Genomic DNA, 100,797 nt, shown 5'->3' with positions numbered 1-100,797 from the left:
GCCTGCCCCTGCCCGCCACGCTGGTCTTCGAGCACCCGACGGTCAGCGACCTGGCCACCGCTGTGGCCACCGCCCTGGCCCTGTCACCGCAGCTCGGCGTGCACGCCATGGCCGCGGCCCAGGGACCGGCCCAGCGGGCGCAACAGGACCCGGTGGGTCAGCTGTACCTGAAGGCGATCGCCGCCGGGCAGACCGAGACCGCGCACGCCTTCGCACTCACCGGCGCCGACCTGCGTCCCAAGTTCCACAAGCCGGAAGAACTGCCGGCGCTGCCCCCGGTGGTGCGGATCTCGGCCGGCGACGGCGGGCCGCACCTGATCTGCGTGGTGCCGCCGGTGCCGCTGCCGCTCACCGGCCCGGACGTGTACCTGCGCTTCGCCGCCGAGTTCACCGGCACGCGCCGGGTCTCGGCGATCGCCGCGCCGGGCTTCGGCCCGGGAGAGGATCTGCCGGGCACCAACGAGGTCATGATCTCGGTGATGGCCGACGCGATCGTGGCGCACGTGGGCCAGGAACCCTTCGCCCTGGCCGGTTCCTCCTCCGGCGGGGTCCTGGCCTACGAGATCGCGCAGGAACTGGAACGACGCGGCACCCCGGCCGCCGGGGTGGCCCTGCTCGACACCTACCGGATGAACGACTCGACGATCAAACGCTGGGACACCGAGCTGTCCTCGCGCTCGTTCACCGGAATCGACACCGGCACCATCGGTTTCGAGGAGATCACCGCCTTCGCCTGGATCTGCAGCCGGCTCCTGATCGACTGGGGCCCGGGCGACCTGGACACCCCGGTGCTGCTGCTGCGGGCCACCGTTCCCCTGGCCGAGGGCGAGGAGGGGATGCAGTGGCAGACCGACCTGCCGCAGATGTCCGCCGTCGTCGACGTGCCCGGTGACCACTTCTCGATCCTGGAGAACGAGGACGTCCCGTTCGTCGCGCAGACCGTGCACCGCTGGCTCACCGACATCGAGCACCCCGCCGAAGGAGAATGAGACCCTCATGAGCGCCACCCTTTACGGACCGGACTCGGCGCAGACCCTGGGCGAGGTGGAACGCGACGCCACCGCGGTGGCCGCCCAACTGCAGGGCCTGGGCGTCACCCGGGGCACCCGGGTGCTCTACCGGGCGGAGAACTCACCCGCCTACGTCACTGTGCTCCTGGCCCTGATGCACGCCGGTGCCTCGATCGTGCTGGCCGATCACCTGGAGAACACCGACGGCACCGTCCGCATCTACCACCGGGCGGCCTGCCGGCTGCTGGTCACCGACGAGGGCGCCGTCCCCGAAGGTCTGCCCGTGGCCCGGATCGGTGACCTGGTCGCGGGCATCAGCCAGGACGACGAGGGCGACTTCGACCTGCAGCCCTGGGCGAAGATGCCCGACGGCCTGATCATGTGGTCGTCGGGCTCCACCGGCGAGCCCAAGGGGATCGTCAAGAGCGGCGGCAAGTTCCTCGAGAACCTGCTGCGCAACGCCGATCTGGTCGGGCACGTCGCCGACGACGTGCTGCTGCCGCTGCTGCCGTTCTCCCACCAGTACGGCCTGTCCATGGTGATGATCGCCTGGCTGCGGCGCTGTTCGCTGGTGGTGGCTCCGTACCGGCGGCTGGACGTGGTGCTGCGGATGGCCTCGCGTACCGGCGTCACCGTCATCGATGCCACCCCGCCCACCTACCGCAGCATCCGCAACATCGTGACCCGGCGCGCCGATCCGATGGCAGACCTGCGAACCGTACGGATGTTCTGCTCCGGCGCCGCACCGCTGGACCCGGCCCTTTCGGACAGCTACCGGGACTTCGCCGGGCACCCGCTGCTGGACAGCTACGGCAGCACCGAACTGGGCAACGTCTGCTTCGCCACCAGCCAGAACCCGGTGGGCACGGGCCAGGTGGTCCGCGGTCTGGGGGTGCGGATCGTCGACGACGCCGGAGCTTTCCTGTCGGCTGACGAGGTGGGGGAGATCGAGGTGCACTCACCCGACATGATGGAGGGCTTCCTGGCCGACGACGGGTCGGTGGACGTGGTGGAGCGCGGCTGGCAGAGCACCGGTGACCTGGGCTATCTGGACTCCGGCGGCAACCTGTTCGTGCTGGGCCGCAAGCTGGCGGTCAACCGGATGGGCTACACCATCTACCCGGAGATCCTGGAGAACAAGGTGGCCCGGGGCGGGTGCTCGGTCAAGGTCATCGCCGTGCCCGACCAGCGGCGGGGCGCCTCCCTGGTCTTCTACGTGGAGGACGAGCAGGGCCGCGACCGGCAGTACTGGCGGGAGCGGCTGAACGAGCTGCTGCCGCCCTACGAGCAGCCCAACCGGGTGGTGGTGCTGGACCGGCTGCCGCTGAACCACAACGGCAAGCCGGACCGCAAGCAGCTGACCGGTCTCGCAGAGGCCGAGATGGCCTCCCAGTAGGCGCGGTTCAGGAGTAGGGCAGGGTGACCGGGGCGATGTCGTCGTAGACGTCCCCCGGTCCCGGGTTGTCACGGTGGCTGCTGCCGCCCAGATGTCGCACCACGGCCCAGACCGCGTTCAGGCCGGTGGTGACGGCGCCCTCGGAGCAGCCGCTGAACCAGGAGACGTCGTCGCCGGCCAGGAACAGCCCGTTGCGGGCACTGCGGAACTGACCGAAGAGGCGGTGCTGGTAGCGGTAGTGGCCGGGCAGGTTGGCCCGGAAGGCGCCGAGGAAGTTCGGTTCGTCCTCCCAGGTGATGCCGACCGGCTCACCGATGATCCGGGCCCGGATCTCGACCTCGGGATGGATCCGGGCGATCCGGCGCAGCAGCAGGTCGGTGCGCTCGGCCAGGGACAGCGGCCCGAGCTTGAGCGAGTCGTCGTTCCACACGTACGACAGGCAGATGATGCCCGGGCAGTCCGGTCCGTCGTCCAGCAGATACATGCTGCGGGGGAGCCGGTCGGTGAGGGTCATGCCCAGACGCGGGCCCTGGGCGTCCTTCCAGAACGGCCGGTCGGTGGCGACGAAGACCTTGGAAGCGCCCATGTAATGCGTGCGTTCGATCGCCGTCCACACCTCGGTGGGCAGCAGCGACTCCTCCACGTCGATCCGCGTGGCCAGGAGCCGGACCTGGGGGGTGACGACCGCGGCCGGGTAGTCACGGTGCCCGTCCGCAGTGCTGATCCGCAGACCCTCGCCGCAGCGGGTGATGCTGGTGACCGCGGGGGCCGGCCCGTGCGGGTGCAGCGTGGCCAGTGAGGTTCCGGCGGGCCAGAAAATGCTGTCAGAAGCGTGCTTCCACAGGCCGTCGGGCAGGGACTGAGCGCCACCGACAATTCTCTGCTGGTCGTGTTCGGCGCCGGTCAGGACGACCCGCAGGATCTCCAGGATCGAGTTGGGGAAGTCGGTGTCCCAGCCGCCCGCCCCGAAGCCCACCTGGCCGAAGATCTCCCGGTGCCGGAACGAGGCGAAAGCCTTGGACCGGCTGATGAAACCGTAGAAGGACTGGTCGTCCAGCTCGGCCACCAGCCGGTTCCACACGGTCTTCAGAGCGGCCACGTCGCGGCCGCGCAGCGCGGCCTCGATCAGCTCCGGTTCGGCGCCGTCGGCGATCGTCCGCTGCCAGGCCTCGCCCACCTCCCGGTACACCGGGGGCAGGTCGTCGGCCGAACTTACCTGGTGGGTGCGGCCGTTCAGGTCGATGAACGTGGTCCCGGCGGCGGGACTGAGTGGATTGGGGAACGCCTCGGTGCGCAGGCCCAGCCGGTTCACATAGTGAAAGAGCGTGGTGGCGGCCGGGGCGAAGCGCATCGCGCCCAGGTCGGCCACGGTGTCAAGCCCGTCCGCGAAGCGCACCGAGCGCATCCGACCGCCCAGCCGTTCCGCCTCGTAGACCACCGGTTTCAGACCCAGGCGCATCAGCTCGTAGGCCGTGACCAGCCCGCAGATCCCACCGCCGACCACCGCGACCTCGGTGCCGTGCCGTTCGACCGGGAGCCGGCCGAGCCCGGAGGGATGTCTGAGCCAGTCGTCGTAGGCGAAGGGGAAGTCCGGACCGAACATCGTCAGCGGCGCCAGGCCGGCAGTCATTTCCGAGGCCCCTCATCAGCCGTGCCCGAAGAGATCTGGCCGGAAAGCCTAACCGCTGCCGTACCACTCACCCAGGTCGGCGGTTGAACAGTTTCCCTAGTCTGTCCCGAGGACGTCGTCGGCCGTGACCACCACCACACTGACGCCCTTGCGCAGGAAAGCTTTCTGGGCTTCGTCCCGTAGGTCACCGGGGGTCGTCACCCGCACGGCGTGGGCACCGAAGCCTGCCGCGACGGCGACCAGGTCGAACGCCGTGACCTCGGTGCCGGTGCGCGCAACACCGGCCCGGTCGAAGGAGTCACGGATCTCGCCGTACCCACGGTTGTCCCACACCACGAGCAGGAGTTGCCGTCCCGCGTCCACGGCGGTAGCCAGTTCCGGCAGGGTGAACAGCAGCCCGCCGTCGCCGCAGACAGCCAGCGTGGGCCGGCCGGGCGCTGCGATCCCGGCCCCCACGGCCATCGGAAGGGCCGGGCCCAGCGTGCCCAGGCCGTAGGGGGCCAGCCAGGTGGCCGAACGGGTTCTGGGCACGTACTGGTGCGCGGTGTAGGCGAGCTGGGTCGAGTCGAGGGTCGTGATCAGGTCCGGCGGGCACACCGACCACAGGGCGTCCAGCCAGGGCCTGTGCCGCCTGGAGTCGGAGGTCCACTCGATCCGGCTGCGGGCGCGCTCGGCCCGCTGTGCCCCCGCCCACCGGGGCTCGACGCCAACCGGTTCCGGCAGCACGCCCAGCAGGGCTGAGAGAAAGGTTCCTACGTCGGCGCACACGCCGATCCGCGGGCGGTGCGCCGACAACTGAGCCGGATCGACGTCCACCATCACCAGATCGCGGGCCGTCGGCAGGGGGATCCCGGTGTAGATGACGTCCGTCTCGGAGAACTCGGTCCCCAGCGCGAGCACCACATCCGCCTCGGTCACCAGGTCGCGGGCGCCCGAGAACGGCAGCAGGGTGCCCACCGCCAGAGGGTGCGACGCATCGATCACCCCTGACCCGTTCCCGGTGGTCAGAACGGGTGCGTCGAGGCGCTCGGCGAGTCGTTGCACCTCGGGTGCGGCGCTTCGGGAACCGCCTCCGGCGATGATCACCGGACGCTCGGCGCGGGCCACCAGAGCGCGGACCGCGTCGATCGAGGACGGCTCGAGGCTGGGTCGGTCTGCGGCGGGGGCCCTGGTCCAGGGGCCGGGGACCTGGGCGTCGAGGACGTCGATCGGGATGTGCAGGCAGGCCGGGCGGGGACGGCCGGTGGTCAGAACGCCCCAGGCCTCGGCCAGCAGTTCGGGAAAGGCCTCCGGGCTGCTGACCACCTTCGACCAGCCGATCGCCCCGGCGGCGGCAGCGGCCTGGTCGGGGATGTCGTGCAGCGTGCCCCGGGCCTTCCCGGCCAGGTCGCTGCGGGTGGAGGCGGCCAGGATCAGGATTGGTACGGAGTCGTGCCAGGCCTGTGCGGCCGGGGTGAGCAGGTTCAGCAGACCCGGCCCGGTGACCACTGCACAGACCCCCACCCGCCCACTGACTCGCGCATAGGCGTCCGCCATGAATCCACAGCCCTGCTCGTGTCGGGCCACGTGCGTGCGCAGTCCGGCCGAACCGAACCCCCGGTACAACTCCACCGTGTGCACCCCGGGGATGCCGAAGACGTCCTCGATGCCGTACTGGCTCAGCAGGTGGGCGGCAGCCTCGCCGAACCACATCACGCACTCCTCGTCCGACGCCGGTCTCACCCGGGGCCCGTCACCCGGGCGGGCGACGAGCGTAGCCGGGTACGTCAACGACCGGCAGGCAGCAGTTGAACACCCAAGTGCAGGCGAGTGATCCAGGTCACGGACGGCGCTTCTGGCGTTGATCAGGTTTTCGTGGGGTCGGCGGGCAGATCAGCGGCACGACCGAAGGCGCCCACCAACAACGGACGTTGGTGGGCGCCTTGGGGCAGGCCTTCGTTCAGGCCGTGGGGGTCGGGGGAGTTTCAGGGGGTGGCTGATGGCGGTTCCTCCAGGGCCTGGACGATCCGCACGATGCGGGCGGCGCGGCCGGCCGGTGTGGAAGCCGTGATCACGGCATGAATATGGCTGTACCGGTCAGCTTTGGACAGGGCGGCGAACCTGGTCTGCGCTGCAGGGGAGCCTGCAAGGGCCTGGCTGAGGTCGGGCGGTGTCTCAGCTCGGGCCTGTCCGGCATAGGCGCGGGCCCAACGGCCGTCTGTCTTGGCCCGGTCGATCTCGGCCGTACCCCGTGCTCGCATGCGCCCCTGCTTGATCAGGGCCTCGACCAGGCCGATGTTGCGCTGGGACCAGAGCGAGCCCGGCCTGCGGGGCGTAAAGTGCTGCTGGAAGGTGCGGTCGTCGATGGCGTTGCGTCGTCCGTCGATCCAGCCGCTGCACAGCGCCTCGAGCAGAGCCTCCGAATAGGTCAGGGACGTCGGGTCGGTGACACCCTTCTTGGCCAGCACCAGTTTCACGCCGTTGGACGAGGCCTCGTTCGCATCCAGCCAGGCCCGCCAGGCGGCCGTGTCGGGCACGGTCAGGCGATCGTCGGTGTGTTCGTCGTCCATGCGGACCAGGTTGTCAGGGCATGCGGTCAGCTGGTGACCTCTTTCGCCAACTTCGGACCCCGGCCGGTGAAAGCGGTGGTCCGGACGACCCCGAAGCAGTTCCGAACCAAACCGGGTCTCGCTGCATCTCATCTGGGGACAGCAACTACAAGCCGCCTGGCGGCCTGATCGACTCGAGGAAGTTCCGATGCGTAAGAACAAGCCGGCCGTCTCCGTCCCTGTTGCCGCCGCCCTGGGCCTTGCCCTGACTGCCGCGGTCATCGGCACGGCCGGTCCAGCCAACGCCGGCGCCTCCAGCCCCACCACCGACGTGAGCAGCGCGGCCCGGGCCAGCCACTTCCAGGAGGCACGTGCGCACTGGAAGGCCGGTGCTGAGGGCCCCAACGCGACCCGCTACGACGCGTTCAACGCTGCCCGCAAGGAGCTGGCGGCCGCCAAGGGGGACCACTACTGGCACGAAGAGGACAACCTGGTCGCGCTCACCAAGATCCCAGGTACCCAGGTGACGCCCAAGCAGCGGGCCACCGTGGTGCGCCTCACCAGAGAGCTCAACGGCTTCTTCCACACCCCGGGCCTGTACTCGATCAAGCCCGGCAACCCGTTGAAGATCGCCCGGGCCGACTGGATCAAGAGCCAGCAGGTCGCCTCGGCCGAGCAGAAGGTCTGGATCGCCGGCGCGATCGACGAGCTGCACTCCTACAAGAAGCGTTACGCCAAGCAGCGGAACCTGCTGAGCGAACTCCTGGAGATCCCGAACACCGGCACCACCGCCGAAGAGCGGGCGATCGCGCGTCGTAACAGCCGCGCCCTGAACGACTTCTTCGAGGTCTCCGCCTAGGGGAGTCCTGCCAGACACGCACCGGCATGAGCGACGTACAGACCTCAAGAGCAGGCTGTCCACCTGCCGATGTCTGAACAGGTCAGGCGTCCTTGGAGGTACCCATGCCGGTGAGCCCACGCGCGGTCTCTGCGCTCGTCGGCGGGTTCCTCCTGGTCGCCGTGTTCGTCCTGTTCTGGGTCCTCTGGCCGTCGAGGGCCTCCTCCGGGCCGCCCGACGACCGGGCCATCACGATGCCGTCCACGTTCATGGAGCTTGACGTCTCGCCCTACAACACCGGAGACGACCCCGAGAGCGTGGCGACGCTGCGGGAGGACGTGGGTGGGGCTCAGCTCGCGTTCGCCATGTACGGCAAAGCGGGCGGAACCACGGTCTCCGTCACGGCGACACGAACGGATCTCACCGGCAGGGTGGATCTTCGGATGCTCAACGACAATGGTCAGAGATACAGCAATTCCTACTGCAGCAGCAACCTTTCACTGCGCACGGCGGACCAGGGCCCAGATGGCGAAGGCTCTCCCTACCCCGGCGGGCTCATCTGCTGGCGTACCTCCGACCGGCTCAGCGTCTCGGCTTTCGCCCTGATCAAGCCCCCGGCCGAGGAGGAGCTGGCGCGGGCGGTGGACTTGTTCTGGGAGTCTCTGCGCTGAGCTGCGGCCCTGCGCAGAAAGTGCTGGTGAGGTTCACGGCCGGTCGGCGAAGAGGTCCGCGAGGCTGACGCCGGCGAGCGTGGTCAACTGCTGGTCGGCGGCGGACAGGTCGTGACCGATGGTCGTCGGACCCGGCACGGCGATGCACCGCACCCCTGCCGCCTGGGCCGCGGTCACGCCCGTCAGGGAGTCTTCGACCGCCACCGCCTGCCGAGCGTCGACGTGCAGCCGGGAGAGTGCGACCAGGTACAGGTCCGGAGCAGGTTTGCCGGCCCGGGCGTCTTCCCGGCACACCACCGCGGCCAGGCCCGGCAGGACGCCGGCCCGGTTCAGGTGGCCGAGGACCCAGTCGCGACTCGCGCCGGAGGCTACGGCCACCGGCACTCTGGCGGCACTCGCCTCGGCCAGCAGTTCCCGCACGCCGGGCAGGACCGGCAGTTCGGCGCTCGCCGCGCGCAGACGCCGCCGCACGTTGGTGGCGAACGCCAGGGGATCGACGGTGCCCGCGCCCAGCAGAGCCGCCACCCGCTGCGGGGTCAGGGACGGTACCCCGACGGCGGCGGCGAACGCGGCCTCGTCGAAGATCAGCCCCGTCTCGGCGCATTCGGCGCGCCAGGCGGCAATCACGGCGGACTCGGTGTCCATGATGACGCCGTCGAAATCGAGAATAACGGCCCGTTTTCCCATGATTCGTAATATAAATGGCTGAGGGGTGAGCCGTGTGCCATGGGGGGACACACATGGTGCGCAGTTCGCCGGTTCGTCGGATCAAGGAGGATGGATGGACATCGGCCTGGTTGGTTTGGGACGGATGGGCGGCGGTCTGGCGCAGCACTGGCTGCGAGCCGGACACCGCGTGGTGGGGTACGACCTGAGCTCGGCGACGGTCGATGTGCTCGCGGCGGAGGGGCTGGAGGCCGCCGTCGATCTTCCGGACCTGCTGGCCCGTCTCGGTTCCGGACCGCGGCTGGTCTGGATGATGCTTCCCGCCGGTGAGCCTACCCGGGCAGTGTCACAGGCACTGGAAGGTGCCCTGGCGCCTGGTGACATCCTCATCGACGGAGGGAACACCAACTTCCACGAGACGGTCGACAGGGCGGCCAGGTGCGCCGAACGCGGCTTGCGCTTCCTTGATGTCGGGACGTCTTCGGGTCTGCTCGGCAAGGACCTGGGCTACTGCCTGATGGTGGGCGGGGACAGGATGCTCGCCGAGGAACTGATGCCGGTGCTGCAGCAGGCAGCACCGGACGGAGGCTGTAAGTACGTGGGCGGCTCCGGGGCCGGCCACTACGTGAAGATGGTTCACAACGGCATCGAGTACGGGCTGTTGGAAGCCTACGCCGAAGGATTCGAGATTCTGCGGGCCAGCGACTACGACCTGGACCTGGCGCAGATCGCGGAGCTGTGGCGGCACAACAGCCTGGTCACCTCCCGGCTGCTGGACCTGCTCAGCGCCAAGCTCAGCGCCGACCCGCACCTGTCGAAGTTCGGTGACTACGTGGAAGATCTGGGCACCGGCCGCTGGACGGTGCTGGAGGCGATCGCCCGTGACGTACCGGCGCCGGCGATCACTGCTGCCCTGCTCACCCGCATCCGGTCCCGGCAGGAAACCTCTTTCGGTGGTCAGGTGCTCTCGGCCCTGCGCGAGGAGTTCGGAGGGCATGTCGTCAATCGCCCTGGTGGGCCGCTGAACTGAGTCCGGCTGTGCGACGGGGGGCGCGGCTGCGGGCCGGCGACCGGGTGGCCGTGGTCGCGACCAGCGGCCCGGTCTCGCCCGAGCAACTTGCCGGCGGTTGCGCCCGGCTGAGCTCAGCCGGACTGAAAGTTGTCCTGGGCCAGCATGTGCTGGCCCGGGACGGCCTGTACGCCGGCAGTGATGAGCAGCGTGCGGCGGACCTGACCGAGGCCTGGTGCGACGACGGGGTAGGCGCAGTGCTGTGCGCTCGTGGCGGTTACGGGGCGCTACGCCTGCTGGATCACCTGGATCCGGCGGTTTTCGCTGCCGCGCAACCGAAGCCGTTGATCGGCTACAGCGATGTCACGGTGCTGCACCGTTGGCTCGCCCGGCACGCGGACGTCGCCACTCTCTACGGGCCGATGGTGGCCGGTCAGGCGCTGGCCACCGACACGCACGGCGCTGAGTGGGGAGATCACCTGATCCGGACGCTGATGAGCCCGGAACAGACGGTGCGGCTGCACAGCCCCGCAGCGCGCGTCCTGGTGCCCGGGCAGGCCGTCGGACCGGTGATCGGAGGCAACCTCAACCTGCTGGCAGCGCTGCTGGGCAGCCCCGAGGCCGGGTCGGCCCGCGGTTGCATCGTTGTGCTGGAGGACATCAACAAGGAACCGCACCGTCTCGACCGTCTGCTGACCCAGCTCCTGCGGGCCGGGTGGTTCGACGCAGCGGCCGGCGTGGTGGTGGGGGAGTGGGTCAACTGCGGGCCGGATCCCGACGCGATCCTGCTCGAACGGCTCGGCCCTCTGGGAGTGCCCATCCTGTCCGGCTTCGACGTCGGGCACGGTCCGCGACAGCTCACCGTGCCGCTGGGCCCCTCGGCCGTACTCGACACCGCCGACCGCTCACTTCACTACTCCCAGCCTGCGCTGGGCTGAAGCCGTAGCAACGACTATCGGCTCGCGCACCACGTTCATGGCGCGTCCAGAGCGGCGACAGCCCGTTCGAGTGCCTGCCCGAGAGCGTCCGCCTCGGCATCGTTCACCAGCCCACGATCCCACTCCAGCCGCAGCACGAACCGACTGCCGATCGGCTTCACCTCGAGCGTCACCGCGAACTTCGGTGTTGCGGCGGGCAGATCGACAATCCTGCATTCGGCGCCCGGCAGCGTCAGAACGTTTTCCTCGTCAGCGCTGAAGTAGAAGCTCGGGAAGGCGGCAGGCACCGGACGTTCACGGCGAAGCGCAGGGATCACCGCAGCGAGCGGCGCCAGCACCGGCCTGGAGAGAACCTCGGCGGCGCGGGCCGACGCCTCGCGCAGGAACTCGCCCACCGCCCGGCCTCGCACACTCGCTCCGACCACCAGCCGCGTGTCCACCATGTAGCCGGCCACGTTCCACTCCCTCGCCGCGCGGGCACGCCCGTCGGCGCAGCCGACGACGAACCGCGGCAGATCCAGTGCGCTGGCAAGCGCGTACTCGTACGCCGCGAGAAGCTCGACGAACGGGGAGGTTCCGTGCGCGATCGCGGCGGCTCGCACAGCGCTCGAAAGGTGCTCGGACAGAACAGTTCGGCTGTGGCCGGCGGAGCCTGGTCCGCCCTCACGCGACCAGGTCAGTGACGTGCCTGCCGGGAAGTCCGCCAGCAGCCGGCTCACCGTCACCTCGGTCTCGCTGCGTAGTCCGGGGGAGGCTGCGTGCTCGATGGCCCGTACGTTGGCGTCGCAGATCGTTCCTTCGGCCCTGGCCAGGGGACGGCCGGGCTCGGCGTAGACGCGGCCCAGATCGGCGAGGAAGAGCCGCAGCGACCAGCCGTCGACGACGGCGTGGTGCCAGACGAACGTGAGCAGACCGCGGCCCGGCGCGAACGGCGCCCACTGGGCCCGCATCAACGGCCCGTCAGCCAGGTCGATCGGAGTCCGGGCGAGCTCGGCGGCGAGCCGGAGCGCGGCGGCCCGGTCGCCCGGACGGATGACCTCCAAGAAAGGCTGGTGGGCGAGCAGTTGCATGGTGACGGACTCACCGTCGTCGCGAATCACCGCAGTGAAGGCCGGATGTGCTGCCGCTGCTGCGGCCACGGTCGCACGCAGGCGCTCCTCGTCCACGCCGGGCTCGTGCGGGCCCTCGGTGACGACGGCCCAGGATATTTCCACGCAGTACGACTCCACGTAGCGGGCAGAGTCCGGGTCGAGCTGGTCGTGCATCCAGATCCCCAGTTGCGCCGGCGTGAGAGGGCCACTCAACCGTCCCTCGTGCCGATGGTCGATCCCGGTGGGCGCAGAAGGTTTCAGCGAGTCCGCGAGCTCACCCAGCGTGGTGGCGGCCAGGATCTCGAACGGCGTCAGCTCCTGGGCGCCGTAGGTACGCAAGGCAACGGCCATGCGCACCGCCGAGAGAGATGTGCCACCGGACTCCAGAAAGCTCCAGTCCGGGGACGGCGGGGATCCGGTTGCTTCCCTCACCGCCTCTCGCACCAGGCTCCATGACTCGTCCGTCCTGATACTCGCCGACGCGGAGGTCGGGGCTGGGAGCCGGGCCAGCGCCGCACGGTCGATCTTGCCGTTCGCGGTCTGCGGAAGATCTTCAAGCGTAAGGACGATGGTGGGGACCGCCGCCGGCGGCAGCGTTCCCAGGAGTGCCCGCCGTAGTTCCTGCGCGTCGATCGATCCGCCTGGCTCCGGCACGATGTAGGCGGCCAGGACCGAGTTCTCCCGTAGGTCGGCGACGACCTCGCGCACCGGTGCGCTCGCCCGGATCGCCGCCTCGACCTCCCCGGCCTCGATGCGGGAACCGCGAATCTTCAGCTGCCCGTCGCGGCGGCCCTCGAACAGCAGGTTGCCGTCGGGCAGGAACCGGACCAGATCACCGGTCCGGTAGGCCCGCTCGCCCTCGACGTCGGCCAGGAACCGGCCGGCGGGGTCGCCGTCGAGGTAGCCCCGTCCGACGTTCGCCCCCGCCACCACGAGTTCACCGGCTCCGGACGTGTGCAGCCGGCCCTGCTCGTCCTGGACGTAGAGGGTGTTGCCGGGGACAGCGGTGCCGATGGGGGTGCGGGCGGCGCGCTCGCCCCCGGCTGGGGGCACCGGGTACAGGGTGCAGTAGATCGTCGCCTCCGCCGGGCCGTACGCGTTCACGACCCGCAGGCCGGTGCGTTCGGCCTGCAGGTCCTGGAGCAGCCCGAGCGGGATCGGTTCGACGCCCACGAGCAGCCGGGACAGCTGCGAGCATCGTGTCGGATCGGCTGCCAGGTACTCGCGTAGCCCCTGCAGCAGCCCTGGCGGCGCGTAGACGCTGTGGACGTCCGCGGCGTCCAGGAACGCGCCGAACCGCTCGGCGTCCAGTCGTGCGCCGGCCGGGACGACCGCCACGGTGCCGCCGCTCAGCAGTGGTGACCAGCATTCCCACAGCGACACGTCGAAGGTGGGACTGGCCCACCAGGAGCCGGTGTAGGGCCCCTCGACCGGCGCGCACCGATCGAGGGCGGTGAGAGAGTTCAACAGGTTCCGGTGCTCGATCTGCACGGCCTTCGGCGGCCCCGTGGAGCCCGACGTACTGACGACATAGGCGACGTCGAACGGCGTGGGGGCCGTGCCCGGCCGCCCGGAAGCGAGCGGCCCGTCCCTGTCGACGATGACCTGAGGCGAGCTCACCGCGAGGATCTGCTCGATCCTGGGCCCCGGCAACACCGGATCGATCGGTACGTACGCCGCACGGAGCGCGAACGCAGCCAGCGCGACGGTCAACAGGTCGGCACCCGGAGGAAGAACCGCCGCCACCCGGTGGCCCGCCTCCACCCCGAGCTCGCGCAACTGCTGGGCGAGGCGTTCGCTCTCGGCGGCCAGCTGCGCGTAGCTGGTGATCCGCCCCGCCTCCACGACAGCGGGGCGCGACGGCGCCGTTGCCGCCGTGGCGAGCACCCTCCGCAGCAGCTCAGACATCAAGGCCTTCGAGCCTCTCGACGATCACGTCGGCCGCGCGCCGGATCGACGCGGGGCGGTACAGCTCGGTGCGGTAAGTGAGGATGCACTCGAGGCTGGATGCGCCCTCGAAGACGTCGAACCGGACGTCCCGGTGGGTGCCGTTCTCCTTGCCCCGCGTGGACAGCGTCGATGCCACCAGGCCGGCAAAGTCCGGCTGCTCGGCGGGAACCTTGTTCATGGAGAAGTCCAGTTGGAAGGCCCGGTCGGCGGGCACCGGCGGATGCAGCGCCCGGTAGTGGATGCCGGAATGCTGTTCGACCTGTCCGAAGCTGTCTGCGGTGGCCCGGCAGACCTGCGTGAAACCTGTGGCCCTGCTCAGATCCAGCCGTACCGGGTAGGTGCCGGTCAGCTCGCCGATGATCGACTCGTCCGCCAGCGTGCGGCGCTGGGAGATCGAGACTCCCACCAGCAGGTCGCTGCGCCCGGAGATCTCAGCCATCGCCGTACCCACCGCCGCCAGGAGCACCGGGAACCGGGTGAGCTGGTGGTGTGCGCAGAACGCATCAAGGCGGGCCAGTGTCACTGCCGGAAGTCCGAACGACACCTCGCCGGCGGCGAAGCTCGGGGTGGCCGGTCGTGGGAAGTCGCAGGGCTGGTCGCTCAGGTCGAACCCGTCGAGATACCCGGCCCAGAAGTCGAGGTGCTCCTGAACCGACTCCGGCGATTTCGCGGCGGCCCTGGCGGCCACGTAGGCCCGGTACGGGGTGGCCGGGGGCAACTGCAGCGTCTGCCCCCGGGCCCGGGCGGAGTAGGCGGCCGCCAGCTCCCGGTAGAGCACGGAACTGGAGTAGCCGTCGAAGAACATGTGATGCGTCGCCATCGCCAGCAGGCTCTCGGCCTCGCCCATCCGGTACAGCGCCATCCGGAACGGTCGTTCCTGACGCAGATTGAAGCGGCGGGTCACCTCCTGCCGTGCACGCTCGGCCACCTCGGCCAAGGGCGCCCCCGGCTGCTCGCGGACCGGCACGTCGACCCGTCGCGCGGCGTGGACGACCTGGACCTGGTCATCGACGGTGCTACGAAGGGCCTCGTGCCGTGCGGCGACGGTGTTGGCGGCGTACTGCAGGGCATCCAGATCAACCTCGCCGCGTAGGTGGATCAGGTGCGGTATCTCGCAGATCGAAGTCCGGTCGCCGGGGCCGCCGAGCAGTTGTGAAAGGGCCCGCTGCGCGTCGGACAGCGGAACGATGGGCTCATTGGTCTCGGCCGGGCTGATGGCTGGGCCGGTGACTGGGCCGGCGGTAGGGGGAGCGGGCGCAGGGTTCAGCTGGGCCGCGAAGTCCTGCAGGACCGGGTGGCTGAGCACCAGACGTAGCGAGGCGGAGTAGCCGTGCTGCTCGCGAAGACGGGTGACCACGCGGATGCCGGTGAGCGAGTCGCCCCCCTGCGCGAAGAAGTTGGCGTCGCGATCCACGGGCGTCTGCAGCACGGACTGCCAGACCTGTATCACCGCCTGCTCGACGGAGCTCGGGGCCTGGGCGTTGACCGGGGGCTGCTGCGGGGCGCTCGACGTCAGCGCCTGAAGAGCGTCGCGGTCGATCTTCCCGTTCCCGGTCAGGGGAATCTCGGACAGCACCCGCAACTGGGCAGGGATCATCGCGGCGGGCAGTTCCGCCACCAGCTGATGCCGGACCCGGGCCGGGTCGCACTCCCCGGTCACGTACCCGAACAGCTGCGGCTCAGCGCCACTGAGCACCACCGCGGCCTGCCGCACCCCTTCGCAGCGCAGCAGCGCATGCTCGATCTCGCCGAGTTCCATCCGGTTGCCGAGTACCTTCACCTGACGATCCCGGCGGCCGCGAAAGTACAGCTCTCCATCCAGGCCCCAGGTGCACAGGTCGCCGCTGCGGTACCAGCGGCCGCCCTCGGTCGTATCGTCGGGAACGAAAGCTGTCTGTGCGGGGTGACTCTCGCTGATCAGGTAGCCACGCCCGACGACCGGTCCGCGGATCCATACCTCCCCGACCTGGCCGGGGTCGGTGACGACGTGGCCGGCCTCGTCGAGCAACCGGATCTCCGCGCCGGCGACAGGACGTCCGATGGGCGGCAGGTCACGCTGCTGATAGGCGCGTAGGTCGCCGGTGAGCGTCACCAGCACGGTGGTCTCGGACGGCCCGTACGCGTTGAACACGGCAGCGGGGTAGTCGGGGGCCGGCCAGATCCGCATCAGGTCACCGCCGAGGCGAAGGGAGCGCAGGGTCGCCGGGCGGCGGCTCGACCCCAGCAGCGCCTCGCCGATCGGCGTCGGTAGGTGGCACTGCGTAACCTGCTCGGCGTCAAGGAAATCCAGCAGCTGTTCGACGTCACGGACGGCCGGTTCGGGGGCCAGGACGAGCGTCGCACCAGCCGCGAGCGTTCCCCAGAAGTCCAGGACCGACAGGTCGAAGCCCGGAGCCGTCGCGTTGAGCACCCGTTCATCCGGCCCGACCTGGCAGGCAGGAACGAACCAGGCGATCAGGTTCGTCAGGTTGCCGTGCTCGATCGCCACGTTCTTCGGGGTGCCGGTGGAGCCGGACGTCGAGATCGCGTACGCCAGGCGGGACTGCTCCGGCTCCGACACGGGCCGGAGTTCGTCGCCGCCGCTGCCGACCAGTAGGAGAACGCCGCTGAGCCGCCCGGCAAGATCGTCTGTAGTGATGACGCCCAATGCGCCGGCGCCACGAAGCGCGGTCAGTATTCTCGCGTCCGGCAGCCGTGGATCCAGGGGCAGGAAGGCGGCACCGGCCAGCCAGGCTCCCAACTCGGCCGCGACAAGATCGATGCTGCGCCGCATGACGATTCCGACGACGGGGTCGGGCTCGGACGTCCGGGGCACCGCGGCGGCGAACCCGGCTGCCCGCTGCCAGAGCTCACGGTAGGTGATCTTCTCCGACGCGGTGACCACGGCAATGGTGTCCGGTGACGTCTCGACGTGGTGTGCCACTCGTGTCAGGGCACTCCTGGCAGCTGAAACCATGCGCGTTTCCCGTCTGTTGTGGGGGCCGTGACCTGGTCCGATCTACGCCAACCGGGCCACGTCGGGCTCCGTGCGGGTGCGTTCGCCCCAGCGGGTGGTCGGGCCGACCAGGAGGCCGAGTGCCAAGAAGATGCCGGCTACCACCAGCCAACCGGAAAATCCCCAACCCACAACAATGTACGTTGCGATAAGGGGCCCCAGGACACCCTCGACCGAGGTGCCGAGGTTGTAGATGCCCTGGTACTCACCCATCAGCGCGTCGGGGGCCAGCGCGTAGCCCAGCCCCCAGCGCGACGAAACCGTCCAGAGCTCGCCGAGCGTGAGCAGAACGACTCCCGCGGCGAGTGTCGTCACCGCCCAGAGGGTGTTGCCGAAACCGGCCAGCCCCAGCAGGATGCAGGCCGGGACGAGGACGAACGCACCGCTACGCCCAGCTTTCGCAGCACCGAGCGTTGTCTCCGAACCCGCGCTCAGACGGACCTGTAGCAGCACCGCTATCACCGTGTTCAGGGCGATCAGCAGACCGACGGTGAACGTCGGTGCGTCAGTGGAGCGCGCGACCCAGAGGGGGACGGCGATGATCAGCAGGCTGTGGTGCAGCAAGAGAAGCCCGGAAAGCAGCGCGGATGCGATGTAGGCCGGATCTCGCAGTGCCTGCCAGCCCTGTGGGCGCGCCTGCTGCGGACCGCCCGCCGGGGGAATCGCCGCGAGGCACAGTGCCGCCACCGCGTAGCAGAGCACGTAAAGAGCCAGTAGGCCGAGGTACCCGGCCCGGGTGTCCAGCTGAAGAGGGACCGCCGCCGTCAACGAGCCGCCGGCAGCGCCGGCGTTGAAGACCACCTGCTGCTGAGCCCGGAACCTGACCCGCTGTTCGGCAGCGACGACCCGAACGGTGAGGACGCTGCGTGCCACCCAGGTGCCACGATCGACGAACGTCACGGCCGTGACCACGACGATGAACATCCATGAGGTACTCGTGAACGCGTAGCAGGCGACCAGCGCCGCCTCGAACACGAACAACCACAACGCCAACGTCCGGACGTCCAGCACGTCGGACAACCGGCCGAACAGCAGCGGGCTGCCCAGCCCCACGACACCGGCGACCGCGAGCCCGATGCCCACCAGGTTCGGCGTCAGATCGATGAATCGCACGAAGAACAGGCCGCTGGCCGTGGCGAAGGCCGCGAAGCCGAACGAACTCGCCAACGTCGCGATGATCAGTGCACGCTCGGCTCGAGAACCAGGCCAGAACGCCTGCAGCATGCCGCGTCTCCCCTCGCGGACCTCGTACAGTGCCGCGCTAGCCCCTGCCGGCGGAATACCGGAACAGGCCCCTTTTCCCCGCTAGCGCGCTCTTTGAGGTCCCCCGAGGAGTTTGTGCGATTTGGGGGTTCGATGTTGTCGGTCAAACAACCGACATGCCAGACAGTTCATGCGCCGGTACCGCGGCAGGCCTACGTGGACCCGCAAAGCGAGGCAGTTCGTGCCGGATCGACGACCTGGTCTCCGGCCAGTCGCACGAGGGTCGCTTCACCCCGGGTCTGCTCCTGACCGGATGGGCAGGAGCAGACCCGGGGATCGCCAGTCAGTTGATGACGGTGTTGGTCCCCGTCCCGCCGGACAGCGTGTCCTCACCCGGGCCGCCGGAAATGTAGTCGTCGCCGCTGTTGCCGAAAATGACGTCGTCACCGCTGTTGCCGTACAGGGTGTCGTTGTGCCGGCCGCCGTACAGTTCGTCGTTCCCGGTGCCGCCGGTGATGTTGTCGTCCCCGTCGTTGCCGTAGATGACGTCGTTTCCGGCCTCACCGTGCAGGATGTCGTTGCCCGGCCCGCCTTGGATCTCGTCGTTCCCGTCGCCCGCCAGCACTTCGGCGCGTAGGCCGCTGATGGTGACGGTGTCCTTGCCGCCGCCGGTGCGGATCCAGGCGTCGTCACCCACGACGTTGATGACGTCGTCGCCAACGCTGCTGCTCACGACGGCGTTGTTGCCGACCGTGAAGGTGTTGCCCTGGTGGCCGCCACCCACGATGTTGGCGTCGGGCCGGTTGGGATCGCCGGTGGTGTAGGTGTTGCGGCCCTCGCCCTGGAAGTCGACGTTGGTGATGTTGTGGTCGGTCTTGTTGGTGAAGACGACCGTGTTCTGGCCGTCGTTGAAGCCCAGGTAGCCCCACAAGGACGCACTGGTACCGACCGGGGCGTTGTCGATCTCGCAGGTGACCTTCGTGAGGTCGCTGGGGTCGGGATGGACGCAGCCGGAGCCGATCTCGATGTCCAGGACGTCGTCCACCGTATAGACGAGTTTCGACCCATCGGCCGACTCTGCCAGCGTGACCGTGGCATCGTTGTCGACCCCGCTGCCGCTGTATTAACCGAAGCGGGTGTCCTTGCCGTCGTGGGTCTCCACCTCGGCGAGGGCCCAGGTGGTGGCCGCCTGGGCCGAACCGGCCAGAGCTATCGGGATCAGACCCGCCGTGGTCAGGCAGGCGACGCCGAGGGTTGCGGTGAGCCGGTTCGTGCGGGGGATCATTCAGGGCTTCCAGGCATGTGGTGCTGCGGTGCCTCCAACCTCGCAAATCGCAACCGCCCGCGGGCAAGGATGCCAGGAACGAGACATATGTCCCATGAGGATCTCTCGGGCAACCTTCTGAGGACTGAGTCCAGGAACGGTTCCGTGAACTGCGAGGGGAAGACTTCCGCTGCCACCTGCTACGAGAAGATCCCCATCGAGTAGGCGGACATGCCCGGTGCGTGTTCGGAGCCCGGTTTTGTCAGTCCTTCTTGATGACGTCCTTGCCCGGACCACCGGAGATCGTGTCCGTGCCCTTGCCGCCGTAGAGCTTGTCGTTGCCGCTGTTTCCCCAGATCCTGTCGGCCCCGGTGTCTCCGTGCACCGTGTCGTTCCCGGGGCCACCCTGCAGGTAGTCGGTGCCGGCGCCGCCGCGGATCAGGTCCTTGCCGGTGCCACCGTAGAAGTCCTGCCGTCCGGCGCCGCCGTACAGCTTGTCGTTGCCGGTGTTCCCGTAGGCGATGGTCCAGTCGCCCGACGTGCGGATCGTGTCGTTGCCGTGACCGCCGTGGATCCGGGCTACATCGCCGATCTGCGGGGCGGTGGTGATGGTGTCGTTCCCTTGCCCGCCCTGGATCAGGTTTGCGTCGGTCTTCCCACCGGTGCTGGTGTACGTGTCGTTCCCGCCGCCGAGGTCGAACATGTCGTTCTCGTAGTGGTCACCACTCAGGTCGACGTACGTCACCGTGTCGTTCTCGGTGTCGAGGTGGAAGCCTGCGACCGTGCCCGGGTCCTGCCCCCAGAAGCCCAGGAACGTGCACACCACCAGGGTCTGGTCCGAGGCCGTGGGGTAGAGGCAGGTGTCGTCCGGGTCGCTCTCGATCTTGATGTCCACGCTGTCGTCGATCCGGTACTGGTACCAGGCACAGCCGTAGGCGTCGCAGATGTCGTCGCTCGGGCCGTCGACGATGTCGCGCGTGACCTTCAGGTGGTTGGTCTGACCGACCTGGGCCTGGTAGTTCAGGTGGTGGTTGACCTTCACCACGGCGGGCAGGTCCTGCGCCTGCGCCGAGGCCGGGAAGACCAGGCTCACCCCACTGGCCATCAGCAGTGTTCCCCATACCGCAGACACCGCAGGCAGTGTGCGGCTTTTCGGCACGATCATGGACGCCCCCCCCGGAACTCCGAATGCTCACTGCGATGCGGCGTGCATCACGCTGAGCAGCGTGCCAGAAGCCGGCTTCTGTCTACAGTCCCAACTCCACCGGCGCGTCGGACGATGTCCGGGCGGTGAGACAGAGGCAGACGGTCACGGTAATGAGGCATTCGACCACCCGTCGGGTCCGGCCCAGTTCCTACGATCGACCGGAAAGGTGCAGCGAACAAGGAGAATCATGGAACTGCAGGGAAGTACAGCACTGGTCACCGGCGCCGGTCGTGACCTCGGTCGCCTCTTCGCCGAGCACCTGCTGCAGCGAGGGGCGAAGAAGGTCTACGCGGCCGCGCGACGCCCCGAAATGGTCGACCTGCCCGGCGTCGTGCCGCTGCGCCTGGACATCACCGACCCGGCGTCGGTGGCAGCAGCCGCCGAGGCCGCCGGCGACGTGACCCTGCTGATCAACAACGCAGGCGTCTCGCTGGGGCAGAACCTGATCGAAGGCGACCTGGGCCAGATCCGGACGGTCGTGGAGACGCACCTGTTCGGCACGCTCAACATGGTCCGTGCGTTCGCGCCGGTGCTCGGCGCCAACGGCGGCGGCGCCATCCTCAACGTGCTGTCGAATCTGTCCTGGATCAGCTTCGACGGCAACAACTCCTACGCGGTGGCCAAGGCCGCACAGTGGAGCCTGACCAACGGGATCCGGCTCGAACTGGCGAAGCAGCACACCCTCGTGTCCGGGCTGGTCTTCGGACCGACGAGAACCGAGACCATGAAAGCGTTCAACCCGGCTGCCGTGATGAACGACCCCGTCGACATCGTCAACGCCGCGTTCGACGGTATCGAAGCCGGCCAGATCGAGATCGTGGCGGACACATACGGTGCTGCCGCCAAGGCGTCGCTGGCCGGCGAACCACGCGGTTTCACTCTGCTGACCAACAGCTGAGGCCGACGAGGCACGCGCTGAGCGCAAGTCCCGGGTGGCTACTGCGACGCCACCCGGGACACGGCGCGATAGCGCAGCGGCGACTGCCCGCGGGCCCGCTGAAACGCCCGACGGAAGGCGTGCGACGAGCCGTAACCGACGGATTCAGCTACCACTTCGATCGGGTCGTCCGTGTCCCGAAGGCGGGCGGCGGCCACGTCCATCCGCCACGACGCCAGGTAGGCCCCTGGTGACATACCGAGCGTGGCGGGGAAACGGCGGCTCAGGGTGGCTCGAGACACCCGGACTGCCGAGGCGAGATCGGCCGTGGTCCACGGATACGCCGGACGCCGGTGCATGAGGGCGAGGGCATCGCGTACCACCGGGTCGCTCACCGTGGTCAGCCAAGGCGAAGTCGCAGGGGCGAAGCCGCCACCACCGACGGCCCGGACGAACTGTACGAGCAGCAGATCGACCAGACTGTTGACCGCCGCGGTGGCGCCCATCTCCGGGTGTGAGAGCTCGTCGCACAACAGGCCGATCGTGGCGTCGAGCTTGCGGCTGCTGGCCGCCTCGACGTGCAGGACGGCTCCCGGCATCGACCCCGACGTCCGGCTCACCGCGGGGTCAAGGTCATAGTTCACGGTGATGAACCGGGCCGACACCGGTCCGGATCCGAGTCGCACCACGCCACCCTGGTCACGGGCCCGCGAGGCGGCGACCAGATCACAGGGCACCATGCGTACGCCTTCGCCGCTGGACAGCCCGTGGGCCGTGCCCGGTGGCAACAGGACCGCATCGCCCGGGCGGAGCAGCCGCCGTGGCTCTTGGGGGACCTCCAGCCAGACGTTCCCGGAGGAGATGAGGTGCATCACCGCACCCGGGCAGTTGGCCAGCCACAGACCCCAGTCGCCGCCGACGTCGGTCCGAGTCCCGACCGACCCGTGCGCACCGAAAAGACGGACGGTCTCGGCCAGCGGGTCAGGCGCCTGCGCCGTGGCGGAGGCAGGTCGACGGACCTGCGTGTTCGCGGCAGCGGTCTTGAGCCGGCTCTGTGGCCCCGCCGCTTGACGAGGGCTGCGCCGCCCAGCGGTCGGCGCTCCTGAGACAGGCGGCGGGTTGCTCACGATCAACGCAGCGCCGGCCGTGTTCCTGAGTATTCCGGCCCAGGTAGCCAGCCTGATTGTGGGCGCATTGGGCGATCGAGCGAGTCCATGGGTCGCAGGCCTCGGGTCGGTCGAGCCAATTCCCGTCGGGCTAATGCCTGACACGCTGCGTATCTGTCGGCAGGATCAGGGGCGCCACCCGCCGACGGGTCGGGGCGGTCGAGACCGGGGGGTCTGATGGTCGAGGTCAAGGTAGCGACGGGAGAGGTTCGGGCGGGTCTCTCGGGGGGCCGGCCGAGAAGGTGGAAGGCGTGGGCGAGCATGGTGGCGGTATGTGCCGCTGGTACCTGGGTCCTGACCACCGGATACCTGGAGGTCGTCGGCGACTGGTTGACCCGGGACGTCTCGGCGGACACGTTCCTGTGGCCGCTCGTCCTGGGCTGGTGGGGGCGGGTGGGCAAGGTGCTGCAGTTCGTCGCCGGCCTGACCGTCCTGCTCGACCTCGTCGGCCCGGAGAAGCTGCGAGCTGTGGGGCTCCGCGCCTCCCGCGAGGTGGAGCAGTTCCGATCGGTTCGAGCCGAGAACCAGTTCGCCCACGAATTGGAAAGGGTGCGCCACCTGACCGGAGTGCGGTTTGCTGCTCGCTACGACGACACCTCGGCCACGTATTTCTCGGCCATGGGCGATCCCGGCTCGTTCGGTTGGCAGGCGGTCCCAGATGACGCTCCGTTCACCGAGGAGCAATATCTGGCCGCTCACGAACGTTTCGCCGCAGAACGCGGTGAGCATTGCGGGCACGCGGAACACCCACGGATCTGCTCCGAGCAACTGCCGTTTCTCACCTCAGTAATCGAAGAACTGATCACGGCGGGCCTGACCGAGGACGAACGCCGCCAGTGGGACGCCGTTATTGCACGCACACCACGACATCCAGCCTTGACCTACGTGTCGTTCGTGGTGGCCATCAGCGCCTTCATAGCCGTCGGCACGTGGACTTCGCAGGACCGAGGCGGCCCTCGCGTCGTGCAGTTCGCGCTGCTGTTCGCCACGTTGGTGGTGTGGCTCAACATCATGGTGGACAGCGCCGGGCCGGGGCGCACCGTCCGCAGAGTCGTGATGTGGTTGCGGTACGGAGTTGTCGCGGCGAGCGCACCGGTGGTCGCTGACCTTCTGGACGCCGCCCGCCCGGCCCACCGGCTCCGCTGGGCCGGGTTCATCCTTTTCGCGATCGGGTTCCACTTCGATCTGCTGGCGTCATGAATGACCGCGACCCGCTGGTAGGGCGGATCAGCCGGCCCGCAGGGTGGCGATGACCTGACGTTCACCGGGCGGCCCACGTAGCGAGGCATGGCGGAGCTCACGACGGTGACAAAGTGTCGCCTGAGTGCCTGTTGATCATGCAGACTGTCGCCCGTGCTGCATCTGACCCTGGCCGACGTGCTCAACCTCCCCGTGGTCCGCCAGGGCGCCCCCGTGGTCCTGGCCGGGGAGGTGAATCTGCACGCGGCGGTGCGCTGGGTGCACGCCACCGAGCTGGTCGACATCGCGCCGTTGCTGCGGGCCGGGGATCTGGTCCTGACCACCGGGGTCGGTCTGCCGGCGGACGGCGACCGGGCCGGACTCCAAGGGTTCATCGACAGCCTGGCCGAGGCCGGGTGCGCCGGGCTGATGGTGGAGTACGGGCGGCGCTGGCAGGAGGGCACGCTTCCGCCGGTTCTGGTCGGGGCGTGCGACGAGGCGGGCCTGCCGCTGGTGGCGTTCACCCATGAGGTCAGGTTCGCGGCGGTGATCCAGACGGTGGGGGAGACGGTGGTGGACCAGCAGTTGGCTCAGTTGCGGGAGGCGGAGCGGGTGCACGAGACCTTCACCGAGCTGAGCTTCGAACAGGCTGAGGCGCAGCAGGTTCTGGAGGCGGTCCGGCGGCTGGCGGGTGCGCCGGTGGTGCTGGAGAACGACCAGCACCGTCCGCTCGACTTCCTGCCCGGCCCTGTGGTGGTCCCTGATTTCCTGGACGGCTGGCGGGCCCGCTCGGCCCGGGTCAGCGTCAGCGGCCGGACGAGCTGGGACGAGGCGAACGGCTGGCTGGTCACCCGGCTGGGCAGCCGGGAGCAGACCTGGGGGCGTCTGATCATCGGTTCCGAGCAGCCGCCGTCGCAGCGCCTGATCGCGGTGGCCGAGCGGGCGGCCGCCTCGCTGGCCCTGCACCGGCTACGCGACCGGGACCAGGAGAACGCCTCCCGGCGAAGGCATCACGAACTTCTGCTGGCGCTGACCAGCCAGCCGGTGGACGACGATCTGGTGCGCCGCTGTGAGCTGGCCGGGTTCCCGATCGCCCGGCGTCAGTTCGCCGGGGTGGTGCTCAGGCCTGCGGCGCTCGGGGGTGGGCGGGACAACCTGGACGAGGTGATCGCCGCGGTCGTGGCGGCCGCGCACGCGGTCAAGGTGCCGGCGCTGGTGGCCCAGGTCGACCGGGAGGTGCGGCTGCTGCTGTCGATCCCGGCCTCGGCGCAGGCGGATCCGCTGGTCGACCGGCTCGCCGCCCGGCTGCGGCAGGCGATGGTGGCGGGCGCGGGGCGGGCGGTGATGGTGCCTGAGGCGATCGACCGGACGATGGCCGAGGCCCGGCACGTGGCCGACTCGGTGCCGCCGGTCGCCCCGGGCGGTGGGCCGTCCGGTCAGGCGGTGACGGTGCACCGCCTGCCGGACGTTCACCTGCACGGCCTGCTCACCCTCCTCGGTGAGGACGAGCGGGTCCGGCTGTTCGTCGATCGTGAGCTGGAACCGCTGCGCCGGCACGACAGTTCGCCGGCCGGCAAGCAGATCCAGCTGCTGCCGGTGCTGCGGGCCCTGCTGGAGCATCCGGCCAGCAAGTCGGAGGCCGCCGCCAGCCTGCACCTGTCCCGGGCGGCGTTCTACGACCGGCTGAGCAAGCTCGAGCGGGTGCTGGGGGTGGACCTGGACAATCCGTCGATCCGGGTGTCCCTGCACGTCGCCCTGATCGCCGACGACCTGGCCCAGGCCCGCGCCCGGTGACCTGCGTCAGTAGGCGGTGGACACCGGAACCCGGCGCTCGTCCGTCTCGAGCGACTCCCCCTCGGCGTCGATGTGCGGTAGCACCCGGTCCAGCCAGCGCGGCATCCACCAGGCCGTCTCACCCAGCAGCGCGAGCAGGGCGGGCACCAGGATCATCCGCACCACGAAGGCGTCGACCAGGACCCCGGCGGTCAGGGCCAGGCCGATCGAGGCGATGATCGACATGGGTGCGATGGCGAAGGCGCCGAACACCGAGGTCATGATCAGCGCGGCCGCCGCGACCACGATGGCGGTGCGGCCGAACCCGTCGAGAATGGCTTCTACCGGGCGCATCCCGTGCCGGTGGGCCTCGTGGATCCGGGAGACCAGGAACACCTGGTAGTCCATCGCCAGGCCGAACAGGATGCCGACGATCAGGATCGGCATGAAGGTCAGCAGCGGGTTGCCGGACGGGGCGGCGAACAGGCCGCTGAGCCAGCCCCACTGGAACACGGCCACGGTCACACCGAACGCGCTGCCCACCGACAGCAGGAACCCGAGGGTGGCGATCACCGGCACCAGGATCGAGCGGAACAGCACGATCAGCAGCAGCAGCGACAGGCCGACGACCAGGATCAGGTAGACGATCAGGGCCTGGTTGAGGGCGTGGTTGAGGTCGATGTCGATGGCGGTCTGCCCCGTCACCGAAAGTTGGACGCCGTCGAGATCCGATGCTGCAGAGCGGATGTCCCGCACCAGCTGGTAGGTGCTTTCGTCGATTGGCCCGCTGGCGGGGGTGATCTGGAGAATGGCGGCGTCACCGGCCTCGCTGACGCCGGCGGGGGTGACCCGGGCGACGTCCGGCAGGCTCTGGATCGTGCTGGTCACCGGCCCGACCTGAGCCTGGACGTCCTCGCCCTCGAGCAGCACGATCAGCGGGTCCTGCGCGCCCGCGCCGAACTTTTCGGCGATCAGGTCGTAGGCGGCTCGCTGGGTGCTGTCCGGGTCCTCACCGCCGGGTGTGCTGAGGGCGGTCTGCATGGACAGGACCGGGATGCACAGCACCAGCAGGGCGGCGATCACCGAGACGGCGACCACGGCCGGGCGGCGCACCACGATCGAGATCCACCGCTCGAGGAAGGTCAGGCGGTCCGCATTCCTCGTCTGACGACCGTGACGTTCCTTGCGCGGCATCATGCGGGGGCCCATCGACCGGGACAGAGCCGGCAGCAGGGTGAGGGCGGCCAGCACGGCGACGAGGACGGTGAAGGCAGCGGCCAGGCCCATCTCGGTGAGGAAACCGATGCCGACCACCGACAGCGCGGCCAGGGCGATGATCACCGTGGTACCGGCGAACACCACGGCCGATCCGGCGGTACCGGCGGCCCGTCCGATCGCGTCCTCCAGGGATCGGCCCTCCCGCAGTTCGTTGCGGGTGCGGGCCAGGATGAACAGGCAGTAGTCGATCCCGACGGCCAGGCCGATCATCAGGGCCAGGGTGGGGGTGGTGCTGCTGATCGGCTGGAGGGCCGAGAAGGCCAGGACGCCCAGCAGGCCTACGGCCACACCGACCAGTGCCATCAGGATGTTGGCGCCAGCCGCGACCAGCGAGCCGTAGGTGACCAGGAGGACCACGAACGACAGGGCGATGCCGACCAGTTCGCTGGCGTGCCCGCCCTCCCCGGCGCCCCCGGCCCCGAGGGAACCGCCGACCTCGACGTCCAGCCCCTGAGCCTGTTCGGCGAGGTCCACGACCTGCTCGTGCAGGGCCTCGGCGTTGTCGTCGGTGACGCCGGTCAGGCTGATCGTGGCCACGGCGGTGCTCTTGTCCGGTGAGACGTAGGGCATCTGCCGGTCGAACGGGTCGCTCACGGCGGCCACGTTGGGCAGGCCGGCAGCCTGCTCCAGGATCTGCTCGACCGCGCGCCGGTTCGCGCCGACGCCGATCGGGGAGTCCGTACGGTTGGTGAGGGTCAGTTGCAGGCTGCCGGTGTCCTCGCTCTCCTGGGCCGCGGGGAAGTGCGTTTCCATGCGATCCAGGGCGCGGCTGGATTCCGAGCCGGGCATGGAGAAGCCGCCGTCGCTGAACTGGTTGCCGGTGGCCGCGCCGACACCGAGGCCGACCGCGGCCAGGAGCCAGATCGCGAAGACGAGGGGGCGGCGGCGGGCGCAGAACACGCCCAGCCGGTAGAGAAGTCGGGCCACGTGAAAGAGCCGCTTTCTGAGCAAGGAAGGAGACGCGGTGGTCGTTCACCACGCGGGGGCCTGCTCACGATCGCGGCCTGGGGCAGGTGCTGTCGTCGTCTGCGTAAGGGATCTGCGTGTACGCCGGCGGCGGTAGTGCTGTGCGCCCTACTGCTGCGGCGGTACGTCGAGTACGCCGCTGTCGTACACCGCGACCACGAGCGCGGCCCGGTCACTGACGCCCAGCTTGCTCATCGCCCGGTTGACGTGGGTCTTGACCGTCAGCGGGGAAATGGTGAAGTGGAGGGCTATCTCGTCGTTGGTCAGGCCCTTGGCGGCCAGGACCACGACCTCCAGTTCGCGGCCGGTCAGCACGTCCAGGGCGTCCGGGCGGCGCGGGCGGGCCGGCTGGGCGGAGCCGGCCCTGGAGGCGAGGGTGGTCATGGCCCGCGGCGAGAGCAGTGAGTGGCCGCGGGCCACCACCCGGATGGCGTCGATCACGGTCTCCGGGTCGGCGTCCTTGCCCAGGTAGCCCTTGGCGCCGGCGCCCACTGCGGACAGGATGTCCGCGTCGGTCTCGAAGGTGGTCAGGACCAGGACGGCGACGCCGGGGGACAGGCCCGGGTCGGCCAGGATCTGCCGGGTCGCCTCGATCCCGTCGGTGCCGGGCATGCGCAGGTCCATCAGCACGACGTCCACGCCACCGGCCCGCACGGCGCGCACCGCGGCTGCACCGTCGGCGGCCTCCCCGACCACGGCCAGTCCCGGCTCGGACTCCAGGATGCCGCGCATCCCCACCCGGATCAGGGCCTGGTCGTCGGCGATCAGGACACGGACGTCCCCGGTCATGGTGCGTCTCTTTCTTCAGGACGGTCGGTGGTTGCGGTTGCGTCGACGGGTGTGAGGACGTCGGTGGTTGCGGCTGCGTCAACGGGTTCGAGGACGTCGGTGGTTTCGGGAGCGTCGATGCTCAGGGGCAGTTCGGCGGTGACCGTGAACGTCCCGTCCGGCCGGGAGACGGACAGCCGGCCGCCGAGCGTCCGCACCCGTTCGCGCATGCCGATTAGACCGTAGCCGCCCTCCGGATCACGGGTGACATCCCGATCCCGGACCACGGCGGCGTCAGCGGCGGGAACGGCATTGTGGGACCGGAGCCGCAGGACGTCGGCGTCGATGTCCAGGGTCAGGGTCACCGGGCCGGCGCCGTGCCGGCGGGCGTTGGTCAGGAGTTCCTGCGAGACCCGGTAGGCGGTCATGGCGACCAGTTCCGGCACCCGCTCCGTGTCGCCGCGGCGGTGCAGGAGCACGTCCATCCCACCCTTACGCAGGGTCTGCACCAGCGTGTCGATGTCGTCCAGGCCCTGGGCCGGCGGGGCCGGCCCGTCGAACTCGCTGTCGCGCAGCACCTTCAGCATGCTGGACATCTCCCGCAGCACCATCTGGGTGGCCGACTCGGCCTCGCGCAGGGCACTCTCGGCCCGCTCGGGAGAACTGTGCAGCGTGCGCCGGGCCAGCCCGGTGTGCAGGCGGATCACCGCGACCTGATGACCCAGCACGTCGTGCAGGTCGCGGGCGATGCGCAGACGTTCCTCGGCCACCCGGCGGTGGGCCTCGGCCTCCCGGGTCTCCAGGGCCCAGCGCGCTCGTTCCTCCACGGCCGCGACGTACTGACGCCGTGAGCGCAGCGCGGTGCCGATCCCGGCCGCCCCGGCCGTCCAGATGATCAGCGTGATGGTCTCCAGGCCGAGCACCGGGAACGGCTCGTGCAGCGCCATCACCAGGCAGCCGACGGCGAACGTGGTCCCGGCGGCGGTCACCGCCCGCCAGCGCGGCAGGGAGGCCACCGCGTTCAGCAGCAGCAGCTGGCACATGCCCAGGCCGGTCGCCGGGCCGTCGCCGGAGACGATGAACACCAGGAACAGCAAGATCCCCAGGAGCCAGGCCCGGGCGGCGGGCACGCGCAGCCAGACGAGCAGGCACTGGGCCAGGACGACGAGGAGCGACAGGTGCACGCTCGGGGCGTCCGGGCCGCTCAGCGCCCCGTACGCCTCGCCGCCGAGCACGAAGAGGCTGCCGGCCGAGAGCCAGGTCCACGACCTGGACACGAAGTTCACGAGCACCCTTTCCACACCGGACTCCGGACGGCTGTCCTGCGGTTGCGTCCACCGGGGAAGGTATCGGCTGAGCAGGTGTCCGGATCGCAGCACCGGCTCCGACGTACCCTCGAGGCCGCGGCAGAGGCGAGCCCAGAGCGACAGGAGCCAGTCTTGAAGTACGTCATCCTGATCCACTCCAACCCCGACCCCTGGGGCCACCCCACCTCACGTTTCACCCCGGAGGGCAAGGCGCTGCCCCCGGAGGAGCACGAGGCGGCGGACAAGGCGTTCGAGGACCTGCTGGGGGAGATCTCGGAGTCCGGCGAACTGGTGCACGCCGAGGCGCTCGCGGCCCCGGCCACGTCGACGCTGTACGGGTGGAGCCCGCAGGGTCACCTGGTCACCGACGGTCCCTACGCCGAGGCCAAGGAGCAGCTGGCCGGGTTCTTCGTGATCGACACCGCCACGCCCGAGCGCGCGGAGGAGATCGCGGCGCAGTTCGCCCAGCCCGGGGGCACGATCGAGTTGCGCCCTGGGATGCAGTGACGCCGACCGACACAACAGCAGAGGACGTGTGGCGCGAGTGTGCGCCGCACGTCCTGGCTGCGCTGGTGCGCAAGTTCGGTGACTTCGAGGCGGCCGAGGACGCGCTGCAGGAGGCCCTGGCCGATGCGCACGTGCAGTGGCCGGCGCAGGGGATCCCGGAGCGTCCCCGGGGGTGGCTGATCCGGGTGGCCGAGCGGCGCCTGATCGATCACAAGCGCAGTGAGGACGCCCGCCTGCGGCGGGAGGAACGTCTGGCCGTACAGCCGGGGCCGGAAGCCGCGCCGGACACGGACGACTCGCTGACCCTGCTGCTTCTGTGCTGCCACCCCGCGCTCAGCCCCGACCTGCAGGTCGCCCTGACCCTCCGGGCGGTCGGCGGGCTGAGCACCGCCCAGATCGCCCGAGCGTTCCTGGTGCCCGAGGCCACCATGACCCGCCGCATCACCCGCGCCAAAACCCGCCTACGGCAGGCGGATGCCCGCTTCACCAGCCCGCCACCCCACGAACTGCCCGATCGCATCCGCGCCGTGGCACACGTCCTCTATCTGATCTTCACCGAGGGCCACACCGCCACCACCGGCACCGAGCTCACCGACAGCACACTCGCCGCCGAGGCCGTCCGGCTCACCCGTCAGCTGCACACCCGGCTGCCCGCCGACACCGAGATCACCGGGTTGCTTGCCCTGATGCTCCTGACCCACGCCCGACGGGCTGCGCGCCTGGATGCAGACGGCAACCTGCGCACCCTGACCGACCAGGACCGCACCCGGTGGGACAGCGCGATGGTGACCGAGGGCGTCCATCTGCTCGAAACCGCCCTGCCCACCGGACCGGTCGGCCCCTACCAACTGCAGGCCGCCATCGCCGCGGTGCACGCCGAAGCGAAAGACGCGGCGCAGACCGACTGGCCGCAGATCGTCCTGCTGTACGAGATGCTGCAGCGGCTGACGCCGAGCCCGGTTCTCACCCTGAACCACGCCGTCGCGGTCGCCGAAACACGGGGGCCGGCCGAGGCGCTCGCCATGATCAGGCCTCTGCTCGAGGATCCGGCGCTGCGGCGCCAGCACCGCGTTCACGCTGTACATGCGCACCTGCTGCGGGCGGCCGGGCAGGAGCAGGCGGCCAGGGCCGAGTACGCGCGCGCGGCCGAGCTGGCCACGAGCATCGCCGAACAGCGTTATCTCAATGCGCAGGGGGCGAATCAGGGCCGTACCTGATGTGAGCGCTCGTTGTCGGCGCGTAGCGTCCTGAGCGACGCTGATCAAGGAGCACCGATGGCCACCAGTAAGACGCCGAAACTTCCACCTCGCTGGGTGATGCGCTCGTTCTGGCGTTCCCACCGGCGGCTGTACGTCCTGACCGGCGGGCGCAAAGGGCTGCGGGTGCAACGGCCGGGGCACGAGGGGCTGATGCGGCTCACCACGACCGGCCGTCACAGTGGGCATTCCCGGTCGGTCATGCTCTCGTACCTGGCCGACGGGCCCGATCTGTGCGTGGTGGCGCTGAACGGTGTGGCCGCGCCCGATCCGGCCTGGCTGCTGAACCTGCGCGCCCAGCCCGAGGCCGTGGCCGACCTGGCCGGAACCGGCGGGCGAGGTCGCCCGGTGCTGGCCCGGGAGGTGGAAGGGCCGGAACGGGAGCGGCTGTGGGCGCGGTGGCTGGAACTGGATCCTCACCTCGACGCCTACGCCGCCCAGCGGCCGGGACGTACGGCGGTGGTCGTGCTCCAGCCGCGCTGACGGGCCCGTCCGCCGGTGCACATGATCCATTCAGGTCACGACCTGGACAAGACACGGCAAACGAGTGCCCTGCGAGAGTGCGGTCAGCCCGTCACCAGTGCAGACTCCGCCGGTGATGCCAAGTTCAATGAGCGCCGCCAAAGCCAACCGCGCGCTGACTGCCGCCGCCTGGAGCACCGCCAAGATCGTGGTGGTGCTGTTCGGCCTGTGGATGTTCATCCGTGTGCTGAACGCGTCCTGGTCGGTGATCTGGCCGCTGGTGATCGCTCTGCTGCTGACCACGCTGACCGAGCCGGTCTCGCGCTTCCTGCGCAACCACGGCTGGCCGGCCGCGCTGGCCGCGAGCGTCACCACGCTCCTGGGCCTGCTGGTCGTGGCCGGGGCCGTGGTGCTGATCGTGGTGCCGGTGTCCTCGCAGTCGGGGGAGCTGGCCGACGGTGTGCAGCAGGGCATCCAGCAGACCCGTGACTGGATGGCCGGGCCGCCCCTGAACATCGAGGACGACCAGGTCAACGAGGCGGTCGACGCCGGTGTCGCGCGGGTGCAGGAGAGCGTCAGCGACATCATCAGCGTCACCCTGACCGGGGTCAGCACCATCGTGAACGGCCTGATCACCGCCGTTCTGGCGGTGTTCCTGATGTTCTTCTTCCTGAAGGACGGCTACCGCTTCCTGCCGTGGCTGTCCCGGCAGCTGCCCGGCCGGCTGGCCCAGGACGTGCCGATCGTGGCCACCCGCAGCTGGTACATGCTCGGCTCGTTCGTGCGCTCGCAGGCGTTCGTCGGTCTGCTCGACGCCGTCTTCATCGGTATCGGGCTGTGGCTGGTCGGCGTGCCGCTGGTGCTGCCGCTGGCCGTGCTGACCTTCCTGGGCGCGTTCATCCCGATCGTCGGGGCGCTGTTCGCGGGCTTCGTGGCCGTGCTGATCGCCCTGGTGTTCAACGGTTTCACCGCGGCGCTGATCGTGCTGGGCATCATCCTGCTGGTGCAGCAGCTGGAGGGGAACGTCTTCCAGCCGATCATCCAGAGCCGGGGCCTGGGCCTGCACGCGGCGGTCATCCTGCTGGCCGTGACCCTCGGCGGAAGCCTGATGGGCATCGTCGGCAGCCTCCTGGCCGTGCCGGTGGCCGGCCTGATCGCCGTGATCTGGGGCTACCTGCGCGAGCAGCTTTCCGAGCCCACCGAGGAACTGCCCCCCGAGCACAACCTGCACCACCCCTCACCCGAGGTGGGGGAGCAGGACGTGGTGCCGGTGGTCGCGGAGACCGACGGCCCCCGCGAGACCGACGACCCGCCGGCAACGCAGAACCCCAGCGACCGTCCGGCGGCCGCCAACCGGCTGCGGGACTGGTTCCGCCGCGACTGATTCCTTCTCCCGGCGGGCGTGAACCCGCCCGCCGGGATGCCGTACGTTCGCCCTGTGCAGCGTGTTCTGGTGGTGGAGGATGACCCGGTCATCGCCGATGCGCTGCGGCGCCGGCTGGAGGCGGAGGGGTTCGCGGTCGAGGTCTGCCACGACGGGCGGGTGGCGGTAGAGCGTTTCGACGACAGCGTGGACCTGCTGGTGCTCGACGTGATGCTGCCGGGCCTCGACGGCCTGGAGGTGTGCCGCCGGGTTCAGGCACAACGCCCGGTACCGGTGCTCATGCTCACCGCCCGCGCCGACGAGACCGACCGGCTGATCGGGCTGGGCGTCGGCGCCGACGACTACCTCACCAAACCGTTCAGCCCCCGCGAACTGGTGGCCCGGGTGAGGGCACTGCTGCGGCGGGTGCAGCGGGCCGAGGAACTGGCCCGCGCCAAGGTCTCCCGGTCGGAACAACTGGACCTGGGTAAGGGCCTGATGGTGGACGTCGGTGGGCGCCGGGTCGAGCTTTCCGGGCAGGAGGTGCACCTGACGCGCACCGAGTTCGACCTGCTGCACGCCCTGGCCCAGCGGCCGGGGCGGGTGGTCACCCGGGAACAGATGCTGGCCGAGGTCTGGGCCTGGCCCGACCCGCCCACCTCGGGCGCCTCGCGCACCGTCGACTCGCACGTGAAGACGCTGCGCCGCAAGATCGGCCCCGAACGCATCCGAACGGTGCACGGGGTCGGCTATGCGCTGGAACCTTCATGAGCGGGACCTGGCAGGCGGCCGGGGACTGGATCGTGCGCTTCTGGGACCGCTGGCGCCCCCTGGATCCGGTGCCCTCGATCAAGCTCAAGTTCGCCCTGCTGGTCGGGCTGAACCTGGTGGTCACGGCCGGAGTCACCTGGTACGCGGTGGTGGTGCTGGGCTGGCGGGTGCGCTACGGGATGATCTGGGCCAGCCTGATCGTGCTCGTGGTGAGCCAGCTGGTGGGGCACGGGATGACCCTGCCCCTGCGCCAGATGACGGCGGCGGCCCGCGAACTGGCCGCGGGACGGCCGTTCCCGGCCCTGCAGACCAACAGCCGCGACGAGGTCGGCGAGCTGGCGCGGGCCTTCACGACGATGGCCACGCAGCTGGAGGCGGCCGACCGGCAGCGTCGGCGGTTGCTGGCCGACGTCGGTCACGAATTGCGGACGCCCGTGGCGGCTTTGCGCGCACAGGTCGAGAACCTGGTGGACGGGGTGCGCCCGGCTGATCCCGAGGCCCTGGCCGAGGTGCTGGGGCAGGTCGAGCGGCTGGGTGGGCTGCTCACCGACTTCCTCACTCTGGCCAGCACCGACGGCGGGGCCGAAACCCTGCACCGCAGGCCGGTGCCGGTGGACGACCTGGTCCAGCCGGTGGTGGCCGAGGTGAGACTGGCCCGGCCTGGCGCCTCGATCACCGTCGACGTGCCGCCGGACCTGGTCGCCGACCTCGATCCCCGGCGGATGGCCCAGGTGCTCACCAATCTCCTGGACAACGCCTCCCGCCATGCCGGGGACGGGGGAGAGGTGAGCGTCCGCGCGCGGGCGGGACAAACGTCCTCAAGTTTGGTTCTCGAGGTGACCGACAACGGGCCGGGCATACCCCGCGAACGCTGGAACAGCGTCTTCGAGCGGTTTGCCTCGGGGGAGCCGGGGGATTCACGGCAGGACGGGGGCACGGGGCTGGGCCTGGCCATCGCGCGGTGGGTGGTGGTGCTGCACGGCGGGCGGATCGACGTGGTGGACTCGGACGGGGCCGGATGCCGGATTCGTGTGGAGATTCCTTCACAGAATCCTCACATGATCACCCCGGAACGCTCCCAGCGGCGGTCCTAGCGTGATGGCTCATGAACGATGGGCCAAAGGCAAAGGGTTCCGCGGCCGAAAGTGCTGCGGCGGCGAATGCTTCGGCGGGCGCCGGTAAGAGTGCTGCCGCGCAGGGGAGCGCTTCGGCGACTGCCGGTACGGGCCCGGCAGTGACGGGGACCGTGGTGGCGAGTACGACGACGGCTGCGACCGGTGGTTCTCCCGGGGCCGTTTCCTCGGGGGCCTGGGGTCCGGGGGCGGGGGAGCCGCTGCCTCCGATCTGGCCACGTGATCACTGGGCCGAACCGGCGCCGCCCCGGCTGGCTCTGCCCTTGGCGGCGGTCGGGGCCGGAGCGGTTGCGGCCCTGGTGATCCCGGACGCCGAGATGGGAATCAACGTCTTCGCGGTCGCGCTGCTGATTGCGGGCGGTGTGCTGCTGTCGGTGCGGCCGAGGCCGGTGACCGACGTGCACTCGCGGCTGTTCAGCGTGGCTCTGGTCGTGCTCGTGGTGCTGCTGAGCGCGGTGTCGGTGGTGCGGGCCAGCGAATGGCTGGCGTTCGTCTGCGTACTGGCCGCTGCTGCGCTCGCGGCCGCCGCCGCTCTGGGGGTACGGCAGTGGAGCACGCTTCTGGGGACCGGGCCGCTGATGCTCGAGGCGGTGATCCGGGCGGTCCCGTGGGCCGGGATCACGCTGCAGCGCAACACTCCTCGGCGTCTTCCGATCCAGGCTCCGGTCGCGGTGCTCACCGGCGTGGGAGTGGGCGTGGCCTGCGCGGGAGTGATCGGGGCGTTGCTGGCCAGTGCGGACGCCAAGTTCGCGTCCCTGCTCTCGTCGGTGGGGGAATGGTTCCGGATCGAGGAGCCGCCGACCGACCTGCTGGTGGGGCGGGTGGTCATTCTGGTGCTGGTGACACTGTTCGTGCTGGCGCTGGGCTTCGCCGCCTCGAGCACCCTGAAGCAGCGGTCGCGTGTGGTGAAGGGCCGGCACCCGGCCGAGTGGATGGTGCCGCTGGTGCTGGTCGCAGCCACGATCGCGGCGTTCCTGGCGGTGGAGGCCGGGCAGTTGTTCGGTGGCTCGACGGTGGGTCATGCGGCGCGGGCCCGGGAAGGCTTCGGGCAGCTGATCGTGGTCACCGTGCTGGTGCTGCTGCTGATCGCCTGGTCGGGGCGCTCGGCGGGCGGGAAGCACCGGCGGCTTCTGGGGGCCGGGGCCGGCACGCTGCTGGCGCTGACCCTGCTGCTGGCCGTGTCGGCGCTCAGCCGGTTGTGGCTCTACCAGGACGAGTACGGCTGGACGGTGGCCCGGCTGAACGCCGGTGCCTTCGAGCTGTGGGTGGTTGTTCTGCTGCTCGCGGTGGGCCTGACCTGGCTGCTGCGGCGCACCGACTGGCTGCCGCGGCTGGCCATCGGTTCCGCCGGCCTGGGGTTGCTGGCTCTGGCGGTGGCCGGCCCGGACGCGCTGGTGGCCACGGCCAACGTCCATCGCTTCGAGCAGGGACACGACCTGGACGCCTACTACCTGTCGCAGTTGTCCGAGGATGCGGTGCCGGCGCTGATGGAACTGCCCAAGGACGTGCGGCGGTGCGTGCTGTCCGCGACGACGTGGGGCCGGCCCTGGTACGCCTGGAATCTCGCGCACTCGCGGGCTCAGGGGCTGATCGAGGACCAGATCGTTACCGCGCCTTCGTGCGTGTCGGACGTGATCCCGGGGTCGTCCGGGCGAGGGTGAGGTACCAGGGGGCGGCGGCTCAGCTCCCGTTGGCGAAACGTTCATAAACTGCAAACTTGCAGAGGCTGCAAGATTCCCCCTACTCTCGTCGCATGGACGACGGGGGTGGGGGCGAGGCCGTTCGCGTGCCGGGCCTGCGCGAGCGCCGAAAGGTCGCCACGCGCAAGGCCCTCGTGCACGCCGCCCTCAGCCTGATCGCCGACTACGGCTTCGAGCACGTCACTGTCGAGGCGATCAGCGAGTCGGCCGGGGTCTCCCAGCGCACCTTCTTCAACTACTTCGCCACCAAGGAAGACGCCCTGGTCAGCGATCAGGCCGACGAGGCCGCGCGGCTGTGCGAGCGGGTGCGCGCCGCCCCGCCCGAGCTCAGCGCCCTGGCCGCGCTGCGGTACGGCCTGGTGCACGAGGTGGAGCAGATCGAGCACCACCCCGAGGTCTTCGCCCTGCGGATGAAGGTGCTCGAGCGCAACCCCGAGCTCTTCCCCCGGCTGATGGCCAGCAGCGAGACCGCGCTGGCCAACCTGGCCGACGTGATCGCCGAGCGGGTGCGGGTCCCGGCCGACCACGCCTTCCCCGGGCTGCTGGCCTTCGTCGGGGCCTCCGCCTTCCACGCCACCCTGCGCCGCTGGCACCAGGGCGGGCGGGCCGGCGAAGCGGCCGTCCTCGTGGCCGAGACCTTCGACCTGCTCGCCGCCGGGTTCCCCGATCCGGCCCCTCAGGAACCTGATCCGGCGATTGCGATCAGGTCCGGCCGCCATCACGCCGACGGCAACGAAGCCGGTCCCGATCCCTCGTCCCGCCCGACTCCCTAGCCCCTTGCCCCAGACAAGCTGGCCCCTTCCCCCAGACAAGAGAGCGCAGGCATGTCCGTCCTGACCCGGCTCAGCCTGGCCAACCGTGCGTTGGTCCTGCTGGTGTCGCTAGCCATCACCGGGTTCGGCCTCCTGGCCATCCCGTCCCTCAAACAGCAGCTCCTGCCCTCGCTGGAGTTCCCGGCGGCGTTCGTCACCGCCACCTACTCCGGCGCGGCCCCCGACACCGTGGAGTCCCAGCTCGTCGAGCCCCTCGAAGGTGCCGTGCGCGGCGTCCCGGGGGTGACCGGGGTGGTCTCCACCGCCTCCGAGGGCTTCGCCACGGTCCAGGTCGAGCTGGAGTACGGCACCAACATCGACCAGGCCAGCAACCGGATGCAGACGGCCATCACCCGGATCAGCTCGCAGCTGCCCGACGGTGCCGACCCGCAGGTCCTGGCCGGCAGCACCGACGACTTCCTGCCCGCCGTGCTGCTGTCCGCCTCCGGCGGCGACACCACCGCGCTCGCCGACAAGCTCGAGCAGCTGGTCGTGCCCGAGATCAACGAGATCGACGGGGTGCGCACGGCCGAGGTCACCGGTGCCCCCGACCGGCAGGTCGTCATCACCCCCGACCCGGCCAAGATGGCCAAGGCCAAGGTCGACGCCCAGGCCATCACCACGGCCCTGAGCAGCGCCGGCACCGCCGTCCCGGCCGGTTCGGTGGCCGACGGCACGCAGTCGCTGACCGTTCAGGTCGGCGGCGCGATCTCGACGATCGAGCAGCTGCGCAAGGTCTTCGTGGGCGCGGTCCCGCTGGAGTCGATCGCCTCGGTCGAGTCGGTCGACGTGCCGCCCACCTCGCTGACCCGTACCGACGGCCAGAACAGCCTGGGCATCTCGGTCACCTCCACGCCCGACGGCAACCCGGTCGACATCTCCCACGCCATCCAGGACAACCTGGACGAGTGGAAGGCCGCCCTGGGCCAGGACGCCCAGCTGGTCACCGTGTTCGACCAGGCCCCGTTCATCGAGCAGTCGGTCGAGTCGCTGGCCACCGAGGGCGTCCTCGGCCTGGTGATGGCCGTGATCGTGATCCTGGTGTTCCTCACCTCGATCCGCTCCACCCTGGTCACCGCCGTCTCGATCCCGCTGTCGGTGCTGGCCGCGTTGATCGTGATGTGGGTCGACGGCATCTCGCTGAACGTGCTCTCGCTGGGTGGTCTGACCATCGCCATCGGCCGGGTCGTGGACGACTCGATCGTGGTGCTGGAGAACATCAAGCGGCACCTGGAGTACGGCGAGGAGAAGATCCACGCGATCACCACCGCGGTGCGTGAGGTGGCCGGTGCCATCACCGCCTCCACCATCACCACGGTGGCCGTGTTCCTGCCGCTGACCCTGGTCGGCGGGATCATCGGCGAGCTGTTCCAGCCGTTCGGCATCACCGTCAGCGTGGCCCTGCTGGCCTCGCTGCTGGTCTCGCTGACCATCGTGCCGGTGCTGGCCTTCTGGTTCCTGAAGCAGCCGAGCGCCGAGCAGCTCGAGCACGCCGACGAGATCCGGGTCGCCGCCGAGGAGAAGGAACGCAAGAGCTTCCTGCAGCGGATGTACGTGCCGGTGATCCACTTCGCGGTGGACAAGCGCTGGACGCGGTGGACCACGGTCGGCGTCTCGGTGGTCATCCTGGCCGCCACCCTGGCCATGGTGCCGCTGCTGAAGACCAACTTCCTGGACCAGTCCGGGCAGAACACGATCAACGTCACCCAGACCCTGCCGGCCGGTACCAGCCTGCAGACCACCGACGCGGCGGCCAAGAAGGTCGAGCAGGTGCTCTCCCAGGAGGGTGAGCTCGAGTCCTACCAGGCCACCGTGGGCGGCGGGGCGATCCCCGGCCTGGGCGGCAACGCCAACAGCGCCACCTTCTCGCTGACCGTGAACGAGGACGCGGAGATCGAGGAGGTCACCACCCGCCTCGAGGACCGGATCGGCGCCCTCAAGGACGTCGGCGACGTGGTCGTGGGCGGCGCCCAGGGCGGTTTCGGCGCCAGCGACATCCAGGTGCAGGTGCAGGCCGGTGACGCCGAGGTGCTCTCCCAGGCCTCCGAGCAGGTGCGCGAGGCGGTCGCCGAGGTCACCGAGCTGAAGGACGTGACCAGCGACCTGTCCGAGGAGATCCCGCGCGTCGAGGTCGAGGTCGACCCCGAGGCGGCCGCCGCGGCCGGGCTCACCGAGCAGGCCGTGGGCGGGCTGGTCTCCAATGCCTTCCGCGGTTCGCAGGCCGGTCAGGTCACGATCGACGGCGTTCAGCAGAACATCGTGATCAGCAGCGGCACCGAGGCCCCGGCCACGATCGCCGACGTGCGCAAGATCCAGATCCCGACCGCCCAGGGCCCGGTGCGCCTGTCCGAGATCGCGGTCGTGCGTGAGCAGCCCGGCCCGGTGCAGGTCACCCGGATCGACGGCGCACGCAGCGCCACGGTCAGCGGCACGCCGACCAACCCGGACAACCTGGGTGCGGCCACCTCCTCGGTCACCGAGAAGCTCGACGCGCTGGAGCTTCCGGCGGGTGCCAGCTACACGATCGGTGGGGCCTCGGCCGAGCAGGAAGAGGCGTTCGGCCAGCTCGGCCTGGCGCTGCTGGCCGCGATCGTCATCGTGTTCGTGGTCATGGTGGCCACCTTCCGCAGCCTGGTGCAGCCGCTGGTGCTGCTGGTGTCCATCCCGTTCGCGGCCACCGGCGCCATCATCCTGCTGCTGCTCACCAACACCCCGCTGGGTGTGGCGGCCCTGATCGGCATGCTGATGCTGGTCGGCATCGTGGTCACCAACGCGATCGTGCTGATCGACCTGGTGAACCAGTACCGGCGTGAGGGCATGCCGCTGCAGCAGGCCGTGGTCGAGGGCGGGCGGCACCGTCTGCGCCCGATCCTGATGACGGCGCTGGCCACCATCTTCGCCCTGCTGCCGATGGCGGTGGGCCTGACCGGGCACGGCGGGTTCATCTCCCAGCCCCTGGCCGTGGTGGTGATCGGCGGCCTGACCAGCGCCACCGTGCTGACCCTGGTGCTCGTGCCCAGCCTGTACACGCTGGTCGAGGGCGGCAAGGAGAAGCGGGCCGCGAAACGGGCGGCCAAGAAGGCGAAGAAGGCCGGCAACGACCAGGACCCGGCCCCGGCCGAGCCGGTCACGGCCGGCCACGCCTGAGCCCCGGCAGTCATCTGAGCCCAGGCTCGATGTAGGAGGGCTCGGCGTAGAACGAGCCTGAGGACGGAACGGCCCGCTCGGCAGCTTCGGCTGCTGGGCGGGCCGTTCCTCGTTGGGGACCTTCTCGGGGCCGAGCCGTGCTCGCAGGGCACTGTTCGGGGCGAGGCGACTCAGTGCTCCTGAAACGGCTCGTGGTGCCACCGCCACCGGGCTTCGTCGCCATCGATGTGCAGGAGGTACTCCGGCACCTCAGTGCCGTCCTAGTAGAGCAACTGGGTCGCGCCCTCGATGAGGTCGTAGTGCGCGCTCCACTCCGCGGCCTCCTCCTCGAGGGTCTCGAGCAGCCGGATGTCCTCGGCATACAGCGGAGCAAAGGCCTCGAAGCCGGCCAGCCGTTCCACGCGGGCACGGATCCACGGCATATCCATCTGGGTCACGTGGAGCTCGGCGACCACGCGTCCCTCGCAGCGAAGCCGCCACACGTCCCCAACAGCCGCCATGGCTCACCCGCTCATTCGCTCGTCGGTCTCATGACTCCAACAATCTCCGCTCAGCTGGTCCAGCCGACGGCGCGGACGACCGCTTGCGCCACCTGGGCCGGAGTCTGCTCAGCCTTCACGCCCTCCTCGACATCAGCGACCTCGGCTGCGTCGAGGACGGCGTCCAGCTCCCCACTGCGCTGCAGATGCCAGTTCAGGGCCTCGAGATCGTCGCGGTGCCTCCGATGCAGACGGGCCTGAACATCGGCAAGGTCAAGGGGCAGACGGCACACCGACAGCGGCATCCCGACGGCCTGCTCGTACAGCGGCCGCTGCGCAAGATCCTCCAGAACCCCGGCCACGACCAGGCGAACTGCGCCGGCGACCACGTGGTTGCGGGCTACGGCGCCCAGGTTGGCCAGCATCAGGCGTTCGTGGAACGGGTCGTCGGCAGGGCTGGGCCAGGCGTTGCGCAGAGCGTCGAGATCGATGACGGCGTGGGGGATCGCATCCTTACGCAGAAGCCCACCGATGGCCTGAGCAGTGGTCGACTTACCCGAACCCACCGTGCCGGTGATCAGAAGGGCGGCCGGGGTCGAGAGGGGAATCCGCACCCGTGCGACGGTAGCGGCCTGCCGCGCAACCTCGGCCACACCGTTGGTCGAGCCGAATGCCGAGACGGCGCTGCTGAGCAGTTCTGCCTCTGGGACGGCCGAACCCGGCAGGCGGCTCATTCACCGCGCGAAAGGCGGCAGTCTCGGCTCAGCGCTGCGTGCTGTTCACCGCGTTCCGGTTAAGGCCGATCCGCTCCCGCTCTCTGGCCGGTGCGCGGTGGCCTGCGTTCCACCCGCCGGTGGTGTGGGTGCGGTTCTGACGGACGGGTGAGCCGGTGCCGACCCGGCGGATCGCGATCGAGGGCCGATCATCGTTACGTGGATGACGCTGTCGGCCCGCTGAGGAGCACCGAGATGACCCACCCGACACCGTTCGGCGACCCGGTGCTGCTGCGGACACTGGAGGCGGCGGGCCTGCACGCCACGGGGAAGTTCCACCTCAAGGCCGGCTGGGTGAGCCGGGCGTGGGTCGGCGATGAGTACGTCGTACGGCTGAACACCGACAGACGGCACCGCGACGCGTACCGGCACGAAGCCGCCGTCGTCAGCCTGCTGGCGGGCAGCGAGGTCCCGCACGCTCGGCTGCTCTCCCACGGCGACGGTCCGGATGGGCCCTGGTACATCTCCGAACGACTGCCCGGCCAGACCCTGCACGAAGCGTGGCCGGCTGCGGACAGCGCCACTCGGCAGGCGATGATCGAAAGCCTCGGCTCAGCGTTGCGCGCGCTCCACCGCATCCAGGCCCCGGCCGATCTGCTGCCGCCCTGGCTGGCCGGCGCACTGAGTGGGGGGCCCTGGCCTGCGTTCCACCCGCCCGTGGTGGGGGCGACGCTGCAGCACGTCGAGGCCGCCCGGCAGCTGCCCGGTCATGACCCGCGCCTGCTCACGGAGGTTGCCGGCTGGGTCCAGGAGCGGTTGACGTTGTTCGCCGCCGACGAGCCCGTGCTGGTCCATGGCGATCTGCACGGGTCCAACGTGATCGTCGATCAGGGGCGTGTCACCGGGCTCATCGACTTCGCCGAGGCGCTGGCCCAGCCGGCCGATGCCGAGCTCGACACTCTCCTGCGCTGGTGTGCCCGGGCGCGCGAGTTCCCACCCGCACCTCACGAAACGGGGCTCGACGAGGGCGCACTCGCGGACGTTCCCGGCTGGTTGCACGGCGCGTATCCGGAGCTGTTCGAGCGCGAGCATCTACGCGAGCGGCTGGACTTCTACGACCTGTACGTCGAGCTCGCGTTGTACGCACGCCACCCCCGGCCCGAGACGCGGGAAGCGGCGCAGGAGCGCATCACGTGGCTGATGTCCGGTCGCAACCATCTGGATCGACTCACTTGGTAGGTGACCCGCCGAAGGGGCAGGGTCCGCCCGAAAAGGCGGACCGAACGATCGTCGGCAAGAATGCGTTGGGCCGCGAGCGCGAGCCGGAAGTGGTTGGCCCCCGGCAGAAATACCTCCGGAGAGCACGTGATCCGGGCTCTCGCCTGCGGCGCTGTAGCGCCGCAATACGTATTTCTGCGTATCCCCAAGATCCTCCTCGCCGGTCGATGCTGACTGCTCCAAGAGCGGCCGGAGGAGGCGTGGGATGGGCGGTTTCGTCGATCGGACCCTCTTGCGGCTGGGAGACCCGGCGCGCCTGGCGGTGGAACTGTCCACTCCTGCGCCCGATCCGCAGGCGCTGGGAATGCTGCTGGCGTCGGTGCACGACCTGGAGCATGTGCGCCTCGAAAGCATCAGTCAGGTAGCGGTTCCTGAGCTGCGTGTGCAGCTGCCGCTGTTCCCGGCCGCCCGGCAGGTGGGCACCTGGACACGCACGCAGCCCTCCTACGTGGTCACCGAGGTGGCGGTGGAGAACCGGGGCGGTGTGGATCCGGTGTGGGTGGACCTGCTGGCCCGGCTGCGGGTCACGCTGGTCGCGGAAACCGATCCGGGCGGGGTCGAGTCGGTGCTGGCGAAGAGCATGGACGACTTCGCCACCCTGGAGGAGTTCCGGGAGCAGTTCCGCTACATCGACGTCGACGACTTCATGGCCCGGCACCGCCTGCAGACCGTGGAGGACCTGCGGGAGGCGTTCGAGTACCTGATCACCGAGGTGCGGTTCCGGGCGCCGGAACCCTTCGACCCGGCCGACCCGCGCAACCAGCACGACGTGGAGTTCGAACTCGCCGTGCTGATCGAGGCCGGCCTGGGCCTGACCGAGGCACTGCGCCGGGCCCGCACGGTGCGTGAGGTGGCGGCGCAGACCCGCGGTGGGGTGAAGGACGCGCTGCTGGGCCGCCCGGACCGGCCGCTGGCGGTGGCCGTGGTGCTGGATGCGGCGCAGGCCCGGGCCGAGGGCCTGCAGACCGAGCTCGTGCAAGAGCTTTTCGCCCGCGAGCAGGTGCTGTGCCTGTTCAGCGAGACCAACTGACACCCGTCGTGAGAGAGGGCCGAGCAGATGCCCGTGCGCTACATCCGCGTCAATCCGGTCGCCGACCTGTTCGCCCCGGCCGTGCGCGCTTTCGGCAACATCGCCGTCGTCGGGGCGGTGACCCCGGACGACGACCCGCCCGACGACCTGCTCGAGGTCAACGCCCCGATCCTGTTCGCCGACCCCTCCGAGGCGCGCCGGCGGGCGCCGGGCACGCTGGGCGACTCGATCGCGCTGTGCTTCGCCCAGAGCCCGGGCCCGACGGTGGTGCAGGGGGTGCGGGTCGACGCCGACGACCCGGACTGGCCGGCCGCGCTGGAGAGCCTGTCCACGCTGGACGTGCAGATCGTGTGTGTGGCCGACACCCCGCTGGACGACGCCTCCGGTGCGGAGGAGGGCGCGATCCACGCGCTGGCCACCCACGTCAGCGAGGTCTCGACCAGCGGCGGTGACGGACTGGAACGCATCGGGGTGGCCATGCTCACCCAAGGTGACACCGACCCGTCCATTGTTGCCGGCTCTCTGGCCCACGAACGGATGGTGTACGTCGCGCACAAGTCCGCGCAGGACGTCGCCGCCGCCGTGGCGGGCACGATCGCCGGTTACGAGCCGCACGTCTCGATGCTGCTGAAGCAGGTCAACGTCAGCAGCGCCCCGTTCACCGGAGCCGAGATCACCGCGCTGAACGGCAGTGAGACCTTCAGCAGCGGACCGGCCGGAGCCGGCGTCAACTGGCTGGTCGACCCGCCGCTGATCCCCGGGCAGGGGATCTACCTGGGTGAGGGGTACACCGGGAACCCGGGCGGCAAGAAGTACATCGACATCGTGCGCTGCATCGACAACGTGTCGTTCCTGCTCAAGGCCCAGCTGATCCGCTCGGTCGGCACCGCCCGGGTCAGCCGTTCGGGGCTGCGGGCGCTGATCGCCCAGATGGAGGCCGTGCTCGACCCGCTGGTGCGCCAGGAGGTGATCGAGGGGTTCACGCTCACCGTGCCGATCCTGTCGCTGCTGGACAAGCCCCCGGCCACGCTCACGCCGAGCGAGCGCACCCAGATCAGCAAGGCCCAGAACGAACGGGTCGCCGAGGTGCTGGCCGCGGTCGACTACGCCGGGGCGATCCACCGCATCGCCATCACCCTGCGCTTCGAGTAGGAGCTGAAATCCCATGGCCGACTGGAACACCCGCCTCGAGGTCAAGCTCGGGGACAAGACGATCACCCCGATCTCGAACTTCTCCCCGACCTTCAACGTGCCGCACACGGTGGTGCACAGCCTCGAGGCCGACAGCACCGGTTACGTGCGCCAGCCGTTCACCGTGACCTTCACGATGACCGTGCCGGCGGTGGCCGAGGCGGTGGCCGACCTGACCGAGCTGGCCGTCAACGGCACCGAGTTCTCGGTCAGTGTGGCCGAGAAGACCGGTGACGACTGGGCCTTCAAGTCGCTGAAGTTCGCCCGCTGCGTGGTCACCTCGGCCACGCCCAGCAACATCACCATCGACGGGGTGCCGCAGGCGAACTTCTCCTGCATGGCGCTGACGGTCAGCGTGGAGGAATGAGATGGAGGACGCCTCGGGGCCCGACAGCGGGTCGGTTCCACCGGGTGCCGACCGGGTTGAGCGGACCGGGCTGGCGTTGGTGCACGAGGGCGAGTACATCGTCCCGGCACCGGGCAGTCAGGCCGTTCTCGCCCCGGTGGGTGAGGGCGGGACGGTGGTCAACTACTGGTTCCCGGTGGAGGTCGAACTGGTCGGGGAGCTGCGCCCGGCCGCCGTCGAGCAGGTCGCCGCGCACGTGTTCGCCGAGCTGGAGCGCGAACTGAAGAGCCGGCGATGAGCCTGCCGGTGCTGGTCGGGGCGGTGCCGCTGTTCCACGTGCAGAGCCTGTCGATGAGCCAGGGCTACAAGATCGAGCGGGTGCGCGGCAGCCGCTGGTCGCAGGCCACCCAGCCGACGGTGAAGACGATCGCGATCGAGGCGGTGCTGCTCGGCCCGGAGCGGCTGCTGCTGAAGAAGGCGCTGGAGGCGATGGCGCTGACCTCGCGGGCCCTGCTCGCCGCCTCGGCACCGCTGCTGGCGGTGACCGGGATCCCGGTGGTCTCGGGCCTGACGATCAGCCTGGACATGCAGATCACCGAGCTACGGGTCACCCAGAGCGTGTCCAAGCGGGAGGCCCTGGACGTGACGATCAGCCTGCAGCACGTACCCCGTTCCAACCTGACCGCCCTGGCGGGGGAGGCGGCCGACCTGGCGCTGGCGATCGCCACCGCCGCGGTCGGTCCCAGCCCACCGGCCAGTCCGGTCGCCCGTACCCCCGGCCCACCGCTGTAAGGACCCACGTGAGGAGAGACCGTGAGCGTTGCGACGTTCCTGCGTCTGCCGGTGGACCCGGACGAGGGGTTCCCGCAGTCGTTCCGCCTAGTCGTGGGTGGGCGCGGCTACGTGTTCGGGCTGCAGGTGGTGGTGCTGGAGGAGGTGCTGCCCCCGCGCGACACCGAGCTGGGACTGTCGGCGGCGCTGGACCTTCCCACGGACGGCGCCTACCTGGTGATGACGGTGGTGCGGGAGGACAGCGAGCGGGGCACCACGCTGCTGCGGCGCAAGCTGGTCCCCGGCCACGTGTATCGCGCCGGGGAGCTGGCGGTGACGCTGCGCTCGGCCCGGGTGGCGATCGGGAACCTGAACGGCGTCGGGCGGCACGGGTCGCAGATCGTGGCGGGGGTGGCCGTGCGATGAGTTTCGTTCTGTGGCACAAGGTCGAGTTCGCCGCGGTGGAGGCCGGCGGCGGGGGACTGCTGGCCGCCGTGGCCTCCTACGCCGGGCTCGGGCTGCCGCTCACGGTGACCAACGACGTGTTCGGCGGCGGGCTGGTGCTGGACGTGGCGGTGCGGGTGACCATGGGCGAGACGAACAGCGCCACCTTCGAGGTGACCCTGGACGACCTGCCGGAGAAGAGCATCGCGCTGCTGAAGTCGGTGCCCAAGGGCGGCCTGAGGGCCACGGTCCGGCTGGGCTACTTCGACCGCCCGCTCAGCCGGGCCACGGTGATGACCGGCCGGGTCAGCGACCTGACCATCGGCCAGGGCACCGGCGGGGTGTCGCAGGTGGTGCTCACCGGGCAGGACGAGGCCGGGTTCAAGCTGCTGCGCCGCCCGGGCAGTCTCGACCGCCCCTCGGCCCTGCCCCGGATGCACATGGTCCGCGACCTGCTGCAGGAGGCCGAGGTCGAACTCGGCGCCGGCTCCACGGTCCCGGGCACGCTGAACGACTTCACCTCGTGCGCGCGCACCACCCTGGGCGCGGTGCAGGACCTGGCCCGCGAGGCAAAGGTGTCGATGGTGGTCCGCGACGGCGCCGTGTACCTGGGCGCCGCAGTGGGCAAGGAACCGGCCCCGGTCAGCGCGGACGCCCAGGCCAACGTGGTGGCCCGGGTCGACCGGCAGGGGCAGGACCTGCTGCCCGGCGAGCTGGTCGCCGACCCGCCGGTGCGCGACCAGCTGGAGATCACCGTGCTCGGGCATCCCGGGCTGAGGGCCGGGCAGAAGCTCGAGGTGAAGAACCTGGACTCGGTCCCGGCCGGGCCCCTGCGGATCGCCCGCGCCGTCCACGAGTACGGCTCCGACGGCTACGTGACCAAGCTGCTGGTCGTGGCCGCCCCGGCCGGTGAACCGGTGCGGATGAGCGGCGGCGTGCAGGGCGTGGTCGACCGCCTGGAGGACATTGCCTCGCGGGGCCGGGAAGACCATCCGGGTGTGGACGTCGGTGAGGTCACCACCTATCGGGCCGGCAAGGACGGCAAGCACCTGGGCGATCTGCACTACGGCCAGAAGGTGGCCTCCGGGGTGGTCGCCCCGAGCGTGGCCAGCCCGGTCACCGACGACGTGGAACTGCACAACAAGCCGATCGCCTCACCGTTCGCGTTCCACCAGGTCGGCCTGGTCACGCCGGTGTACCCGGGCATGCGGGCGCTGCTGGCGCACAACCGGGGCCTGGTCAACGACGCGGTGGTGGCGGGCTGGCTGTGGCCCGAGAAACCCCGGCACGCACCGCCGAAGAACGAGCCGGGCGACTACTGGCTGGCCCTGCCCACCGAGATCGGTGACCAGGGTCTGCCGGTGGGCAAGGGCGTGAACGACCTGACCGACAAGCAGGGCGCCCGGATCATCCAGGCCCGCTCGCTGCGGATCGTGGTCGGCACACCGGCCCTGCCGCCGGTGGGGGAGCGGCCGAGCCCGCCGCCGGAGAACACGGTCGTGATCGAGCACCACAGCGGCACGACGATCGAGATCACCTCCGACGGAGAGCTGAAAATCACCACCGCGCAGAAGAAGATGACGCTGACCAACGGCCAGGTCTCGCTCAGCCTGGACGGCGCGAAGGTGGCGGTGCAGTGATGCCGGCCGTGCTGACCACCGCCTCCACGCTGAAGTGCGCGCACCAGGGAACCGTGATGGTGCAGGCGTCCACCTCGGCGCTGAGCGCCGGTGGGTCGCCGGTGCTGGTGCAGGCCGACCTGCTGGCGGCCACGGTGGCGGGCTGTACGAACACGAACGCCGCAGCCGGTCAGGTGCCGTGCGCCAAGGTCACGGCGGTGACGGCGGGGATGAGCACCACGCTGAGCGTTGCCGGGCAGCCGGTGATGCTGCAGACGGCGCAGGGACTGACGAACGCCGTGCCCCCGCTGCCGGTGCTGTGGCAGGTCGAGTCGGCCGGCCAGAGCGTGCTGGAGGCGTCATGAGTGTGCAGCCGGGCAACCGTTTCGGTTCCAGCCTGCGCCTGGAGGACGGCGACCTCGTGCTGAGCGGCGCCGATCTCAGGCCGGTGCACGGCGACGAGAACCTGCGTCAGGCCCTGACCCTGCGCCTGCTCACCCCCTACGGCAGCGACCAGGTCAACGCCACCTACGGCCTGGACGTGACCCGCGCCTTCACCGGCAACCACGGCCGGCGCATGGTCAAGGAACTGCTGCGCCTGGAGATCGTGCGCACACTCGCCTCCGACCCCCGCGTGGCCGACGTCCTGTCGGTGGTCTTCGACGACGAACCCGGCTTTCCCCCGGAGAGGCGAAACCCCGTCAAGGACCGCCTGAGTCAGGTGGCGGTCAGCGTACGCACCGCCCAGGACACCACCGCCCTGATCCTCACCGACGTGGAGCTGTAGGAGCCATGACCGAACAGCCACTGAGCCCACAGTTCGGCGTGACCCAGGACGGGTTCGTCCTCAAGGGCTTCGACGCCGTCCTGGCCGACGCCCGCACCCGGGCCCGGCAGATGTGGGCCACCCTGGGCCTGGAACCGGACCTGACCTCGACCAGTTCGCTGGGCAAGCTGATCGAGGCCACCGTCCACGAGGACGCCGAACTGTGGAAACGGCTGGAGGACTTCTACTACGCCTCCTTCGTCTGCACCGCCACCGGCGACAGCCTGGACCTGCTCGGCGACGACGGGAACCTGCCCCGGCGGGAACTCCCGGCCTCCGGCGAGGTCACCCTGACCCTCGGCGGCGGCCTGCCCGGGCGCAGCTACATCGTGCCCGACGGCACCCAGCTGGTCACCGCGGCCGGTCCCGGCCGGCTCTCGTTCGTCACGCTCGCCCCGGTCGAGCTCAGTTCCACCACCCCCAGCCAGAGGGTCGCCGCCCGCAGCCTGACCCGCGGCTCCCGCGGCGACATCACCGCCGGCGAGATCGTCGGCGTCGACCCGGCCTACGAGCAGATCTACCTGTCCGGCTTCGGCGTGGCCACTCTCACCGTGACCAACGAGCAGGCCTTCACCGGCGGCCTCGGGATGGAGGACGACGACTCCTACCGCGGCCGTCAGCTGGGCATCTCCCGATCGCTGTGGACGGTCGAGGCGGGGCGCCAGAGCGTGCTGAACGTGGACGGCGTGGTCGACGTGCTGCTGTCGGACCCGCTCGGCGGGGTGGACGTGTCGCAGAGCTTCTTCGACGAGTTCGACTTCGGCGAGCGGCTGTTCAGCGGCGAACGGCAGATCGGCGCGGCCTACACCTTCGACGTGGTGGTGGCCCACGACTTCCGCTGGCCTTGGCGCACCACCGGTGCGGTGGAGGGGGTGTACGAGCGGGTGCTGCGCGAGGTGGACCGGGTGCGCCCGGCCGGGGTGCACCCGAACATCGTGGCCGCCGACCACATCGACGTGGGGGTGCGGGCCCGGATCGTGGTCGAACCCGGCTACGACCCGGCCGCGCTGTCGGCCGCGATCCGCACCCGCCTGGCCGAGGCCCTGGGAACGCTGCGGCTGGGCGGCGACGTGCTGTACAGCCAGGTGGTGCGCGCCGTGGTCGAGGTCCCCGGCGTGCTCGACGTGCAGCGCCTGCACCTGCGCCGCCACCCGCCCGCCTTCGGCCGGATCACCTTCGGCGAGGTCGTGCACCAGACCCCGGCCGTGGACGCCGCGATCGGCCGCAACCTGCTGATGGGCACCACCGAACTGCCGGTCTTCCGGGCCGACGCCGACCTGCACGACCTGGAACTGGTGACGCCATGAGTCCCGTCGCAGGGCTGGAACAGGTAGTGCTCGGCCGGGGAGCGGCCGGGCGGATGTCGCTGCGCCTGACCGAACCCTTCGCCGCCGGCGGTGACGTGCTGCACCTGACCCTGCTGCCGCGGCCCACCCCTGGTACGGCGGCCGTTGCACCGTATGACTTCCGCGAGCACCAGGCGCGTTTCGGCACCACCCCCACGCCCTCGTACGTGCTGCGCGCCCGCCGCGACCTGCAGCACGACACCGAGGTGACGCTGCGCTGGACCGGGATGCCCGGCGGCCCGGTGAACGTGTCCCTGACCTTCAGGGCAGGGACGCTCGCGGGGGAGTCCCTTCCGGTCCCGCCGCCCGCGAACGCCACCCCCACCAGCACCCTGACCGGCATCGTGGCCCGCCGGCGCCAGGGCACCGGTGCCACCGAGGTTCCCGATCCGGCCAACGAGTGGGCGCTGTCGGCGCTGCTGGGCAATCTCGCCCGGGTGCTGTGGGTGCTCGGCGGGGAGCGCGACAGCCTGCGCCGCCAGATCGCCCGCACCGCCAGTCAGAGACAACTGGGGACGGCGGTGGGCGCCAGTCTCGATCTCATCGGCATCGACCTGGCCGTACCGCGTTTCCCGCCCCTGCCGTACTCGGTCGACGACGACACCCTGACCCTTCACCATCTCGACGAGACCAGCGGAACCAGCGTGGTGGACGCGGTGGGCCGCTTCCCGGGCCGCACCGCGCACGACGGCCTCCTCACCGGGCCGGCAGCCCCCGGGGCGGCCGGCCGCTTCGGCCCGGGGCTGCTCCTGGCCGGGGCCGGCGCCGCGGTGATCCCTTCGCACCCCGACTTCGACCTGCCCGGCACGGCCGACCTCACCGCCGAGTGCTTCCTGCGCCCGGACGCCCAGCCCGGCGAGGCCCGCATCCTGGCCCGGCGCGGTGCCACCGGACCCGGATGGTCGCTCGAGATCGGCGAGTTCGGCCGGGGCCTGCCCCGCAACGTCCGCGCGCGGCTGTCCGACGGCACCACCACCCAGGACCTGTACGCGGACACCACACTTGCGAGCGACCGCTTCACCCACATCGCCCTGGTGATCGACCGCGCCGGCCACACGGCAGCCCTCTGGCTGGACGGCCTGCGCCTGGCCCTGGCCGACATCACCGCCCTGGGCGCCCTGACCGCGGGCGAGCCGCTCACCGTGGGGGGCACGCTGAACGCCACCGTGGACGAGGTTCGCCTCAGCCGGGTGGCCCGCACCGCATTCGCGCCGGTGCTGGGCGAGGACGACGAGCACTACCGCCGGCGCCTGCACCTGTTCCGGCGCTGGGTGCTGCCCACCCCCGCGGCCCTGACCGACCTGCTCAACGACGCAGCCGGGGAGATCGGCGGCGTGAAGAAGCCTCTGGAGGTGATCGACGAGGACACCCCGACCCTGCGCAGCGTGCACCAGGTCCGGGTCCTGCCCGCGCTGGTACCGGTCGGCACGAGCATCCACGCCTCCGGGGTCTGGAACGTCACCGAGCAGCAGGCGTTCGGTGACCAGGACGATCTGGACCGGCCGCCGGAACTGCTGCTGCGTTACAGCAATCCGGCCGTCGAGCACGTGACGGACCCGGGCGGGGACTCCCGGCTCATGCAGCCCGCGCTGGCCCGAAGGCTCGACCGCCTGGCTGCTCTCGCACTGACTGAGGCTCCCGGCACCAAGGTGCGGGTCGTGGGAGCCTGGCACCCACGCGTCCTCAGTTCTCGTTCTGCCGGACGCCTGGCCCATCTGACCCACCCGAGCATCAGCACACCCCGCCTGGCCGCGCTGGCCCATCAGGCCGGCTTCGACCTGGTGGGGGTGCCCCGCGCCGGGAACCCGGACGGCTTCACTCAGGCAGTCGTGGTCGCCGTGGCCCCCGGCGGTTCCCTGACCGTGGAACCCGACGGCGGACGTCCCCAGGTCGTCGAAGGTACGGATCTGATCCTGCGGCTGCAGCCGAATCCACCCGCCGGAGCCGAAATCACCTGGCACACGGCCCGCGTCGGCCCTGGTCGCGTCACCATCACCCCCACGGCACCCGGCGTGGCGCTCGCCCGCGGCGTGGCCCCCGGAGATGCCGCGATCTCCGCCGACCTGACCTGGGAGGGGCACACCAGCACCGCTTCCCTGACGGTCCGTGTGCTACCTGCCGCCGTGCCCGCCGGTTCGTCGATCGCGGCCGACGGCACCCGCAACGCCGACCCGAAGGTGGCGGGAGAGCCGGCCGCGACATTCGACCCGGCGCTACTGGCCACCGTCAGCGACCCCCGGGCGAGCTTCGCCGGGCAGTCCGCGCGCATGCAACGCGGCACCGCCGCCCGCCTGCAACAACTGCTGGACCTGTTGGCCGAAGCTGCCCCCGGCGTGCTCGCAGTCTCCGGCGGGTTCACCACCCTACCCCCGGGCGACCCGCAAACCCTTGCCGCACAAGGAAGAGCCCTCACCGTGCAGCATCCGACCCTGGCGGCGGGACGGCTGGCTGCGCTGGCGCACACCGCGGGTTTCACCCACGTCAGCGTCTCCGGCCCCCAGGTGCAGGTACGCCAGCGGGCCGAAGACCTGATCGCCGTCAGCGGACCGCACCAGGTGCAGGAGGGGCAGAGCATCACCGTGCAGGTCCAGCCCGCCCCCGCCGACATCTCGCCCACCACCCGGCTGAGCTGGGGCAGCGGGCCGATCACCTCGGGGAGGGCCGATCTGGCCACCACCGGCGCGGACACGGTACGCGTCACCGGCCGCACCCCCGGGCTGCTGTGGGTGCAGGCGGCACTGCGCGAGGCCGGCGCCAACGGGCCCTTCGCCCTGCAGGTGCGGCTACGCCCCGAAGTGCCGGCCGACGCCACGGTCAGCCGCGACCAGTACGAGCTGATCATGAACGTGGTGCACAGCCTGCGCCCCCTGGGCGTGGAGGTGCTGACCCGCAGCCTGCGCCCGGCCGTGGTCGAGCTGCCCGGCGGGCCGAGCCGGGCCGAGGACCACACCTACCCCCGATACCGCCTGCACCGGCCGGTCCCGCGCCTGACCCGACCGGCCCGACCGACCCGAAAGGACAGCGAGCATGGGTGACATCTCGTTCACCAAGACCTTCCACCACACGCCCTACGTGGACAACCGGGACCGGGTGCAGGCCGGCGGCCCGAACGGGTTCAACGCCCGCTTCGACGCCCTGGAGTCCGACCTGACCTCCCTGGCCGACGTGGTCACCCAGGTCGACACCGCCCTGGACACGCTGGGCGCCGGGCCCACCCCCACCCAGCAGGCCCTCACCCTGGCCCCCTCCCTGGTGACCGTGGCCGGAGCCAGCGGCTGGGCCCACGACGCGCAGGGCTACGCCGCCCGCACCGGCAACCTGGTCACCCTCTCCGGCGTACAGGCGGTGCCCCTGCCGCACGGGTCCCGGCTGGTGCAGCTGCGGGTGGTGGGCCAGAACAGCGGCTCCGGACTGCTGCGGGTGGCCCTGATGCGCAACCGCCTGATCTCGTCGGTCACCCCGGCCGAGCGGATCGCCCGGGTCACCGGCGACGCCAGCCCGTTCGACCGCAACGACCCCGCCGACCCCAACTTCGTGCAGGTCGACACCCAGAACTACCGCTACTACCTGCTGGCCACCCTGGACGGCGCGCAGAACACCGACACCGTCACCCTGTCCGGGTTCCAGATCACCTACGTGGCCTGATCACTCACCAGCGAAGGAGCTGCTCACGTGGCCGGAGATCTCTACTTCAAGGTCGACTTCGGGGCCTCGCCCGCACTCGACGACGGCACCCGTCCGTGGACCGGCGCCAACCCGTTCTGGAACAACTTCAGCCTGTTCCTGGAGGGCGGGCCGAACCAGACCCAGACCCGCGTCGGCACCCCCACCCGCGTCCGGGCCCGGGTGACCAACAAGGGCCGCGACGCGGCCGAGAACGTCCGGGCCGACATCTACGTGATGAACCCGCACGTCGGGGCCAGCTCACCGTCGATGGCCGTCCGGCAGCTGCGCGGCCAGGTGAACACGCTGGCGCCCGGCTCGGGCGGCACCAGCCCCAACGACGCGCACGTGCTCACCTGCCGGATCAACGACCCGGTGCTCGGCCCGGTGGACTGGGAACCGACCCAGGCCGAACTCAACGCCACCGTCAACGGCGGCGGCCACCTGTGCCTGATCGCCAACGTCTTCTCCGACACCGAAGGCCAGGAACTGGCCCTGGACTCGGTCTTCGACGTGGTCAACGACCAGCACCAGGGCCAGCGCAACTGCACCCTGCTGCCGCGGCAGAACTTCTGGGAGGGTTTCCAGGAGTTCCAGGTGATGGCCGCGCCCGAACTGATCGAGACCACCGTCGCGGTGGAACCGGTCGAGGCGAAGGTGGCGCTCGGGGCCGGCGAGCGGTGGCTGCTGCTCTCCGACGACAGCATCACGTTCAGCCGCGAGCACAAGGCGCCGGTGGTGCTGGTCAAGGGCAAGCCGTACCCGCTGTTCCTGGACGACGAGCTGCCCGAGGTACGGATGGAGGCCGAGGAGATCGGTGCGCTCGACCCCCGCGAGCCGCTGCCCGGGTTCGAGCGCCCGCTGCGGGCCCGGTTCCGGTTCGAGCCCGGCCACAAGCGCAAGTTCGGGGCCGTGCAGGTGTTCCAGATCGTGCAGCGCGACCTGAAGGGCAATCCGGTCGGCAGCGGGCTCAAGGTGCTGTCCGTGATCAACGGCTGATCATGGCCCTGCCGCCGTCCCCGTCGCTGCACTGTCACGTGCCGATCCGGGTGCGGGTCACCGGAGTTCCCGACGAGGAGACCCTGCAGGCCCTCACCCGGCAGGTCGCGGCGCAGGTGCGCTCCCGGCTGGCCGCGGCCCGCCGGGAGCTGCCCGAGAGTGCAACGCTGGAGGCGGTGGAACAGACCCACGAACGCTACGACGCCGAGAGGGATCTCGGCGACGGCTACGCGGTGCCCGGCTATCAGAACAATGGACGTCCTACGACGGTGCCGCTGTCGCGGCGCCGACCTTGGATCGTGTTGCGTACGGTCAACTTCCGCGTGCCCATCGGCGAGTATCTGGACGTGGTGGAGCGGGTGCGGGGGGAGGAACTGCCGGCCAAGGTGCTCTACGACGACCGGGCCCAGGAGGAACGCTGGGTGGAGGTCTGGTGGGTGCAGGTCAACACCACCACGAGCCTGCTGGACCTACAGACCGCGGTGAACGCCCGGGCCGGCCAGCTGTCCAGGCTCGGCCCGCGGCAGATCCTCGCCGACCTCATCACCCCGTTCGACGGCGGCTGGCGCGAACTGACCCACCTCGACCGCAGCGGCTCCATGCGCTCGGCGATCCCCTCCCCGGGGGAACGCAACCAGCGGCGGGTGGAGGGCAACGGCCAGGACGCGGTGGTCAGCCACGGCGGCTGGGTGCTGTACGCCTTCATGTCGCTGCCCGGGATCAGCGTGTCCGAGGTCCTGGACGCCGGGCCCCTGACCCGCCTGAACGTTCCCCTGCCAGAGGCCGGCTTCCTGGTCGACCGCGGGGCGTTCCAGCACGACGTCCACGTGCCCTGGGAACGTTTCGCCGAAGAGTTCGCTTCCGAGTCGGTGCCGGTCTGGGTACTCGCAGCCCGCGTACGCCGCCCCACCCTGGCCCAGGCCGTCTACTACCTGGCCCAGGTCTCGGCACGCGAGCAACGCCCGGCCACCCAAGGCGAGCCGTTCATCAGCGACGCCGTGCAGGTGCTTTCACCGGGAGTCGGGGCCCGCCTGCCGTCCTGGCTGGCCCGCCACGTGGGCACGGAGAACCTGGCGCCGGAGGGCAGCCACGCCGCCCGGGGAGTACGGCTGGAGGCCGGATGGCCGGTGCTCTACGCCTACGTCGAGATCCCCGTCGGGCCCGATCGCACCGCCGCAGCGCTGCAGGGACCCAAGGCCCGCGAGATCGCCGGGCGGATCCGGGCTCTGCTCAAGGCCGGCATCAGGGCCGAACGCTGGACCTGGTGCATGCTCGACGAACTGGACGAGGCCAACGCCGGGGGCCCGCCCGCCCAGCGCCCGCCCGGCGGCACCCTGGCCGAGCACGTGCTCGCCGACCTCGAGCGCACCGGTGACTTCTCCGGACTGTTCCAGGCGGTCCAGGCCAACGGCTACTTCCTGGTCGAGCACCGGCTGCTGATGATCAGCCTGCCCACCCGGTTCGCCGACCGTCCCGAGGTGCGGGCCCTGCACGAACGCCTCGCCGGGGCCCGGGCCGCGAGACAGAACAACCTCTACCGGCCCGAAGAGCAGACCGTTCTGCTGCAACGCGATCCGCGGCAGCGCTGGGCCAAGGGCAGTGTCCTGGGCGACCTGGACGAGACCTACCTGATGGAACGCGAGGAACAGCGGGCCACCACCGCCAAGGCCGAGCAGTTCCGCACCGAGCTGGCCGCCCAGCAGATCGCCGTGATGGCCGACATCGCCGCCGGCCGCCTGGCCCGCGACCTCGACGACGAGGCCTTCGCCCGGGAGGTCCTGGCCCGCACCACCGCCAAGGTCCCGGTGACCAAGGACGACGTCGAGGACGTCACCGTGCAGCGCAGCATCCGGCTGCTCGGGGTGACCCGCCGCGACCTCGACGGCCTGCCCTCCTACGACCTGCGGCTGGAGTTCGTCGAGCGGGTCGCCGGCGGGGCCTGGAAGAAGGTCAGCCAGGAGTTCACCGAGACCTCCGGCGACTTCGAGGCCCGTCAGATCTACCTGGCCCTGGGCCAGGCCGGGAAGTTCTACGAGAGCCTGCTGATCGGCATCAGCGCCGTCGGCCTGATCGCCGTGGCCTGGGAGGCCGGGCTCGTCGCCGTCCTGGTCGACCTGGCCGGCGGAGCCACCACGGTGATCGTCTCGATCGCCGTCTCCGAACTGATCTACCTGCTGCGGGTCGCCTTCGGCGACGCGAAGCTGACGCTGCGCGGCTTCCTGGTCGCAGCCCTCGACGGCTACCTGATGGCGCTCGGCTTCCGCCTGGGCGCGGTGGCCGGCCGCTGGGGTGCGACCCAGATCGGCACCGCCACCGTGCGGCGGGTGGTGGCCGGCTGGATCGCCGAGCGCCTGCTGGCCGGCGCGGTCAGCGGCGCCGTCTCGGCCGGGCTGGAGCGCTTCGCCCACGACGTGATCGCCGTGGCCACCGGCGAGGGCTCCTGGTCGGGGATCGGCACCTACGTCAAGTCGATGGCCGTGGGGGCAGCAGTCGGGGTCGTTGCCGAATTCACGCTCCAGCCGGCCCTTCACGCCGTCCTCGGCGGAGGGCGCACCGCACTGGAGTCGGCCGTCGAGATCGCCCGCCGGGTGCGGGCCGAGGGCATCAGCGCCGTGCAGTTCTCGGCCGGCGTCACCGAGGCCCTGGCCAACCTGCGCGCCAGCCTCTCCACCCTGGCCGGGGACGGCGCCGCCCGGGGATTCGCCGGAGCGCTCGGCGAGCGCCTGGAGACGGTGCTGCGCGAGCTGGGGGCCAGCGCGATCGCCACCCGCACCCTGCAGCTGTCCGGAGCCAAGTTCTCCCAGCAGGCCACCGAGGGGCTGCAGCGCTTCCTGCGGGCCTCCGAAGCCTCCGGAAACATCACCCGCTCACACGAACTGGCCACCGTCTTCGCCCGTCACCCCCAGGAGACCGTGCACTTCCTTGAGGCGCTGGCCACCATGGACGCGGCGGCCGCAGGCCACCTGGCCGCCGGAACCTTCGGCTCACCGCAGGAACTGGCCGGCTTCCTGGGCCGCATCGGCCGCTACGAGCCTGGGCAGCAACGCGCGGTGGTGCGGCTGCTGGGCGAACTCGGTGTGGTCGCCGCCGACCCGGTGGCCACCCAGACCTCCGAGCAGATCATGCAGCACCAGCTCGAGCTGTCCCTGCGTCTGCAGGCCGCCGGGCGCGAGGCCGAGGCCGCGAACCTGCGGGCCCAGGCCACCCGGGTGCGGGCCAACGCCGACCTGGCCCGCCAGACCGGTCGCACCGCCCGGGCCGACATCAAGGCCGCCGAGGCCGACGAGCTGACCCGCAACGCCACGCTGATCGACGCGCGCGCCGCGCAGGCCCGGGTGCAGGCCGACGATCTGGCGGCCGGGCGGATGAACCCGGCCGACGTGGTGCCGACCAGCGCCGAGCTCGACACGGCCTTCGCCGCCCTGGAGGCCGGCACGAACGCCACCGGCGGGCCCCAGGCCTGGATCCGGCTGCCGGTGCGGGCGGTTCAGGGCAATGCGCCGGTGCTGGAACGACTGGTGCGCCCGCTGTTCCGCAGCCGCAGCGGTCACCGGGTGGTGTTCCGGGTCGAGGGCGGTTCGGGTGTGGCCCGCAGCCGGGACTTCGTGCAGGTCGACCCGGCCGGCAACGTGCGCCTGGCCACCGGTGGGCGGGCGCTGAACCTGAACTTCGGCGTGTTCGAGCGGTCGGTGGAGTTCCTGCTGGAGAACCGGGCGGGGGCGCGTCTGAAGGTGTTCGAGGTGGAGGAGGGCTGGTTCCGGCAGCTGCGCGGGGTCTCCACACCCGAGCAGGGCAGGGCCCACCAGGTGCTGGTGGTCGACGAGGCCACCAGGACCGCCACCCCGTTGCACCCCGACGGAACCGCCCCGGGCATCACCGACGTCAAAGGCCTGCCGCGCATCGTCGACACCCGCTACGGGATCGACCAGCTGCAGGTTCCCCCCTCGCTGCTGCGTGAGCTGAACGAATTCATCGTTCCCGGCAGCGGGCGCGTTCTGGAGTTCACGCCGTGAGGCACGTGTACCACCGGCCCACCGAGCCCCAGGCTGCCGATGCGCCCGGGGGGAGCTCCGAGGCCGAGTTGCTGCGGCTCGTGCGCGCGGCGGTCACTCAGGCGGTGGCCCAGGTAGTGAACGAGATTGTGGACGACGGTGGGCCCGTCGATCCCGTCATCCGCCTGGACCGCCCGCCGGTACGTCAGCGAGCAGTGCCCGAGAACGAGGTGCCCGAGAACGCAACGGGCGGGGGTCTGATCGGGATCCCCAGCTATCAGGACAAGGGACGGCCGGTGGGGGTTCCGGTCGCAGCCGGTGGCTCACCGACGTCCCCAGTCGGTTCTGGTGTGAAAGCCACCACCGACCCCCTGGTGACGGCCGTGAACGACCTGGCCGTGCGGGTACGGCAGGCCGAACTCGCCCCACCGGTCAGGCCGAGCACCGCCCCGGGCGGGGGTTTGTTCAACTGGATGTGGGCCTCGGGGCAGGCCAAGGACACCGCGCGCCTGATGGCGCCCACCCGGGCCGACCTCGAACGCCTGGAAGAGCGGCTGATCGGCGCCGTGAGTCGACGTGCCCTGCAGAAGGCCAAGGGGCTCCTGGACAGCAGCGAACTGGTGGCCCGGCGCGAGGCCGTGCGCTACAACTCGCCCACCGGCAGTGCCTCCGAGCGACTGCGCAGCGCCGCCGGGGAGATGGCGGTTCTGCAGAAGCAGATCCTCGACCGGGTGAAGCAGACCGGCAACCAGCAGGCCGCCGCCTCCGGGGCCCCGATGGCCGGCCAGCTCGACCCCAACCAGTTCGACGACATCCTGACCGGCACCTACGCCCGCAGCGACCAGGTCGTGCAGGGGCAGCTCCTGCCCCGGCTGAAAGACCTGAAAAGGATCTACGGGCAGGAGTTCCCGATCCTGCTGCGCCGTAACCTGGACTACACGAGGCTGACCGCCACCCATCCGGTGCGCTTCGCGTGGGACGTCTCGGCGATCACCACCGAAGTGCTGGACAGCATCGCGACCATGCGCAAGCGCCTCGACGAGCAGAGCGTGTGGGAGCTGGACCACGTGATCGAGGCCGCCCGCCACGAGATGGGCGTGATCGCCGGAACCCCGGCCGCCGCGGCCCTCGACCGCTACCTGCAGATGCGCAAGCGCGACGAGCTGATCCGCCAGCTGCTGCTCGGCGCGGTCGGCCTGGCCCTGGCCATCGGCGCATCGATCGCCACGGCCGGCGCCGCCGCCCCCGGAGCGAGCGCCGCCGTGATCGCAGTGGCGGGGGGCCTGTCGATCGGCTCGGCCGCGTTGTCGGTGTACGGGGCGGCCGAGCAGTACCAGAACTACTCCTTCGCCAACGCCGCCTCCCACTCCTCGCTCGACCCGGCGACCGCGCTGGCCCGCGAGGACCCCTCGATCGCCTGGCTCGTCGTGTCGATCTTCGGTGCAGTGATCGACGTGGGCGCGGCCGGTCTGGCCCTGCGGAACCTGGCCGGGGTGGCCAAGGCCGGGATCCTGGCCAAGGAGCTGTCCGCCCTCGAGGCCGCGGCCCGCGCCCAGGCGAAGGTGCTGGCCGCCGAGGGCCGGCTGGTGGGCACCGAGCAGGACTTCGTGGAAGCGGTGATGAAGGCCGGGCGCACCCGGATCGGCGGAGCGGCGATCGCCCTCGAGCACGGCGGCATGGTGTTCGCCAGGAATGCCGGCGGTCAGCGCCGCACCCTGGCCGAGGCGGTGCAGCTGGCCCAGCAGAACGGCGTCCACATCGGCGACGACGTGATCGTCCGGGTGGTGCAGGAAGGTGACCTGCCCAAGAACGCGTTCGCCGACTACGGCAGCAAGATCGCCAGCACCGAGACCCGGGTGGTCTGGGAGAAGACCGCCAACGAGACCGGCAGCGCCCTCACCGGCCAGGTGCAGGCGCCCCGAGGGGGGATCACCCCGACCTACTGGAAGCGCGCCCCGGTCACCGAGCCGACCGACGTGATGATGGTGCGCCTGAACGCCGACGTGCTGGACTCGGACGAGGCGATCGTGGCGGTGCTGGCCCACGAGATGCACGAGATCAACTGGTTGCGCGACCGCCTGCTGCCGGGCAAGCCCCCGTTGACCGCCATGGAGTACAACCGGCTGGTGAACGGCAACTCCGGCACACTGCACCTGGAGGCCTGGGAGGTGGCCCTGGCCGCAGTACGACGGATGCGCGCCCGGCCCTGACGCCGCCCTAGATCAGCAGCCCGGCGTCACGCAGCTGCAGAACGGCCGAGAGCCGGTCGTGGCAGCCCAGTTTCGTGTACGCGTGCTCCAGGTGTTTGTGCACGGTACGGGTGCTGATGCCGCAGCGCCGGGCCACCGCCGCCGCGGTCAGCCCGGCCGCCACCAGGCTCAGCACCTCGAGCTCGCGGCTGGTCACGCCCTCGCGCCGCAACCGGGTCAGGTGCCAGTGCCGGCGCAGCACCGGCGCGATCAGCCGGGCCAGGTCCAGCTCGGCCCGGCCGAACTCGTCTCCCGGCCGGCTGAGCACCCAGGTCACCAGCTCGGGCGGGCCGCCCTGGTTCGGCACCTGCGCCTGCACGGGCAGGGCGAGCAGGCGCCCGAACGGTTCCTGCGACGCCAGGTTCACCGGCTCGGTGCGCCCGGCCGCCGCCGACAGCCACGTCAGCAGTTGCCGCTCGGAGGGTTTCGCGTACGTCTCCCGCCCGTCCCACAGTGCGCCCGGCCAGCTGCTGATCTGCTGGCCGGGCACCACGGTGACGGCGAAGGTGATCCACTCACAGGGCAGCAGCCGCTGCAGCAGCCCCGCCACTGCCGCGGCTCCGCTCTCGTCGCCTTCCGGAGCGCTCCTCGGCGCGAGGGGGAATGAGCCGTTCGACACCGGAGCACCTCCTGTGGGCCCGGGCCCGGTCGTCGGCAAGTGTTCCGATCGTGCCCCACAGAACGCGCTAACCTGGCAGAACCGGCCGGGCCCGGCACTTTGAGGCAGCCGCCGCAGGCTACCGGCGAGTCCGTGATCAGCTCACCGGTTGGCCGCCGCCGCGTACTGCCGGACCAGTTCGGGCACCAGCGCGGGCGGACAGTCACTGACCTGGCCATCGCCCAGCTCGATCACCCGCCACACCCCGTCGGTGCGCAGAGCCAGATCGAGCGTGACGAACCGAAGAGCCAGCTTCTGGATCAGGGGCGTGCAGACGTCGGTCGCCGGTAGGGACGAGGGCAGCGACTGCGGGGTGTCGGGGTGAGCGCCGACCAGCCGGCACTCGCCGTCGACCCACCACGTGCGCACCTCGTCCGACGTGAATTCCTCGAACTGCCGCAGCACGTAGCCGCCGGTGAAGGCCTCGTCGCGCAGCTCCCGGAACCGGTCGGCCACCTTCCCGGCGGCCTCGGCGTCCTGCAGATCGGGGATGAAAGCGGCCTCGTGCCAGTGATGCTTGGCCGACTTGGTGTAGTCCCGCAGCACGGCCGCCCCAACGCCCAGAGCGGTGCGCGCCGCGTCGAAAGCCTCACGGGTGTCGCCCTCGCGCCACTCGGCCCGGGGCGTGACCTCCCGCAGAGCCTGGTACCAGCCCGGCAGTTCGTGGGCGCGCCGGTACTGCCCGGCATCGGTCACCAGCCGTACCCCGCGCTCGCGCAGCGCTGCCTCGAATCCGGCGTACTGCTGCGCGGTCAGCATCCACCCGCGGTACAGCGCCTCCCCGGCGCCGTGCGGCACCCGGGCCACCCCGGCTCGGGCGCCGTCGGGTCGGGTCAGCTCGTCGTGGTCGACGAACGCCACCGTCAGCCCGATCTCGCGCGCCGCAGCTACTTCCTCGGCGTAGTGTTCGTCCGGGCGTCGGGGGCGCAGCGGATCGGCGGGGAAGAGAAGCATCACGAGCAGCAGTATTCAGCGGCTATAACGGCTCTGTCATGCACGTTTACGCGCTGCCCCTACCTCACGCATACGTTCCGACGGTGCCGAAGACCGGGATGAACACCACGACCACCGCTGCCGTGCCGGCCAAGGTGAGGACTAGAGGCGCCCATCCCCGGATACGCCACGCCAGCATCCCGAGCAGGAAGAGCAGCCCCGCCAGCCCGCTCACCGTCCAGTACACCGGGCTGGTGCTCTGGCTCACCGCCGTCAGGCCGTACAGCGATTCGCCGATGGTCACGCCGGTCAGCGCCGCCGTACCCAGGGCAGCCCGACCGCCGCGTTCACGCAGCCACGCGGTGGCCACTCCGATGAACGGACCAGCAACGGCACCCGACAACGTCCACAGCAACGGGTCGTACGCGTGCCCGTACAGCGCCAGCGCGGCCGTGTACCCCAGCATGAGCAGCACGCCGCTGACCGAACCGAGCACGGCGGCCAGCCGTACGCCGGGGCGCACCCACAGCAGGAGCACCACCATCAGCGCCGTCCACCCGTTGGCCGAGTTGGCCAGGGAGAACATCGAGTAGGGCAGCACGGTCTGCGCGTACGCGGTGAGGCCACCCAGAACGAAGCTGAGCACCGCCACCACCAGCGCGGCGACCGCCGGATCATCGAAACGGTTCTCGTACAGCGGATTCTGACGCATCGTCGGCTCGCTCACCCAGGTGATCCTGCCCGCACTGGTGCGGGCCGGCGTCCTTCTGTGGTGCCGGGCCACTGAACAAGAGGACGATTCGAGCGGTACCTGAGGCCGACGTCCTCTGGTTCGGGTCGGGTTTGTGCTTTGAGGACGTCGGTGGTGGGCACTGCTACTTCGGCGACAGGATGGCGAGTTGGCAGTTGTGGTCCCAGTCGAACGCGGCCTGGTAGAAGCGGCCCTTGGGATCGCGGTGGTTGCTGCCGGTGAAGGCCGCGATCGGGGAGTCGATCTGTTTCGTCGCCTTGGCATCGGGGATGCTGTAGCTGACCAGCCGGGTGCCGCCGCCCTCGTCGCCGGCCGTCGGGGCGATGATCGGCCAGCCCAGGAGCTGTTTCTCGTTCGCTGTGAGCCCGATGCCGTAGAGGTACATGACCCGGTACTTGTTGGCGTGGTTGTAGTCGGCCGGGTCGATGAAAGAGCCGAGTGAGGTGAAGGCGCCGGTGGCCACGTCCAGCCGGTACAGGTTGCCGGTCACCGTGCTGAGGTAGATCTTGCTGCGGTCGGCGGTGACCGCCTGGCCGTTCCAGAACCCGCCCTTGAGCTTGATCCCGGTGTTGCGGTGCTTGCCCGTGGCGATGTCGTACTCCCACACGGGGTTGCTGTTGCCGCGCAGCGCCGGGTCTTCCGGGCCGCGATAGGTGTACACCTTGCCCGTGCGGGTGACCACGATCTCGCGGCTGACCATCTTGTTCAGCGCCCAGGGGATGCCCTTGACCACCTTGCGCACGGTGGCGGTGGCCGGGTCGAACAGGATGATGTCGCCGTGCGGGTGGGACAGCCCCACCAGCAGCTTGTGCTCGGGGGAGTAGCTGAGCGCCACGATGCCCTGGTGTTTGATCACCACGCCGCCGGGCAGGTGCCGGCTGACGTCGTCGAAGGCGCCGGTGTCGAGGTCGTAGCTGAACAGGTGGGCGCCCCGGTAGTCGGGCAGCGTGTCGATCGCGCCCTTGAAGTCGTGGAAGCCCTGCGAGCCCATGTACAGCTTGCGCCCGACCTGCACGATCCGGGTGTGGCCCTTGGGGATCTGCTCGCCGCGGGCCAGGTTGTTCTGGCGGGTGGCCACGTCGATGAAGCTGCCGAGGAACTCCTTGCGGCCGGAGCTGGGGGTGTAGCGGAACAGCGCTGTGTCTTCCCGGCCGTCGGAGCGTGTGCTGGTCCAGTTGATGTACACCCGGTTCTGGTCGTCCAGGCCCAGGGAGTTCCAGCACTGGGTGGGCGTGAGATAGCTGGGGGTGACCGCGGCGAAATCGGTGTACGTGACCGCGAATTTGGCCGCCCGCCTCTTCGGACGGGCTCCGAGGGCGGTGAACTGCGGGGACGCCGGCAGGAGGGGGAGGAGCCCGGCCGCGGCCAGCACCGAACGGCGGGACGGTGCCTGGGCCGAGGTAAGGGCTGAGTGGTGGGCAGGCTGGCTGAAGGTGTCGTTGTCCATCCTTCGTTCCCCCAACGGAAGGAAGCCGACGTCAGCGCCCCGGCGTCTGTGGTCGGCTCTCGCGGAAGGCGCAGTGCGCCCTGAGAAACCCCAAAACCCTTTGGGCAAGCGATCTTCGGAACCGATTGCCTCCAACAGGTTCACTCCGACCCGCGGGTCCGTCAAGGGATACGCGGCGGTTCGATCGGGCGGGCATAAGCGGACATATTGCGCGCGGTCGGGTGGCCAGGGGGTCGGGCGTTCGTGGCGCAACGTCGGACGGGATGAGCTCCGGATGGCTGAGGACAGGTTTGTGGCGTTTTGAGATGCGGAGCGTGATCACCGACGTGATCATGTGCGGGTGGCGGACACGGAGAAGGACCGGCCGAACGATTCCGGGGTCATACCCAGGACAGACCCGGGGTTGGTAACCGCGAGGCCGGCCACAACCGGCGGTGACGACCAGGAGCTCGCCGAGATCGGGGCACGAGCCAAGCGCCGCACCGACCGCTGGTTCTTCGGCACGATGATCGTCTGCCTGCTCGTTACCCCGCTGGCGGTGGCCGTGGGCATCATCGCGGCCGAGGACTCGGACGACGGCGGAACGCCCTGGTGGGTCTGGCTTCTCATCACCCTGGCCGGTGTGCTGCCCATCCTGGTGACGCTGCCGGTGTTCTGGTGGCTGCGGCGCCGGGGCGTGCGCTGGCTGAGCCCGGTGCTGGCCGCCGGCGTGGATCGCGAACGCCGTAAGGCGATCAACAAGGCCATCCGGTCTGGCCAGGCGGTCGAACCCCGCGACCAGCCGCTCGCCCAGGATCTGGCCGAGCGCACGGTGATGCAGCGCTGGACGCTGTACCTGCTGCTTCCGGTCATGGTGCTGATCAGCGCGAACCGGCTCCTCTCGGACGAGCGGGTACTCGTCGCCGACCTCTTCGTCGGGGTGGGGGCGCTCGGCTTCTTCTGCTCGCTGCCGTTCACCTGGCGCAACGTACGACGGGCGAAGGCCTGGCTCGCCCAGCACGGCACCCGCGCCGATGCGGCATGACCAGTCCGGGGGAGCCACTTGCCTCGGTCCGAGAACGGGCTCGTCGTGGGCCGAACCGCTGGCTGTTCGCCGGCCTGCTGATCTGTGGGCTGGCCGGGCCCCTGGCGCTGGTCTGGTGCGCAACCTTCGCGGCGCCCAGCGTTGGCTCGCGAAGTACGGGCAGCGGCAGGACGCGGGAAGACTGACCAGAAACGAACCACACACCCGAGGTGAGTGGCCGCAGTCGGTGTGCGCACTCGTCCTCAAATTGGTAGTTGTTCGCCTACTCTGCGTGCCAGTGGTAGAGATTTCGCGGCCGGCCCGAGCTTCCGTAGCGCTGGGTCTGGGCAGCCATCCGGCGGGCGGTGAGCTCTTCCAGGTAGCGGCGGGCCGTGACGCGGGAGATTCCCAGGGCCTCGGCCACCTCGTTCGCGGTCACTGGGGTGCTCGAGGTGCGCAGGTGTGACGCCACGTGATCGAGCGTGCGCAGCGAGGTGGCGCGGGAGGCAACGACTTCCGAGCGCACGTCGGGGCGCAGCTGGGCGATGGCCGAGTCGATGTCGAACTGGTTGATCGGCCCGGTGGAGTCGGTGGTGCGGCGGTGGTAGGTGGCGTAGCGGCGCAGGTGCCCCTGAAAACTGCGCAGCGTCAGGGGTTTGAGCAGGTAGTGCACCACCCCGAAGGAGAGGGCCGAGCGCACCAGGCCGATCTGGCGGGCCGCGGTGATCACGATGATGTCCACCGGGCTGTTGCGGGCGCGCAGGATCCGGCACAGCTCCAGGCCGCTGATGTCGGGCAGTTGCAGGTCGAGCAGGATCAGGCCGAAGGGTTCGGTGTCGAGCAGCTGCAGAGCCTCGGCACCTGTGTACGCGACGCCACCGACAGTGAAATCGGCCGTCTTCTTCACATACTCGCTGTGCAGACTCGCGACAACCGGATCGGGTTCCACGATCAGCGTGCGGATCAGGTGGTCGGGACTCATGCGCCCGCCCGGGCCACGCACGGGGAGAAACAGGCCGGACAGAACGCTGCCGGCTGGAGGCGGAACCTCATCATCCTCCTTGCGCGAGCGGCCGATCCCAGATCATGGCGTGACGTACGACGCTCGCAGATTCGAGCCCCAGGTTGGGAGACATCGTAGGGGTAGGTGCCACATGTGAGTGGGCTGTGGATTTTCGTCGTATCCGATGAGGGACGTCTGTGGCGGGCCGGGCGGCATGATCTGGATCACTCGGGAACGAAGTGAATCCTCTGTGTCCACGCAGAGTTTGCATCAGTGTGCCGAGAGTAGTTGAATTGCCGGAGGGCGAAGCCTGATTGGAAATTGTCGCCCGCTTTTGCATGACGCCGGAATGTTTGCTCGGCGAACCGTGTTTCCGGGCAGCGAGATTCATTCTGATCTTGACGCGGTTGCGGCGGTTGTGCCCTGCGCTCCCGCGTCTGTGCCGGCCAAAGAGATCCTGTGCACCACGACTTCGTATGAGTGCTGGTCATCGCTTCAAGACGGGCTGTCACCGGGTTTCGTAAGTTTTGTCGAGCTTGCATGTTCTTTTGGTTCTTTTGTAGAACGGTGCTCGACGCTTCGTCATCCGGTGGCCCTGCTCCTGCCTTGCGCCTGCCGACGGTTGCATCTCTAGGGAGAACTGGATGTTTCGCGAACCGCGACGACTGGAGGAACTCCCTCCATTCGATGCGCGGACGATCGAGGTCGTGCGCAAGAGCTGCCAGTCCCTGCCGAAGGACAGCACCGCGCTGACCGAGGAGTTCTACAAGCAGCTGTTCGACATGGCGCCCCAGGCCCGTCCGCTGTTCCCGCCGGACATGACCCAGCAGAACGATCGTCTGCTGAAGGCCATCCTCATGGCGGTCAACCACCTGGACCGTCCGGAGATGGTCGAGGCGCAGCTGCGCCGCTGGGGAGCGATCCACCGGCACAAGTACGGCATCACCAACGACCTCTACGTCTACGTGGCCCACGCCCTGGTCCGCGCCCTGCGCGCGTTGAACGGCGGGTACCTGGAGACAACGGTGGCATCCAGCTGGATGGCCGTGTACGAGTGGATGGCCGCGGTGATGATCGACGGCGCCGACGGTGCCGAGGTCGAGGACAAGCAGGTCGTGGCGCAGTCGGCGCCCCAGCGGGACGCGTCCCAGCTGGCCGCTCCCGTGGCTCCCGAGCGGCGGGTGCCGGGGGCGACCGGGGCGGGCGGTCGCGCCGGTGCGGCGGCTACCTCAGGCGGGGCTGTTTCGGCTGCCCGGGGCGGTTCGGGGCCCAGCACGGGGGCTGTTCCTGCGGTGGGTTCGAGGGCTGCTGCCCTTGGGCCGAAGACCACGCCGGCCGGGGTTCGGCGGCCGCGTACGGGGCAGCTGCCGGTCGATCGCTCGGGCCAGGGGCAGGCTCAGGGGCAGGAGGCGCCGCAGCTGTACGCCGCTCCTCCGGCGATGTATGCCGCTCCGCCCGCTCTGTACGCGCCGCCGGCTCAGCAGGAGGCGCCGCAGCCTGCACCTTCGCAGCACGAGCAGCAGTACATCGATCACCAGTACGGCAATCAGCAGCAGGCTGCCCAGCAGCAGGTTCTGGCCCAGCAGCAGGCGGCTCAGCAGCGGGCTCTGGCCCAGCAGCAGGCCGGAGTGCAGCAACCGGCGACGCAGCAGTTGGCTCTCGGGGCGGGGTCGCAGTTCGCGTCCGGTCCGCAGTACGGGCAGCAGAACAACCAGCAGTTCGCCGGGCAGTCGCAGTACGGGGACGACCAGGCTGCGGCCCAGTACGGGCAGGCCGCGCAGTACAGCGAGGCGGGGTACGCCGCTGCGCCTGGTGATGCTCAGTACGGCCAGGGGTATGCCGGTGGGCAGGCCGTTGAGCCGTACGCCGGTGGGCAGGCTGTTCAGCAGTACGGGCAGGGTGCGCAGTACGCCGCTGCGCCCGGTGACGCGCAGTACGGCCAGGGGTATGCCGGTGGGCAGGCCATTGAGCCGTACGCCGCTGGTCAGTATGACCAAGGACAGTACGCGGAAGGTCAGTACGGGGACGCTCAGTACGCCGAGAGTCAGTACGCAGAAGGTCAGTACGGCCAGGAGCAGTACGCCCAGGGCCAGCACGGCCAGTCGCAGTACGTCGAGGGCCAGCACGGCCAGTCGCAGTACGTCGAAGGCCAGTACGCCGAGGGGCAGTACGCCGAAAGTCAGTACGCCGAAAGTCAGTACGGGCAGCAGCAGTACGCGCAGGGGCAGTTCGCGGAACAGCAGTACGCCGACCCCCAGAGCTACGCCCAGGGCTATGACCAGGCGGCCGAGGGGCAGTACGCCCAGCAGGCCGGCGCGGGTCAGTACGGTCAGCCGGACGCCCAGCAGCCTGGCCAGGCTCAGTACGGCCAGGCTGAGTCCGGTCAGGGCCAGTCCGGTCAGGCTCACTACGGTCAGGGCCAGTCCGGTCAGGCTCAGTACGGCGACGCCCAGTACGGCCAGGCTCAGTACAGCCAGGCCCAGTACAGCCAGGCCCAGTACGGCGAGCCGGGCGAGGGGCAGTACGGGGCCCAGTACTCCGACGCTCAGTACGCGCAGCCTGCTGACCAGCAGTACGGCGAGACGTCGTATGCCGCGCCGGGCTCGGCTCAGGCCACCGGCAACCGGTACGGCGGGGCCCACCAAGGTGCGGCCGAGTACGGCATGCAGCAGTACCAACAGCAGCAGCAGGAGGTGACCGGCGAGCAGTTGATGCAGCCCAGCCCCTACGCCACGCAGCCTCACGGCATACCGGTCGCCACCCCGCGCGCCACGCAACCGCAGCCGGGGCAGCCGGCCGAATCCTGGCAGGGCACCGTATGACCCAGCACCTCCACCGCGGCACCGGCTACGGCGAGACAACGTTCGCCGCTGCGGCGCCCACCGTGCAGGTGAAGACGGGTACGGCTCCGGCCGGCCTGCCGCTGTCGGTTCCGAGTACGGGGGAGCACCCGCTGTTCCGCCCCACCACGGCGTTCCGGCACGACACCGAGCGCCCGCCGATCGACCCCGACCGGGTGGTCGCGGAGTGGCAGCTCATGTACGAGTGGCTGGACCGTGACCCGGAAATGGCCTCGGTCTGCGGGTTCACGGCCGAGGAACTCACCGCCAACGCCCGCCGCGCCCGGCTGGTCGAGCTGATCGCCGAGGTCGGGCCGGGCCGCACGTTCAGTGTCCGGCCCAACGAGATCCAGTTCTGGGTGCGCTACTCCTGGATCAACTCCGACCGCTGCTCGGGCCGTCAGCACGCGCTGCAGCACGCCGTCATCCAGTACCGGCCCGAGGTGCGCAGCGCGGTCGACATGCTGCATGCCGCCGTGGAGCACGCCGACCTGGCGATGAACGCGCCGGTGCCGCCGCAGACCGTGATCACCGTGCTGGGTGCGCCGATCGCGCCGGGTGAGCTCGGGCAGATGTTCGTCACCGAGCAGATGCTGCGGGCCGCCGGGTACCGCACGGCCGACGGTGGGTGGACCGGCGACGGTGGGTATCTCGACGTCACCGACTGGGTGCGCTCCTACGGGGCCGAGGACCTGATCGAGCCCATGCCCGGGTACCGTCCCGGCTCGTTCGACGTGCTGCCGATGATCGCGATGGGCGCCGACGGCGAGCTGGTCATGGCCTCGGTGCCGAACAGCAGCCGCTACCTGATCGACATCCCCTGGCCGCACCACCCGGAGAGCAAGGGCCGCGCCGACGACTCCGGCTACGGCGAGCCGTTCGCCTGCTGGCCGGCCATCCCGCTGCAGACCAACTTCGACCTGGACATCGCCGGGCAGCGCTTCTGCACCATCTTCAACGGCTGGTACGTGGACGAGGAACTGGCCACCAACTTCCTCGACCCGCGCCGCTACAACTGGGCCGACCGGATCGGCGAGGCCATCCACGGCCCGGTCGACCAGCAGATGCTCTCGGCCACCGACCGGTTCGACGAGTACCGGATGGCGCAGATCGAGATCGCCACGCTGCGGGCCATCCGTGCCGGGTTCAAGCAGTCCCGGATGAAGATGAACAACCTCTCGGCCAGCCAGAGCGGTTTCGCCAAGTTCTGCCAGCGCCACCTGACCACCCACGGCGAGATGCCGCCGAACGACACCGGCTGGACGTCCAACCGGATCGGCTCGCGGTTCCGCTTCCCCAGCCACCCGCTGCCGCACCTGCCCCAGGAGCGGGGCGCGACGCTGGTGAAGCACTGGCTCACCGTGAAGTCGCTGCGCCCGGGCGTGCCGGTGCACATCGCCGACCTGGACCGCACCACCGAGACGGGGCTGCAGGCGGGCCAGCACGGCCGCCACGCCAAGGTCACGGCCGCCCAGCCGGTGGGCACGTACGAGTACGCGCCGGCCTGGAACGAGGACGACCAGCCGACCGAGCCGCGCGGCTGCCCGGTGACGCACCGCCAGATGTAGCCGGGCGGGCGCCGGCGCGCCGAGTGTTCACCCGAAGGTCGCGGCGCTCGCGCGTAGCTTTCACGCCACGGATCGTCACGTCCGGTTCGATCGGGAAACGTGACGAGGGTCAGGCAGACACCGGCTGAACAGGGCTTTTGGTCGAAGTGCAGTACCGGGGCCGGATCCCTTCTCAACTTTTCGTCTCGCCTCGTCCCTCTCCCCGGTGGGGGCACCTCCCGGCCCCCTAGGGGCTGGGGGAGGACGGGGTTTGCCCGGGGCCAGAAGCAGACACCCCACGCCGCGCTGGCGTGTCTGGCCGCGGCGTTCGTCCTGCTGTTCATCCCCTCGCTCCTGGGCGCCTCTGCGGCCACGCCGCCCCTGGGCCCCCGCCACTGGTCACCGCCTTACGACCTCGGACTCGCCCCGGCGCCCGCACTCGTCATCGTTCTGCTGACCGGCGGCTACCTCCTGGCGGCACTGGGCACCTGGCAGGCGCTCAAAGCGCTCCGGGCGGGCTGGGCCCCGCGCAGGAGCCTGACCTGGGCGGCGGCCGGACTGATGACGACGCTCGCGGTTCTCGTCGCACCTTTCGGTTCGGCTGACCATCTCAGCTACGCCGCCTACGGCCGGATCAGTGCGCTGGGGGTTGACCCGTACGTGGTCGCGCCGAACACCTGGCCCACGGCAGACGCGGTGATCGGGGCGGTCGAGGCTCCGTGGGAGGGCACGACCAGTGTGTACGGGCCGGTCGCCACGGCGCTGTTCGAGGTGGCGGCGATGGTCGGGGCGGGGGACCTGCGGCTGACCGTGTGGCTGCTGCAACTCGTTGTGGGGGCGGCGTTCCTGGTCACCGGCGCGCTGTTGTACCGGCTGGCCGGCGAGAACCAGCGCGTCAGAGGGCGAGTGGCGGTGTTGTGGCTGCTGAACCCCGCGCTCCTGGCCGTGCTTGTGGGTGGTGCCCACCTGGACACGGTGTCCGTGGCGGCCGCGGTAGCGGGCGTGGCGCTGCTCATCCTGACCCGCCGCCAGAACCCAACAATGGACGGGTTGCTGGTGCGGGTGCCGCTGTGGGGCCTGGCGGGCGTGGCCTTCGCCCTGGCTGCAGGCACGAAGCTGCCCTACCTGGCCGTGGCCGCGGCCGCATGGTGGGCGATCCACCGGCGGCCGGCCGTGGAAGTGGCTGCAGCCACCACGTCGGCGCTGGTCGGCGCCGCCCTGGTCCTGGTGCCGGCCCATGCGTGGGCCGGGCCGCACACCTACGCCCAGACGCAGAAAGCCAGCCACTTCGTCTCCATCGCCAGCCCCTGGCGGACCCTGATCAGCCTGCTGGAGGTGCTGTTCGGGCCGGCGGCTCGTGACCTGCTGCCCCTGCTCTTCGCTGCGCTCGCCGTGCTGGTGATCGTTGCCGCGCGCCGCATCTGGCAGCCCGTGCACTTCGCCAGCGTGGGTACCGACGTCGAGCTCCGTAGCGCAGCCCGCGCCCTGCTGGTGCTCTCCCTGGCCTACCCCGTGGCTGCTCCGTACGTTCTTCCCTGGTACGACGCACCTCTGTGGATAGCGTTCGTCCTCGCCGACGTCCCCTTGTTGCTCGAAGGTCTGTTGGTGACGAGGCTGGCCGTGATGGCGATCTCCTACGTACCAGGCCGCGCGGACGTGCCCTCGTCGCTGGCCACGGAGGTCATGCTGGGGGTGCGCCACGTGGCCGCGCCACTACTGGTCTGCGGGCTGCTCGGTTGGTTGTTCGTGGTGGCTCGGCGTTCCCCGGCGCCCTGGCTACCGGTGGGCTTGATCTCCAGGCTCCGAGCCAGCACGAATGCCAGCGCCAGCACGGTCAGCCCACGCGCCAGCATGGCCGCGTTGCCCATCCAGCCCGGGGTGCCCCACAACCACGACCACTGAGCCCACAGCCAGATGTCGGTCACGGTGAACACCGCGACCCAGCGCCAGGGCACGGCCAGCACGACCAGGAACGGCACGAGCCACAGGCCGTACTGAGGGGAGTCGACGCGGCCCACCGCGATGTAACCGGCCACCATCGCCCCGGCCACCGCGAGCGCCGGGAAGCTTCCCTCGCTACGCCGGCGCTGTACGCCCACGCGGATCAGCACGCCCCACAGCGCGAAGACGGCGGCCCAGGCGCACAGGTTGGCGATGGAGGTCTGATGAGCGTCGAAGAGCCAGTACCAGATCGAGTTCGTGGTCTTGTCGTTCACGCGTCTCGACTGCATGGCGAAAGGCCCGTACCAGCCTTCGAAGTTGGCCACCATGAACGGCACGTTCAACGCCAGCGCCGTGCCGGCGGCCGCCGCGACCATCCGGGCGCCGTCGGCCACCCGGCGGTCCAGGAGCAGCGCGATCAGGAACGGCAGCAGCAGGAAGCCGGGGTAGATCTTGGCGCACGCCCCCACCGAGGCGAGCACTCCCACCAGCAGGTAGCGCTGTCGGTGCCACGCCCACAGCGCCCCGGCGGTCGCCGCGACCGGCAGCAGGTCCCAGTTCAGGTAGGCGTAGGCGGCCAGCTGGGGGGAGAGGGCGAACAGCAGGGCCCGAGGGCCGACGATGCGGTACAGCGGTAGGACGCTGAGAAAGGCGAACGGGGTCAGGGCCAGGGCCGAGACGATCCAGAACCCGTTCACCGAGTCCACCGGCAGCGAGCTCAGCCAGGCGAACACCCCAGTCACCACCGGGTACTCGATCTGTCCGGCCCCCAGCCGGATGACCTCGTGCCCCTGCGCATCGACGGTGTGCTCGACCGCGCCCTGGTAGGGAGCGACGTGCTGGTCCATGTCGCGCAGGTGCCAGAGGGTCTGGATGTCGTTGTAACAGACCTTCGGCTGGTCCCCGGGTTGCCAGTCGGTCAGGCAGTACGACTTCAGACCGGCGGCGACCACCAGGATCAGACCGGTGAGCAGCAGCAGGGGCAGCAACCCCAGGGCGAGCGCGCGGGTAGGCCGGGACACGGGGCCTGACCATAGGGGTTGTGTGCGAACGGGCCGGTCGCGTCGGCGCGAATGATCGGCCAACATCCGGTTCCACGACGTCAGCCGCCGTTCCCGCGTCGGAGCCACAAACGTCCATAGGACTGTTCGGACACTTCACGTATGACGCTCGACCGGCCGCTCTGCCCGCGCGGCAGGGGCGTCGCTGGCCCCTAGGTCGACACTGGGTAGGTTGTCAGCCGCATCGGGTGAGTGGGGTGAGGCATGCCGGAGGGTCCGGAGGCGGTGGTCGCGCGGCAGCTCCAGGAGCTGCAGGCCGACCGTGAGCGGTCCGCCGTGCTGAGCGGCTATGTCGCTGCGCTCATCGACGAGGCCGGCTGGGGTGTGGAGCAGATCGCGGGTCTGCTCGGGGCGTCGCGGCAGTCGGTGTCCAAGCGGCGTAAGCAGGGGCGGGAGCTGGCGGGGGAACAGCGGGCCGACGTGCAGGAGCTTCCGTTGCCGCAGGCCCCGGCCAAGGAGCAGCGCACCCGCTCGGGGCTGCGCATCCCTGACGCCGACGAGATCACCGCCCGGGAGTCGGCCTGGGTGAGGGCCGAGGTGGGCGGCGCCCCCACGGCTACCGAGCTGCCGGCCCGGCTCAAGGTGGTGGCGAGCCTGCTGCAGGAGGTCGAGGGGGTGGTTGACCGGTGCCGCAGCGAGCGCGCGCGTCTGGCCTGGATCCTGACCTGCTTCGATCCCAGGGCCGGTCAGGGCCTGCAGAAGGCGGGGCACTGGCAGCCGGACGAGTTCTTCGCAGCCCGAGCTGCGGCTCTGGCCCCCGCCGCCGAGCTGAAGCTCATGGGCGAGAGCGAATTGAGGACGCTGGCGAGGGCCCGCGCGGTTGAGGCGCCGGTTGACGTCGAGTCGGCTCGGGTTGAGTACTACCAGGTCACGGTGGAGTTGCTCACGGCGCAGGCGCGGCGGCGGGCGGCCACCGAGGTGAGGGATGCGCTCGTGCGACAGTACGTGAAGCGTGATGCGAACGGCCGCTGGAAGGGCGTGACCGAGGTGGCGGGGTGGATCGGGCGCAGCCAGTCGCAGGTCACGCAGATCTGCGACGCCGGCTGAGGCCAGCACCGCCGGCTGGAACTCACCAGGCCTGAACGCGGTGGGCCAGGCTGCGGGCGAGATGCGCCGCCACGGCCGGGTCGAGCCGGGCAGTGACCATCAACCCGATCTGTGCAGCGGTGAGGATCTCGGCTTCTGGCGCCGGATCGTCCCTGGTTCGGCCGGCAATACCCAGGAAGGCCGCGTGGACCCGGGCGCGGTAGTCACGGATCAACTGGGCGGCGTCCTCGTCGAGGTCGTTCAGGTCCATCGAGGTGTTCAGCAGCAGGCAGCCGCGCCGCGTGACGTGCTCGGGAGCGCGGGTGAAGTAGTCGGTCAGGCCCTCGAAGTAGGCGACCAGTTCGTCCCGCCCGGCGTCAGCTTCCTCCAGGGGGCGCAGACGTGGCGTGATGATGTGCTCGAGGTAGTTCTCGGCGGCGCGGGAGAAGAGGCCGCGTTTGCTGCCGTACGTCTCGTACAGGCTGGACTTGCTGAGGCCGGTGGCGGCCTGGAGCTGGGCCAGGGAGGTGGAGGCGTAGCCGCGTTCCCAGAACACGTCCCGGGCCGCCGTGACCGCGGTGAGGTCGTCGAACTCCTTGCTGCGCGCCATCTTCGTCTCCTCCGCGGCCGGTTGACTTTCCGGACCGGTCGGTCCAGAGTAGCGGATCGGACCGAGCGGTCCGGAATGTTTCCAGGCCGATCGAATGAGATCAGGCCGGTTCAGAGGAGAAATCGTGCTCATCGCCGCGACCGTCACCGGAGTTCTGGCGGTGCTCTTCCATGTGGCCGCGTTCGCGCTGGAGAGCGTGTTGTGGACCCGCCCGGCCGTGTTCGGGCGCTTCGGCGTGGCCGGTGCGGCCGAGGCCCAGACGATCCGGCCGATGGCCTACAACCAGGGCTTCTACAACCTGGCGCTGGCGATCGGCCTCGCCGTGGGGCTGGTGCTGATCCACGGCGAGGGCGATGCGCTGGTGGTGGGTAAGTCGCTGGTGGTGTTCGGTAGTGCCTGCATGGCCCTGGCGGGTGTGGTGCTGGCCACGACGGGCCGGCGCTACCTGCGTTCGGCGGTGCCGCAGTTCGTGCCGCCCGCTCTCACCCTCGTACTGGTTCTGGCGAGCTGACCGGCTCCTCCTCGCGCGCCGCGCGGCCGGCCGAGAGGCTGGAGCCGACGCTGGCGGCGACCACCAGGACGACCGCGGCCAGGCGCAGCGGCCCCGCGTGCTGGTGCAGCAGCAGCCAGCCGATCGCGGTGGCGGCGACGGGTTCCAGGCTGAGCAGGATGCCGAACACGTTGCGCGGAACCCGGCGCATCGCAGCCAGTTCCAGGGTGTAGGGGATCACCGAGGCCAGCAGCGCGGTGCCGAGGGCGATCAGCAGCAGGTGCGGGGCCTCGGTCACGGCGGTGGCGCCGGACAGGCCGAGCGGGGAGACGGCCAGGGTGGCCACGGCCAGAGCGATGGCCAGGCCGCCGGTGCCGGGCACGAGAATGCCGACTCGGGCGCCGGTCTGGATGTACAGGGCCCAGAACACCGCGGCGATCAGGGCGAAGCCGACGCCCAGCGGGTCGAGACCGGTTGTGCTGAGCAGGCTCTCGAGGCCGAGGACGGCCATGCCGAGCAGGGCCAGGCCGACCCAGACCAGGTCGCGGCCCGTGCGGGTGAGCAGGGCGGCGAGGGCCAGCGGGCCGAGGAACTCGATGGCGACGGCGGTGCCCAGCGGGATGCGCTCGATCGCGGCGTAGAAGAAGCCGTTCATCCCGGCCAGGGCCAGGCCCAGGGCGAAGGTGGCGCGCCACTGGTCCCACTTCCAGGCGCGGACCGCCGGGCGGGCGATGGCCAGCAGTACCAGGGCCGCTATGCCCAGTCGCAGCGTGGTGGTTCCCCAGGCGCCGAGGGTGGGGAACAACTGGGCTGCGAGGGCGGCGCCGAACTGCAGGGAAATGCAGGAGCCGAGAACGAGCAGGACGGCAGGGTTGGACGTGTTGGACGTGCGGGGCATGCGGCCAGCATCGTGGGCCAACCTTCATTTAGTCTAGTGAACGTTAGTCAACGGAAAGCATTAGATGAGCTGATGGGTCTGTTTCTGTGCTCAATCTGTCCCGTTTGCGAATCCTGCACGAACTGAACCGTTCTGGGACTCTCGCGGAAGTTGCCCGGGTGCTGAGCTACACCCCCTCGGCCATTTCCCAGCAGCTCACCCAGCTGGAGCGGGAGGTGGGGGTGCCGCTGCTGGTGAAGGTCGGGCGCCGGGTGCGGCTGACCGACGACGCGCTGAACCTGGTGCGGCACACCGAGGCGGTCCTGGCCCAGCTGGAGCTGGCCGAGGCCGAGCTGTCGGCCGCCCAGCCGGAGATCCGGGGGCTGCTGCGGGTGGCCTCGTTCCAGAGCGTGGTGCTCAGCCTGGCCCCGGTGGCGCTGAGCGTGCTGGCCCAGGCCCATCCGCGCCTGGAGGTGGCGATCACTCAGCGCGAGGTGTCCCCGGCCTACGACGGGCTGCTGGCCCACGACTTCGACCTGATCCTGGGGGAGGAGCATCCCGGTGTGCCCGAACCGGTGCGCGCCGGGGTGGACCTGTCGGTGCTGACTCACGATGCGATGCTGCTGGCCCTGCCGCGGCACGGGCCGCTCAGCGAGCGCCCGGCCTCGCTGTCGGACCTGGCCGAGCTGCCCTGGGCGCTGGACCCACCCAATTCCACGGCCCGGCGCTGGGCCGACATCGTCTGCCGTGAGGCCGGGTTCGAGCCGCGGGTGCGGTTCGAGAGCCCCGACCCCTCGCTGCACGTGCACCTGGTCCGGCAGGGGCACGCGGTCGCCTTCCTGCCCGGCCTGATGGGCGCGCTGCTGGAAGGCCTGCAGCTGGTGCAGCTTCCGGGCCGCCCGCACCGGCGGCTGTTCACCGCGGTGCGGGCCGGGAGCTCCAAACACCGTGCGGTGGAGGTTTTCCGGCAGGCCCTGGGTGAGGCGGCCGAGCAGAACCCGCCCCCGCCCGCCGTGGTGAGGCTCTAAGGCTGCTCGGCGAGCAGGGCGGCGGCGGTGTCCAGGTCGGTGATCAGGATGTTGACCCAGCCGCCGGTGAGGGCGGCGCGGATGGCGGCGTGCTTGTCGGTGCCCCCGGCCACGGCCAGACGGCGTTCGACGCTCAGCAACTGCTGCGGGGTGATGCCGACGACGCGCTGGTCGAAGGTGGAGGGCACGAGCCGGCCCTCGGCGTCGAAGTAGCGCAGGCAGACGTCGCCGACCGCGTTCAGCTCCCGCAGTTCGCGCTGGTCGGTCTCGGTGATCGCGTTGCCGCTGCTGCGCAGGAGCGGTGAGGGGGAGAGGGCGCCGATGCCGACCAGGAGCAGGGTCAGCTCGTCCCAGGCCCGCACGATCTGGGCGACCGAGGCGTCCTGGGTGAGGGCCTCGCGCAGTTGCGGGCTGCCGACCAGGCCCGGGGTGGGCATGAACAGCGGCTGGCCGCCGGTGACCTCGGCGAAGCGGGTGAGCAGGCGGGTGGCCCGCATCTGGGCGGTGGGGTCGCCGATGCCGCCCAGCACCTGGCTGACGTTGCGGGCGACGGCGGGCCGCTTGGGCCGCATCGCCTCGACGGTGGCCAGCAGGGAGGCGCTCCAGGCGGACAGGCCGATCTCGTCGCCGCCGTGCAGGGTGGCGTCGAGGTAGGCGGCGGCTGCCCCGGCCAGGACCGAGAGCAACCGGTCCTCGTCGCCGGCCGGGACCTCGGCGACCACCGCGTCGCGCAGGCCGTAGCGGGCCTTGAGCCGTTCCTCCACGTCGGCGTGGATGCCGGTGGGAACGGTGACGACGGTGTGCACGATGCCCAGCTGGGTGGCCTGTTTCAGCAGCCGGGACACCCGGGGCTGGGAGATGTGCAGGTCGGCCGCGATCTGCGGCTGGCGCACGCCCTGCTCGTGGTACAGCCGGGCCACCCGCACCAGCAGGCGCAGCTGTTCGGGCTCGAGGTCGCGGCTGCGCGCGGACGGGTCCGGAGGGGGTGTGCTGGTCACTGCTGCATACTAGGCCATTGGTGAATAGCTATTCCAACGGCCTCCCCTTCTAGAGTCCGGTCATGCGCCTTCTCGTGATCGGTGGCAGTGGGTACCTGGGCGGCGAACTGATGAAGCAGGCCGGGGTGGCCGAGGGTGAGGTCCACGGCACGTACCTCTCAGCCCGGCCGGCGGGCGAGGGACGGTGGCACCGGCTGGATGTGACCGACCGGGCCGAGGTCGCCGCCCTCCTGGACCGGCTGCGGCCTGACATGGTGGTCAACACCGCGTACAAGCAGTCCGACTGGGCCACCACCGCCGAAGGTGCCATGCACGTGGCGGCCGCAACGGCGTCCATCGGTGGTCGGCTCGTGCAGGTCTCCAGCGACGCGCTCTTCTCCGGGAAGGCGGTCGTCTACGACGAGAGTGCGCGACCTGACCCGGTGCACGCCTACGGCGCCGCGAAGGCGGCGGCCGAGGTGGCCGTGGCCGGCCTGCTGCCGGGCGCGGTGATCGCCCGCACCTCGCTGATCGTGGGCAACGGTGACTCGCCCACCGAGAAGCTCGTGCACGCGCTGGCGAGCGGGGCCACGTCGGGGGTGCTCTTCGCCGACGACGTAAGGTGCGCGGTGCACGTCGCTGACCTGGCGGGCGCACTGCTGGAACTGGCCCGCGCGAACGGGCCGGGCGGTGTGTGCCACCTGGCCGGTGCCGACGCCGTGAGCCGGCACGAGCTGGGCCTGCTGATCGCCCGTCGCGACGGGCTGGACGAGACCGCGCTGCCGGTGGGCAGTCGCGCCGCCTCGGGAGTGGCCGGGCCGCTGGACGTGCGGCTCGACAGCACCCGCACCCAGGCCCGTCTGGCGACGCGGCTGCGCGGCGCGCGGGAGTTCCTGGCCCGGGGTTGAGACGCCCCATCTCTACCCTTACGTCACTGGTGACCCACCTGCCGCCTGCCGCTCAGGAGTTCCGCCAGCCTCACGCAACTGGAGAGTTGGCCGACGAAGACCATTGTGGCGTAAAACTTTTCGTTCCGGACACCGGCAGCTCATTGGTACGGTCGTCGTCCCCGACGTCCTAGGAGTGACCCGCAGGTGTCCAGTAGCCAAGACGTGCACACCGATGTGTGTGTGATCGGCGCGGGTCCGGCCGGGCTCACCGTCGCCCGGGAATGCATCGGTGCCCCCTTCGAGGTGCTGGTGCTGGAGAGCGGTCGGTACGAACCCGACGAGGCGGCCCAGGACCTGGCCGGCAGCCAGATGGAGTCGCCCTACTACCAGCCGCACGCCATGGCCGGCGCCCGCCGCCGCCAGTTCGGTGGTACGGCCAACGACTGGGTGCACGTCACCTGGCCCGGGCAGAGCCGGGTCTACGCGCGCACGCTGACCGGCGAACCGGTCGACTTCGAGGCCAAGGCGTGGCAGCCCGACAGCGGCTGGGCGGTGGGCGGCCAGGAGCTCGCGCCCTACTACGACCGGGCCCACCACACCTGGGCCGGCAGCGTCATGAACGACGACCCGGCCGCCTGGTCCACCCCCTCGACCCCGGTGCTGCCGGTGGGCCGGCTGCAGACCCGCATGGCCCAGTACGCCCCGGCCGACACCTTCACCCTCCTGGCCCGCGACCAGCTGACCGCCGCCCCCAACGTGCGCGTGATGGTCGGCAGCACGGTGATCGCCCTCGACGGCGGGCGCGACGACGACCGCATCCACCGGGCCGTGGTCGTGCGGGCCGACGGCAGCACCTTCTCCGTGTACGCCGAGATCTTCGTCCTGGCCGGCGGCGGGGTCGAGAACAGCCAGGTGCTCCTGTCGTCGCTGCCGTTCCGCCCGGGCGGTCCGGGCAACCGCCACGACAACGTGGGCTGCTGGGTCACCGACCACCCGGAACTGCGGCTCGGGGCCATCGAGCCGTCCTCGCCGGACGTGCTGGAGCGGGTCGGGCTGTACGACCTGCACTACGTGGGCGGCCAGATGGTCAACGGCGTGCTCTCGTTCGACCAGGAGTTCAAGCGCCAGGAGGAACTGCTGAACATGGGCGCGGTGTTCGTGCCGCGCCGGCCCGGTTTCAACTCCACCGCCGAGCGGGCCCTGCGATCGCTCAAGCCCCTGCTGCACGGCCGGCTCGTCTCCCAGCCCTGGGAGAAGGCCCGCACGCTGCTGTCCCGTCCCGGCGAGACCGCCGCGGTGCTGCGCACCTTCGACCGCTCCGGCCCCTCCGACTGGTACCGCTCGCCGGACGCCTACCAGTGGTTCCGCGGGGGCTGGTCGCGCCCGGAGGTGGACCGCTCGCAGTTCTCCCTGCTGCAGGTGCACGTGGCCACCGAGCAGTCGCCGCTGCGCGAGAACCGGCTGACCCTGGCCGCCCAGCGCGACGCCCTGGGCCGTCGCCGGCTGCACCTGAAGATGAACTGGACCCAGAGCGACCAGCGCAACCTGCTGCGCAGCATGGCCTACTTCGGGGTGGCGGTGGAGAAGGCCGGGCTGGGCCGGTTCGAGCCGTGGATGCGGTTCGACGGCCCGCTGCGCCCGCACTTCGGGGGGATGCACCACCCGATGGGCGGCACCCGCATGCACCCCGACCCGAAGCTCGGGGTGGTGGACCCGGACAGCCGGGTGCACGGGCTGCGCAACCTCTACGTGGCCGGCAGTTCGGTGTTCCCGACCAGCCTCGGCTACGTGAACCCGACCCTGACCATCGTGGCCCTGAGCACCCGCCTGGCCGACCACCTGCGCACCCGGCTCTCGGCCGCGTTGCCGGGCACACAGATGCCGGTGTCACCGTCGACCCGGGAAAATGTCATGGGTGGCTGGTGACTTCACCGCACTGCCGATCCGGCCGGGTCGGCGGTGGGATGGAGTCATGTCCACCACACCAGTCATCGAGGTTCAGCAACTCAACCTGAAGTACGGCGACTTCCACGCCGTCAAGGACCTGTCCTTCGAGGTGCGCAGCGGTGAGCTGTACGCCCTGCTGGGGACGAACGGGGCCGGCAAGACCTCCACCCTGGAGACGGTGGAGGGGCACCGCCGGCCCACCTCGGGCACCGTGCGGGTGTTCGGCCAGGACCCCCGCGACCGCCGGGCGGTGCGGCCCCGGATGGGCATCATGCTGCAGGAGAGCGGCTTCTCGCCCGACCTCACGGTGCGCGAGTCGGTGCAGGTGATCGGCACGCTGACCCGCCGCGAGGACGACCCGGCCCGGGTGATCGACGCGGTCGGCCTGACCCGCAAGGCCGGGACCCGGGTCTCGCAGCTGTCCGGCGGCGAGAAGCGGCGCCTGGACTTCGCCACCGCCGTCTACGGCACCCCGGAGCTGGTCTTCCTCGACGAGCCCACCACCGGCCTGGACATCCAGTCCCGTGACGACCTGTGGGAGTCGGTCGACCGGTTGCGCGAGGCGGGTTCCACCGTGGTGCTGACCACCCACTACCTGGAAGAGGCGCAGCAGCGTGCCGACCGGATCGGCCTGATGCACGGCGGCACCTTCTACCGCGAGGGCACGGTCGCCGAGCTGACCCGCACCCTGCCCGCAGTGATCAGCTTCGGCCTGCTCGCGCCGCTGTCCGGCCTGCCGGTGAGCGCGACCCGCACCCACGAGGGCCGCTACCGGGTGGAGACCCAGGAGCTGCAGAAGGACCTGCACCTGCTGCTGGGCTGGGCGTTCGACAACGGCGTGGAGCTGGTCGACCTCGAGGCCGGGCCGACCCGCCTGGACGACGTCTTCCGCGCCATCGGTCACAGCACCCCCGGCACGACCGCCGCCTGAAACCCCTTCACCTCCGAGAGGATCCCCCCATGCTGTCGATCGCTCGCGCCGAGCTGATCCAGATCTTCCGCAACCGTCTGGTCCTGGTGACCAGCCTGATCATGCCGGCCGCGGTGAGCGCGCTGTTCATCCGCCAGCACGAGACCTGGGCCGAGATGGCCAGCCTGGGCTACATCGCCGCCCTGGTCACCTTCACCGTGGGCGCGTTCGGGCTCTACACCACGATCGTCACCACGCTGGCCTCGCGCCGGCAGAACCTCTTCCTGAAGCGGCTGCGCTCCACCGCTGAGAGCGACACCGGCATCATCGCCGGGCTGGTGGCCCCGGTGGCGCTGCTGTCGCTGATCCAGGTGGCCGTGATCCTGGTGGTGCTCGGCGCGGTGACCGGTGCCCCCGGCAACGTGCCGCTGCTGGCCCTGACCGTGCTGTCGATGATCGCCATGCTGATCGCCCTGGCCCTGGCCACCGCCGGGCTGACCAACTCGCCCGAGCACGCCCAGGTGACCACCCTCCCGGTCAGCCTCGGGGTGATCGGCGTGGCCAGCTGGGTGGGCATCAGCGGGATGGAGGAGCTGGCCGCCGTGAAGCGGCTGCTGCCCGGTGGTTCCGCCACCGAACTGCTGGTGCAGGCCTGGAACGGCGGTATCGGCCTGGGCGAGTCGGTGGCCCTGATGGTGCCGACCCTGGCCTGGGTGGGGCTGTCGGTGGCCCTGGCCACCCGGATGTTCCGCTGGGAACCGCGCCGCTGAGCGCTCTGACGCCAACAGCCCCCGGAGATGCTCCGGGGGCTGTTGGCGTGATGCGTGTCAGCGCAGGTTGATCCGGTCACTGAGCGGAAGGGACCGCGACGAGTCGCCGACCTGTACCCGGTAGGTGCCCGAGGGCGTCCGCCATTGGTCCTTCTTGCTGTCCCAGACCGACAACGGACGATCGGCGGACTTCTCGTGAATCGTCACCGAGACCGTCTGGGCGGCTCCCGGTTTCAGGGAGACCTGGTCGAAGGCGACCAGGCGCTTGCCCGGTTCCCCGGCCGCGGCGGGCAGGGTGAGGTAGACCTGCGGGGTCTCGGTCCCGGCCCGCTCGCCCGAGTTGCGGACCCGGAAGGTGACCTTGACCGAGTCGCCCCTCACGGACGTCCTCAGGTCCGAGTACGTGAACGTGGTGTACGAAAGACCGTGCCCGAACTCGAAGATCGGGTCGATGTTCTTGCTGTCGTACCACTTGTAGCCCACGGCCAGGCCCTCGCTGTACTCGACCTGACGGATGCCGTCGCGGACCACGCCCGGGTACTGCTCCGGCGTGCGGGTGGGCAGGTCGGTCTCGGACTTCGGGAACGTCATCGGCAGCTTGCCGGTGAAGTTCACGTCGCCCCACAGCAGCGCGGCCAGGGCGTTGCCCTGCTGCTCGCCCGGGTACCAGGCCTGCACCACGGCCCTGACCTGCTTGAGCCAGGGCATCGTGACCGCGCTGCCGGTCTCCAGCACCGCGACGGTGTTCGGGTTCGCCGCGGCGACCGCACTGATCAGGGCATCACCGTTCTGCTGCAGCGAGAGGTTCGGGATGTCGGCGAACTCGCCCATCCCGAGCCAGCCGAAAACGAGGACGACGTCCGCCTCCTTGGCCAGTCGGGTCGCCTCGGCGACGTCGTCACCGTTGGAGTAGGTGACGGTGCTGCCGTTCTTCTGCGCCCTGGCGGTGATGCCGTCCAGGGGGGAGATCGGGGTGCAGGTGACCGCCGGGGTGGTGCGGAAGAGCATGGAACAGGTGCTCTTGGCGCTGATGCCGTTGGCGTTGGGCTCGTTCGAGGCCGTCGGGCCGATCACCGCGATGGTCTGCTTCCGGCCCTTGAGAGGCAGGGCCTTGCGGTCGTTCTTCAGCAGCACCGACCCCTGTTCGACCACCTCACGGGCGATCGCCTTGTTGGCCGGGGTGGAGACGTTCGCGGCCGCCTCGGCCGGCAACGGGTTGTCGAACAGCCCGGCCCGGATGTAGCTGCGCACCACCCGGAAAGCGGCCTCGTCGATCTCCTTGCGGGTGGTGCTGCCGTCGGCCAGGGCAGCCTTGATCCGGTCGGGGGTGTACCAGATCGGCCGGTTCAGTTCCTGGTCCAGCCCGGCGTTCAGGGACGGGCCGGTGGAGTGCACGGAGCCGAAGTCGGACATCACGTACCCCTTCCAGCCGGTCTCCTTCTTCAGGTCGTCGAGGATCTCGTTCTCGCACGCATACACGCCGTTGACCTGGTTGTACGAACACATCACGGAGGCCGGGCCGGCCTTCAGCGCGACCTCGAAGGGCAGCTGGTAGACCTGCCGGAAGGTGCGTTCGTCGATGTTCGAGGAACTGGTCTGGCGGTCGAGTTCCTGCTCGTTGGCCACGTAGTGCTTCAGGGTGGCGCCGACCTTGCCGTCCTGCTGAATGCCTTTCACCCCGGCGGCGGCGAGAGTGCCGGTGAGCAGCGAGTCTTCACCGAGGTATTCGGGGGTGCGACCGGACAGCGGGGTACGGCCGCTGGCCAGGCCGGGGGCCAGCAGCACGTTGCGGCGCTTGCCGTAGGCCTCCTGGGCCTGGGCCCGGCCCTTCTGCTGGGCCAGTCGCGGGTTCCAGGTGGCGGCCTGGGCCAGTGGAGTGGGAAAGGCCGTGACTCCGCCGGGGTTACGCACGGAGTCGGGGCCGTCGGAGTAGACCACGGTCGGGGTGCAGGGCACCTGGACCGGGTAGGTGGCGCCGTTGAACGTGGTCTGCGCCGGGTTGTTGGCGGCCTGTTCGTCGAGCCAGCGCAGGGTCTGCTCGAGGGTGCTGGCCTTCAGCAGCAGCCGGGCCCGTTCGTCCGCCGACTTGCCCGTGTCCATCCAGGCACATTCTTCGGCAGCGCTTTTCGTCGGAGCAGCCTGGGCGGGTGTGGTGACGGCCAGAACGGGGGCGGCCACCAGAGCCGCGAGCACCGGCACCAGCCGTGGGGGGAAGGTACGCATGGAGATCCTCTCCTGTCCGGCCCGTCGACCGGGCCGGGTAGATCGTTCAATTCCGCGGCGGCCGGCCGATAGGACGGAAGGCGCCGGAACTAGGCGGAAATTGATCTGCCGGTCGGAGGTCTGCCGTTCGGCGCGCTGGGACCCGGGGAATTGTTGACTTGCCGGGCCCGGCTACCTAGCGTCTTGAACGTTTCACTCAGGGCAGAGGGGGACTCGCGCGTGCGGCTGGCCGAACCTCCGGTGGACGAGGTCGACGGGACGTTGTTCATCACCGACGGGTCCCCGGTGTGGGCCGGGCACTACCTGCACGAGCGCCGGCACCCCGATCACACCCACAGTTTCGTGGAGATCGCGATCACCCTGGCCGGAGCGGGCGTGCACCGTTCGCCCGCCGGGCCGCGCAGCCTGCAGGTGGGTGACGTGGTGCTGCTGCGGCCGGGAGCCTGGCACGGCTACGCGGACTGCTCGGACCTGGTGCTCTACAACTGCTGCTTCTCCGTCGACCTGCTGCGCCAGGAGCTGGCCTGGAGCCGGGACGACCCGCTGCTGGGGTACCTGCTGTGGACCGGGCCCTACGCGGAGGACCGGCGGGGCATCATGAGCACCCGGCTGGGCGAGGAGGACCTGGCCCAGTGCCTGCCCCACCTCGACGCCCTGAGCCGGCTGCGCGACCGCCCCTCGGGCCGGCACCGCGCGGAGATCATCGGGCGGCTGATCCTGGTGCTGGGCATCCTGGCCCGGGCCGTGGAGCACCCGGAGCCGGGCCGGGTGGCGCATCCGGCGGTGGCCCGGGCCCTGAGCCTGCTGGAGGGCGACCCGGCGCACCACTGGACGCTGACCGAGCTGGCCGGTGAGCTGCACGTGGCCCCGGCGCACCTGGTGCGGCTGTTCAAGGCCACCACCGGGCTGCCGCCGATGGCCTACCTCTCGCAGCACCGCCTGGAGAGCGCGGCCACGCTGCTGGTGCGCACCCGCGAGCCGATCACCGCGATCGCCCGCTCGGTGGGCTGGCCGGACCAGAACCAGTTCGCCCGCCGGTTCCGCGCGCACTACGGCTTCTCGGCCTCGCAGTACCGTTCGCGGTTCGCGCAGTCGCTCAGGCCATGACGGCGGTGAAGGTCCAACTGAGGACGTCCGTGGTGGCGTTGCGTACGACGCTGCGCAGCCTGACCAGGTGCGGTTGCCGGTCGAGGACCTCGATCCGGGAGGTCAGGGTGTCGTTCTCGTGCACCGGGGCCAGATGGTCGCAGCCGGTCCAGCCGGCCACCGTGACGATCGCCGGCAGGGCCCGGCAGACCTGGTGGAAGGCCAGGCCGATGGTGTGCCCGCCGTAGACCAGCCGCTGGCCTCCGGCGGCGGCCGCGTCGTGGTGCACGGCGGCGACATTGCCGGTCAGCCGGGCCAGTTCGGGGGCGGACGAGACCACGTCGCCGCCGGAGACCGACCAGGTCTGGCCGACCTCGAGGTCGCCGTGGTGAGGGCCCGGCACTCGGCGGTGGTAGGTGGGCAGGTCCCAGTCGGGCACCCGGAGCGGCCTTTCCACGCCGACCGCGTCGAGGTCGTCACGGTGCCCGGTGCCGGCGGAGCGCGAGGGCAGCATGGCGCAGCGCCAGAAGTCGAGCACCACCCGCTCGTGCTGGTCGGTGGTGACGATGTGCAGGGCGGCCACGCCGGTGGGGGCGCGGCCGGGCTTGGGGGTGTTCTCGCGCAGGGCGTCGACGGTGGTGACGGTGCGCAGGGTGTCGCCCAGGCGGGGATGGCGGTGGAAGCTCAGGCCCCGGTAGAAGAGGTTGGCCTTGACGTGCTGGGTGACCACGGTGGACTGGCCGATCGCGGTGTCCCAGACCAGTGCCGGGGAGGCCAGGCCGGGGGCACCGGTGACCTCCTGGGCGAGCGTGTCGTCGAGGGTCAGGCGCAGCCGGTTGCCCAGCACGGCCTGGTGGGCGGCGGCCCGGCCGCTGGTCAGGGTGATGGCGGGGGCCTGGTCGAAGACCTGACCTACGTGCAGTTCGTCGAAGTAGGGCCCGCGCACCTCGCTCACGTGCGGGCCCGCCGGACCAGGGCCTCGGCGTGGCGCAGCACCGGGGCGTCGATCATGCGGCCCTCGAAGGTGAAGACCCCCTGGTTGCCGGCCGCCAGGACTCGCCGGGCCCAGTCGAGTTCGGCCGCCGGGGGGCGGTAGCCCTCGCGTACGACCGGCACCTGGCTGGGGTGGATGCAGGCGGTGGCGTCGAAGCCGCTGGCCGCCGCATCGTCCACCTCCGAGCGCAGCCCTGCCTGGTCTTTGATGTCGAGGTGGACCGCGTCGAGCCGGAACCGCCCGTGGGCCCCCGCGGCCAGCAGCACGGCCGAGCGCGCGGCCAGGGCCACGTCGCGGTAGCGCCCGTCGGGCCGGCGGCTGGAGGTGCCGCCCAGTCCGGCGATCAGGTCTTCGGCGCCCCACATCAGCCCGGCCGTGTTGGCGGCGGCCGCGATGCCGGCCACCTCGAGCACCCCGCGCGGGGTCTCGACCAGGGCGATCACCTGCAGCGGGGCCAGGTCCGAGATCTGTTGCGCGGACTCGGTCTTGGCCAGCATGACGGTGGTGTAGGCGGTCTGCCGCAATGCTTCCAGGTCGGCGTGGTGGTCGGGGGTGCCGCTGGGGTTGAGCCGGATCACGGTGGTGGCCGGGGGGAGGGGGTGCTCGATCAGTGCCCTTCGGGCGGCCGGGCGGGCCTCGGGGGCGAGGGCGTCCTCCAGGTCGAGGATGACCACGTCGGCCGCGGCGGCCGCCTTGGCGTAGCGATCAGGGCGGTCGGCGGGGCAGAAGAGCCAGGCCGGGCCGAAGCTCATGACTGCCCCCCGCCCAGTCTGACCAGCGCGGCCCGGGTGGCCCGGGCGACCACCTCGTCGTCCTGGTTGCGTCCGACGTGCTCCAGGGTGACGATGCCCTCGCCCGGCCGGGACACGGACTCGCGTTTGTGGTGCACCACGGTGGAGCCGTAGAGCGTGTTGCCGACGAAGACCGGCCGGGGGAAACTGATCTCGCTGAAGCCCAGGTTGGCCACCAGGGTGCCCTCGGTGAGCTGGGCCACCGACAGCCCGACCAGGGTGCTGAGCGTGAACATCGAGTTGACCAGGCGCTGGTGGTAGGGCTCCTGACCGGCCGCGAAGGCCGCGTCCAGGTGCAGCGACTGGGTGTTCATGGTCAGGGTGGTGAACAGGACGTTGTCGGCCTCGGTGACGGTGCGCCCGGGGCGGTGCAGGTAGCGGGCCCCCACCTCGAACTCCTCGAAGTACAGTCCGCGCTGCTGGATCTCACGTGCCACGCTGCATCCTCAGGGCCTGCCGGCGCGCGCGGCGCCAGTCGCGAAGTGGGGCGGGTTCTTCCGGCCGGGCCCTCAGGGCCACGACCACGGCGGCGATCTCGGCCTCGGTGGCCGGGCCGTGCACCTCCAGGCCGCTCACACCGGCCTCACACCGTGGTGCTTCTCCGTCCGCCGGCGCACCTTTCCGGCGAGCAGGCCGAACCGGCGGGCTAATTCCGAGCGCAGCGCCCCCGGCTCGACCACCGCGTCGATGACGAGCTCCGAGGCCAGGTGCAGCAGGTTCACGTCCTGCTCGTACTCCGCCTTGCGCTCGGCCACGAACGCGGCCCGCTCGTCCGCGTCGGCGATCTCGTCGATCCGGTTGGCATAGACCGCCCGCACCGCCGGATCCGGGCCCATCACCGCGATCCGGGCGGTGGGCAGGGCCAGGCAGGCGTCCGGCTCGAAACCCGGGCCGTTCATCGCGTACAGGCCGGCGCCGTAGGCCTTGCGCACGATCACCGAGATCTGCGGCACGGTGGCCTCGGAGACGGCGGTGATCATCTTGGCCCCGTGCCGGATGATGCCCTGCCGCTCCACCTCCTTGCCGATCATGAAGCCGGGCACGTCGGCCAGGTACAGCAGCGAGATATTGTACGCGTCGCACAGCTCCACGAAACGGGCCGCCTTGTCGGCCGAGTCGATGAACAGCACGCCCCCGCGCACCGCCGAGTTGCTGGCCACCACCCCCACCGGCATACCCTCGATCCGGCCCAGCCCGGTGACCAGCTCCCCGGCGAAGGCCGGTTTGATCTCGAAGAACGTTTCAGCGTCGAGGATCCCGTCGATCAGCCGGTGGATGTCGAAGGGCACCTGCTCGGCGGCCGGCACGGTGGTCTCGTCGATCACGGACGCCGGGGGCACCGGATCGCTCTCGGGTGCCGGTTCGCGCCAGCAGGTGGGCAGGAAACTGAAGAACCAGCGGGCCTGCTCGATCGCGTCGGCGTCGTCGGTGGCCAGAAGGTCGCCGCAGCCGGAGATCTCGGTGTGCACGCGGGCCCCGCCCATCTCCTCCAGTGTGACCTTCTCGCCCACCGTCACCTCGGCCATCCGGGGGGAGCCGAGGTACATGCTGGCGTTGCCGTCGACCATGATCACGATGTCGCAGAACGCCGGGATGTAGGCGCCCCCGGCCGCGGAGGGCCCGAACAGGCAGCAGATCTGCGGGACCTTGCCGGACAGCTTCACCTGGTTGTGGAAGATCTTGCCGGCCCCGCGGCGGCCCGGGAACAGCGCCACCTGGTCGGTGATCCGGGCCCCGGCCGAGTCGATCAGCCAGAAGATCGGCAGCTCCTCAATCAGGGCGCGTTCGGTGATGCGGATGATCTTCTCCACCGTGCGGGCGCCCCACGAGCCGGCTTTCACCCCGCTGTCGTTGGCGACCACCAGGGCGGGGCGGCCCTCCACCAGGCAGACGCCGGTGACCACCCCGTCGGCGGGAAGGCTTGCGGCCAGGGCATTGGCGAGCTGGCCGTCCTCGACGAAGGTGTCCGGGTCGGCCAGGAGGGCGATGCGCTCGCGCACGTAGAGCTTGCCGGTCCTGGCCAGCTTGGCCGCGGCGGCCGGGGTGGGGGAGAGGGTGGCTGCGGTCGCGTCGGCCAGGGTGGGGGTCGCCGGGGCAGTGCGGTTGCCGGTGGTGGGGCTCGAACCGGTGCCAGGATCAGAGTCCGTGCCGCGACCGGGACCGGGACCGGTGCCAGGGCCAGTGCTAGGGCTGGCGCCAGGGCCAGGGCCAGGGCCAGGGCCAGGGCCAGGGCCAGCGCCGGTGATAGGGCCGGGGCTGGTGTCAGGGCCAGTGATAGGGCCAGGGTTGATGCCAGGGCCAGTGATAGGGCCAGGGCCAGTGACAGGGCCAGCGTCCGAGCCGGTGCCACGACCAGGGTCCGTGCCGGTGCCAGGGGCGGTGCTCTGGGCGGGCCCGGGGCCCCGGCCGGTGTCGACGCCGGTCATTCGACGTCCAGTCCCAGACCGCGGCTGATCACCAGGCGCTGGACCTCGGAGGTGCCCTCGCCGATCTCGAGGATCTTGGCGTCGCGGTAGAAGCGGGCGACCGGGTACTCCTCCATGAAGCCGTAGCCGCCGAACACCTGGGTGGCTGCCCGGGTGGCGTCGACCGCGGCCTCGCTGCTGAACAGTTTCGCCATCGCCGCAGCCTGTTTCACCACCTTGGCGGGGGCTCCCTCGTCCTTCAGGGCGGCGGCGCGGTAGGTGAGCAGCCGGGCCGCCTCGATCGCGGTGGCCAGGTCGGCCAAGGAGAACGCGACGGCCTGGCGGCTGCCGATCGGCCGGCCGAAGGTCTGGCGCTCACCGGCGTAGCGCAGCGAAAGCTCCAGGCAGGCCCGGGCCAGGCCCAGGGCCAGCGCCGAGATGGCGATCCGCCCGTCGTCGAGAATGGCCAGGAACTGGTGGAACCCGCGGCCCTGCACGCCCAGCAGGTTCCCGGCCGGCACCCGCACGTCGTCGAGGGTGAGCGGATGGGTGTCCGAGATCCGCCAGCCCAGCTTGTCGTACGCCGGCCCGGCGGTGAAACCGGCTGTGCCGCTGGGCACCAGGAAGGTCGAGATCGAGCCGTCCTCGTGCCGCGCGGTGACCGAGACCACCGAGGTCACCGGCGTGCCGGAGTTGGTGATGAACTGCTTGGCGCCGTTGAGCACCCAGTCCTCACCCTCGCGCCGCGCCCGGGTGCGGGTGCCGCCGGCGTCGGAACCGGCGCCCGGCTCGGTCAGGCCGAAGGCGGCCAGGGTGCGCCCGGCCACCAGGTCGGGCAACCAGCGTTCCTTCTGGGCGTCGTCGCCGAAGGTCAGGATCGGGTTGATGCCCAGGCCGACACCCGCCGAAAGAGTGATCCCCACAGACTGATCGACGCGGCCGAGTTCCTCGATGGCCACGCACAGGCTGGTGAAGTCACCCCCGGCGCCGCCGAACTTCTCCGGCACGACCAGCCCGAAGAGCCCCAGATCGCCCATCTTCGCGACCAGCTCCACCGGGAAGTGGTGCTCCCGGTCCCAGCCGGCCACGTGCGGGGCGACCTCCCGCTCGGCGAACGCCCGCACACTGTCCCGGAAGTTCTCGTGTTCGGCCGAAAGCTCGAAACGGCCGCCGCGTCGTGCAGATCCCCATTGGTCCACGGACCCCACGGTACCCAGACCACGTTGCCGCGGGCTACATTGTGCGTGATCCGCCTCACCCGGTGGATCGACGCACCATCCGCGGGTTCCGTCGGCGGCCACCCCTCGTCGCGGCACCCACCACCTGACCTGGTGTTGGATGCAGGAGGAATGCAATGGAGCAGTCCGAGCAACACAGGCACCACGAGCGAACCACCGAGCCGCTGCAACTGCTGGCCCCCGGCGGTGATCTGGCGGCGCCCGAGCAGTGGCCCGCCGATCTGGCCCGGCATCTCGAGGTCGGCGCCGACAGCGCCGAACTCGTGCGTGACCTGTACCGATGGATGCGCCTGACCCGCCGTCTCGACTCCGAGGCGTTCGCCCTGCAGCGGCACGGCGAACTCGGCCTCTGGGCGCCCAGCCTGGGCCAGGAGGCCGCGCAGGTGGGCTCGGTGGCCGCGCTACGGCCCACCGACCAGATCTTCCCCAGCTACCGCGAGCACGCCGCGGCCCTGTTCCGCGGGGTCACGCCGGCCCAGATGCTCGAGCAGTGGCGCGGGGTCTCGGGCTGCGGCTGGGACCCGGCCGAGCTGCACCTGAGCGCCTACTCGGTGGTGCTGGGCGCGCACCTGCCGCACGCCACCGGCTACGCCATGGGGGTGCAGCGCGACGGTAGCGACGAGGTGGTCACCGCCTACTTCGGCGACGGCGCCTCCAGCCAGGGCGATGCGAACGAGGCATTCAACTGGGCCGCGGCCTGCTCGGCGCCGGTGCTCTTCTTCTGCCAGAACAACCAGTACGCGATCTCCACCCCGACCCGGCTGCAGATGCGCACGTCGGTGCACCAGCGGGCGCGGGGCTTCGGCCTGGACTCGTACCTGGTCGACGGCAACGACGTGCTGGCGGTGCACGCGGTCATGAAACTGGCCGTCGAGCAGATCCGTTCGGGGGCGGGACCGGCGCTGATCGAGGCGGTGACCTACCGGATGGGGGCGCACACCAGCTCCGACGACCCGACCCGCTACCGCGACCAGGCCGAGGCCGACGCCTGGCGCTCGCGTGACCCGCTCACCCGGGTGGAGAAGCTGCTGCAGGCGCGGGGCTGGGCCCCGCCCGAGTGGCTCGGCGCGCTGGAGGAGGAGTGCGAGGAGCTGGGCGTGCAGCTGCGGCGGGCCTGCCAGGAGTTCGGGCCGGTGGAACTGGGCGGGCTCTTCGACCACGTGCTGGCCGGGCGCACGGCGGCGCTGAGTGCTCAGAAGGCCGAGTACGCCGACTTCGTGGCGAGTTTCGAGGGGGTGGCGTGATGACCCGGCTGAGTCTTTCGGCGGCGCTGAACTCGGGGCTGCGGCAGGTGCTCGAGCAGGACCCGAAGGCCGTGGTGATGGGTGAGGACGTCGGTCCGCTGGGTGGGGTCTTCCGGGTCACCGACGGTCTGAGCAAGGACTTCGGGTCCGATCGGGTGATCGACACCCCGCTGGCCGAGTCCTCGATCGTGGGCACCGCGATCGGGCTGGCGATGCGCGGGTACCACCCGGTGTGCGAGATCCAGTTCGACGGCTTCGTCTACCCGGCGTTCAACCAGATCGTCTCCCAGCTGGCCAAGATGCGGGCCCGCACCGGCGGGCGGGTGCCGATGCCAGTGGTGATCCGCATCCCCTGCGGCGGTGGGATCGGCGCGGTCGAGCACCACAGCGAGTCCAACGAGGCCTACTTCGCCCACACCGCCGGCCTGCGGGTGGTGATCTGCTCCGACCCCCAGAGCGGGCACTACATGCTGCGCCAGGCCCTGGCCTGCGGTGATCCGGTGATCTTCTACGAGCCCAAGCGCCGCTACTGGGAGAAGGGCGAGGTCTCCACCGACCTGTCGCTGGCCCCGGCCTTCGACAAGGCCGTGGTGGCCCGGGCCGGCTCCGACGCCACCATGGTCTGTTACGGCGGGATGGTGGCCACTTGCCTGGAGGCGGCCCGGATCGCCGAGGAGGAGGGCCGCTCGCTGGAGGTGGTGGACCTGCGCTCGCTGTCGCCGCTGGACCTGGACACGGTGTGTGCCTCGGTGGCCCGTACCGGCCGCTGCCTGGTGGTGCACGAGGCGCCCGGGTTCGCCGGGCTGGGGGCCGAGGTGGTCAGCGGGGTCACCGAGCGCTGCTTCTACCAGCTGGAGGCGCCGGTGCTGCGGGTGACCGGTTTCGACCTGCCGTACCCACCGGCCAAGTTCGAGGAGCAGTACCTGCCGGACACCGACCGGGTGCTGGCCGCCGTCGACAAGTTGCTGGAGTTCTGATGACCGTGGTCACCGGCCGGCAGTTCCGGCTTCCCGACGTCGGTGAGGGCCTGACCGAGGCGGAGATCGTGACCTGGCGGGTCGCCCCCGGCGACCGGGTGGCGGTGAACGACCCGCTGGTGGAGATCGAGACGGCGAAGTCGCTGGTCGAGCTGCCCTCACCGTACGCCGGGGTGGTCGCCGAGCTGCTGGTGCCGGCCGGGCAGCTGGTACCGGTGGGCACCCCGATCATCGCCATCACCGATGATGGGGAGATGGCCAAGCCCGGTATCGGCAAGCCCGACGAGGAGAAACCGCCGTCCACGCTGGTCGGTTACGGCCCCGGCCACAGCCGGGGGCGCGCCCGCAGGCGTCCACCGGCCACCCAGCCCGCCACCCCCGAACCGCCGGCCGAGAAACCCGCGTCGGCACAATCCCCCAACCCCTCCGGGTCCGGGAGGTACCCCCAGTCCGCAAACAACAGCAACGGCACCGGGCGGCCGCTGGCCAAGCCGCCGGTACGCAAACTCGCCAAGGATCTCGGCGTGGACCTGGCCTCGCTGAGGGGCAGCGGCCCGCACGGCGACGTCACCCGCGACGATGTGCGGCAGGCGGCCACGGCCGTTCCCGAAAGGCCGCAGACCGTGGCCGCAGTGAGCGACGACGAGCACATCCCGGTGCGGGGTGTTCGTGCCGCCACCGCGGCGGCGATGACGGCCAGTGCCTTCACCGCCCCGCACGTCACCGTTTTCCACACCGTGGACGTGACCCGGTCGGTGAAACTGGTCGAGAAGTTGCGGGCCGACAAAGCGTTCGACGGCTCCCGGGTCACCATCATGCTGCTGGCGGCCCGGGCCCTGTGCCTGGCCGCCCGCGAGTTCCCCGATCTGAACGCCACCTTCGACCAGGACGCGAACGAGATCGTGCTGCACCACCGGGTGAACCTCGGGGTGGCCACGGCCTCCGAGCGCGGCCTGCTGGTGCCCTCGGTGGAGGGCGCCGGCAGCCTGAGCCTGCCGGCGCTGGCCCGTGAGGTCACCCGGACCACCGAGCTGGCCCGTTCCGGGAAGGCCAGCCCGGCCCAGCTTTCCGGCAGCACGATCACCCTGACCAACATCGGGGTGTTCGGGGTGGACTCGGGTACGCCGATCCTGAACCCGGGGCAGAGCGCGATCCTGTGCCTGGGCTCGGTGCGGCGGGCACCGGCCGAGCACCAGGGCCGGATCGCGCTGCGCTGGATGACCCAGCTGGCGATGTCTTTCGACCACCGGATCATCGACGGCCAGCAGGGGGCCCGGGCCCTGGCCCGGATCGGGGCGATCCTGGCCGACCCGCGACGGGAGCTGCTACTGGCCTGACCTCAGCCCGACTTCAGCTTGGCTTCAGACCGACTTGCCGGTGGCGAGGTCGACCCCGAGCCCGAGGTCGGCCACGTCCACCGGAAGACGGCTGGTCAGGCTGCGGTTGGCGGCGATGCCCACGGCCACCGCCCGCACCCCGTCGAGGTGGCCGGCCGCCCGGCCGAGGGGGTCGTCGCCGATCCGCAGGTCGCGGCGGAAGACGTCTTTGAGCAGGATGGCGTCCCCGCCGCCGTGCCCGCCGATGCCGTCGGGGATCGGGTACTCCTCGGCGCGCGCCCAGTGGGTCTGGACCAGCAGACGGTCCCGCTGGGGGCGCAGGTCGTCGCTGGCGTCGTCCGGGGTGGCGGAGGGGTCGAGCACGGCCCGGCCCTGCTCGTCCAGGTCGATGTGGCTGCGCTCGACCACGTCGAGCTCGGCGCGGCCGCGGGTGCCGTTGACCGTGACCCGGTAGCCCTCCCAGGGGGAGTGGGCGTTCAGCGAGTAGGTCAGGCTGGCCCCGCCGGCGTACTCGACCAGCAGGGACATGTTGTCCTCGATGCTCACGCCGGGGGCGAACGGGTCCACGTCACGCCGGTAGCCGTCGTGGTGCTCGGCGTCGAGGTAAAGCGCCTTCAGCCGGGGGTCTTCGCGCAGGTCGAGCGAGAACGGGTCGTTGCCGGCGCCGGTGCCGCGGTCCGGGCGCTCGCCGAGACCGCGCTGCTGGGCGGCCTGGTCGCCGTAGAACCGCAGCCCGCCGGTGGCGTACACGCGCTGCGGCACGTCGCCCAGCCACCAGTTGACCAGGTCGAAGTGGTGGCTGGACTTGTGCACGAGAAGCCCGCCGGAGTTGGCCTTGTCGCGGTGCCAGCGGCGGAAGTAGTCGGCGCCGTGCAGGGTGTCGAGCACCCACTCGAAGTGGATGCTGGTGACCGTCCCGATCCGGCCGGAGGCGATCACCTCCCGCAGGCTCGAGTTCCGGGGCGCGTAGCGGTAGTTGAACGTCATCACCACGTCGCGGCCGGTCTCGGCGACCGCGTCGGTGATCAGCCGGCAGCCCTCGGCGGTGGTGGTCAGCGGCTTCTCCACCACCGCGTCGGCCCCGGCCCGCAGGGCCCGGTCGACCAGGCCCGCGTGGTGCACGTCGGGGCTGGTGACGATCACCGTCTCGACGGCCTGTTCCTGGATCATCCGCTCCAGGTCGCCGGGGGTGTAGGCGGGAAGCCCGGGCCCGGCCTGCTGGTCGTAGTAGCCGATCCGGGCGGGGTTCGGGTCGCACCAGGCCACGATCCGGCCCACGTCGGCGTGCTCGCCGGTCAGTGCGCCGATGTACATGCCGGCCCGGTGGCCGGTGCCCACCACCGCGTAGCGGCGGCGAGGGCGGTCGGCCGGGACCGCTTCGAACTGGGGGACGACCTGTGCTGAGGGGGTTTTCGGGGGGCCAGCGGGCGGGGCGGTCGGGTTCTGGTCGATCGGGCTGCTCATTGCGGAGGGCTCCCTAGCGGCGGGCGTAGGCTTTCTTGGGCAGGTGGTAGGCCAGGTCGAGGGCCGTCTCGGTGGCTTCTTCCTCGCTGAGGCGGTGTTCCAGCACCAGCGAGGCCAGGTAGCCGGCGTCGATGCGCCGGGACAGGTCGTGGCGGGCGGGGATGGAGGCGTAGGCCCGGGTGTCGTCGACGAAGCCGGAGGTGTTGTAGAAACCGGCGGTCTCGGTGGCGGCCTCACGGAAGCGGCGCATGGCGTGTGGGCTGTCGAGGAACCACCAGGGGGCGCCCAGCCGCACGGCGGAGTAGACCCCGGCCAGCGGCGCGAGCTCCCGGCTGTAGGTGGTCTCGTCGACGGTGAACAGGATCAGCCGGAACGCCGGGTCCATGCCGAACTGCTCCAGCAGGGGCCGCAGCGAGCGGGTGAACTCGGTGCGCACCGGGATGTCCCAGCCCCGGTCGGGCCCCAGGGCGGCGGCCGCGCCGGGGTGGTGGTCGCGCAGGACCCCCGGGTGCAGTTGCATGACCAGGCCGTCCTCGGCCGACATCTGGGCCATCACGAAGAGCATGTGCCCGGTGAACGCTTCGGCCGCCTCGGCGCTCAGTTCGCCGTCGAGGGCGTTTCGGTAGATGGAGGACGCCTGTTGCGGGCTGAGGGGGGTGGTGTCGGTGGCGAGGTGGCCGTGGTCGGTGGCCAGGGCCCCGGCCTCGACGAAGGCGTTGCGGCGCTGGCGGAGTGCGGCCAGGTAGCCGGTGTAGTCACCGGTGTCGATGCCGGCCGCCCGGCCGAGCAGCGCGACGTCGGAGGCCCAGCCCGGGCGGGCGGGGTGGGTGACGGCGTCGGGCCGGAAGGTGGGGATGACGCGCTCGCCGAAGCCGTCGGCGGCGAGCTTGGCGTGGTGCTCCAGCTGGGAGGCGGCCGGGTCGGTGGTGGCCAGCAGTTCGATGCCGAAGCGTTCGAGCAGGGCCCGGGGCCGGAACCCCGGATCGGCCAGGACGGCGGAGATCTGGTCGAACAGGGCGTCGGCGCTCTCGGCGGAGGGGGCCGTGCTCACCCCGAAGACCTCGACCAGCTCGTGCTCCAGCCAGTAGCGCGAGGGGGTGCCCCGGAACAGGTGCCAGTGGTTGCAGAAGGTGCGCCAGATCTCCCGCGCGGTGGCCGGGTTCTCGCCCACGCCGAGCTGGTGGGTGGGCACGCCCTGGGAGTAGAGCATGCGGGTGACGTAGTGGTCGGGGGTGACCAGGAGAGCGGCCGGGTCGCCGAACGGTGCGTCGTCGGCCAGGGCCTGTGCCTCGACGTGGCCGTGCATGCTCACGATGGGCAGCGCGGCGGTGTGGGAGTAGATGCGCCGGGCCAGTGCACGGGCGGCCGGTTCGGAGGGCAGGGCACGGTCGGGATGCAGCGTCAGCGCGGTCGGCATGTGCAAACCTTTGCATCTGAATCTGCTGTGTCAAGGCCCGGTTCCCATTTCGACCCGGCCTTGCAAACGATTGCAGGCGGGGGCAGGATGGAGGCCCGAAGGCCAGGGAGGGTGAACCGTGTCGGTGACGCTTCGCGACGTGGCGCAGGCGGCGGGCGTGTCCGCGTCGACCGTCTCGCGGGCGCTGACGGTGCCGGAGAAGGTGGACCAGCGCACCCGGGAACGCATCGTGGCCCTGGCCGCGCAGCTGGGCTACCGGCCCAACCGGGCCGCCCGGGGGCTGATCACCGGCCGCACCGGCAACCTGGGCCTGCTGGTGCCCGACCTGGCCAACCCGTTCTTCCCCGGCCTGGTCAAGGCGATCCAGGCCCGGGCGCTGGAGTCGGACTACCAGCTGTTCGTGATCGACTCCGACGAGAACGCCGCGGCCGAGCCGGAGCTGGTGCGGCAGCTGGCCAAGCAGGTCGACGGCCTGCTGCTGTGCTCACCGCGGATGCGCCCGGCCGCGCTGCACGAGGCGGTCGAGGCCACCCCCACGGTGCTGGTCAACCGGGCGCTGCCGCGGGCCTCGTCGGTCACCTTCGAGAACGCCGAGGGCGCGGCCGAGCTGATCGACCACCTGGCCGGCCTCGGCCACCGCGACATCGGCTTCCTGGGTGGGCCGAGCGGCAGCTGGTCGGGGGCGCAGCGGCTGCGCGGCGTGCGCCAGGCCTGTGCCCGGGCCGGGGTCGTGCTGCACGAACTGGGGCAGGTGTCGCCCACGTTCGAGGGCGGCGCGGGCGCGGCCGGGCTGGTGCTGTCGGCGCCGGTCAGCGCGGTGGTGGCCTACAACGACCTGGTCGCGATCGGCCTGTGCCAGGCGCTGGCCGAGCAGTCGGTGGCGGTGCCCGCCCGGCTGAGCGTGGCCGGTTTCGACGACATCCCGATGGCCGGCATGATCCGGCCCTCGCTGACCACGGTGGCCATGCCGCTGGCCCGGGCCGGTGCCGAGGCGGTGGATCTGCTGCTGCAGCAGCTGGCCGAGGCCGAACCCCGGGCCCGGCCAGGGCGGGGGGGGGCGGGGCGGGGGGGGGGGGGGGGGCGGGCCGGGGGGGGTTTCCGGCGC

Annotated in this window: 83 protein-coding genes; 49 read left to right on the top strand and 34 right to left on the bottom strand. The window is 70.6% G+C overall.

The features are described from left to right. Together LWF15_RS30080 and LWF15_RS30075 are read left to right on the top strand one after the other, a co-directional pair. The coding region (locus LWF15_RS30080; RefSeq protein WP_232814355.1) for a thioesterase domain-containing protein at positions 1-989 on the top strand (989 nt) is incomplete at its 5' end. A gap of 7 nt (positions 990-996) precedes the next feature. Continuing rightward, entirely contained in the window at positions 997-2,406 is a 1,410-nt protein-coding gene (locus LWF15_RS30075; RefSeq protein ID WP_232814354.1) for a class I adenylate-forming enzyme family protein, read from the top strand. A gap of 7 nt (positions 2,407-2,413) precedes the next feature. On the opposite strand, the gene LWF15_RS30070 is transcribed toward LWF15_RS30075, so the two are convergent. From LWF15_RS30070 to LWF15_RS30060, 3 genes are all read right to left on the bottom strand, one after another. Then, positions 2,414-4,036, bottom strand: coding sequence for a flavin monoamine oxidase family protein (locus LWF15_RS30070; protein ID WP_232814353.1), 1,623 nt, complete (start codon positions 4,034-4,036; stop codon positions 2,414-2,416). A gap of 96 nt (positions 4,037-4,132) precedes the next feature. Then, positions 4,133-5,758 carry a 5-guanidino-2-oxopentanoate decarboxylase gene (locus LWF15_RS30065; RefSeq protein ID WP_232814352.1) on the bottom strand — a complete coding sequence of 542 codons (1,626 nt, stop codon included), beginning with the start codon at positions 5,756-5,758 and terminating at the stop codon, positions 4,133-4,135. Positions 5,759-6,000: 242 nt separating this feature from the next. Beyond that, positions 6,001-6,585 (bottom strand): YdeI/OmpD-associated family protein, encoded by a 585-nt coding sequence (locus LWF15_RS30060; RefSeq protein ID WP_232814351.1) that lies wholly within the window; start codon positions 6,583-6,585, stop codon positions 6,001-6,003. Positions 6,586-6,772: 187 nt separating this feature from the next. Here LWF15_RS30060 and LWF15_RS30055 point away from each other — a divergent pair, with 187 nt between their 5' ends. Together LWF15_RS30055 and LWF15_RS30050 are read left to right on the top strand one after the other, a co-directional pair. Continuing rightward, entirely contained in the window at positions 6,773-7,423 is a 651-nt protein-coding gene (locus LWF15_RS30055; RefSeq protein ID WP_232814350.1) for a hypothetical protein, read from the top strand. Between the two features lie 104 nt (positions 7,424-7,527). Then, the gene (locus LWF15_RS30050) at positions 7,528-8,073 is read left to right on the top strand and encodes a hypothetical protein (RefSeq protein WP_232814349.1); all 546 of its coding nucleotides are present in this window, start codon (positions 7,528-7,530) and stop codon (positions 8,071-8,073) included. 33 nt (positions 8,074-8,106) lie between these two features. On the opposite strand, the gene LWF15_RS30045 is transcribed toward LWF15_RS30050, so the two are convergent. Continuing rightward, positions 8,107-8,760: an HAD family hydrolase gene (locus tag LWF15_RS30045; protein ID WP_232814348.1), complete on the bottom strand. Its 654-nt coding sequence runs from the start codon at positions 8,758-8,760 to the stop codon at positions 8,107-8,109. A gap of 94 nt (positions 8,761-8,854) precedes the next feature. Between LWF15_RS30045 and gnd the strand changes: the two genes are divergently transcribed. Both gnd and LWF15_RS30035 read left to right on the top strand, forming a co-directional pair. Continuing rightward, entirely contained in the window at positions 8,855-9,769 is a 915-nt protein-coding gene (gnd, locus tag LWF15_RS30040; RefSeq protein WP_232814347.1) for a phosphogluconate dehydrogenase (NAD(+)-dependent, decarboxylating), read from the top strand. Positions 9,770-9,777: 8 nt separating this feature from the next. Continuing rightward, positions 9,778-10,686 carry a S66 peptidase family protein gene (locus LWF15_RS30035; RefSeq protein ID WP_232814346.1) on the top strand — a complete coding sequence of 303 codons (909 nt, stop codon included), beginning with the start codon at positions 9,778-9,780 and terminating at the stop codon, positions 10,684-10,686. A gap of 35 nt (positions 10,687-10,721) precedes the next feature. On the opposite strand, the gene LWF15_RS30030 is transcribed toward LWF15_RS30035, so the two are convergent. The 6 genes from LWF15_RS30030 to LWF15_RS37935 form a co-directional block, all read right to left on the bottom strand. After that, positions 10,722-13,685 carry an amino acid adenylation domain-containing protein gene (locus tag LWF15_RS30030; RefSeq protein WP_232814345.1) on the bottom strand — a complete coding sequence of 988 codons (2,964 nt, stop codon included), beginning with the start codon at positions 13,683-13,685 and terminating at the stop codon, positions 10,722-10,724. Then, positions 13,678-16,650 (bottom strand): condensation domain-containing protein, encoded by a 2,973-nt coding sequence (locus LWF15_RS30025; RefSeq protein WP_232814344.1) that lies wholly within the window; start codon positions 16,648-16,650, stop codon positions 13,678-13,680. Before LWF15_RS30025 ends, LWF15_RS30030 begins: the two co-directional genes overlap by 8 nt. Before the next feature lie 75 nt (positions 16,651-16,725). Beyond that, positions 16,726-17,946: an MFS transporter gene (locus LWF15_RS30020; RefSeq protein WP_269811073.1), complete on the bottom strand. Its 1,221-nt coding sequence runs from the start codon at positions 17,944-17,946 to the stop codon at positions 16,726-16,728. A gap of 322 nt (positions 17,947-18,268) precedes the next feature. Then, a complete protein-coding gene (locus LWF15_RS30015) occupies positions 18,269-18,970 on the bottom strand; it encodes a calcium-binding protein (protein ID WP_232814342.1) in 702 nt (233 codons plus the stop codon). A gap of 78 nt (positions 18,971-19,048) precedes the next feature. Next, positions 19,049-19,210 (bottom strand): hypothetical protein, encoded by a 162-nt coding sequence (locus tag LWF15_RS30010; protein ID WP_232814341.1) that lies wholly within the window; start codon positions 19,208-19,210, stop codon positions 19,049-19,051. A 241-nt stretch (positions 19,211-19,451) separates the two neighbouring features. Continuing rightward, positions 19,452-20,321, bottom strand: a complete 870-nt coding sequence (locus LWF15_RS37935; RefSeq protein ID WP_232814340.1) for a calcium-binding protein — start codon at positions 20,319-20,321, stop codon at positions 19,452-19,454. Between the two features lie 262 nt (positions 20,322-20,583). Here LWF15_RS37935 and LWF15_RS30000 point away from each other — a divergent pair, with 262 nt between their 5' ends. Beyond that, entirely contained in the window at positions 20,584-21,294 is a 711-nt protein-coding gene (locus LWF15_RS30000) for an SDR family oxidoreductase (protein WP_269811089.1), read from the top strand. Positions 21,295-21,332: 38 nt separating this feature from the next. Here the strand turns inward: LWF15_RS30000 and LWF15_RS29995 are convergent, their stop codons facing one another. Further along, entirely contained in the window at positions 21,333-22,250 is a 918-nt protein-coding gene (locus LWF15_RS29995; RefSeq protein ID WP_408624312.1) for an AraC family transcriptional regulator, read from the bottom strand. Positions 22,251-22,616: 366 nt separating this feature from the next. Between LWF15_RS29995 and LWF15_RS29990 the strand changes: the two genes are divergently transcribed. Continuing rightward, on the top strand, positions 22,617-23,639 hold the full coding sequence (locus LWF15_RS29990) for a hypothetical protein (protein ID WP_232814337.1): 1,023 nt from the start codon (positions 22,617-22,619) through the stop codon (positions 23,637-23,639). Positions 23,640-23,792: 153 nt separating this feature from the next. Continuing rightward, entirely contained in the window at positions 23,793-25,412 is a 1,620-nt protein-coding gene (locus LWF15_RS29985) for a PucR family transcriptional regulator (RefSeq protein WP_232814336.1), read from the top strand. 6 nt (positions 25,413-25,418) lie between these two features. Here LWF15_RS29985 and LWF15_RS29980 read toward each other — a convergent pair whose 3' ends face one another. The 3 genes from LWF15_RS29980 to LWF15_RS29970 all read right to left on the bottom strand — a co-directional run bounded on the left by LWF15_RS29980 (position 25,419) and on the right by LWF15_RS29970 (position 29,704). Further along, positions 25,419-27,596: an MMPL family transporter gene (locus tag LWF15_RS29980; RefSeq protein WP_232814335.1), complete on the bottom strand. Its 2,178-nt coding sequence runs from the start codon at positions 27,594-27,596 to the stop codon at positions 25,419-25,421. 147 nt (positions 27,597-27,743) lie between these two features. Next, positions 27,744-28,424, bottom strand: a complete 681-nt coding sequence (locus LWF15_RS29975; protein WP_232814334.1) for a response regulator — start codon at positions 28,422-28,424, stop codon at positions 27,744-27,746. Next, complete coding sequence (locus tag LWF15_RS29970) at positions 28,421-29,704, bottom strand: sensor histidine kinase (protein WP_232814333.1); 1,284 nt, start codon at positions 29,702-29,704, stop codon at positions 28,421-28,423. Before LWF15_RS29970 ends, LWF15_RS29975 begins: the two co-directional genes overlap by 4 nt. 138 nt (positions 29,705-29,842) lie before the next feature. Here LWF15_RS29970 and LWF15_RS29965 point away from each other — a divergent pair, with 138 nt between their 5' ends. The 9 genes from LWF15_RS29965 to LWF15_RS29925 all read left to right on the top strand — a co-directional run bounded on the left by LWF15_RS29965 (position 29,843) and on the right by LWF15_RS29925 (position 40,861). Beyond that, on the top strand, positions 29,843-30,217 hold the full coding sequence (locus LWF15_RS29965; RefSeq protein ID WP_232814332.1) for a YciI family protein: 375 nt from the start codon (positions 29,843-29,845) through the stop codon (positions 30,215-30,217). Beyond that, positions 30,214-31,434 carry an RNA polymerase sigma factor gene (locus tag LWF15_RS29960; protein WP_232814331.1) on the top strand — a complete coding sequence of 407 codons (1,221 nt, stop codon included), beginning with the start codon at positions 30,214-30,216 and terminating at the stop codon, positions 31,432-31,434. The genes LWF15_RS29965 and LWF15_RS29960 overlap by 4 nt, the downstream gene beginning before the upstream one ends. 57 nt (positions 31,435-31,491) lie before the next feature. Continuing rightward, positions 31,492-31,956: a nitroreductase/quinone reductase family protein gene (locus tag LWF15_RS29955; RefSeq protein WP_232814330.1), complete on the top strand. Its 465-nt coding sequence runs from the start codon at positions 31,492-31,494 to the stop codon at positions 31,954-31,956. 211 nt (positions 31,957-32,167) lie between these two features. After that, positions 32,168-33,319 (top strand): AI-2E family transporter, encoded by a 1,152-nt coding sequence (locus LWF15_RS29950; RefSeq protein ID WP_408624310.1) that lies wholly within the window; start codon positions 32,168-32,170, stop codon positions 33,317-33,319. A 36-nt stretch (positions 33,320-33,355) separates the two neighbouring features. Then, positions 33,356-34,069, top strand: coding sequence for a response regulator transcription factor (locus LWF15_RS29945; protein WP_269811071.1), 714 nt, complete (start codon positions 33,356-33,358; stop codon positions 34,067-34,069). Then, positions 34,066-35,163, top strand: a complete 1,098-nt coding sequence (locus LWF15_RS29940; protein WP_232814327.1) for a HAMP domain-containing sensor histidine kinase — start codon at positions 34,066-34,068, stop codon at positions 35,161-35,163. Before LWF15_RS29945 ends, LWF15_RS29940 begins: the two co-directional genes overlap by 4 nt. Positions 35,164-35,318: 155 nt before the next feature. After that, positions 35,319-36,863 carry a DUF4153 domain-containing protein gene (locus tag LWF15_RS37930; RefSeq protein WP_232814326.1) on the top strand — a complete coding sequence of 515 codons (1,545 nt, stop codon included), beginning with the start codon at positions 35,319-35,321 and terminating at the stop codon, positions 36,861-36,863. A 92-nt stretch (positions 36,864-36,955) separates the two neighbouring features. After that, positions 36,956-37,675, top strand: a complete 720-nt coding sequence (locus tag LWF15_RS29930; protein WP_232814325.1) for a TetR/AcrR family transcriptional regulator — start codon at positions 36,956-36,958, stop codon at positions 37,673-37,675. Positions 37,676-37,726: 51 nt separating this feature from the next. Then, complete coding sequence (locus LWF15_RS29925) at positions 37,727-40,861, top strand: efflux RND transporter permease subunit (RefSeq protein WP_232814324.1); 3,135 nt, start codon at positions 37,727-37,729, stop codon at positions 40,859-40,861. Between the two features lie 260 nt (positions 40,862-41,121). Here the strand turns inward: LWF15_RS29925 and LWF15_RS29920 are convergent, their stop codons facing one another. Together LWF15_RS29920 and LWF15_RS29915 are read right to left on the bottom strand one after the other, a co-directional pair. Next, positions 41,122-41,298, bottom strand: a complete 177-nt coding sequence (locus LWF15_RS29920) for a hypothetical protein (RefSeq protein ID WP_232814323.1) — start codon at positions 41,296-41,298, stop codon at positions 41,122-41,124. A gap of 113 nt (positions 41,299-41,411) precedes the next feature. Beyond that, on the bottom strand, positions 41,412-41,954 hold the full coding sequence (locus tag LWF15_RS29915; protein WP_232814322.1) for a P-loop NTPase family protein: 543 nt from the start codon (positions 41,952-41,954) through the stop codon (positions 41,412-41,414). A 318-nt stretch (positions 41,955-42,272) separates the two neighbouring features. Between LWF15_RS29915 and LWF15_RS29910 the strand changes: the two genes are divergently transcribed. The 16 genes from LWF15_RS29910 to LWF15_RS29835 all read left to right on the top strand — a co-directional run bounded on the left by LWF15_RS29910 (position 42,273) and on the right by LWF15_RS29835 (position 61,768). Continuing rightward, a complete protein-coding gene (locus tag LWF15_RS29910) occupies positions 42,273-43,292 on the top strand; it encodes a phosphotransferase family protein (protein ID WP_232814321.1) in 1,020 nt (339 codons plus the stop codon). A gap of 244 nt (positions 43,293-43,536) precedes the next feature. Beyond that, the gene (locus LWF15_RS29905) at positions 43,537-44,361 is read left to right on the top strand and encodes a hypothetical protein (RefSeq protein ID WP_232814320.1); all 825 of its coding nucleotides are present in this window, start codon (positions 43,537-43,539) and stop codon (positions 44,359-44,361) included. 27 nt (positions 44,362-44,388) lie between these two features. Further along, positions 44,389-45,513, top strand: coding sequence for a hypothetical protein (locus tag LWF15_RS29900; protein WP_408624297.1), 1,125 nt, complete (start codon positions 44,389-44,391; stop codon positions 45,511-45,513). Positions 45,514-45,526: 13 nt separating this feature from the next. Then, complete coding sequence (locus LWF15_RS29895) at positions 45,527-45,919, top strand: hypothetical protein (protein WP_232814318.1); 393 nt, start codon at positions 45,527-45,529, stop codon at positions 45,917-45,919. Between the two features lies 1 nt (position 45,920). Next, on the top strand, positions 45,921-46,196 hold the full coding sequence (locus LWF15_RS29890; RefSeq protein ID WP_232814317.1) for a hypothetical protein: 276 nt from the start codon (positions 45,921-45,923) through the stop codon (positions 46,194-46,196). Beyond that, positions 46,193-46,690, top strand: a complete 498-nt coding sequence (locus tag LWF15_RS29885; RefSeq protein WP_232814316.1) for a hypothetical protein — start codon at positions 46,193-46,195, stop codon at positions 46,688-46,690. Before LWF15_RS29890 ends, LWF15_RS29885 begins: the two co-directional genes overlap by 4 nt. A gap of 21 nt (positions 46,691-46,711) precedes the next feature. Further along, a complete protein-coding gene (locus LWF15_RS29880; RefSeq protein ID WP_232814315.1) occupies positions 46,712-47,095 on the top strand; it encodes a hypothetical protein in 384 nt (127 codons plus the stop codon). Further along, positions 47,092-48,753 (top strand): hypothetical protein, encoded by a 1,662-nt coding sequence (locus LWF15_RS29875; RefSeq protein ID WP_232814314.1) that lies wholly within the window; start codon positions 47,092-47,094, stop codon positions 48,751-48,753. The genes LWF15_RS29880 and LWF15_RS29875 overlap by 4 nt, the downstream gene beginning before the upstream one ends. Beyond that, positions 48,753-49,097 (top strand): hypothetical protein, encoded by a 345-nt coding sequence (locus LWF15_RS29870; RefSeq protein WP_232814313.1) that lies wholly within the window; start codon positions 48,753-48,755, stop codon positions 49,095-49,097. Before LWF15_RS29875 ends, LWF15_RS29870 begins: the two co-directional genes overlap by 1 nt. After that, positions 49,094-49,519 (top strand): DUF2634 domain-containing protein, encoded by a 426-nt coding sequence (locus tag LWF15_RS29865; RefSeq protein WP_232814312.1) that lies wholly within the window; start codon positions 49,094-49,096, stop codon positions 49,517-49,519. Before LWF15_RS29870 ends, LWF15_RS29865 begins: the two co-directional genes overlap by 4 nt. A gap of 5 nt (positions 49,520-49,524) precedes the next feature. Then, a complete protein-coding gene (locus LWF15_RS29860; RefSeq protein WP_232814311.1) occupies positions 49,525-50,865 on the top strand; it encodes a baseplate J/gp47 family protein in 1,341 nt (446 codons plus the stop codon). Continuing rightward, positions 50,862-53,939 carry a LamG domain-containing protein gene (locus tag LWF15_RS29855; protein ID WP_232814310.1) on the top strand — a complete coding sequence of 1,026 codons (3,078 nt, stop codon included), beginning with the start codon at positions 50,862-50,864 and terminating at the stop codon, positions 53,937-53,939. Before LWF15_RS29860 ends, LWF15_RS29855 begins: the two co-directional genes overlap by 4 nt. Next, positions 53,932-54,549 carry a hypothetical protein gene (locus tag LWF15_RS29850; RefSeq protein WP_232814309.1) on the top strand — a complete coding sequence of 206 codons (618 nt, stop codon included), beginning with the start codon at positions 53,932-53,934 and terminating at the stop codon, positions 54,547-54,549. Before LWF15_RS29855 ends, LWF15_RS29850 begins: the two co-directional genes overlap by 8 nt. 27 nt (positions 54,550-54,576) lie before the next feature. Then, positions 54,577-55,566 carry a hypothetical protein gene (locus LWF15_RS29845; RefSeq protein ID WP_232814308.1) on the top strand — a complete coding sequence of 330 codons (990 nt, stop codon included), beginning with the start codon at positions 54,577-54,579 and terminating at the stop codon, positions 55,564-55,566. 2 nt (positions 55,567-55,568) lie between these two features. Then, positions 55,569-59,579 carry a hypothetical protein gene (locus LWF15_RS29840; RefSeq protein ID WP_232814307.1) on the top strand — a complete coding sequence of 1,337 codons (4,011 nt, stop codon included), beginning with the start codon at positions 55,569-55,571 and terminating at the stop codon, positions 59,577-59,579. Then, positions 59,576-61,768 (top strand): hypothetical protein, encoded by a 2,193-nt coding sequence (locus LWF15_RS29835; RefSeq protein WP_232814306.1) that lies wholly within the window; start codon positions 59,576-59,578, stop codon positions 61,766-61,768. Before LWF15_RS29840 ends, LWF15_RS29835 begins: the two co-directional genes overlap by 4 nt. Positions 61,769-61,775: 7 nt before the next feature. Here the strand turns inward: LWF15_RS29835 and LWF15_RS37925 are convergent, their stop codons facing one another. The 4 genes from LWF15_RS37925 to LWF15_RS29815 all read right to left on the bottom strand — a co-directional run bounded on the left by LWF15_RS37925 (position 61,776) and on the right by LWF15_RS29815 (position 65,596). Continuing rightward, positions 61,776-62,426: a helix-turn-helix transcriptional regulator gene (locus LWF15_RS37925; protein WP_232814305.1), complete on the bottom strand. Its 651-nt coding sequence runs from the start codon at positions 62,424-62,426 to the stop codon at positions 61,776-61,778. A 141-nt stretch (positions 62,427-62,567) separates the two neighbouring features. After that, positions 62,568-63,419 carry an ATP-grasp domain-containing protein gene (locus LWF15_RS29825; RefSeq protein ID WP_232814356.1) on the bottom strand — a complete coding sequence of 284 codons (852 nt, stop codon included), beginning with the start codon at positions 63,417-63,419 and terminating at the stop codon, positions 62,568-62,570. Between the two features lie 64 nt (positions 63,420-63,483). Continuing rightward, positions 63,484-64,125, bottom strand: a complete 642-nt coding sequence (locus tag LWF15_RS29820; protein ID WP_232814304.1) for a DUF6518 family protein — start codon at positions 64,123-64,125, stop codon at positions 63,484-63,486. Positions 64,126-64,273: 148 nt separating this feature from the next. Then, positions 64,274-65,596 (bottom strand): SMP-30/gluconolactonase/LRE family protein, encoded by a 1,323-nt coding sequence (locus LWF15_RS29815; RefSeq protein WP_232814303.1) that lies wholly within the window; start codon positions 65,594-65,596, stop codon positions 64,274-64,276. A gap of 403 nt (positions 65,597-65,999) precedes the next feature. Here LWF15_RS29815 and LWF15_RS29810 point away from each other — a divergent pair, with 403 nt between their 5' ends. After that, entirely contained in the window at positions 66,000-66,620 is a 621-nt protein-coding gene (locus tag LWF15_RS29810) for an MFS transporter (protein ID WP_232814302.1), read from the top strand. Between the two features lie 262 nt (positions 66,621-66,882). Here the strand turns inward: LWF15_RS29810 and LWF15_RS29805 are convergent, their stop codons facing one another. Continuing rightward, positions 66,883-67,581, bottom strand: coding sequence for a response regulator (locus LWF15_RS29805; RefSeq protein ID WP_232814301.1), 699 nt, complete (start codon positions 67,579-67,581; stop codon positions 66,883-66,885). Positions 67,582-68,246: 665 nt separating this feature from the next. On the opposite strand from LWF15_RS29805, the gene LWF15_RS29800 reads away from it, so the two are divergent. Together LWF15_RS29800 and LWF15_RS29795 are read left to right on the top strand one after the other, a co-directional pair. Beyond that, complete coding sequence (locus LWF15_RS29800; RefSeq protein WP_232814300.1) at positions 68,247-70,424, top strand: globin domain-containing protein; 2,178 nt, start codon at positions 68,247-68,249, stop codon at positions 70,422-70,424. Further along, positions 70,421-72,010, top strand: a complete 1,590-nt coding sequence (locus LWF15_RS29795) for a nitric oxide synthase oxygenase (RefSeq protein ID WP_232814299.1) — start codon at positions 70,421-70,423, stop codon at positions 72,008-72,010. Before LWF15_RS29800 ends, LWF15_RS29795 begins: the two co-directional genes overlap by 4 nt. Before the next feature lie 1,613 nt (positions 72,011-73,623). Here the strand turns inward: LWF15_RS29795 and LWF15_RS29790 are convergent. Continuing rightward, a complete protein-coding gene (locus tag LWF15_RS29790) occupies positions 73,624-74,952 on the bottom strand; it encodes a glycosyltransferase 87 family protein (protein WP_232814298.1) in 1,329 nt (442 codons plus the stop codon). Between the two features lie 243 nt (positions 74,953-75,195). Here LWF15_RS29790 and LWF15_RS29785 point away from each other — a divergent pair, with 243 nt between their 5' ends. Next, positions 75,196-76,038, top strand: a complete 843-nt coding sequence (locus LWF15_RS29785) for a hypothetical protein (protein WP_232814297.1) — start codon at positions 75,196-75,198, stop codon at positions 76,036-76,038. A 22-nt stretch (positions 76,039-76,060) separates the two neighbouring features. On the opposite strand, the gene LWF15_RS29780 is transcribed toward LWF15_RS29785, so the two are convergent. After that, on the bottom strand, positions 76,061-76,627 hold the full coding sequence (locus LWF15_RS29780; RefSeq protein ID WP_232814296.1) for a TetR/AcrR family transcriptional regulator: 567 nt from the start codon (positions 76,625-76,627) through the stop codon (positions 76,061-76,063). 124 nt (positions 76,628-76,751) lie between these two features. Between LWF15_RS29780 and LWF15_RS29775 the strand changes: the two genes are divergently transcribed. After that, positions 76,752-77,138: a DUF1304 domain-containing protein gene (locus LWF15_RS29775; protein ID WP_232814295.1), complete on the top strand. Its 387-nt coding sequence runs from the start codon at positions 76,752-76,754 to the stop codon at positions 77,136-77,138. On the opposite strand, the gene LWF15_RS29770 is transcribed toward LWF15_RS29775, so the two are convergent. Continuing rightward, positions 77,110-78,015 carry an EamA family transporter gene (locus LWF15_RS29770; RefSeq protein WP_232814294.1) on the bottom strand — a complete coding sequence of 302 codons (906 nt, stop codon included), beginning with the start codon at positions 78,013-78,015 and terminating at the stop codon, positions 77,110-77,112. The two genes, LWF15_RS29775 and LWF15_RS29770, sit on opposite strands and share 29 nt — an antisense overlap. A gap of 86 nt (positions 78,016-78,101) precedes the next feature. On the opposite strand from LWF15_RS29770, the gene LWF15_RS29765 reads away from it, so the two are divergent. Then, on the top strand, positions 78,102-79,022 hold the full coding sequence (locus LWF15_RS29765) for a LysR family transcriptional regulator (RefSeq protein ID WP_232814293.1): 921 nt from the start codon (positions 78,102-78,104) through the stop codon (positions 79,020-79,022). Here the strand turns inward: LWF15_RS29765 and LWF15_RS29760 are convergent. Then, complete coding sequence (locus LWF15_RS29760; RefSeq protein WP_232814292.1) at positions 79,019-80,020, bottom strand: sugar-binding transcriptional regulator; 1,002 nt, start codon at positions 80,018-80,020, stop codon at positions 79,019-79,021. The genes LWF15_RS29765 and LWF15_RS29760 overlap by 4 nt on opposite strands. 62 nt (positions 80,021-80,082) lie before the next feature. On the opposite strand from LWF15_RS29760, the gene LWF15_RS29755 reads away from it, so the two are divergent. From LWF15_RS29755 to LWF15_RS29740, 4 genes are all read left to right on the top strand, one after another. Next, entirely contained in the window at positions 80,083-80,907 is an 825-nt protein-coding gene (locus tag LWF15_RS29755) for an SDR family oxidoreductase (protein WP_232814291.1), read from the top strand. A 186-nt stretch (positions 80,908-81,093) separates the two neighbouring features. Continuing rightward, complete coding sequence (locus LWF15_RS37920) at positions 81,094-82,815, top strand: GMC oxidoreductase (protein WP_232814290.1); 1,722 nt, start codon at positions 81,094-81,096, stop codon at positions 82,813-82,815. 46 nt (positions 82,816-82,861) lie between these two features. Next, a complete protein-coding gene (locus LWF15_RS29745) occupies positions 82,862-83,767 on the top strand; it encodes an ABC transporter ATP-binding protein (RefSeq protein ID WP_232814289.1) in 906 nt (301 codons plus the stop codon). 29 nt (positions 83,768-83,796) lie between these two features. After that, complete coding sequence (locus LWF15_RS29740; RefSeq protein ID WP_232814288.1) at positions 83,797-84,516, top strand: ABC transporter permease; 720 nt, start codon at positions 83,797-83,799, stop codon at positions 84,514-84,516. 57 nt (positions 84,517-84,573) lie between these two features. Here the strand turns inward: LWF15_RS29740 and LWF15_RS29735 are convergent, their stop codons facing one another. Further along, on the bottom strand, positions 84,574-86,739 hold the full coding sequence (locus LWF15_RS29735; RefSeq protein ID WP_232814287.1) for a beta-glucosidase family protein: 2,166 nt from the start codon (positions 86,737-86,739) through the stop codon (positions 84,574-84,576). Between the two features lie 219 nt (positions 86,740-86,958). On the opposite strand from LWF15_RS29735, the gene LWF15_RS29730 reads away from it, so the two are divergent. Further along, positions 86,959-87,846 (top strand): AraC family transcriptional regulator, encoded by an 888-nt coding sequence (locus LWF15_RS29730; RefSeq protein ID WP_232814286.1) that lies wholly within the window; start codon positions 86,959-86,961, stop codon positions 87,844-87,846. Here the strand turns inward: LWF15_RS29730 and LWF15_RS29725 are convergent. The 6 genes from LWF15_RS29725 to LWF15_RS29700 all read right to left on the bottom strand — a co-directional run bounded on the left by LWF15_RS29725 (position 87,836) and on the right by LWF15_RS29700 (position 93,214). Next, positions 87,836-88,780, bottom strand: a complete 945-nt coding sequence (locus LWF15_RS29725) for a MaoC family dehydratase (RefSeq protein ID WP_232814285.1) — start codon at positions 88,778-88,780, stop codon at positions 87,836-87,838. The genes LWF15_RS29730 and LWF15_RS29725 overlap by 11 nt on opposite strands. Continuing rightward, a complete protein-coding gene (locus LWF15_RS29720) occupies positions 88,777-89,571 on the bottom strand; it encodes an HpcH/HpaI aldolase/citrate lyase family protein (protein WP_232814284.1) in 795 nt (264 codons plus the stop codon). The genes LWF15_RS29725 and LWF15_RS29720 overlap by 4 nt, the downstream gene beginning before the upstream one ends. Continuing rightward, positions 89,568-90,047: a MaoC family dehydratase gene (locus tag LWF15_RS29715; RefSeq protein WP_232814283.1), complete on the bottom strand. Its 480-nt coding sequence runs from the start codon at positions 90,045-90,047 to the stop codon at positions 89,568-89,570. The genes LWF15_RS29720 and LWF15_RS29715 overlap by 4 nt, the downstream gene beginning before the upstream one ends. Next, positions 90,037-90,186: a hypothetical protein gene (locus LWF15_RS29710; protein WP_232814282.1), complete on the bottom strand. Its 150-nt coding sequence runs from the start codon at positions 90,184-90,186 to the stop codon at positions 90,037-90,039. Before LWF15_RS29710 ends, LWF15_RS29715 begins: the two co-directional genes overlap by 11 nt. After that, positions 90,183-91,688 carry an acyl-CoA carboxylase subunit beta gene (locus LWF15_RS29705; protein ID WP_408624308.1) on the bottom strand — a complete coding sequence of 502 codons (1,506 nt, stop codon included), beginning with the start codon at positions 91,686-91,688 and terminating at the stop codon, positions 90,183-90,185. The genes LWF15_RS29710 and LWF15_RS29705 overlap by 4 nt, the downstream gene beginning before the upstream one ends. 344 nt (positions 91,689-92,032) lie before the next feature. After that, positions 92,033-93,214, bottom strand: coding sequence for an acyl-CoA dehydrogenase family protein (locus LWF15_RS29700; protein WP_232814280.1), 1,182 nt, complete (start codon positions 93,212-93,214; stop codon positions 92,033-92,035). 155 nt (positions 93,215-93,369) lie between these two features. Between LWF15_RS29700 and LWF15_RS29695 the strand changes: the two genes are divergently transcribed. Genes LWF15_RS29695 through LWF15_RS29685 form a run of 3 tightly spaced genes read left to right on the top strand, consistent with a single transcriptional unit; the run spans position 93,370 to position 96,811 of the window. Further along, entirely contained in the window at positions 93,370-94,497 is a 1,128-nt protein-coding gene (locus LWF15_RS29695) for a thiamine pyrophosphate-dependent enzyme (protein WP_232814279.1), read from the top strand. Next, a complete protein-coding gene (locus tag LWF15_RS29690) occupies positions 94,497-95,474 on the top strand; it encodes an alpha-ketoacid dehydrogenase subunit beta (protein ID WP_232814278.1) in 978 nt (325 codons plus the stop codon). The genes LWF15_RS29695 and LWF15_RS29690 overlap by 1 nt, the downstream gene beginning before the upstream one ends. Next, positions 95,474-96,811, top strand: coding sequence for a dihydrolipoamide acetyltransferase family protein (locus LWF15_RS29685; RefSeq protein WP_232814277.1), 1,338 nt, complete (start codon positions 95,474-95,476; stop codon positions 96,809-96,811). The genes LWF15_RS29690 and LWF15_RS29685 overlap by 1 nt, the downstream gene beginning before the upstream one ends. A gap of 24 nt (positions 96,812-96,835) precedes the next feature. On the opposite strand, the gene LWF15_RS29680 is transcribed toward LWF15_RS29685, so the two are convergent. Both LWF15_RS29680 and uxaC read right to left on the bottom strand, forming a co-directional pair. Further along, positions 96,836-98,275 carry a Gfo/Idh/MocA family protein gene (locus LWF15_RS29680; RefSeq protein WP_232814276.1) on the bottom strand — a complete coding sequence of 480 codons (1,440 nt, stop codon included), beginning with the start codon at positions 98,273-98,275 and terminating at the stop codon, positions 96,836-96,838. Positions 98,276-98,288: 13 nt separating this feature from the next. Beyond that, entirely contained in the window at positions 98,289-99,692 is a 1,404-nt protein-coding gene (gene uxaC / locus LWF15_RS29675) for a glucuronate isomerase (RefSeq protein ID WP_232814275.1), read from the bottom strand. A 118-nt stretch (positions 99,693-99,810) separates the two neighbouring features. Here uxaC and LWF15_RS29670 point away from each other — a divergent pair. After that, a partial coding sequence (locus LWF15_RS29670; RefSeq protein ID WP_232814274.1) for a LacI family DNA-binding transcriptional regulator occupies positions 99,811-100,797 on the top strand: 987 nt, incomplete at its 3' end.

This window comes from Kineosporia rhizophila (assembly GCF_021277265.1).
Classification (GTDB): Bacteria; Actinomycetota; Actinomycetes; order Actinomycetales; family Kineosporiaceae; genus Kineosporia; species Kineosporia rhizophila.
Note: the sequence above shows the minus strand (reverse complement) of the source record. Positions and strands in the feature narration are given on the sequence as shown.

Excerpts from the sequence above, each read along its gene's own strand:
- LWF15_RS29855 (WP_232814310.1), top strand. The coding sequence starts at position 50,862 with ATGAGTCCCGTCGCAGGGCTGGAACAGGTAGTGCTCGGCCGGGGAGCG.
- LWF15_RS29930 (WP_232814325.1), top strand. The coding sequence starts at position 36,956 with ATGGACGACGGGGGTGGGGGCGAGGCCGTTCGCGTGCCGGGCCTGCGC.
- LWF15_RS30030 (WP_232814345.1), bottom strand. The coding sequence starts at position 13,685 with ATGTCTGAGCTGCTGCGGAGGGTGCTCGCCACGGCGGCAACGGCGCCG.
- LWF15_RS29945 (WP_269811071.1), top strand. The coding sequence starts at position 33,356 with ATGCCGTACGTTCGCCCTGTGCAGCGTGTTCTGGTGGTGGAGGATGAC.
- LWF15_RS29720 (WP_232814284.1), bottom strand. The coding sequence starts at position 89,571 with ATGAGCTTCGGCCCGGCCTGGCTCTTCTGCCCCGCCGACCGCCCTGAT.
- LWF15_RS29925 (WP_232814324.1), top strand. The coding sequence starts at position 37,727 with ATGTCCGTCCTGACCCGGCTCAGCCTGGCCAACCGTGCGTTGGTCCTG.
- LWF15_RS30050 (WP_232814349.1), top strand. The coding sequence starts at position 7,528 with ATGCCGGTGAGCCCACGCGCGGTCTCTGCGCTCGTCGGCGGGTTCCTC.
- LWF15_RS29770 (WP_232814294.1), bottom strand. The coding sequence starts at position 78,015 with ATGCCCCGCACGTCCAACACGTCCAACCCTGCCGTCCTGCTCGTTCTC.
- LWF15_RS29780 (WP_232814296.1), bottom strand. The coding sequence starts at position 76,627 with ATGGCGCGCAGCAAGGAGTTCGACGACCTCACCGCGGTCACGGCGGCC.
- LWF15_RS29875 (WP_232814314.1), top strand. The coding sequence starts at position 47,092 with ATGAGTTTCGTTCTGTGGCACAAGGTCGAGTTCGCCGCGGTGGAGGCC.
- LWF15_RS29950 (WP_408624310.1), top strand. The coding sequence starts at position 32,168 with ATGTTCATCCGTGTGCTGAACGCGTCCTGGTCGGTGATCTGGCCGCTG.
- LWF15_RS29825 (WP_232814356.1), bottom strand. The coding sequence starts at position 63,419 with ATGCTTCTCTTCCCCGCCGATCCGCTGCGCCCCCGACGCCCGGACGAA.
- LWF15_RS29870 (WP_232814313.1), top strand. The coding sequence starts at position 48,753 with ATGCCGGCCGTGCTGACCACCGCCTCCACGCTGAAGTGCGCGCACCAG.
- LWF15_RS29890 (WP_232814317.1), top strand. The coding sequence starts at position 45,921 with ATGGAGGACGCCTCGGGGCCCGACAGCGGGTCGGTTCCACCGGGTGCC.
- LWF15_RS29735 (WP_232814287.1), bottom strand. The coding sequence starts at position 86,739 with ATGCGTACCTTCCCCCCACGGCTGGTGCCGGTGCTCGCGGCTCTGGTG.
- LWF15_RS30000 (WP_269811089.1), top strand. The coding sequence starts at position 20,584 with ATGGAACTGCAGGGAAGTACAGCACTGGTCACCGGCGCCGGTCGTGAC.
- LWF15_RS29680 (WP_232814276.1), bottom strand. The coding sequence starts at position 98,275 with ATGAGCAGCCCGATCGACCAGAACCCGACCGCCCCGCCCGCTGGCCCC.
- LWF15_RS29805 (WP_232814301.1), bottom strand. The coding sequence starts at position 67,581 with ATGAGTCCCGACCACCTGATCCGCACGCTGATCGTGGAACCCGATCCG.
- LWF15_RS29885 (WP_232814316.1), top strand. The coding sequence starts at position 46,193 with ATGAGCCTGCCGGTGCTGGTCGGGGCGGTGCCGCTGTTCCACGTGCAG.
- LWF15_RS29685 (WP_232814277.1), top strand. The coding sequence starts at position 95,474 with ATGACCGTGGTCACCGGCCGGCAGTTCCGGCTTCCCGACGTCGGTGAG.
- LWF15_RS29815 (WP_232814303.1), bottom strand. The coding sequence starts at position 65,596 with ATGGACAACGACACCTTCAGCCAGCCTGCCCACCACTCAGCCCTTACC.
- LWF15_RS29895 (WP_232814318.1), top strand. The coding sequence starts at position 45,527 with ATGGCCGACTGGAACACCCGCCTCGAGGTCAAGCTCGGGGACAAGACG.
- LWF15_RS30075 (WP_232814354.1), top strand. The coding sequence starts at position 997 with ATGAGCGCCACCCTTTACGGACCGGACTCGGCGCAGACCCTGGGCGAG.
- LWF15_RS29975 (WP_232814334.1), bottom strand. The coding sequence starts at position 28,424 with ATGACCGGGGACGTCCGTGTCCTGATCGCCGACGACCAGGCCCTGATC.
- LWF15_RS29785 (WP_232814297.1), top strand. The coding sequence starts at position 75,196 with ATGCCGGAGGGTCCGGAGGCGGTGGTCGCGCGGCAGCTCCAGGAGCTG.
- LWF15_RS29940 (WP_232814327.1), top strand. The coding sequence starts at position 34,066 with ATGAGCGGGACCTGGCAGGCGGCCGGGGACTGGATCGTGCGCTTCTGG.
- LWF15_RS29900 (WP_408624297.1), top strand. The coding sequence starts at position 44,389 with ATGCCCGTGCGCTACATCCGCGTCAATCCGGTCGCCGACCTGTTCGCC.
- LWF15_RS29905 (WP_232814320.1), top strand. The coding sequence starts at position 43,537 with ATGGGCGGTTTCGTCGATCGGACCCTCTTGCGGCTGGGAGACCCGGCG.
- uxaC (WP_232814275.1), bottom strand. The coding sequence starts at position 99,692 with ATGCCGACCGCGCTGACGCTGCATCCCGACCGTGCCCTGCCCTCCGAA.
- LWF15_RS29840 (WP_232814307.1), top strand. The coding sequence starts at position 55,569 with ATGGCCCTGCCGCCGTCCCCGTCGCTGCACTGTCACGTGCCGATCCGG.
- LWF15_RS29865 (WP_232814312.1), top strand. The coding sequence starts at position 49,094 with ATGAGTGTGCAGCCGGGCAACCGTTTCGGTTCCAGCCTGCGCCTGGAG.
- gnd (WP_232814347.1), top strand. The coding sequence starts at position 8,855 with ATGGACATCGGCCTGGTTGGTTTGGGACGGATGGGCGGCGGTCTGGCG.
- LWF15_RS29955 (WP_232814330.1), top strand. The coding sequence starts at position 31,492 with ATGGCCACCAGTAAGACGCCGAAACTTCCACCTCGCTGGGTGATGCGC.
- LWF15_RS30060 (WP_232814351.1), bottom strand. The coding sequence starts at position 6,585 with ATGGACGACGAACACACCGACGATCGCCTGACCGTGCCCGACACGGCC.
- LWF15_RS29850 (WP_232814309.1), top strand. The coding sequence starts at position 53,932 with ATGGGTGACATCTCGTTCACCAAGACCTTCCACCACACGCCCTACGTG.
- LWF15_RS30045 (WP_232814348.1), bottom strand. The coding sequence starts at position 8,760 with ATGGGAAAACGGGCCGTTATTCTCGATTTCGACGGCGTCATCATGGAC.
- LWF15_RS29695 (WP_232814279.1), top strand. The coding sequence starts at position 93,370 with ATGGAGCAGTCCGAGCAACACAGGCACCACGAGCGAACCACCGAGCCG.
- LWF15_RS30070 (WP_232814353.1), bottom strand. The coding sequence starts at position 4,036 with ATGACTGCCGGCCTGGCGCCGCTGACGATGTTCGGTCCGGACTTCCCC.
- LWF15_RS29800 (WP_232814300.1), top strand. The coding sequence starts at position 68,247 with ATGTTTCGCGAACCGCGACGACTGGAGGAACTCCCTCCATTCGATGCG.
- LWF15_RS29990 (WP_232814337.1), top strand. The coding sequence starts at position 22,617 with ATGGTCGAGGTCAAGGTAGCGACGGGAGAGGTTCGGGCGGGTCTCTCG.
- LWF15_RS29795 (WP_232814299.1), top strand. The coding sequence starts at position 70,421 with ATGACCCAGCACCTCCACCGCGGCACCGGCTACGGCGAGACAACGTTC.
- LWF15_RS29690 (WP_232814278.1), top strand. The coding sequence starts at position 94,497 with ATGACCCGGCTGAGTCTTTCGGCGGCGCTGAACTCGGGGCTGCGGCAG.
- LWF15_RS29745 (WP_232814289.1), top strand. The coding sequence starts at position 82,862 with ATGTCCACCACACCAGTCATCGAGGTTCAGCAACTCAACCTGAAGTAC.
- LWF15_RS29740 (WP_232814288.1), top strand. The coding sequence starts at position 83,797 with ATGCTGTCGATCGCTCGCGCCGAGCTGATCCAGATCTTCCGCAACCGT.
- LWF15_RS29755 (WP_232814291.1), top strand. The coding sequence starts at position 80,083 with ATGCGCCTTCTCGTGATCGGTGGCAGTGGGTACCTGGGCGGCGAACTG.
- LWF15_RS30010 (WP_232814341.1), bottom strand. The coding sequence starts at position 19,210 with ATGATCCCCCGCACGAACCGGCTCACCGCAACCCTCGGCGTCGCCTGC.
- LWF15_RS30055 (WP_232814350.1), top strand. The coding sequence starts at position 6,773 with ATGCGTAAGAACAAGCCGGCCGTCTCCGTCCCTGTTGCCGCCGCCCTG.
- LWF15_RS30020 (WP_269811073.1), bottom strand. The coding sequence starts at position 17,946 with ATGCTGCAGGCGTTCTGGCCTGGTTCTCGAGCCGAGCGTGCACTGATC.
- LWF15_RS29860 (WP_232814311.1), top strand. The coding sequence starts at position 49,525 with ATGACCGAACAGCCACTGAGCCCACAGTTCGGCGTGACCCAGGACGGG.